At 49.2% G+C, this 115,343-nt stretch carries 99 protein-coding genes, 1 tRNA gene, 6 pseudogenes and 1 CRISPR repeat array (2 of these 107 running past the window's edge); of the genes and pseudogenes, 50 read left to right on the forward strand and 56 right to left on the reverse strand.

The genetic code is table 11. From position 1 onward, the window contains the following. The 7 genes and pseudogenes from FOC66_RS02135 to FOC66_RS02165 all read left to right on the forward strand — a co-directional run. On the forward strand, positions 1–175 hold the end of the coding sequence (locus FOC66_RS02135) for a single-stranded DNA-binding protein (RefSeq protein WP_003746178.1). Its footprint begins 353 nt before the window's first position; 175 of the gene's 528 nt are visible here — the last part of the coding sequence; its start codon lies off the left edge, out of view; the stop codon is at positions 173–175. A 110-nt stretch (positions 176–285) separates the two neighbouring features. Beyond that, positions 286–1,290 (forward strand): annotated as a pseudogene (locus FOC66_RS02140) (IS5 family transposase); the annotation flags it as partial. Positions 1,291–1,340: 50 nt separating this feature from the next. Further along, positions 1,341–2,324 carry a TolC family protein gene (locus tag FOC66_RS02145; RefSeq protein WP_254351939.1) on the forward strand — a complete coding sequence of 328 codons (984 nt, stop codon included), beginning with the start codon at positions 1,341–1,343 and terminating at the stop codon, positions 2,322–2,324. 49 nt (positions 2,325–2,373) lie between these two features. Then, positions 2,374–3,204, forward strand: a pseudogene (locus tag FOC66_RS02150) (integrase core domain-containing protein). 53 nt (positions 3,205–3,257) lie between these two features. Then, on the forward strand, positions 3,258–4,919 hold the full coding sequence (locus FOC66_RS02155; protein ID WP_070615135.1) for an MFS transporter: 1,662 nt from the start codon (positions 3,258–3,260) through the stop codon (positions 4,917–4,919). An 86-nt stretch (positions 4,920–5,005) separates the two neighbouring features. Next, positions 5,006–6,160 (forward strand): HlyD family secretion protein, encoded by a 1,155-nt coding sequence (locus tag FOC66_RS02160; protein WP_003746191.1) that lies wholly within the window; start codon positions 5,006–5,008, stop codon positions 6,158–6,160. A 192-nt stretch (positions 6,161–6,352) separates the two neighbouring features. Further along, positions 6,353–7,290 (forward strand): annotated as a pseudogene (locus tag FOC66_RS02165) (NAD(P)/FAD-dependent oxidoreductase). A gap of 706 nt (positions 7,291–7,996) precedes the next feature. Here FOC66_RS02165 and FOC66_RS02170 read toward each other — a convergent pair. From FOC66_RS02170 to argB, 5 genes are all read right to left on the reverse strand, one after another. Beyond that, positions 7,997–8,704 (reverse strand): SIMPL domain-containing protein, encoded by a 708-nt coding sequence (locus FOC66_RS02170; RefSeq protein WP_003746194.1) that lies wholly within the window; start codon positions 8,702–8,704, stop codon positions 7,997–7,999. 110 nt (positions 8,705–8,814) lie between these two features. Next, positions 8,815–9,306, reverse strand: a complete 492-nt coding sequence (locus FOC66_RS02175) for a DUF1841 family protein (protein ID WP_003746196.1) — start codon at positions 9,304–9,306, stop codon at positions 8,815–8,817. A 101-nt stretch (positions 9,307–9,407) separates the two neighbouring features. Continuing rightward, positions 9,408–9,683, reverse strand: a complete 276-nt coding sequence (ftsB, locus tag FOC66_RS02180) for a cell division protein FtsB (RefSeq protein WP_003679613.1) — start codon at positions 9,681–9,683, stop codon at positions 9,408–9,410. Between the two features lie 23 nt (positions 9,684–9,706). Then, entirely contained in the window at positions 9,707–10,993 is a 1,287-nt protein-coding gene (eno, locus tag FOC66_RS02185) for a phosphopyruvate hydratase (RefSeq protein ID WP_003746198.1), read from the reverse strand. A gap of 262 nt (positions 10,994–11,255) precedes the next feature. After that, on the reverse strand, positions 11,256–12,143 hold the full coding sequence (gene argB / locus FOC66_RS02190; RefSeq protein WP_003746203.1) for an acetylglutamate kinase: 888 nt from the start codon (positions 12,141–12,143) through the stop codon (positions 11,256–11,258). Between the two features lie 174 nt (positions 12,144–12,317). Here argB and FOC66_RS02195 point away from each other — a divergent pair, with 174 nt between their 5' ends. Together FOC66_RS02195 and lgt are read left to right on the forward strand one after the other, a co-directional pair. Next, positions 12,318–13,448 carry a M14 family metallopeptidase gene (locus FOC66_RS02195; RefSeq protein WP_003746205.1) on the forward strand — a complete coding sequence of 377 codons (1,131 nt, stop codon included), beginning with the start codon at positions 12,318–12,320 and terminating at the stop codon, positions 13,446–13,448. A 74-nt stretch (positions 13,449–13,522) separates the two neighbouring features. Next, complete coding sequence (gene lgt, locus FOC66_RS02200; RefSeq protein ID WP_003746206.1) at positions 13,523–14,383, forward strand: prolipoprotein diacylglyceryl transferase; 861 nt, start codon at positions 13,523–13,525, stop codon at positions 14,381–14,383. Between the two features lie 77 nt (positions 14,384–14,460). Here lgt and trkA read toward each other — a convergent pair whose 3' ends face one another. From trkA to FOC66_RS02225, 5 genes are all read right to left on the reverse strand, one after another. Further along, complete coding sequence (gene trkA / locus FOC66_RS02205; protein ID WP_003746208.1) at positions 14,461–15,873, reverse strand: Trk system potassium transporter TrkA; 1,413 nt, start codon at positions 15,871–15,873, stop codon at positions 14,461–14,463. 94 nt (positions 15,874–15,967) lie between these two features. Continuing rightward, positions 15,968–17,419, reverse strand: coding sequence for a DASS family sodium-coupled anion symporter (locus FOC66_RS02210; RefSeq protein WP_003746210.1), 1,452 nt, complete (start codon positions 17,417–17,419; stop codon positions 15,968–15,970). A gap of 212 nt (positions 17,420–17,631) precedes the next feature. After that, a complete protein-coding gene (locus FOC66_RS02215; RefSeq protein WP_003746212.1) occupies positions 17,632–18,885 on the reverse strand; it encodes a complex I 51 kDa subunit family protein in 1,254 nt (417 codons plus the stop codon). Further along, positions 18,882–20,510: an FAD-binding protein gene (locus FOC66_RS02220; RefSeq protein ID WP_003746214.1), complete on the reverse strand. Its 1,629-nt coding sequence runs from the start codon at positions 20,508–20,510 to the stop codon at positions 18,882–18,884. The genes FOC66_RS02215 and FOC66_RS02220 overlap by 4 nt, the downstream gene beginning before the upstream one ends. Then, on the reverse strand, positions 20,510–21,148 hold the full coding sequence (locus tag FOC66_RS02225; RefSeq protein ID WP_003746216.1) for a 2Fe-2S iron-sulfur cluster-binding protein: 639 nt from the start codon (positions 21,146–21,148) through the stop codon (positions 20,510–20,512). Before FOC66_RS02225 ends, FOC66_RS02220 begins: the two co-directional genes overlap by 1 nt. Positions 21,149–21,999: 851 nt before the next feature. Between FOC66_RS02225 and FOC66_RS02230 the strand changes: the two genes are divergently transcribed. Both FOC66_RS02230 and FOC66_RS02235 read left to right on the forward strand, forming a co-directional pair. Continuing rightward, a complete protein-coding gene (locus FOC66_RS02230; protein ID WP_003746217.1) occupies positions 22,000–23,523 on the forward strand; it encodes a fumarate hydratase in 1,524 nt (507 codons plus the stop codon). A gap of 153 nt (positions 23,524–23,676) precedes the next feature. After that, positions 23,677–23,753, forward strand: a tRNA-Pro gene (locus FOC66_RS02235). 222 nt (positions 23,754–23,975) lie between these two features. Here FOC66_RS02235 and FOC66_RS02240 read toward each other — a convergent pair. Together FOC66_RS02240 and yciA are read right to left on the reverse strand one after the other, a co-directional pair. Further along, a complete protein-coding gene (locus tag FOC66_RS02240) occupies positions 23,976–24,767 on the reverse strand; it encodes a formate/nitrite transporter family protein (RefSeq protein WP_003746219.1) in 792 nt (263 codons plus the stop codon). Positions 24,768–25,007: 240 nt separating this feature from the next. Then, positions 25,008–25,448, reverse strand: coding sequence for an acyl-CoA thioester hydrolase YciA (gene yciA, locus FOC66_RS02245; protein ID WP_003746221.1), 441 nt, complete (start codon positions 25,446–25,448; stop codon positions 25,008–25,010). 125 nt (positions 25,449–25,573) lie between these two features. Here yciA and pip point away from each other — a divergent pair, with 125 nt between their 5' ends. From pip to FOC66_RS02295, 10 genes are all read left to right on the forward strand, one after another. Beyond that, positions 25,574–26,503, forward strand: coding sequence for a prolyl aminopeptidase (pip, locus tag FOC66_RS02250; protein ID WP_003746223.1), 930 nt, complete (start codon positions 25,574–25,576; stop codon positions 26,501–26,503). 122 nt (positions 26,504–26,625) lie between these two features. Continuing rightward, a complete protein-coding gene (locus FOC66_RS02255; RefSeq protein WP_003746225.1) occupies positions 26,626–28,914 on the forward strand; it encodes a CRISPR-associated helicase/endonuclease Cas3 in 2,289 nt (762 codons plus the stop codon). Between the two features lie 96 nt (positions 28,915–29,010). Beyond that, positions 29,011–30,060, forward strand: a complete 1,050-nt coding sequence (locus FOC66_RS02260) for an SIR2 family protein (protein ID WP_003746227.1) — start codon at positions 29,011–29,013, stop codon at positions 30,058–30,060. Beyond that, entirely contained in the window at positions 30,050–31,798 is a 1,749-nt protein-coding gene (locus tag FOC66_RS02265; protein WP_003746229.1) for an ATP-binding protein, read from the forward strand. The genes FOC66_RS02260 and FOC66_RS02265 overlap by 11 nt, the downstream gene beginning before the upstream one ends. A 122-nt stretch (positions 31,799–31,920) precedes the next feature. Continuing rightward, the gene (gene cas5c, locus FOC66_RS02270; RefSeq protein ID WP_003746230.1) at positions 31,921–32,595 is read left to right on the forward strand and encodes a type I-C CRISPR-associated protein Cas5c; all 675 of its coding nucleotides are present in this window, start codon (positions 31,921–31,923) and stop codon (positions 32,593–32,595) included. Then, positions 32,592–34,370, forward strand: coding sequence for a type I-C CRISPR-associated protein Cas8c/Csd1 (gene cas8c / locus FOC66_RS02275; protein ID WP_003746232.1), 1,779 nt, complete (start codon positions 32,592–32,594; stop codon positions 34,368–34,370). The genes cas5c and cas8c overlap by 4 nt, the downstream gene beginning before the upstream one ends. 11 nt (positions 34,371–34,381) lie before the next feature. Next, positions 34,382–35,248 (forward strand): type I-C CRISPR-associated protein Cas7/Csd2, encoded by an 867-nt coding sequence (cas7c, locus tag FOC66_RS02280; RefSeq protein ID WP_003746233.1) that lies wholly within the window; start codon positions 34,382–34,384, stop codon positions 35,246–35,248. 26 nt (positions 35,249–35,274) lie between these two features. After that, positions 35,275–35,643: a hypothetical protein gene (locus FOC66_RS02285; RefSeq protein WP_036493577.1), complete on the forward strand. Its 369-nt coding sequence runs from the start codon at positions 35,275–35,277 to the stop codon at positions 35,641–35,643. 27 nt (positions 35,644–35,670) lie between these two features. Continuing rightward, on the forward strand, positions 35,671–36,321 hold the full coding sequence (cas4, locus tag FOC66_RS02290; RefSeq protein ID WP_003746234.1) for a CRISPR-associated protein Cas4: 651 nt from the start codon (positions 35,671–35,673) through the stop codon (positions 36,319–36,321). A gap of 36 nt (positions 36,322–36,357) precedes the next feature. Then, on the forward strand, positions 36,358–37,017 hold the full coding sequence (locus tag FOC66_RS02295; RefSeq protein ID WP_050787143.1) for a hypothetical protein: 660 nt from the start codon (positions 36,358–36,360) through the stop codon (positions 37,015–37,017). Between the two features lie 144 nt (positions 37,018–37,161). On the opposite strand, the gene FOC66_RS02300 is transcribed toward FOC66_RS02295, so the two are convergent. After that, positions 37,162–37,842 carry a hypothetical protein gene (locus FOC66_RS02300; RefSeq protein WP_036493579.1) on the reverse strand — a complete coding sequence of 227 codons (681 nt, stop codon included), beginning with the start codon at positions 37,840–37,842 and terminating at the stop codon, positions 37,162–37,164. Positions 37,843–37,944: 102 nt separating this feature from the next. On the opposite strand from FOC66_RS02300, the gene cas1c reads away from it, so the two are divergent. The 5 genes and pseudogenes from cas1c (at position 37,945) to fghA (ending at position 43,125) form a co-directional block, all read left to right on the forward strand. Further along, on the forward strand, positions 37,945–38,958 hold the full coding sequence (gene cas1c / locus FOC66_RS02305; RefSeq protein ID WP_003746237.1) for a type I-C CRISPR-associated endonuclease Cas1c: 1,014 nt from the start codon (positions 37,945–37,947) through the stop codon (positions 38,956–38,958). Positions 38,959–39,032: 74 nt separating this feature from the next. Then, positions 39,033–39,326 (forward strand): CRISPR-associated endonuclease Cas2, encoded by a 294-nt coding sequence (cas2, locus tag FOC66_RS02310; RefSeq protein WP_003746238.1) that lies wholly within the window; start codon positions 39,033–39,035, stop codon positions 39,324–39,326. 189 nt (positions 39,327–39,515) lie between these two features. Further along, positions 39,516–40,537: direct repeats of the CRISPR family, unit length 32 nt; unit sequence CCAGCCGCCTTCAGGCGGCTGTGTGTTGAAAC. Between the two features lie 261 nt (positions 40,538–40,798). After that, positions 40,799–41,058, forward strand: a pseudogene (locus FOC66_RS02315) (CRISPR-associated helicase/endonuclease Cas3); the annotation flags it as partial. A gap of 94 nt (positions 41,059–41,152) precedes the next feature. Next, positions 41,153–42,289 (forward strand): S-(hydroxymethyl)glutathione dehydrogenase/class III alcohol dehydrogenase, encoded by a 1,137-nt coding sequence (locus tag FOC66_RS02320; protein WP_003746247.1) that lies wholly within the window; start codon positions 41,153–41,155, stop codon positions 42,287–42,289. A gap of 8 nt (positions 42,290–42,297) precedes the next feature. Continuing rightward, the gene (gene fghA, locus FOC66_RS02325; protein ID WP_003746248.1) at positions 42,298–43,125 is read left to right on the forward strand and encodes an S-formylglutathione hydrolase; all 828 of its coding nucleotides are present in this window, start codon (positions 42,298–42,300) and stop codon (positions 43,123–43,125) included. Positions 43,126–43,240: 115 nt separating this feature from the next. Here the strand turns inward: fghA and rtcR are convergent, their stop codons facing one another. After that, on the reverse strand, positions 43,241–44,869 hold the full coding sequence (rtcR, locus tag FOC66_RS02330) for an RNA repair transcriptional activator RtcR (protein ID WP_003746251.1): 1,629 nt from the start codon (positions 44,867–44,869) through the stop codon (positions 43,241–43,243). 1,118 nt (positions 44,870–45,987) lie between these two features. On the opposite strand from rtcR, the gene FOC66_RS02335 reads away from it, so the two are divergent. From FOC66_RS02335 to FOC66_RS02345, 3 genes are all read left to right on the forward strand, one after another. Next, entirely contained in the window at positions 45,988–47,562 is a 1,575-nt protein-coding gene (locus FOC66_RS02335) for a vWA domain-containing protein (protein WP_003746252.1), read from the forward strand. Positions 47,563–47,650: 88 nt separating this feature from the next. Next, positions 47,651–49,129, forward strand: coding sequence for an RNA ligase (locus FOC66_RS02340; RefSeq protein WP_003746255.1), 1,479 nt, complete (start codon positions 47,651–47,653; stop codon positions 49,127–49,129). Positions 49,130–49,221: 92 nt separating this feature from the next. Beyond that, complete coding sequence (locus FOC66_RS02345) at positions 49,222–49,782, forward strand: hypothetical protein (protein ID WP_003746257.1); 561 nt, start codon at positions 49,222–49,224, stop codon at positions 49,780–49,782. An 87-nt stretch (positions 49,783–49,869) separates the two neighbouring features. On the opposite strand, the gene FOC66_RS02350 is transcribed toward FOC66_RS02345, so the two are convergent. Continuing rightward, positions 49,870–50,313 (reverse strand): RpiB/LacA/LacB family sugar-phosphate isomerase, encoded by a 444-nt coding sequence (locus FOC66_RS02350; protein WP_003746259.1) that lies wholly within the window; start codon positions 50,311–50,313, stop codon positions 49,870–49,872. A gap of 86 nt (positions 50,314–50,399) precedes the next feature. Between FOC66_RS02350 and FOC66_RS02355 the strand changes: the two genes are divergently transcribed. From FOC66_RS02355 to FOC66_RS02365, 3 genes are all read left to right on the forward strand, one after another. Beyond that, positions 50,400–51,053, forward strand: a complete 654-nt coding sequence (locus tag FOC66_RS02355) for a metallophosphoesterase (protein ID WP_003746261.1) — start codon at positions 50,400–50,402, stop codon at positions 51,051–51,053. A 137-nt stretch (positions 51,054–51,190) separates the two neighbouring features. Further along, a complete protein-coding gene (gene nudB / locus FOC66_RS02360) occupies positions 51,191–51,655 on the forward strand; it encodes a dihydroneopterin triphosphate diphosphatase (protein ID WP_003746264.1) in 465 nt (154 codons plus the stop codon). A gap of 84 nt (positions 51,656–51,739) precedes the next feature. Further along, positions 51,740–52,273 carry an inorganic diphosphatase gene (locus tag FOC66_RS02365; RefSeq protein WP_003678634.1) on the forward strand — a complete coding sequence of 178 codons (534 nt, stop codon included), beginning with the start codon at positions 51,740–51,742 and terminating at the stop codon, positions 52,271–52,273. 199 nt (positions 52,274–52,472) lie between these two features. Here the strand turns inward: FOC66_RS02365 and FOC66_RS02370 are convergent, their stop codons facing one another. Continuing rightward, positions 52,473–53,099: a hypothetical protein gene (locus FOC66_RS02370; RefSeq protein WP_003746266.1), complete on the reverse strand. Its 627-nt coding sequence runs from the start codon at positions 53,097–53,099 to the stop codon at positions 52,473–52,475. 296 nt (positions 53,100–53,395) lie between these two features. Between FOC66_RS02370 and cysI the strand changes: the two genes are divergently transcribed. Beyond that, positions 53,396–55,153, forward strand: coding sequence for an assimilatory sulfite reductase (NADPH) hemoprotein subunit (gene cysI, locus FOC66_RS02375; RefSeq protein ID WP_003746268.1), 1,758 nt, complete (start codon positions 53,396–53,398; stop codon positions 55,151–55,153). Between the two features lie 137 nt (positions 55,154–55,290). Here the strand turns inward: cysI and FOC66_RS02380 are convergent, their stop codons facing one another. The 6 genes from FOC66_RS02380 to FOC66_RS02405 form a co-directional block, all read right to left on the reverse strand. After that, the gene (locus FOC66_RS02380; RefSeq protein ID WP_003746269.1) at positions 55,291–55,863 is read right to left on the reverse strand and encodes a hypothetical protein; all 573 of its coding nucleotides are present in this window, start codon (positions 55,861–55,863) and stop codon (positions 55,291–55,293) included. 90 nt (positions 55,864–55,953) lie between these two features. Continuing rightward, the gene (locus tag FOC66_RS02385) at positions 55,954–56,460 is read right to left on the reverse strand and encodes a hypothetical protein (RefSeq protein ID WP_003746272.1); all 507 of its coding nucleotides are present in this window, start codon (positions 56,458–56,460) and stop codon (positions 55,954–55,956) included. Between the two features lie 449 nt (positions 56,461–56,909). After that, positions 56,910–58,700, reverse strand: a complete 1,791-nt coding sequence (locus FOC66_RS02390; protein ID WP_003746273.1) for an assimilatory sulfite reductase (NADPH) flavoprotein subunit — start codon at positions 58,698–58,700, stop codon at positions 56,910–56,912. 171 nt (positions 58,701–58,871) lie between these two features. After that, positions 58,872–59,192 carry a DMT family transporter gene (locus tag FOC66_RS02395; RefSeq protein WP_003746275.1) on the reverse strand — a complete coding sequence of 107 codons (321 nt, stop codon included), beginning with the start codon at positions 59,190–59,192 and terminating at the stop codon, positions 58,872–58,874. A gap of 27 nt (positions 59,193–59,219) precedes the next feature. After that, complete coding sequence (locus tag FOC66_RS02400; RefSeq protein ID WP_003746276.1) at positions 59,220–60,089, reverse strand: ABC transporter six-transmembrane domain-containing protein; 870 nt, start codon at positions 60,087–60,089, stop codon at positions 59,220–59,222. Between the two features lie 12 nt (positions 60,090–60,101). Further along, complete coding sequence (locus tag FOC66_RS02405; protein ID WP_003746278.1) at positions 60,102–60,527, reverse strand: MarR family winged helix-turn-helix transcriptional regulator; 426 nt, start codon at positions 60,525–60,527, stop codon at positions 60,102–60,104. Positions 60,528–60,706: 179 nt separating this feature from the next. Here FOC66_RS02405 and yddG point away from each other — a divergent pair, with 179 nt between their 5' ends. Together yddG and FOC66_RS02415 are read left to right on the forward strand one after the other, a co-directional pair. Next, complete coding sequence (yddG, locus tag FOC66_RS02410) at positions 60,707–61,621, forward strand: aromatic amino acid DMT transporter YddG (RefSeq protein WP_003746280.1); 915 nt, start codon at positions 60,707–60,709, stop codon at positions 61,619–61,621. A gap of 129 nt (positions 61,622–61,750) precedes the next feature. Further along, a complete protein-coding gene (locus FOC66_RS02415) occupies positions 61,751–63,061 on the forward strand; it encodes a sulfate adenylyltransferase subunit 1 (RefSeq protein ID WP_003746282.1) in 1,311 nt (436 codons plus the stop codon). Positions 63,062–63,133: 72 nt separating this feature from the next. On the opposite strand, the gene glyA is transcribed toward FOC66_RS02415, so the two are convergent. Further along, the gene (gene glyA / locus FOC66_RS02420; RefSeq protein ID WP_003746283.1) at positions 63,134–64,384 is read right to left on the reverse strand and encodes a serine hydroxymethyltransferase; all 1,251 of its coding nucleotides are present in this window, start codon (positions 64,382–64,384) and stop codon (positions 63,134–63,136) included. Positions 64,385–64,517: 133 nt separating this feature from the next. Beyond that, positions 64,518–64,892: a hypothetical protein gene (locus FOC66_RS02425; RefSeq protein WP_003746286.1), complete on the reverse strand. Its 375-nt coding sequence runs from the start codon at positions 64,890–64,892 to the stop codon at positions 64,518–64,520. A gap of 221 nt (positions 64,893–65,113) precedes the next feature. On the opposite strand from FOC66_RS02425, the gene FOC66_RS02430 reads away from it, so the two are divergent. Continuing rightward, the gene (locus FOC66_RS02430) at positions 65,114–65,332 is read left to right on the forward strand and encodes a YdcH family protein (RefSeq protein ID WP_003746288.1); all 219 of its coding nucleotides are present in this window, start codon (positions 65,114–65,116) and stop codon (positions 65,330–65,332) included. A 231-nt stretch (positions 65,333–65,563) separates the two neighbouring features. Next, a complete protein-coding gene (locus tag FOC66_RS02435) occupies positions 65,564–67,765 on the forward strand; it encodes a FepA family TonB-dependent siderophore receptor (RefSeq protein ID WP_003746289.1) in 2,202 nt (733 codons plus the stop codon). Between the two features lie 180 nt (positions 67,766–67,945). On the opposite strand, the gene FOC66_RS02440 is transcribed toward FOC66_RS02435, so the two are convergent. The 4 genes from FOC66_RS02440 to FOC66_RS02455 form a co-directional block, all read right to left on the reverse strand. Then, a complete protein-coding gene (locus FOC66_RS02440) occupies positions 67,946–68,608 on the reverse strand; it encodes an NAD(P)H-dependent oxidoreductase (RefSeq protein WP_003746292.1) in 663 nt (220 codons plus the stop codon). 236 nt (positions 68,609–68,844) lie between these two features. Continuing rightward, entirely contained in the window at positions 68,845–70,242 is a 1,398-nt protein-coding gene (gene aspA / locus FOC66_RS02445) for an aspartate ammonia-lyase (protein WP_003746294.1), read from the reverse strand. An 89-nt stretch (positions 70,243–70,331) separates the two neighbouring features. Continuing rightward, complete coding sequence (locus FOC66_RS02450) at positions 70,332–70,532, reverse strand: hypothetical protein (RefSeq protein ID WP_003746297.1); 201 nt, start codon at positions 70,530–70,532, stop codon at positions 70,332–70,334. 190 nt (positions 70,533–70,722) lie between these two features. Beyond that, positions 70,723–70,869, reverse strand: a complete 147-nt coding sequence (locus FOC66_RS02455; RefSeq protein WP_049322342.1) for a hypothetical protein — start codon at positions 70,867–70,869, stop codon at positions 70,723–70,725. A 298-nt stretch (positions 70,870–71,167) separates the two neighbouring features. On the opposite strand from FOC66_RS02455, the gene FOC66_RS02460 reads away from it, so the two are divergent. From FOC66_RS02460 to FOC66_RS02475, 4 genes are all read left to right on the forward strand, one after another. Beyond that, a complete protein-coding gene (locus tag FOC66_RS02460; protein ID WP_003746301.1) occupies positions 71,168–71,860 on the forward strand; it encodes a VIT1/CCC1 transporter family protein in 693 nt (230 codons plus the stop codon). 132 nt (positions 71,861–71,992) lie between these two features. Then, positions 71,993–75,397: a transcription-repair coupling factor gene (mfd, locus tag FOC66_RS02465; RefSeq protein WP_003746303.1), complete on the forward strand. Its 3,405-nt coding sequence runs from the start codon at positions 71,993–71,995 to the stop codon at positions 75,395–75,397. A gap of 466 nt (positions 75,398–75,863) precedes the next feature. Then, positions 75,864–76,787 carry a hypothetical protein gene (locus tag FOC66_RS02470; protein ID WP_003746305.1) on the forward strand — a complete coding sequence of 308 codons (924 nt, stop codon included), beginning with the start codon at positions 75,864–75,866 and terminating at the stop codon, positions 76,785–76,787. 139 nt (positions 76,788–76,926) lie between these two features. Beyond that, on the forward strand, positions 76,927–77,268 hold the full coding sequence (locus FOC66_RS02475) for a hypothetical protein (protein ID WP_036493809.1): 342 nt from the start codon (positions 76,927–76,929) through the stop codon (positions 77,266–77,268). Positions 77,269–77,358: 90 nt separating this feature from the next. On the opposite strand, the gene FOC66_RS02480 is transcribed toward FOC66_RS02475, so the two are convergent. The 14 genes and pseudogenes from FOC66_RS02480 to FOC66_RS02540 all read right to left on the reverse strand — a co-directional run bounded on the left by FOC66_RS02480 (position 77,359) and on the right by FOC66_RS02540 (position 93,344). After that, positions 77,359–77,661, reverse strand: a complete 303-nt coding sequence (locus FOC66_RS02480; RefSeq protein ID WP_003746310.1) for an ArsR/SmtB family transcription factor — start codon at positions 77,659–77,661, stop codon at positions 77,359–77,361. An 80-nt stretch (positions 77,662–77,741) separates the two neighbouring features. After that, a complete protein-coding gene (locus FOC66_RS02485) occupies positions 77,742–78,263 on the reverse strand; it encodes a rhodanese-like domain-containing protein (protein WP_003746312.1) in 522 nt (173 codons plus the stop codon). A gap of 12 nt (positions 78,264–78,275) precedes the next feature. After that, a complete protein-coding gene (locus FOC66_RS02490) occupies positions 78,276–78,470 on the reverse strand; it encodes a YgaP family membrane protein (protein ID WP_003746314.1) in 195 nt (64 codons plus the stop codon). Between the two features lie 463 nt (positions 78,471–78,933). After that, entirely contained in the window at positions 78,934–81,030 is a 2,097-nt protein-coding gene (locus FOC66_RS02495) for a TonB-dependent receptor plug domain-containing protein (RefSeq protein ID WP_003746316.1), read from the reverse strand. A 338-nt stretch (positions 81,031–81,368) separates the two neighbouring features. Then, positions 81,369–82,112 (reverse strand): hypothetical protein, encoded by a 744-nt coding sequence (locus FOC66_RS02500; RefSeq protein WP_003746318.1) that lies wholly within the window; start codon positions 82,110–82,112, stop codon positions 81,369–81,371. A gap of 253 nt (positions 82,113–82,365) precedes the next feature. Further along, positions 82,366–83,859 carry a cardiolipin synthase gene (cls, locus tag FOC66_RS02505; RefSeq protein WP_003746320.1) on the reverse strand — a complete coding sequence of 498 codons (1,494 nt, stop codon included), beginning with the start codon at positions 83,857–83,859 and terminating at the stop codon, positions 82,366–82,368. Between the two features lie 143 nt (positions 83,860–84,002). Then, positions 84,003–85,064: a uroporphyrinogen decarboxylase gene (hemE, locus tag FOC66_RS02510; RefSeq protein ID WP_003746322.1), complete on the reverse strand. Its 1,062-nt coding sequence runs from the start codon at positions 85,062–85,064 to the stop codon at positions 84,003–84,005. A 136-nt stretch (positions 85,065–85,200) separates the two neighbouring features. After that, a complete protein-coding gene (locus tag FOC66_RS02515; RefSeq protein ID WP_003746325.1) occupies positions 85,201–86,424 on the reverse strand; it encodes a heme biosynthesis protein HemY in 1,224 nt (407 codons plus the stop codon). Further along, entirely contained in the window at positions 86,421–87,692 is a 1,272-nt protein-coding gene (locus tag FOC66_RS10685) for a uroporphyrinogen-III C-methyltransferase (RefSeq protein WP_231288088.1), read from the reverse strand. Before FOC66_RS10685 ends, FOC66_RS02515 begins: the two co-directional genes overlap by 4 nt. Positions 87,693–87,905: 213 nt before the next feature. After that, positions 87,906–88,544, reverse strand: a pseudogene (locus FOC66_RS10690) (uroporphyrinogen-III synthase); the annotation flags it as partial. A gap of 73 nt (positions 88,545–88,617) precedes the next feature. Further along, complete coding sequence (locus tag FOC66_RS02525) at positions 88,618–89,394, reverse strand: ferredoxin--NADP reductase (RefSeq protein ID WP_003746329.1); 777 nt, start codon at positions 89,392–89,394, stop codon at positions 88,618–88,620. An 84-nt stretch (positions 89,395–89,478) separates the two neighbouring features. Next, the gene (gene msbA / locus FOC66_RS02530; protein ID WP_003746332.1) at positions 89,479–91,245 is read right to left on the reverse strand and encodes a lipid A export permease/ATP-binding protein MsbA; all 1,767 of its coding nucleotides are present in this window, start codon (positions 91,243–91,245) and stop codon (positions 89,479–89,481) included. 228 nt (positions 91,246–91,473) lie between these two features. Beyond that, entirely contained in the window at positions 91,474–92,883 is a 1,410-nt protein-coding gene (gene thrC, locus FOC66_RS02535; RefSeq protein ID WP_003746333.1) for a threonine synthase, read from the reverse strand. 86 nt (positions 92,884–92,969) lie between these two features. Next, positions 92,970–93,344 (reverse strand): hypothetical protein, encoded by a 375-nt coding sequence (locus FOC66_RS02540; RefSeq protein WP_003746335.1) that lies wholly within the window; start codon positions 93,342–93,344, stop codon positions 92,970–92,972. A gap of 151 nt (positions 93,345–93,495) precedes the next feature. On the opposite strand from FOC66_RS02540, the gene FOC66_RS02545 reads away from it, so the two are divergent. The 5 genes from FOC66_RS02545 (at position 93,496) to FOC66_RS02565 (ending at position 97,492) form a co-directional block, all read left to right on the forward strand. Then, positions 93,496–94,803, forward strand: a complete 1,308-nt coding sequence (locus FOC66_RS02545) for a replication-associated recombination protein A (protein WP_003746337.1) — start codon at positions 93,496–93,498, stop codon at positions 94,801–94,803. A gap of 187 nt (positions 94,804–94,990) precedes the next feature. Further along, complete coding sequence (locus FOC66_RS02550) at positions 94,991–95,206, forward strand: hypothetical protein (protein ID WP_003746339.1); 216 nt, start codon at positions 94,991–94,993, stop codon at positions 95,204–95,206. Continuing rightward, positions 95,178–95,603 carry a low molecular weight protein tyrosine phosphatase family protein gene (locus FOC66_RS02555; RefSeq protein WP_231288066.1) on the forward strand — a complete coding sequence of 142 codons (426 nt, stop codon included), beginning with the start codon at positions 95,178–95,180 and terminating at the stop codon, positions 95,601–95,603. Before FOC66_RS02550 ends, FOC66_RS02555 begins: the two co-directional genes overlap by 29 nt. Positions 95,604–95,783: 180 nt before the next feature. Further along, positions 95,784–97,085, forward strand: coding sequence for a hemolysin family protein (locus FOC66_RS02560; RefSeq protein WP_003746343.1), 1,302 nt, complete (start codon positions 95,784–95,786; stop codon positions 97,083–97,085). Positions 97,086–97,144: 59 nt separating this feature from the next. Further along, positions 97,145–97,492 (forward strand): RNA ligase family protein, encoded by a 348-nt coding sequence (locus FOC66_RS02565; RefSeq protein WP_003746345.1) that lies wholly within the window; start codon positions 97,145–97,147, stop codon positions 97,490–97,492. A 389-nt stretch (positions 97,493–97,881) separates the two neighbouring features. On the opposite strand, the gene FOC66_RS10860 is transcribed toward FOC66_RS02565, so the two are convergent. Beyond that, positions 97,882–99,021 (reverse strand): DUF6911 family protein, encoded by a 1,140-nt coding sequence (locus tag FOC66_RS10860; RefSeq protein WP_430224636.1) that lies wholly within the window; start codon positions 99,019–99,021, stop codon positions 97,882–97,884. On the opposite strand from FOC66_RS10860, the pseudogene FOC66_RS02575 reads away from it, so the two are divergent. Further along, positions 98,953–99,219, forward strand: a pseudogene (locus FOC66_RS02575) (IS30 family transposase); the annotation flags it as partial. The gene FOC66_RS10860 and the pseudogene FOC66_RS02575 overlap by 69 nt on opposite strands. Positions 99,220–99,320: 101 nt before the next feature. Here FOC66_RS02575 and FOC66_RS02580 read toward each other — a convergent pair. The 12 genes from FOC66_RS02580 to FOC66_RS02635 all read right to left on the reverse strand — a co-directional run bounded on the left by FOC66_RS02580 (position 99,321) and on the right by FOC66_RS02635 (position 110,158). Then, complete coding sequence (locus FOC66_RS02580; protein WP_003746349.1) at positions 99,321–99,626, reverse strand: hypothetical protein; 306 nt, start codon at positions 99,624–99,626, stop codon at positions 99,321–99,323. Positions 99,627–99,652: 26 nt separating this feature from the next. Then, positions 99,653–100,543 carry an NAD(+) kinase gene (locus tag FOC66_RS02585; RefSeq protein WP_003746351.1) on the reverse strand — a complete coding sequence of 297 codons (891 nt, stop codon included), beginning with the start codon at positions 100,541–100,543 and terminating at the stop codon, positions 99,653–99,655. A 26-nt stretch (positions 100,544–100,569) separates the two neighbouring features. Beyond that, positions 100,570–101,142 carry a ubiquinone biosynthesis accessory factor UbiJ gene (locus FOC66_RS02590; protein ID WP_003746353.1) on the reverse strand — a complete coding sequence of 191 codons (573 nt, stop codon included), beginning with the start codon at positions 101,140–101,142 and terminating at the stop codon, positions 100,570–100,572. A 50-nt stretch (positions 101,143–101,192) separates the two neighbouring features. Continuing rightward, positions 101,193–101,966, reverse strand: coding sequence for a hypothetical protein (locus FOC66_RS02595; protein ID WP_003746355.1), 774 nt, complete (start codon positions 101,964–101,966; stop codon positions 101,193–101,195). Positions 101,967–102,055: 89 nt separating this feature from the next. Beyond that, complete coding sequence (locus FOC66_RS02600; RefSeq protein WP_036491149.1) at positions 102,056–102,697, reverse strand: TetR/AcrR family transcriptional regulator; 642 nt, start codon at positions 102,695–102,697, stop codon at positions 102,056–102,058. An 18-nt stretch (positions 102,698–102,715) separates the two neighbouring features. Beyond that, on the reverse strand, positions 102,716–103,756 hold the full coding sequence (murB, locus tag FOC66_RS02605) for a UDP-N-acetylmuramate dehydrogenase (RefSeq protein ID WP_003746359.1): 1,041 nt from the start codon (positions 103,754–103,756) through the stop codon (positions 102,716–102,718). 46 nt (positions 103,757–103,802) lie between these two features. Continuing rightward, positions 103,803–104,576 carry an LEM-3-like GIY-YIG domain-containing protein gene (locus FOC66_RS02610; RefSeq protein ID WP_036493587.1) on the reverse strand — a complete coding sequence of 258 codons (774 nt, stop codon included), beginning with the start codon at positions 104,574–104,576 and terminating at the stop codon, positions 103,803–103,805. A gap of 63 nt (positions 104,577–104,639) precedes the next feature. Next, positions 104,640–106,019, reverse strand: a complete 1,380-nt coding sequence (locus FOC66_RS02615; protein ID WP_003746363.1) for an MATE family efflux transporter — start codon at positions 106,017–106,019, stop codon at positions 104,640–104,642. A 103-nt stretch (positions 106,020–106,122) separates the two neighbouring features. Continuing rightward, entirely contained in the window at positions 106,123–106,560 is a 438-nt protein-coding gene (locus FOC66_RS02620; protein ID WP_003746365.1) for an acyl-CoA thioesterase, read from the reverse strand. Between the two features lie 26 nt (positions 106,561–106,586). Then, on the reverse strand, positions 106,587–107,516 hold the full coding sequence (locus FOC66_RS02625; RefSeq protein WP_003746366.1) for a glycosyl transferase family 2: 930 nt from the start codon (positions 107,514–107,516) through the stop codon (positions 106,587–106,589). 4 nt (positions 107,517–107,520) lie between these two features. Beyond that, entirely contained in the window at positions 107,521–108,246 is a 726-nt protein-coding gene (locus FOC66_RS02630; RefSeq protein ID WP_003746368.1) for a glycosyltransferase family 2 protein, read from the reverse strand. Between the two features lie 145 nt (positions 108,247–108,391). Further along, positions 108,392–110,158 carry an ABC transporter ATP-binding protein/permease gene (locus tag FOC66_RS02635; RefSeq protein ID WP_003746370.1) on the reverse strand — a complete coding sequence of 589 codons (1,767 nt, stop codon included), beginning with the start codon at positions 110,156–110,158 and terminating at the stop codon, positions 108,392–108,394. 232 nt (positions 110,159–110,390) lie between these two features. On the opposite strand from FOC66_RS02635, the gene FOC66_RS02640 reads away from it, so the two are divergent. The 3 genes from FOC66_RS02640 to FOC66_RS02650 all read left to right on the forward strand — a co-directional run bounded on the left by FOC66_RS02640 (position 110,391) and on the right by FOC66_RS02650 (position 114,392). Next, a complete protein-coding gene (locus FOC66_RS02640) occupies positions 110,391–112,649 on the forward strand; it encodes a TonB-dependent siderophore receptor (protein ID WP_003746372.1) in 2,259 nt (752 codons plus the stop codon). Between the two features lie 199 nt (positions 112,650–112,848). After that, positions 112,849–113,412, forward strand: coding sequence for a peptidylprolyl isomerase (locus FOC66_RS02645; protein ID WP_003746374.1), 564 nt, complete (start codon positions 112,849–112,851; stop codon positions 113,410–113,412). 122 nt (positions 113,413–113,534) lie between these two features. Next, entirely contained in the window at positions 113,535–114,392 is an 858-nt protein-coding gene (locus FOC66_RS02650; RefSeq protein WP_003746376.1) for a YgfZ/GcvT domain-containing protein, read from the forward strand. Positions 114,393–114,706: 314 nt separating this feature from the next. Here FOC66_RS02650 and FOC66_RS02655 read toward each other — a convergent pair whose 3' ends face one another. Continuing rightward, positions 114,707–115,343, reverse strand: the 3' portion of a protein-coding gene (locus FOC66_RS02655; protein ID WP_172884818.1) for a hypothetical protein. The gene runs 95 nt beyond the window's last position; only the last 637 of its 732 coding nucleotides appear in the window; the start codon falls outside the window, past its right edge; its stop codon occupies positions 114,707–114,709.

Genomic DNA, 115,343 nt, shown 5'->3' on the forward strand with positions numbered 1-115,343 from the left:
CGATGACGGCTACAACCAAGGCAGTCATTCAAGCCAAAGCAGTTACCAACAAGCGCCTCAACAGCAATACCAATCTGCCCCGGCGCAAGAACCCCCGGCCGCCCCGGCCCGTCGTCCTGCTCCGGCACAACCGACCGCTCCGGTTGAGGATATCGACGACGATATTCCGTTCTAATGACTAAATAATAAAAGGCCGTCTGAAAAATAGACTTCAGACGGCCTGAGACCTTTGCAAAATTTCCCAAAATCCCCTAAATTCCCATCAAGACATTTAGGGGATTTTTCATGAGCACCTTCTTCCAACAAACAGCCCAAGCCATAATCTCCAAACACATCGACCGCTTCCCACTATTGAAGTTGGATCAGGTGATTGATTGGCAACCGATCGAACAATACCTGAACCGTCAAAGAACCCGTTACCTCCGAGACCACCGCGGCCGTCCCGCCTATCCCCTGTTGTCCATGTTCAAAGCCGTCCTGCTCGGACAATGGCACAGCCTTTCCGATCCCGAACTCGAACACAGCCTCATCACCCGCATCGATTTCAACCTGTTTTGCCGTTTTGACGAACTGAACATCTCCGATTACAGCACCTTATGCCGCTACCGCAACTGGCTGGCGCAAGACGACACCCTGTCCGAACTGCTGGAATTGATTAACCGACAACTGGCCGAAAAAAACCTAAAATTAGAGAAAGCATCCGCCGCCGTCATTGACGCCACCATTATTCAAACCGCCGGCAGCAAACAACGCCAGGCCATAGAAGTTGATGAGGAAGGACAAGTCAGCGGCCAAATCACACCGAGTAAAGACAGCAATGCCCGATGGATCAAGAAAAACGGCCTCTACAAACTCGGTTACAAACAACATACCCGTACCGATGCGGAAGGCTATATCGAGAAACTGCACATTACCCCCGCCAATGCCCATGAGTGCAAACACCTGTCGCCTTTGTTGGAAGGCATTACCGAAGGTACGACCGTCTATGCCGACAAAGGCTATAACAGTAAGGAAAACCGGCAACATCTGGAAGAGCATCGGATGAAGGACGGCATTATGCGCAAAGCCCACCGCAAACATCCGCTGTCGGAAGCGCAAACCAAACGCAACCGACATCTATCGAAAACACGTTATGTGGTCGAACAAAGCTTCGGTACGCTGCACCGTAAATTCCGCTACGCCCGGGCAGCCTATTTTGGTCTGTGTAAAGTGAGTGCGCAAAGCCATCTGAAGGCGATGTGTTTGAACCTTTTGAAAGCCGCCAACAGGCTAAGTGTGCCTGTTACGGCACCAATATCACTTATGAATCGCTGCAACTGCAAGGGCAATGGTCGCCCGATGTGTTCGGCAAATACAAGCACCAGCTGGAAGCTGCGCTGGGGCAGCAACGCGCCGTGGAATACGAAATCGCGCAGACGCGGCTACTGCTGGCGCAGGGCGTGGCGACGTATTACCGCCAATGGCAGTTGCTGCTGGAAACGCGGCAGCGCGTGGCGCAGCGGGCGCAGTTGAACCGCGAGCGCGAGCAGGTGGTGCGCGAACTCATCCGCGCCGGACAGGTCGCGCCGAGCAGGCTCTATGCGGTACAGCAAGGCAACAGCCGTTTTCAGGCTGCCTTGTCGGATTTGGACGGCAACATTGCGCAAATCCGCCACGCGCTTGCCGCCTTGACCGGGCAACCGGCGCAGGCGTTGGACAACTTCGCGCCCAACCCCGCCGCCAACACCCCCGCGCCGCCCGTGTCGCAGCTCACCGCCGACTTGCTCGGCAAACGCCCCGATTTGGCGGCGCAGCGCGAGGCACTGACCGCCCGCCGCCATTTAGTTGCCAGCGCGAAAACCGAGTTTTATCCGAACATTACGATTAAAGCGTTGGCAGGCTTGTCTAACGTGGAAATCGGCAACCTGCCGCATTCCTCGTCATGGATGGCGGGGCTGCTGCCCAGCGTGAGCCTGCCGATTTTCACCTCTGGCGCATTGCGGGCGAACCTGTCGCGCAAGGAAGCCGAGTTTGACGAGCAGGCGGCGCGTTACAACAAAAACGTTTACACCGCCCTGCGCGAGGCGGCAGATGCGCTGACGCAGTACGAAACCGCCCTGGCGGCGGTGCGCGACCAGACCGAGATGACCGCGCTCGCCCGCAAAAACGCCGCTGCCGCGCAAAGCCGCTTCCACGCGGGGCTGGACAACAAACTGGATTTTCTGGCGGCGCAAGACGAAACCCTGCAAAACGAAGCGCAACTGGCGCAGGCACAGGCGAAGCTGTTTACCGCGTGGCTGGCGTTAAATACCGCCTTTGGCGGAGGTTTTGCGGCGGACAAATAAGGTGTAGAAATCCCTAGCGTTGTTTACAGTATTTCAGGAGAATACTGACATGAACATGCACAAAAACACCCGACTCACCCCGCACCACCGCCAAGCCATTTGGACAGCATACACACAGGAGAAGGAGAGCGTCACCTCCCTGGCCCGTCGTTACCAAGTCAGCCGCGTCACCATCTACCGCGCACTTAAAGCCGCAAGGGGTAGGCTGCTCAAACCCCAAACCAGCACCAACAACCGTTTTAAACAGACAAAGTACGGAATGAAACGTCTGGCCAAGGTAGAACGCAGTATTCAGGAAAAACTCAAAAAGCAGGCCAAACGCTACAACAAGTCCTATCCCGGCGAAATGGTGCACGTCGATACCAAGCGACTGCCGCTGCCCAAAGGGCAGAAAGCCACCGACAAACGAGATTACCTGTTTGTCACCATTGATGATTTCTCAAGAGAACTGTACGCCGCCATCCTGCCGGACAAAACCGCAGACAGTGCGGCCAAGTTTCTAACGGAACAAGTCATCGAACCCTGCTCCTATTTGATCGAGTGCGTGTATTCGGACAATGGCAGCGAATATAAAGGCGAGGCAAGTCATGCTTTCGGCACTGCCTGTTATGAAAACGGCATCAATCAAAAGTTTACCCGTCCTGCCCGACCGCAGACCAACGGCAAAGCCGAGAGGGTTATTCGGACGATTATGGAAATGTGGCACGAAAAGCATAGTTTTGACAGTCCGGAACACCGGCAAAAGGAGCTGTGCCGATTTGTGAACTTTTATAACACTGTGAAGCCGCACGGGTCTGGGCGGCGATACGCCGTTTGAGGTTTTGCAGGCTTACTTTTCTCAACCTGTGGTGTAAACAATGCGGTTATTTTCTACAGCTGAGGTAGCCTAAAAATCTAAAACTTTGTCCCGTCCACCCCACCAAAGGAAACCCCATGCCCCTGCAATCCGGCGGCTACACCTTCAAGCCGCATGAAATGCCCTTTATGCCGGGTTCGCCCGCCTCGCCCGAGCATCCGAAAAAGCGGCGGCTCGCGTATCTTGCCATCGGTTTATTACTCGCGCTGTCGTCGGGCTTCCAAAACGGGCTGCTCACCGCCTCGCTGCCGCAGCTGCGCGGCGATTTGTCGCTCGATTTGCAGCAGGGCGGCTGGATTCAGGCGGTGTATTTCATGGCTTACGCCTGCATGAGCGTCCTCTTTTTCAAAGTCCGCAAGGCGTATGGCCTGCAACGCTTCGTCCGCATCACCCTGTTCGCCCAGCTTGCCGCCAGCCTACTGCAACTGGTTTATCACCATTACGAAGTGCAACTCATCGCGTGTGTTGCCGCCGCCATCGCCGCCAGCGGCCTGCTGGTGCTGTCGATTTACTACATGATGCAGGGCTTTACCGGCACGAAAAAGCTGGCCGGGCTGGTGTTCGGGCTGGGTCTGATGCAGGTCGGCACGCCGCTGGCGCAGAGCCTCGTGCCGCTGCTGTATGGCGACGGCGACCTCAACGGCGTGTTCGCCTTTCAGGCTACCCTCGCGCTCGCCTGCACCGCCTGCCTGTTCGCCCTGCCGCTGCCGCCCGGCATCACCGTGCGCAAATCGTTCACGCTGACCGACGCGCTCAGCTTTACCCTGTTCGCCTCCGGCATCGCGCTGTTGTGCGCCTTTCTCGTGCAGGGGCGCACGGTGTGGTGGACGACGCAGTGGCTCGGCTGGCTGCTCGCGGGCGGAGTGGGGCTGACGGGGCTGGCGTTGTACATCGAATCGACGCGGCACAAGCCGATGCTGGACTGGCACTGGATGACCGTGCCGCAAATCCTCATCTTCGCCGTGATGGGCGCGATGGCGCGGCTCTTGACCTCGCAGCAGACCGTCGGCGCGGCGGGGCTGATGGGCGCGGTGGGCGTGGGCAGCGCGCAGATGAGCACGTTTTACCTGATTGTTGCGGGCGGAATGCTGGCGGGTGTGGTCGGCAGCCTGATTTTGCTGGATATCAACGACATCCGCCGCCCCGTGATGGTTGCGCTCGCCTGTTTCGCCCTCGGTGCGTGGCTGGAAATCGGCGTGGGCATGCAGACCCGCCCCGCGCAACTTTATTTCAGCCAGTTTATCGTTGCCTTTGCCTCGCTGCTGTTTATGGGGCCGATGATGCTTGAAGGCGCACTGCGCGCGCTGGCGAAAAGCCCCGACCACATAATGAGCTTCTCCGCCGTGTTCGGCCTGTCGCAAACCCTCGGCGGGCTGGCGGGTGTGGCAGCATTCAGCGCGTTTTTAACTTACCGCACCCGCGACCACCTCGCCGCCATCGCGCAAAACCTGACCCTCTCCAACCCCGCGCTCGCCGCCGACATCCAGCGCAACGCCGCCGCCCTCTCTGCCACCCTCTCTGACCCGGTGCTGCTGCAAGGCCGCGCCGTCTCGCAAATCACCGCGCAGGCGGGCAAAGAAGCGTCGGTGGCGGCATACAGCGACCTGTTCGCGCTGCTGGCGGCGATGGCGGCGGTATCGACCCTCGTCGCCGTCGCCCTGTGGCTGTACCGCCGTTATTACAAGATTGATATTCTGGCGGCGGAGAAGGCGAAAGTGTTTGCGGCGTTGGGGAAATAGTGTTTCAGACGGCATTAAAGGCAGCCTGAAAACCACCGCACCAACCCATTAACCGAATCAACCCCCAAATCAACGGAAAGCAAAAAATGTCCCAACCCGACACCCCCGAACAACCCGACACCGAATCCCAAAAAACCGCCGTGCCGCCGCCCGAGATGCAGCCTGAAACGTCGTCTGAAACCCCGTCCGAGCCGCAAGAGCCCGCCCAATGGCAGCCTGAAAAACACCGTTTCGGCAGCATCGGCATACTCGCCGCCAGCGCAATCGGCGTGGTGCTTGCCCTGTATGCCTTCCGCCTGCCGCCCTTCGGCATGGGCGAGGTTTACACCAACAACGCCTATGTGCGCGGCAGTGTAACCGCCGTCAGCCCGCGCGTGGGCGGCTATGTGCAGAAAGTGCTGGTGCGCGATTTTGACAACGTAAAAGCAGGGCAGCCGCTGGTGGAAATCGACCCCGCGCCCTACCGCGCCAAAGTCGCCCAAGCCGAAGCTGGGCTGGCGGGGCAGCAGGCGGCGTTGAACAAAACCGCGCAGGACAAAGCCTCCGCCCTCGCCGTCTCCAAAGCCAACCAAGCCGCGATTGACAACGCCCGCGCCCAGCTTGACCGCGCCCGCCGCGAATGGCAGCGCATACAGGCGGTGAGTGCCGATGCCGTGTCGCAAAGCAGCCGCGATGCCGCGCAAACCGCCGTTAAACAAGCCGAAGCGGGCCTGAAACAGGCGCAGGAGCAATACGCCGTGGCGCAGCAGAACATCATCAACACGGGCGTAGGGCGCGAGGGCGCACAGGCGGGCATCGCCAACGCGCAAGCCCTGCTGGACTTGGCAAAACAGGATTTGGGGCATACTGTGATTTACGCGCCCGCCAGCGGCAAACTCGGCGAAGTCAGCGTAAAACAAGGGCAGCTTGTGAGCGCGGGCACGCAGCTGATGTCCGTCGTGCCGCCCGAACGCTGGATCATCGCCAACATCAAAGAAACCGATATGGCCAACGTGAAAATCGGGCAGAGTGCCAGCGTGAGTATCGACGCACTCGGCGGCAAGGCGTTCAGCGGCAAAGTCGCCGAAATCTCGCTCGCCACCGCTTCCGAATTCAGCCTGATTAAAGCCGACAGCGGCACGGGCAACTTCGTCAAAATCGCCCAACGCATCGCCGTAAAAATCGTATTTGACGCAGGGCAACAGGATTTGGAACGCCTCGCGCCGGGGATGTCGGCGGAAGTGAACATTGCTACGAAGTAAGGTAAAAGGCCGTCTGAAAAGTTTTCAGACGGCCTTTCAGACTGCTTTTTTTATTGAAGTAAAGCAAATCGGGCATTATCCGTGCATCAATTGCCCAACCCACTCAACAAAAAGCAGCCTCAAACTCCATTCCCCCATTTTCAGGCTGCCTTGTAAAATTCTATAATTACGCTTTTATGCCAAACCATTTATCTGCGAAAGTCCCACACCCAATTTGACGTTGCCGTCATCGGCGCAGGCCCGTCAGGCTCGGTTGCCTCCGCTCTGCTTAACAAACAGGGCTTCAAAGTATGCGCGCTGGAAAAACAGCATTTTCCGCGCTTTGTGATTGGCGAGAGCCTGCTGCCGCACTGCATGGAAATGCTGGAAGAAGCCGGTTTTGCCGATGCCGTGCGCGCCGAGAAAGGCTTTCAGTTTAAAAACGGCGCAGCGTTCGCATGGCGCATTTCACGCGCATCACCGACAACATCGCCGCCGAAGCCGATTTTGACCACAACAAAATCCTGATTACCACCCACCCGCAGCACCGCGACGTATGGTTTTGGACAATCCCTTTCGACGACAACACCTGCTCGCTCGGCGTGGTCGGCACACCCGACAAACTGGCGGGCGATTCCGAAGCCGTGTTGAAACAAATAGTGGCAGAATGCCCCAATCTGGTTGAATTTTTTAAACATTCCGAATGGGAAAACGGCTTCCCCTACCGCAGCATCCAAGGCTATTCCGCCAATGTTAAAACCCTGCACGGCAAACATTTCGCGCTGTTAGGCAACGCCGCCGAGTTTATTGACCCCGTGTTCTCATCGGGCGTAACCATCGCGCTGCATTCCGCCAAACTCGCCGCTGACCTGCTTGCCCGCCAGCTCAAAGGCGAAGCGGCAGACTGGCAGCGCGAGTTCGCCGAGCCGCTGATGGTGGGCGTAAACGCTTTTCGCACCTATGTGGACGGCTGGTACGACAACCGTTTCCAAAACGTGGTGTACGCACCCAACCGCGCGCCCGAAATCAGCCGCATGATTTCCGCCATTCTCGCGGGCTATGCGTGGGATACGGCAAACCCGTTTGTAGAAAAATCGGAACAGCGGCTGAACACGCTGGCGGAACTGGTGGGGGATTTGGCGTTTGAATAGGTGTTGATGTCGTCTGAAAACAGTTGCAGGTCGGGCATTGATGCCCGACAAACACCGACCTGTTTATCTTAAAATGAGACCTTTGCAAAATTCCCCAAAATCCCCTAAATTCCCACCAAGACATTTAGGGGATTTTGGGGAATTTTGCAAAGGTCTCAAAAGGAGAAGAAATATTACAAACAGCTGTTCCGTTAATTGAGCAAATTGATGAGTTATTTTTCGGAAAGTTGGATAACAACGAAGAACAATTTAAGCATTTTCTTGTTAGATTAAACAAAGAATAAGAATATTATTTATGGAGTTGTCAATTTTGATAGCTCCATACTACATTTGAAACTCAAAAATAGAGCATAGCTATAGAACAGAAATTTATTCAAGAGAATTATTTACACCAAAATATAGAAGTCCTCTGTTTTATTTTCAAAAAGTAAAACAGAGAACATAAATGGTTGGCTCTTGAAAGCAATGTGTAAAAATTTTACGTTAATATTGTAAAATATAATGATATAATTACTCTGTTATCGGGGTTATTTTTACGTATTTTTAAGAAAGTCATCAATATTTGATTGCAACAAGTTGAAATAATTAGAGTTTTATTTTTTCATTCTTTCCTTATATAGAAACAACCATTTTAATGACTAAATAATAAAAGGCCGTCTGAAAAATATACTTTCAGACGGCCTTTAAAATGATTTAAAAGAAAATCCTACATTTGCACCGAGCCGCTGACGGTCAGGCTGATTTCTTCCGAACCCGGAGAGGCTGGTACACCATCTTCTATTCCTGTCGCTACTTCTGCAGCAGGGATTGCACGCAGCATTTTGGCGTGTGCAAAGTCGCCGCCGACTTGGCGGTTGCCGATGTGGCCCAGGTTGAGTTTGACGATTTTGTAGCTGGAGAAGCCGAGTGTTTGGGCGAGGTTTTGGGCGCGGTCTTTGAAGCGCAGGATGACGGCTTTGCTCAATTGGTCGACGGTTTCTTCGCGTTTTTCTTTGGATACGGAAAATGAGGAGTTTTCCAAAACGGCGATATTGATGCTGTCGGCAATCAGGCGGTTGAGTGCTTCAAAATCTTTGCTTTCTACTTTGAAGTAGGCGTGTTCTTCCCAGCCGGTTTGGGTGCGTTTGCCGTTGGTGTATTGATAGCGCGGGGAGGCGTTGCGTTCCATCAGCTCGGCTTTAAATTTGCTGTTTTGGGAGATTTTGTTGAACTGGTTGAATTTCTTCATGAAAGCTTGGTTGACGGCTTGACGGTCTTTGCCTTCTGCATTGACGCTGAAATATGCGGTCATGGTGTCCCGCGGTACTTCCATGTTGGCGGATTCGGAAAATTCAACGATGTTGTAGTTGAGGCTTTCTGCTGCTACGGGCAGGGAAGCGGCTAGCAGTAGGGCAATAAGGGCTGGACGGAGCATTTTGGTTTCCTTATAAGGGGATTTCAAAAAAGTAATTTAGCATGAAAGATGGAAATGTTGGCTTTGGCAAGCGTAAGGATTTGTATGGACTGAGGCTGTCTGAAAAGAAGTTACTTTGTATCCATCAGGCCGACTTCATGGGGATTGAGGCGGGCGTTTTCTTCTTGGCCTAAGCCGATCAATTTCCTCAAGCGGGTCATGTAGGCGTTGACATCTAGGCCTCGTCCGTAGCGTTGCGCTTCCCAGATGGTTTCTGCCAAGGCTTCCATCATATCGTGTTCGGCTTTAACCCAGTCGCCGTTGTAACGGGCGCAAAGTTGTTGGTGGATGGCACGGATGCCCGGGGGCTGATCAATGGCGCTTTGCTCTTGCAGAGAAAGGTGTAGCGACATGTGCAGGAATGGGTTGCTTTCGCCGTCTTCGGGCAGCCATTCTTTATCTAAATATTGTTCGATGTCTTCGAGATAGTGTCCGTATTCGGGATGGGCTTCGATAATGCGTAAGGCTTTTTGCTGTAGGCCGTCCAATTGGAGCGGTGCGAGCCTGTGTTGCCAGACGTGGGCAAAAAATCGGCGGACATCGTGAGTGTTTACGTCATACATGATGGGTGTGATTTGATTTTGGGATATGTGATTATATAACGATTGCGATAAACAAAGGCCGTCTGAAAAATATGTTTTCAGACGGCCTTTGTTTGATAGGTTTAGCGGCGGTCGATGATTCGGTAATACACTTCGCCGTCTTGGACATAGCCCAATTCGACGCGGGCAATTTCGGCGATAGCCTCTTGTCCGTGTGCCAAGTCTTCAACTTCCGCATTGAGGAAATTGTTGCGTAAAGTGAGCGTTTGGTTTTTTTCCTCCTGACGGACGAGCTGCTCCTGCAATTCTTCCGTATGCCCGACGCTGCCTTTGCCAAACCAAAGGCTGTACTGACAGCACAAAAGTGCGAAGGTTAAAACAAAAGTCACCCACTTCATACAATCAATATCCTATATTTTGCTTATTTGCCCAGTTGGTAGAATGCGGCTTTACCGGGGTAGTAGGCGGCTTCGGCCAGTTCTTCTTCAATGCGCAGCAATTGGTTGTATTTCGCCATGCGGTCAGAACGGGACAGGGAGCCGGTTTTGATTTGCATACAGTTGGTGGCAACTGCTAAGTCGGCAATGGTGCTGTCTTCGGTTTCGCCGGAACGGTGGCTCATTACGCTGGCGTAGCGGTTGCGTTTGGCCAAGTCGACGGCTTGCAGGGTTTCGCTCAATGTACCGATTTGGTTGACTTTGACCAGCAATGCGTTTGCCACGCCTTTTTCGATGCCTTCGGCCAAGATTTTTGGATTGGTTACGAACAAGTCGTCGCCGACCAATTGAACTTTTTTGCCCAATTTTTCGGTCAGCAGTTTCCAGCCTTCCCAGTCGTTTTCGTCCATACCGTCTTCGATGGAAATGATTGGGAATTCGTTAACCAGACCTTCCAAGTATTCGGCAAATTCTGCGCTGGTGTAGGAGCGGCCTTCTGCTTCCAGGTGGTATTGGCCGTCTTTGTAGAACTCGCTGGATGCGCAGTCCAGGGCGAACAATACGTCCTCGCCTGCTTTGTAGCCGGCGGCTTCGGTGGCTTCCACCATCAATTGCAGGGCTTCTTTGTGGCTGTTCAGGTTGGGTGCAAAACCACCTTCGTCGCCGACGGTAGTTGGGAAGCCTTTGCTATCGCACAGTTTTTTCAGCGCGTGGAAAATTTCGGCACCGCAACGCAGGGCTTCGCGGAAAGATTTTGCGCCGACAGGCATGATCATGAATTCTTGGATGTTCAGGCTGTTGTTGGCGTGTTCGCCGCCGTTGATAACGTTCATCATTGGAACCGGCAGAGCCATTGGGCCTGCGCCGCCCAAGTAACGGTACAGCGGCAGGCCTGCATCTTCAGCGGCCGCGCGTGCTACGGCCATGGAAACGGCCAAAGTGGCGTTGGCGCCCAAGTTGCCTTTGTTTTCAGTACCGTCCAATTCGATCATGATTTGGTCGATATAAGATTGCTCGCTGGCATCGATGCCGATGAGGGCTTGCGCTATTTGGTTGTTAACGTGGTCAACGGCTTTCAATACGCCTTTGCCCAAGTAACGGGATTTGTCGCCGTCACGCAATTCCAAAGCTTCTTTTTGACCGGTTGATGCGCCGCTTGGTACGGCTGCACGGCCCATGACGCCGGATTCCAACAATACGTCACACTCTACAGTAGGGTTGCCGCGAGAGTCTAAGATTTCGCGTGCAAAAATATCAACGATTGCGCTCATGAATATCTCCAAAATAGGATGGTAAAAGAAAAGTAGCTTTGTTGCGCTTCAGACGGCCTTGAGGATGATTGCCAAAGTCTGATGAATGCAGACATTATACCGCCTTTGCCGGGCATGGCATCGGCGTCGGTATGAAACCGACTGTAAGTTTGTTTCACGTCAATATCGTTCAAACAAACATAGGCCGTATAGTGTAACATTTTTTACCCTTTTTAGGGTGAAAAGCTGATTAAATCAGGCATAAGGCCGTCTGAAAACCAGATTAGCCTTCGCCTAAAATCATCGAACCTACGCCGTCATCGGTCAGTACTTCCAAGAGCAGGGCGTTGGGAACGCGGCCATCTATAATGTGCGTGGCTTTAACGCCGCTTTTGGCGGCTTCGACGGCGGAGGCAATTTTAGGCAGCATGCCGCCGTACAGCGTGCCGTCTTCAATCAGTTCGTCAATGCGGCTTGGCGTCAGGGTGGTCAATAATTTGCCTTCTTTATCCAGTACGCCGGGGATATTGGTCATCATCAGCAGTTTTTCGGCTTGAAGTTTTTCCGCCAGTTTGCCGGCAACCAAGTCGGCATTGATGTTGAACGCTTCGCCGTTTTGCCCTACGCCGATGGGTGCGATGACCGGAATGCAGCCGCGTTCGACCAAGCCTTCTACCAACCGGGTATCGATGTCGGCCACTGTGCCGACTTGGCCGATGTCCACGCCTTTTTGTTCGGGCGTGTCGATTAGGAGTTTTTCCGCTTTGATGAAGTGGTTATCCCGGCCGGTAATGCCGACGGCGCGACCGCCGAAGGAGGTAATCATGGAAACGATTTCTTTATTGACGTGTCCGCCCAAAACCATTTCTACGATGTCCATGGTTTCGCTGTCGGTGACGCGCATGCCTTGAACAAATTCTCCTTTTTTGCCGACTTTTTCCAGCATTTCATTGATTTGCGGGCCGCCGCCGTGAACGATGACGAGATGCAGGCCGATCAGTTTGAGCAGGACGACATCGCGTGCGAAGCCCTCTTTTAAGGCCGACTCGGTCATGGCGTTGCCGCCGTATTTGATGACGATGATGGAGCCGGAAAAACGGCGGATATAAGGTAAAGATTCGGCAAGGACGCGCGCTTTGATCGCAGAGGAGACAGATTGTTGCTGAGTCATTGTTTCAACCTTGTTTCATGATTTCGGCCTTTATCTTAATCCCAAAGGCCGTCTGAAACAATATTTCCAAGCGCTTGAAATCCTGTTAAATCAGTTAAATGGTTGAAACCAGCCTCATGCAAACGGTAAAATGACGGTTTGCTTCGGCCTCTTTGCCGATTACTAAGGATACCCATGATGAAAATCAGCACCCAATTCGATGCCGGTTCGGTCGTTGTCAAAGACTTGAGCAACCCTGCCGATATCCGCCTCGCCCTGCGTCCCGACAATGCTTCGGAGTTTGCCCAATGGTTTTACTTCCGTTTGCAGGGTGCGGCCTATCAAAACTGCGTGATGCATTTTGAAAATGCGGCGGACGCTGCGTATCCTTTGGGCTGGGAGGACTATCAGGCTTGCGCTTCTTACGACCGCCAAAATTGGTTCCGCGTGCCGACCAGCTATGAAAACGGCGTGTTGACCATCAACCATACGCCTTTGTCCAACAGCGTTTACTACGCCTATTTCGAGCCTTATTCCAACGAGCAGCATTTGAACCTTTTGGGCGATGCGCAGGGCAGCGGTTTGTGCCGTATCGACGACTTGGGCAGTACCGTTCAAGGCCGCGATATTAATCTGTTGACCATCGGCAACCAAGTCGAAAGCGACATGAAAGTCTGGATTATCGCCCGTCAGCATCCGGGCGAAACCATGGCGGAATGGTTTGTCGAAGGTTTGTTGGGCCGCCTGCTTGATCCGCAAGATCCGACCGCGCGCATGCTGCTTGACCGTGCGACTTTCTACATCGTGCCAAACATGAATCCGGACGGTTCGGTTTTGGGCAACCTGCGCACCAATGCCGCCGGCGCCAACCTCAACCGCGAATGGGAAAACCCGACTTTGGAGCGAAGCCCCGAAGTCTTTACCGTCCGTGAAAAAATGATGGAAACCGGCGTGGATTTGTTCTTGGATATTCACGGCGATGAAGGCCTGCCGTTTGTCTTTGTGGCCGGCACCGAAGGCGTGCCGAACTACAACGAGCGCATCGAAGCCTTGGAAGACCAATTCAAACTTGCGCTGCTCAATGCCAGCCCCGATTTCCAAGACGATTACGGCTATGACAAAGATGCGCCGGGTCAGGCAAACATGACTTTGGCGACCAACTGGGTCGGCAATCATTTCAACTGCCTTGCCTATACTTTGGAAATGCCGTTTAAAGACAATGCCAACCTGCCGGACGACGATTTCGGTTGGAACGGCCAACGCTCGCTGCGCTTGGGCGAGGCCATGTTGTCTGCTATTTTGAATGTGGTTGGCGATTTGCGTTAAACCGTCCGACATTGCATACAGGCCGTCTGAAAGTTCAGGCTTTCAGACGGCCTTTGAGATAAGGAACACACATTATGATGATACATCCCCAGTTTGATCCGGTGCTGATCAGCATCGGCCCGCTTGCCATCCGCTGGTATGCCTTGAGCTATATTGTCGGCTTTATCCTGTTTACGATTTTGGGCCGCCGCCGTATCGCGCAGGGCAATTCTGTGTTTACCAAAGAAACACTCGACGATTTCCTGACTTGGGGTATCTTGGGCGTCATCTTGGGCGGCCGTATCGGCTACGTTTTGTTTTATAAATTTTCCGACTATCTGGCCAACCCGTTGGATATTTTCAAAGTGTGGGAAGGCGGCATGTCGTTTCACGGCGGATTCTTGGGCGTGGTCGTTGCCATGTGGCTGTTTGGCCGCAAGCACAACATCAGTATCTTGAAGCTGATGGATACCGTTGCGCCACTCGTACCGCTGGGCTTGGCTTCCGGCCGTATCGGCAACTTTATCAACGGCGAACTTTGGGGACGAGTTACCGAACTCAATGCTTTCTGGGCGATGGGTTTTCCCCAAGCGCGTTACGAAGATGCGGAAGCCGCGGCGCATAATCCTTTGTGGGCTGAATGGCTGCAACAATACGGCATGCTGCCGCGCCATCCGTCTCAGCTTTACCAGTTTGCCCTTGAAGGCATTTGCCTGTTTGTCATCGTTTGGATTTTCTCGAAAAAACCGCGTCCGGCCGGACAAACGGCAGCATTGTTCTTGGGCGGTTACGGATTGTTCCGCTTTATCGCCGAATTTGCCCGTCAGCCTGACGACTATCTCGGCCTATTGACTTTGGGCTTGTCCATGGGTCAATGGTTGAGCGTGCCGATGATTGTATTGGGCGTGATTGGTTTTGTTTGGTTTGGCCGTAAAAACAGTGTTGCTAAAGCGTAAATAAAACAAGAAATAAAGGCCGTCTGAAAAGGTTTTCAGACGGCCTTTTAATGTCTTCAAGAGGATGGATTTTAGGCTTAACCGAAAAAGCCCATTTTGACTTGAATGAGTTTTTCCAACTCCGGCAGGACGCGGCGGCGTGAGACGAAGAAGATAATGTGGTCGCCGTCTTGGAGGATGGTTTCGGTGTGGTGTCCCATGATGACCTCGCCGGTTGCGCCGCGGACGATGGCGGCGATGTAGCAGTCGCTCGGCCATTTGATGCCGCTGATGCGGCGGCCGACGATGGCGGAAGTGTTTTTATCGCCGTGTACCACCACTTCGATGGCTTCGGCCGTGCCGCGGCGCAGGGGGTGGACGGCAACGATGTCGCCGCGGCGGATGTGGGCGAGGATGGAGCCGATGGTAATCAGGTGGGGGGAAACGACGATATCGATTTTGTTGCCTTCGAGCAAATCGACGTAGCTTGAGCGGTTGACGATGGTGATTACGCGTTTGGCACCAAGGTTTTTCGCCAACAGGCTGGACATGATGTTGTTTTCGTCGTCGTTGGTCAGCGCGCAGAAGACGTCGATTTCGTCGATGTATTCTTCGTCTAGCAGGGTTTCGTCGGTGGCGGAACCTTGCAGGACGAGGGTGTTGTCCAGATTTTCGGCCAGCCATTCGGCGCGGTGGGGTTTATATTCGATGATTTTGATGTCGTATTTGGATTCGAGCTGTTTGGCGAGGCGGTAGCCGATGTTGCCGCCGCCGGCGATCATGATGCGGCGGGTACGCGCTTCTTTAGGACGCAATTCGCGCATGATGGCTTCCACGCTGTTGATGTCGGCGGCAAACAGGACTTCATCGCCTTCGATGATGACGGTTTGCGGGGTGGGGACGATCAGGCGGTTGTTGCGGTAGATGGCGCAGATTTGGCAGTCCACGCCTTCGAGCAGGTGTTGGTTGATGTCGGCAATTTCACGGCCGATCAGCAAACCGCCTTTGCGGGCTTGAACAATCACCATGCGCACTTTATCGTTGGCAAAACTGAGTACCTGCAATGAGCTGGTGTAGTTGAGCAGGCCGACGAGTTGTTCGGTAACCAGTTGTTCAGGGCTGATGGTTTCGGTAATGCCGAAGATGTTGAGGCTGCCTTCTTCGGGGTTGTCGCTGCCGTCAACCGGATATTCGAGGTATTCGCTTGAGCGCACGCGTGCGATGCGGCTGGGGATATTGAATAGGTCGGCGGCGATTTTGGAGGCGACAATGTTGGTTTCGTCGCTGCGGGTCAGGGCAAGCAGGAGGTCGGAATCTGCCGCGCCTGCCTGTTCGAGGGTAAAGGGCGATGCGCCGTTGCCGACGATGGTTTGGACATCGAGGCGGCTGCTGATGCGGTTGAGCGCTTTTTCGTCGATGTCGATGATGGTAACGTCGTTGCTGGGAACGGAGGCAAGGTTTTGGGCGACGGTCGAGCCGACTTGGCCGCTGCCGAGAATGAGTATTTTCACGGTAATCGAGTGTGTTCGGTAAAAATGAAATTGTAACAAAAGGCCGTCTGAAATTGGAGTTTCAGACGGCCTGATTTTTCAATCGACTAAAGGATTACCAATAGCCCAAGGCTTTCCACCACAAGATGCCGACAGTGCTGAAAATCAGGATTTCGACCACGCTCATGATGAAGCCGGCTTTCCACCATTCGGTCATGTTGACGTAGTTTGAGCCGTAAATGACAGGTGCGGAACCGGTGGCGTAGTGGGTCAGCGACATCATGATGCCGGTAGCGGCTGCCATAATCAGGGCAAACAGCATCGGTGGTGCGCCCAAGGCCAAGCCTGCGCCGTAGAATGCGCCGAACATGGCGGTAACGTGTGCCGTACCGCTGGCGAAAACGTAGTGGGCGTAGAGGTAGGCCAGCATCAACAAGGCACAACCGGCTTCCCAACCCAAACCCATGTGGGCGATACCGCTTTGCATGGAGTCGGACAACCAGCTGATGAGGCCCAGTTTGTTGAGGAAGTTTGCCATCATCACCAAGGCCGCGAACCAGACGATGGTATCCCACGCGCTTTTTTCTTTCAGCGCGTCGTCCCAAGTCAGTACGCCGGTCAACAGGCACAGGCTCAAGCCGAGGAAAGTAGTGGCGGTAGCGTCCACTTTCACGCCGAACAGCATTTCAGGAATACCCGCCCACAACAGCAGCAGAACTAAGAAAATACCCAGCATGATTTTTTCTTCACGCTTCATCGGTCCCATGGCAGCCAAATGCTCTTTTGCCAATGCAGTGGCGTTGGGGGTTTGTTTGATTTCAGGCGGATACAGGAAATACAGCACCAACGGCATCAGCAGCATAGCAATCAGGCCGGGTACGACCATTGCCAAGAACCAAGTACCCCAAGAGAGTTGGATTTGCGCATTGGTGGCTTTGGCAACCAATTCGACCACCAGCGGATTAGGTGCGGTGGCGGTGATAAAAATCAGACAGGTAATTACATTGGAGTGGAAATTGACCAGTGAAAGGTATTTACCGATTTTGCCTTCCGTCCCTTTTTCTGGGTCGGAGTCGAAGCTTAAGGCAATAGATTTCATAATCGGATGCACGATGGCACCGCCGCGCGCAGTATTACTCGGCGTTACCGGACCGATGACCAAGTCGGCCAGTGCCAAGCTGTAACCAACGCCCAGCGTGCGTTTGCCGAAGAGGGAAATCAAGAGGTAGCCGATACGCATACCCAAGCCAGTTTTCAACAGGCCGCGCGAGATGATGATGGCGATACCGATCATCCAGATGAGCGAGTTGTTGAGGCTGCTCAAAGCGTCTTTGGTTGCATCGGCGGCTTTTTCGTTGGTCACGCCGGTCAGTGCAACCAAGGTAATGCCCAAAATCGCCATTGCGCCGATAGGCATGGCTTTGCCGATGATGCCGGCGATGATGCCGACGAACAATGCCAAAAGATGCCATGCGTCAGGCGATACGCCTTGGGGAACGGGGATAACGAACCAGATAAGCAGCGTCAGCACAAGTGCGACCGCAGCAGGAATTGGCTTGAAGCCCATGTTGAATCTCCTAATTTGAGGATTAAAGAATTGGGAAATCGGTTTTCAGACGGCCTGAGTATTGCTTAAGGTCGTCTGAACGTATTTTGGTAGGTTCGGAAGGTATTTTTCTTAATGGGTTTCTTTTCTATCTTAGAAAGAAGAGAAAGGGGGGCGGGTATCGTTTTTCAGACGGTCTTTACAGTAACAGGCCGTCTGAAAACAATACCGATTTACTCCTGCTCCGCCGGCAGGCCGTACTCTTCGGGGAAGGTACGCAGCGAACTTTGCAGAACCGTTACCGCGCCGTCAATCAAACCGCAACGGCCGCTTCGTGGCAACAGTTGGCACAGGCTTTGCAAGGCGCGCAGGTCGTCGGGGGTGCCGATGCCGGTGTCCACGCGGTTGAGCAGGCGGGAAAGTTGGAACGTGCCGCCTTTGCACGGTGGGCATTGTCCGCATGAGTTGGCAGCAAAAAACTCCACATATTCAGATACTTTACGCACTACACTCGTGCCTTCGGAAATCACAATCATCGCACCCGTACCGAGGCTGGATTTGCGTTCGCGCACGGAAACGAAGTCCAATGGCACATCCAAATCTTTGGCAGTCAGAAGCGTGTTTGACGGGCCGCCGGTAAAGACGGCTTTAAACGTGCGGCCTTCAAGCATACCGCCGCCGTGATCGAAAATCAGTGATTTCAGCGTTGTACCCATCGGCAGCTCGTACAGGCCCGGATTCAATACGTCGCCAGAGAGCGAGTAGAGTTTCGTACCTGCGGCATCGCCCAAACCCAGCGATTTGTACCATTCCGCACCTTTGGCAAGGATTTGCGGAATATTGGCGAAGGTTTCGGTGTTGTTGATTAGGGTCGGTTCACCGTTGACACCGCTTTCGGCAGGGAAAGGCGGTTTGCGGCGAGGGAAGGGGAAACCGCCTTCCAACCATGAAATGACAGCGGTTTCTTCGCCGCCGATATAACGGCCCGAAGTTTCAACCAGCTGCAAATCCAAAGGTTTGCCCAAGTAGTTTTCAATGCGGATAAACAAATCGCTGTTTTTCCATTGCTCGATGGCCGGTGTGATGGAGGCGATGGATTCGGTTTGATGCGGGTTGATGTACAAAATCGCTTTGTTGGCGCGGCAGGCAACGGCGGCAATCAGGACGCCTTCGATAACTTGGTGCGGCGTTTTTGCCAGCAAAACGCGGTCTTTGAATGTACCCGGTTCGTCTTCGTTGGCATTGCAGACGACGTATTTGTCGCCATTTTTGCTTTGGGCGGCAACGGCAGCCTCCCATTTGCGCCAGGTCGGGAAACCTGCGCCGCCCATACCGCAAAGATTGGCTTCTTGCAGTTTGGAAACAATGCTTTGAGGATCAGCAAGCGCCGCCAACAGGCCTTCGCCGCCGCCAACTTTACGCCATGCGGCTAAATCTGCGCCGACTTGGCGGGAAGGGTGCAGTAAGTTTTGATTGGCTTGATTCATGATTGTTGCTCCTGCAAACCGGCGTGTTCGCGCAAATCGAATTTGCCGTAGTCGGGATATAAAACGGGGGCTTTGATGTCGCTGGTCAGGCCTGCACGGGTCATTTCGCGTTGCAGGTCGTGGACGTGTCCGACACCGCCGCGCACTTTTTTCAGTGGCAGGCCGCAATTTGCCGCGGCTTTACCGGCACGGCGGCCGAAGCTGATGATGTCCAGAAGTGCATTGCCCATCAGGCGGTTGCGGCCGTGGATGCCGCCGGTTACTTCGCCGGCGCAATAGAGGCCTTCCACGCAAGTCGCGCCGTCGCCGTTGATTTCGACGCCGCCGTTTTGATAGTGCAGGGTTGGATGAATCATCATCGGCTCAACAGCAGGGTCGATACCGCATTTGTGGGCGACGTGGCCGAGTGTTACCAAACGGTTCAATACATCGGGGTCGTTGGCAATCAGGCGCGGCGTATCGAGGAATACACCGACTTGACCGTCGCGCACCACGCCGCGGCCTTCGCGACATTCGCGCAGAATCGCGGCGGCAACAACGTCGCGCGGCTGCAATTCGTCAACGAAACGCTCGCCCAAACCGTTGACCAGTTTGGTGCCTGCAGAGCGGACGGCTTCAGAAATCAGCGCGCCTGCCAAGTGTGGCGGATGGGCGACGCCGGTCGGGTGGTATTGGAAAGAGTCGACATCGCGCAGTTTCGCGCCGATGCGGTAAGCCATCACCAGGCCGTCTGCAGTCGCGCCATAGTGGTTGGATGTGGCGAAACCTTGCAGGTGCAGACGTCCGCTGCCGCCGGTTGCCAAGACCACGGCTTTGGCGTGAACCAATACCAAGGAGCGTTTTTCCAAATCGTACAAAATCGCGCCGACGCAGCGGCCGTGTTCGTCCGATAATAATTCGATGGCGGGGTGGCGGTTGAGCTGAGTGATGTTTTCGTCGAGTTCGACCGCCTCGCGTAGTACGCGCATCATTTCGAGGCCGGTAAAGTCGCGGTAGCTCAAAATACGCGGCACGGTTGTACCGCCTGCACGTTTGCGACTCAGCATGCCGTTGCTGTCCGCGCCTTTGGCAAGGTCGAAAGTCATGCCCAAGCCGATCAGCCAACGGATGGCGGCCGGCGCGTCGGTAACCATTTGCGCCACCAATTCTTTTTTGCCTGCGTTGTGGCCGCCTTTGATGGTGTCGTCAAAGTGTTGCTGCAGGCTGTCTTCCGCGCCGACTGCCGCTTGAATGCCGCCTTCGGCCATCACGGTATTGCTGTCGCCGATACGCAGCTTGTTCGCCATAATCACGCGCGCGCCTGCTTCGGTCGCGGATAACGCCGCCGCCGCACCCGCACCGCCGCCGCCGATTACCAAGACGTCGGTGTTCAGGTGTTCCGCACCCGACAAATCGTAGTCGTCAATCAGAGGCTGACTGATTAAGAGTTTAGCCAGGTCAGGGTGGCAGTAATCGCCTTGGTTCGGGCCGATAGGCAGTTTCACACGCGCATCGGCCTGATAGTCAGGGTGAAATTGGCTCAGCAATTCGTTTTTTTCAGGTAAATCGCCACGCAGTTCCAATGAGGATGCACGCAGATTGGCAAGGGCGGTTTCGTAGTCTATGCCTTGAATTTTGTTAGCCATCACAGTGCCTCCTCTTCAAATTCGACTTTCATTTTGCCGCTGTCGATTTCGCGCAGGCGGCGCATCAAATCCACCGGACGCAATGTACGCGCCGCTTTCATGCGGCGGGCGAACAGGCCCAAGTGGTTTGGACGGATGTGTTCTGGGCAGGAGAGGGTGCAGAGGTTGCACATTACGCATTGGTCGAAGGTCAGCGCAGCCGCGCCGAAATCACCGGAAACTACCTGCGCTACGCCGTTTTCCACTTGCAAACCTTTAGGGCAGGCGCGGTTGCAGCCGCCACAATGACGACAGTTTTGCGCTTCGGGGAAGGCTTTGGCGGTATCGTCCAACCAGTTCCAGCCGTCGCCAATCTCACTCACGTCGTAATATTGGATATGCTCCGGAATAAAGTAGTCCAAGAAGCTGACCTGCATGCCTTCCTCTACTTTGGTCTCGCATGCCAGTGCAGTGGTTACTTCGCGCTCGCCTTCTTTACGAATCATGCAGCGGCAGGAACCGCATACGCCTTGACCCATGCAGCCGACGTTGGCAGTAATCGCATTGCCCGAACGTGCATAGGCTTGGATGATTGACGAATCGGCGGAAGCTTTGACTTCGTGGCCGTCTATGGTCAGGGTTAACAAATTTTCACTCATGATTTGTTCCTGTGAAATTGGAAGTTGGAATAGTGGATAATTTGGTTAATTGTATTTTTATTACATTTATTGCGTATGAGGAAAATATCCAAGTGATTTACTCGGAAATTCTTTTAAAATCAATGTTTATCTATATAAGGCGAAGTGTATCAGAATTTGTTGGATTTGATGATAGAGAGGGATTAGCCTTGCTTAAGGAAGAAATTGCAAACAAAATATGCCTATTATTTAGACAAATTAATTATTTATATTTGATTTTAAAGGTAAAAGAAAATTACCTTTTCAGTATATTTGCAAAAATAATCTAATATTTGCTAGTAGAAATCATTATTATATCTTAGGGTTTATATATAACTTATTGTATATATTGAATAATATCTAATTTTGTAAACAAACGAAAAGGCTGTTATAAAATTTCAGAAAATTAAATAAGTTTGACATCCGTCAAGAAGGTTGAGGGAGAGAATGACATAAATTTTACAATTGTGTATCGTATTAAAAAATAAAATGGCCGTCTGAAATGGGGATGGTTCTCTTTTAAATACAGGCTACTAAATTTTTTACTCAGATGTGTAGGGCAAATATTTCAGACGGCCTAGCAATAAGGTTATCGTTTAAAAATAATGTAGTTTTATTTCTATGTGAGCGAATGGCCAGTAGATATAGGTTATCAATAACCAAGTGATTTAATATGTTATTAAATTCTATTTAAATCAATAAGGTATGAAAATGATATTGTCTGGATTATTCATTTGAAAGCACTATTACACTATTGAAGGCCGTCTGAAAAATCGGTCTCTTAAAAAATAAACAAACCCTTCCTACCATGACTCCCGAAAAGGAACACAATCATGACCGTCATCAAGCAAGAAGACTTTATCCAAAGTATTTTCGACGCTTTCCAATTTATCAGCTACTACCATCCTAAAGACTACATTCAGGCTTTATACAAGGCTTACCAAAAAGAAGAGAACCCTGCCGCCAAAGATGCGATGGCACAGATTTTGGTCAATAGCCGTATGTGTGCCGAAGGCCATCGTCCGATTTGTCAGGATACCGGTATTGCGACCGTATTCTTGAAAGTGGGCATGGATGTACAGTGGGATGCCGAGATGAGCGTACAGGAAATGGTTAACGAAGGCGTACGCCGCGCATATACCTATCCTGACAACAAACTGCGCGCCTCCGTATTGGCCGACCCGGCTGGCAAACGTCAAAATACCAAAGACAACACGCCTGCCGTTGTACATATGGAAATCGTAAAAGGCGACAAAGTCGAAGTCACTTGCGCAGCCAAAGGCGGTGGTTCTGAAAACAAAACTAAAGTTGCCATGCTCAACCCTTCAGACAATATCGTTGATTGGGTCTTGAAAACCGTTCCTCAAATGGGTGCGGGCTGGTGTCCTCCGGGCATTTTGGGTATCGGCATCGGCGGTACGCCTGAAAAAGCAGTGTTAATGGCTAAAGAGAGTCTGATGAGCCACATCGATATTCAGGAGCTCAAAGAAAAAGCCGATTCCGGTGCAGAATTGTCTACCACCGAAGCCCTGCGCTTGGAACTCTACAAAAAAGTAAATGCCTTGGGCATCGGCGCACAAGGTTTGGGCGGCTTGAGCACCGTGCTGGATGTCAAAATCCTTGACTACCCAACCCACGCGGCTTCCAAACCGATTGCCATGATTCCAAACTGCGCGGCAACCCGCCACATCGAATTTGAATTGGACGGCTCAGGCCCGGCCAAACTGGAAGCCCCATCCTTGGAAGACTGGCCGGATCTGACTTACAGCCCGGACAACGGCAAACGTGTCGATGTCAACAATCTGACCAAAGAAGAAGTGGCTACATGGAAAACCGGCGACGTGTTGTTGTTGAACGGTAAAATCCTGACCGGCCGCGATGCCGCGCACAAACGTTTGGTTGATATGCTCAACAAAGGCGAAGAATTGCCGGTAGATTTCACCAACAAACTGATTTACTACGTCGGCCCGGTTGATCCAGTCCGTGACGAAGTTGTTGGCCCGGCCGGTCCGACCACCTCCACCCGTATGGATAAGTTTACCCGCCAAATGCTGGAACAAACCGGCCTCTTGGGTATGATCGGTAAATCCGAACGCGGCGCAGCAACTTGCCAAGCCATTGCCGATAATAAAGCCGTTTACCTGATGGCTGTCGGAGGCGCGGCATATTTGGTTGCCAAAGCCATTAAAGCATCTAAAGTCTTGGCGTTCCCAGAATTGGGTATGGAAGCGATTTACGAATTTGAAGTCAAAGACATGCCTGTTACCGTTGCGGTAGATAGCAACGGCGAATCGGTTCACGCTATTGCTCCAAAACAATGGCAGGCCAAAATCGGTATTATCCCGGTTGAAGCTTGATATTTGACTGAATAATCAAAGGCCGTCTGAACGATTTCAGACGGCCTTTTTTGTGTACAAATAATTTAAATATTTTCAAACGAGTAAATTTCCCTTCCTAAAAAACACTTGTCAAAATCAGTATTTGAAACTAGAATTCACAGCTTATCGAGTCGGAGTGTGGCGCAGTCTGGTAGCGCACTTGCATGGGGTGCAAGGGGTCGAAGGTTCGAATCCTTTCACTCCGACCAAAAGATTTAAGGACTTAACCTGTTTTTCCGGTTAAGTCCTTTTTGTTTTTACTCTTCAAGTTTCAATATAGATTGCTCACTTCGGTATAGGCTATTAGGCTAAAAACAATCTTGCAATCTTGTGGAGCAGTATAATGATTTTGTGTAGCAAAGGCCGTCTGAAAAATAACGGTAAAACAAAACCTGCTTAAAAAAGCAGGTTTTGTTGTTTATAAAGCAGGTCTATTCGGCACTATCTTTCAGCGTGTCTTTATAAGTATAAAGATACGATGCGCCGACAAAGGATGCGCCACCGACGACATTACCCAGGAATACGGGAATCGTGTTGAAGAAAAACTGCCCCCATGTGATGTTTGCGCCTGCCAAAATGCCGGCTGGGATAACGAACATATTGGCGACAAGGTGTTGGAAGCCGTTTAATACGAAAATCATGACGGGGAACCAAATGGCCAGCATTCGTCCGGTTGTGTTTTTAGCGGCAAAGTGCAACCACGCGCCCATGCAGACCATCCAGTTACATGCGACTGCCGATACGAAAGCACGGCCGAAATCCATATGGACTTTTGCTTCTGCCACAGCAATGGTTTTTTCTGCCACGCTGCCTTCGGTCATGCCGACATAGTGTCCGAGAAAAAACGCCATCGCCAGCGTGCCTACCAAATTGCCCATGCAAACGATAACCCAGTTTCGCAGCAGCATTTTAGAGGAAATCCGTCCGGCCAATCTGCCTAAAGACATAATCATCATATTGCTGGTTACCAGCTCGCCGCCGCCAAGCAGGATACAAATCAAGGCGATGGGGAATACGGCGGCACCGAGTAAAGTCGCGACACCGCCCCATTCGTGCGGAATGCCGCTGACTACTTTTAAATAGGCAAGATAACCGAAGCCGATGTATCCGCCGGCCAAAATGCTCAAAATTGCCAGTGTGGGGATGCTGGATTGTGCTTTGGCGCAGCTTTTGTCGAGAACAACCTGTAAAATTTCCTGTGGGTATAAATCGCGCGAAGCCATGATGTTCCTTAAAGTGGGTTGAGGAGGAAACGTTGTTTTAAAGGTGGTACAAACTGTCGCGGTAGAGTAGTGTTATAGGGAGCCGGTGTACGGTCTTTGTCTTATCAATAAGCTTGAATTAAACCTAAAAAACAGATACTTCGCCTTGCTTTAGCTCAAAAGAAATATTATTACATTTTGTCTCCATATTCAAAAAGGCCGTCTGAACATTGAAATTTCAGACGGCCTGGTTTTGATTTCTTAAACTGACAAATGAGCCAGCTTTGCATTGCCTTCTCGTGGAATAGGGCGCGGATTGCCTTGTGCATCGATAGCGACGTAAGTGAATACGGCTTCGGTAACCAGTTGGCGGTCTTCCGTTACCATATCGTTCATCAAAGTCTTTACCCACACTTCGATTTTCAGTTGCAAAGAAGTATTGCCTACTCGGACGCAATGACCATAGCAGCATACAACGTTGCCGACCTTTACCGGTCTGATGAAATTCATTTCTTGAACGGCCACGGTGACAATTCGTCCCTGTGCGATTTCTGCCGCCAAAATACCGCCGCCCAGATCCATTTGCGACATAATCCAGCCGCCGAAGATGTCCTGATTAGGGTTGGTATCGCGCGGCATGGCTACTGTACGCAATAAAAGTTGTCCTTCGGGAGCGGCATGGGTTTGTTTGTTGTCAATCATAAAAAAATCCTGTCAAAAAGTGGTATTTTACGCCATTTGTGGCGCTAAACCTATGTAGGCCGTCTGAAAAATCAGCAGGTAAAGTGTTACAATTAAATATATTCATCAGACAAAGGAGAAAGCTCATGCATCCGATTCAAGAACCACGAAATAGCGGCCTTTTACGCGTATCCGACATTCACGAAATCTATTGGGAAGAGTCAGGCAATCCTGATGGACACCCCGTGATTTTCCTGCATGGCGGCCCCGGAGCAGGCGCATCACCGGCCTGTCGCGGCTTTTTCAATCCAGAACATTTCCGCATCGTCATCATCGACCAACGCGGCTGCGGACGTTCCAAACCGTATGCGTGTATCGAAGACAATACTACATGGGATTTGGTTGCCGATATCGAAAAAGTACGCGAAATGCTCGGCATTCAAAAATGGCTGGTTTTCGGCGGCTCATGGGGCAGCACCTTGTCGCTGACTTATGCCGAAACCCATCCCGATCGCGTCAGCGGCTTAGTTTTGCGCGGTATTTTCCTATGCAGGCCGTCTGAAATGGCATGGCTGAACGAAGCAGGCGGCGTCAGCCAAATTTATCCGGCTCAATGGCAAAAATTCATTGCTCCCGTAGCCGAAAACAAACGCAAAACCCTAATCAAAGCCTACCATGAAATGCTGTTCAGCGAAGATGAAGCCACGCGCCTCAAAGCAGCCAAATCATGGGCAGACTGGGAAAGCTACCTTATTCAGTTTGAACCCAAAGACGTGGATGAAGACCCGCAAGCCTCCCTTGCCATCGCAAGAATGGAAAACCATTATTTCGTGAACGAAGGCTGGCTGCAGGGCGATAAAGCCATCTTGGAAAACATCGAAAAAATCCGCCATATTCCAACCATCATCGTCCAAGGCCGCTACGACCTATGCACTCCAATGCAAAGCGCATGGGAACTCTCGCAAGCCTTCCCTGAAGCAGAATTGAGAATTGTTCAAGCAGGCCACTCTTCTTTTGACCCTTCGCTTTCTGAGGCTTTAGTGGAAGCAGTGGAGGATATTAGAAGCAAGTTATAAAGGTTAATAAATGACAATGCCGTCTGAAAAAGTTTCAGACGGCATTTTTTATATTTACATATTAAATTTAATATCATATTATCATTGCATTTGTATCAATTTGAATTTTTTAGAATTTCAATATGAGCCCCCTAATTTACTACGCCCATTCCGCCCAAGACAAACTCGGCAATCTCTTGCCTTACAAACATTGGCAAACCTTGCAAAGCCATTTGGTCAATGTTGGGGAAATAGCGGCGGAGTTTGCTCGGGTATTCGGGGCGCAGGAAATTGCCTACCAAACGGGACAACTTCATGACTTAGGGAAATATTCGGAAGCATTTGACCGCCGATTGCATGGTGGCTCTTCAGTTGATCATGCTACTGCCGGAGCCAAGATTGCTGTCGAGCGTTGGGGAAATGTTATCGGTAAGTTAATGGCGTTTTGCATTGCGGGGCATCATGCGGGGTTAGCTAATGGATGTGGTGAGGGCGATAACCGCAGTACTTTGAAACAGCGTCTAGCTTTACAATTTGACGAAGATATTCCCGCTCTCGATAACTTGTGGCAACAAGAAATCAAGCTTCCTCAAAACCTGTCCGCACCGCCACTCAAAGCCGACGCGCATCATCCTTTTTTCTCCTACGCCTTTTTCACCCGAATGCTCTATTCCTGCTTGGTGGATGCCGATTATCTTGACACCGAAGCCTTTTATTCAAACCTAGAAAACAAAATTGCCGAACGCGGCGGTTCCCCCGATTTAAACGCCTTACAACGCAATTTCAATCAATTTATCAACGATTTCAGACGACGTATCGCCCAAGCTTCAGAGCAAACCGAAGCCGAAAAACGTAATGCCGCTTTAAACCGCCTGCGCAGCGAAATCCTCGATCATGCCGTAGAACAAGCGGCACAACCGCAAGGGCTGTTCACTCTCACGGTGCCGACCGGCGGCGGTAAAACTTTCACCTCCATGGCATTTGCGCTGGAACACGCCAAACGGCACGGCATGCGGCGCGTGATTTACGTCATCCCATTCACCAGCATCATCGAACAAAATGCCGCCGAATTCCGCAAAGCCTTTGGTGAATTGGGCGAACAAGCCGTGTTGGAACACCACAGCACCTTCGACGACGGCAAACTGCAAAATGAAGCCACCAAAGACAAATTGCGCCTCGCCTCGGAAAACTGGGATGCGCCGATTGTCGTGACCACCGCCGTGCAATTCTTCGAATCCCTCTTTGCCGACCGCTCCTCGCGCTGTCGCAAGCTGCACAACATTGCAGGCTCCGTCATCATCCTCGACGAAGCGCAAATGCTACCGCTCAATCTTTTGCTGCCCATCATGCAAGCCATCAAAGAATTGGCGCAAAACTATCATTGCTCTGTCGTTATGTGCACCGCCACCCAGCCAGCAGTGCAAGCCGAAAACGGCTTCTATCGCGGCTTTGAAAACGTGCGCGAAATCGCTCCAAAACCGACCGCACTTTTCGAAAAACTGCGCCGCACTACCGTGCAACACATTGGCACACAAACCGATGCCGACCTGCTCGCCAAACTCGCCGAACACCCGCAAATGCTCGTCATCGTCAATAACCGTCGCCACGCCCGCAGCCTGTACGACCAAGCCAAACACCTTGACGGCACGTTCCACCTGACTACCTTAATGTGTGCCAAACACCGCAGCCAAAAACTCGATGAAATCCGAGGCCGTCTGAAAAACGGCGAACCCTGCCGCGTTATCGCTACCTCCTTAATCGAAGCCGGCGTTGATGTCGATTTTCCGCTGGTGATGCGCGCCGAAGCAGGTTTAGACAGCGTTGCCCAAGCCGCAGGGCGATGCAACCGCGAAGGCAAAAGGCCGTCTGAAAGCAGCTTTGTCTGGATATTCGCGCCCGAAGAACAATGGAAAGCTCCGCCCGAACTTGCCACCCAAGCCGCCGTTATGCGACTGACTGCCGACAGCTTTTCAGACGACCTCTTATCCACCCAAGCCGTCGCCGCCTATTTTGCCGAGCTTTATCAATTAAAAGGCAGTGAACTGGACAATAAAAAAATTCTGAAAATGCACAACGATACAGGGCAAAGCCTTGATTTTCCATTCCAAACCGTCGCCGACAAGTTCCGCATGATTGAAAGCCATATGCAGCCGCTGATTATTCCGTTTGATGGTGAGGCCGAAAACCTCATTAGCAGCCTGCACCACGCCGACCACATCGGCGGACTGCTACGCAAACTGCAACCCTATACCGTCCAAATCCCCGAAAAAGCCCTCGCCGCTTTATATAAAGCAGGACGTATCGAACCGATTAACGAGAAAAACTTCGGCAAACAGTTTTATAAGCTGATTGGGCTGGATTTATATGATGAGGTGGCGGGGCTTTCTTGGGAGGATACGGAGTTTTTGAAGGGCGAGAGTTTGGTTTTTTGATTTTAATAATTTAAATTCCTTAGAAGTTAATTTTTTAAATATACAAGAGTAATATGCTATCAACACAAAAAATGGATGCAGGAGAAAGCGTAAAAAATGAATAACACAGAACTTGATGATTTAAAAAGATGGCTGCAAACGATCTTTACAGATAAGTTAGTAATTATTGTTGGTTCAGGTCTATCTTGTGCGGAAGGCTTGCCTAGCATGTGGCATCTAGGTAAGAGATTGAAACAGGAGATACCTAGCAAAATCTCCGATGAAAATTTGAAAACTTGGAATGAGATCGAAGCCTGCCTTGAATCAGACGGATTAGAAGGTGCTTTATTAAAGCATCCAGCTAATGATGAAATCGAATCAGCAATAATCAAAATAACAGCTGAATATGTTTTAAATGAAGAACAAAAAGCGATGAATAGATGTATTTCTGAAAATAAAAAGCTCAAATTCTCCTATTTATTGCCTCATATTTCAGCATGCACCCCTAAGACAGCTCGTGTGATTACAACAAATTACGATAGATTGATTGAATTTGCCGCTGAGTATGAGGATTGGGGTGTTGATTCGATGATGGTCGGACGATACTGGGGAAAGCATAATCCTGATTTAAGTGCAAAATTATTAGTTGAAGATATTGTTGCAAAAGGAAAAACGCTAAAGCTTGTTTATCGCAACCATATTAAAATTTATAAACCACATGGCAGTTTAGATTGGTTTATGGCTGGAGATACTCCAATGACTAGTTGCATAGGCACAATGGAAGAACCGTTAATTATTACGCCTGGTGTTGGTAAGTATAAAAAGGGATATGAGCAACCATTTGATGCTCATCGAGAACAAGGGAATAGAGCAATTGATGACGCTTCTGCAATTTTATGTATTGGCTATGGTTTCAATGATGATCATCTTCAAACGCATCTGACCACTCGGATTAAAAGCGGTATTAAAACATTAATATTAACGAAGACCTTATCAGATAATGCACGAGAAGTGGTTAAAGCATCATCAAATTGTAAGGCTCTTATTCTTAATGAAAATCCACGAGGTACTATTGTTGTCAGTAACTCAGAATATGCGTTTATTCCTGATGTGAACTGGTGGGATATTGAATATTTTGTGAAAGAGGTTTTAGAAAATGGAAATTAAAAAATTAAATTTTGAAGACAAAGACCAACTTGGAAGAGTCGTAACGGTAGATACAAGTCGGGTTTTGATTTCTGTCGAAGAGCATGAACAAATGACCAGCATTGCTGTTGGTAATTTGATTGCAATCAATGGTAGGACAGCTAATGAGTTCCTCATCGGAATCATTGAACGGGTAACGCGATCAATTAGTGAAAAATTACTTTTGGATGAAACATCTGATGATGGTTCAATTCCGTTAGGAGAAAGTCAAGATGATTTTATTAGGGCTGTTCTGATTGGAACTTACAGGAAAGTTGATGGGAGTTTAAGTAATACATTTAAACGTGGTGCGGATTGCTTTCCTCAAATTGATAAAACTTGCTTTCATCTTAGTGGCAGCAATTTGCAATTATTTATGAACCTGTTATCAGTCAATGTAGCAGAAAACGAACGATTGGCATTAGGTCATTTTATGGCTGATGAAACAGCGGTAGCGGTAGCGAATGGCGATAAGTTCTTTCAACGGCACGCTGCTATTTTAGGTAGTACTGGTTCTGGTAAAAGTTGGTCTGTTGCTTTGATTTTAGAAAGAGCAGCCGCATTAAAATCGGCTAATCTTATCGTTTTCGATATGCATGGAGAATACTCGACTTTGTGTGACGGAGAAAATCCAATTGCGCAGCAATATCATATTGCAGGACCAGGAGATTTAGACGGTTCAAATCCGAATAGTCTGTTTATACCTTACTGGTTGTTAAACAGAGAAGAAATGCTGGCTTTGATTCTTGACCGAAGTGATGATAATGCACCAAATCAGGCAGCAAGGTTTACCGAACATGTCCGTACTTTAAAAGAGCAGACCTTACAAAGTGAAGGAAAAATGGAGATGCTTGAGACATTTACAGTGGATTCACCCATTCCTTATGATATTAACTCTTTATTGGATGAATTGAATAAAGATGATACAGGTACAAAAACTGGCGCAAGTGGAAAAGAAGTAAAAGGAGATTGGAATGGTAGATTGACGAGATTCATAGGTCGTCTGAAAGCCAAAATTGATGATAGACGTTGCGGATTTATGTTTCAGCCTCCTAAAAAATGTAATGCTTACGACTGGTTAGAAGAGATGCTGATGAAGTTGTTTTCTGTTTCAGAGAGTCAAAGAGGGATTAAAATCATTGATTTCTCTGAAGTTCCGTCAGATGTATTGCCAATTATTACAGGTGTTCTCGCTCGCTTGTTATATAACATTCAATTCTGGATGGATAAAGATGCACGACACCCATTAACTATTGTTTGTGATGAAGCGCATTTATATCTTCCGGTTCGTGATGCAGCAGAGGCAGCAGAAAAACGTGCATTAGAAGCCTTTGAACGTATTGCAAAAGAAGGCAGAAAATACGGTGTATCTTTATTAGTTGTTAGCCAGCGTCCTTCGGATGTTAGTCGGACAATTCTCAGTCAATGCAATAATTTCTTGGTTCTTCGCTTAACAAATGATCAAGATCAAAGTGTTGTGAAACGGTTGTTACCTGAATCAATGGTAGGAATTACAGATATTTTGCCATTGCTTGATTTAGGTGAAGCATTGTTATTAGGAGATTCAATTTTACTTCCTACAAGAATTAAACTTGATAAACCTACAATAGCTCCTGAAAGCGCAACGCGACAATTTTGGAGTGATTGGGCAAACCAAGAACCAAAACCGGATGCCGTATCAAAAGCTGTTGAAGCACTACGCCGACAAGTTCGAGCATAACACGTGGTCTGAAACCTTTTCGCACTTAACCGTGCGTGGATTGAAACTAAAGTAGTTAGATTAGTCAGCTAATCCGCCCCTTCTTTATGAAGGGGCGTGTGTACAACAAAAAGGAGAACCAAATGAACCAAATCCGCCTACACGTTTGGGGCGATTATGCCTGCTTTACCCGTCCGGAGATGAAGGTGGAGCGGGTGTCTTATGATGTCATCACGCCGTCGGCGGCGCGCGGGATTTTGGCGGCGGTGCATTGGAAGCCGGCGATTCGGTGGGTGATAGACCGCATTTATGTGTTGAAACCGATTCGGTTTGAGTCGGTGCGGCGCAATGAGTTGGGTGGCAAGATTTCAGTGGGTAAGGTCAGCGGTGCGATGAAGCGCAAGAGCGTTGCCGATTTATATACGCTGATTGAAGATGACCGCCAGCAGCGCGCGGCGACGGTGCTTAAAGACGTGGCTTATGTGATTGAAGCCCATGCGGTGCTGACGGCAAAAGCGGGGGCGGATGAGACCGTTACCAAGCATATCGAGATGTTCAAACGCCGTGCGAAAAAGGGGCAATGCTTTCAGCAGCCTTGTTTGGGCGTACGTGAATTTCCTGCCGATTTTGCGTTGATTGACGAGGGCGAGCCGTTGCCGCCGTCAGCGTTATTGGAAAACGAGGCAAACCGCAATTTAGGCTGGATGCTGCACGATATTGATTTTGACCACGGCAACACGCCGCATTTTTTCCGCGCGGAAATGAAAGACGGCGTGATTGATGTGCCGTCGTTTTACGCCGAGGAGGTAAAAGCATGATTCTTGCGTCCCTTGCCCGCTATTACCGCCGTTTGGCAGCAGAAACCGATGACATGGGCAACCCGAAAGTGCCGCCTTATGGTTTTAGCGAGGAGAAAATCGGCTGGATTTTGGTATTGGATAAAGAAGGTCGTCTGAAAACCGTGGTGCCGAATCTAACTGCCGATAAAAAACCGCAGCCGAAGTTGATGAGCGTGCCTCGCCCCGAAAAACGCACGTCGGGCATCAAGCCGAATTTTTTGTGGGATAAAACCGCCTACGCGCTTGGCGTAGAAGCCAATAAAAACAAAGCTGAAGCCAAAGAAAAACCGTTTACGTCGTCTGAAAAAACTTTTGATGCCTTCACGCAATACCATCTCGATTTACTGCAAAACAGCGACGATGAAGGCTTACAAGCCTTGTGCCGTTTTCTGCAAAACTGGCAGCCTGATAATTTCGCTACCGAAAATCTGCCTGCCGAAATGCTTGATGCCAATATTGCATTTTCTTTTGAAAAAACGACCGCTTGTATTCATAAACGAGAAGCAGCACAGACCATATGGGCTAACTGTCTGAAAAGTGATGAGGCTGAAGAAGGCTTGTGCCTGATTAGCGGCGACACCGCCCCGATTGCACGGCTGCATCCGGCGATTAAAGGCGTATTTGGCGGGCAAAGTTCCGGCGGTTCGATTATTTCGTTTAACAAAGAAGCCTTTGCCTCTTTTGGCAAGGAGCAAGGCGCAAATGCGCCTGTTTCCGAACAATCCGCCTTTGCCTACACCACCGCGCTGAACTATCTGTTGCGTCGCGAAAATAATCACTGTCTGACCATCGGTGATGCCAGCACGGTCTTTTGGGCGGAAGCAGACGATAGCTCAACTGCGCAGGCTGCCGAGGGCTTCTTTGCGCAAGTATTCACGCCACCGGATGACGAACAAGAAAGTGCCAAAGTTTTCAACGTATTGGAACAAATCGGCAAAGGTCGCCCGCTACAAGAAATTGCGCCCGAACTCTCTCCCAATACCCGTTTTTATATCTTAGGGCTTGCCCCCAATGCCGCGCGGATTTCTGTTCGGTTCTGGCTGGACACCACGTTTGGACAGTTGGCGGAAAATTTGGCGCAGCATTGGCAAGATTTAGCCCTTGAGCCTTGCGCGTGGAAAACGCCGCCGTCTATTTGGCGGCTCTTGTTGCAAACTGCCGTGCTGGGCAAAAGCGAAAATATCTCGCCCGTATTGGCAGGCGAAATGACCCGCGCCGTGATTTGCGGCACGCCGTACCCATTAAGTTTGCTGTCGCAACTGATTACCCGAATCCGCGCCGACGGCGATGTAAACGGCCTGCGCGTGGCAATGATGAAAGCCGTATTACAGCGGCGTTTTAGAAAAGGTTTTATTGAAGAAGGAGTTCCTATGAGTTTGAACAATGAAAGCCCGAATCGCGCCTATCTTTTAGGGCGGCTGTTTGCCGTGTTGGAGCGCATTCAATATCAGGCGTTGGGCGAGTTAAACGCAGGTATTGCCGACCGCTATTACGGCTCTGCCTCCGCCGTGCCGTTTTCTGTTTTTCCGCGCCTTTTGTCGGGCGCAAAACACCATTTATCGCGCTTGCGTAAAGACAAAGCCGGTATGGCAGTGAATTTGGATAAAGATTTGGGCGAAATCATTGCCAAACTGCCCGAAACCTTTCCACGCCATTTGAGCATTGACGAGCAAGGCCGCTTCGCCATCGGCTATTACCATCAAAAACAAAGCTATTTTGCTAAAAAAGAAACCGCTGAAACCATTGAAAACTAAGGAGCCAGAAAATGTCTGCCATTCAAAACCGCTATGAATTTGTTTACTTTTTTGATGTCACTAACGGCAACCCCAACGGCGATCCCGATGCGGGCAATATGCCGCGCCTTGATCCCGAATCCAGTAAAGGCTTGGTAACCGATGTCTGCCTGAAACGAAAAATCCGTAATTTTGTGGAAATCAGCAGCGAAAACGAAGCCGGTTACGAAATCTACGTGAAAGAAAAAAGCGTGTTAAACCTGCAAAACAAACGCGCTTATGAAGCACTCGGCATTGAATCTGAAGCCAAAAAACTGCCCAAAGACGAAGCCAAAGCCCGCGACATTACCGCGTGGATGTGTAAAAACTTCTTCGATATCCGCACCTTCGGCGCCGTGATGACCACCGAAGTCAACAGCGGGCAAGTGCGCGGCCCGGTGCAACTGGCGTTTGCACAATCCATCGACCCGATTGTGCCGTTGGAAGTTTCCATCACCCGCATGGCGGTAACCAATGAAAAAGACTTGGAAAAAGAACGCACCATGGGGCGCAAATACATCGTCCCTTACGCGCTCTACCGCGTGCACGGCTTTATCTCCGCCAACCTTGCCGCCAAAACCGGTTTTTCAGACGACGACTTAGTCAAACTCTGGCAAGCCCTGACGTTGATGTTTGAACACGACCGCTCCGCCGCCCGTGGCGAAATGGCGGCACGCAAACTGATCGTTTTCAAACACGACAGCGCACTCGGCAGCCAGCCTGCACATAAACTGTTTGACGCCGTGAAAGTCGAACGCGTAAACGGCGAATCAGGTACGCCTGCAAGTGGTTTTGGCGATTATAAAATCAGCGTGGTTTCAGACGGCCTAAATGGCGTGAGTGTGGAAGAGTATTTGTAAGTTTTTAATAAATCAGGAGTAACGATATGAAATATTGGTTAGTTGGAGCCTCTTGGGGTGGACAGGATCATCAAGATCAGTTTTTTGTTAAAAATGGTTATTGGATGCTGGGATGGGGAGCGGAAGATCAACCTGAACAATTTAAAAGAGGAGAACAAATACAAGTAGGCGATCGAATTGCAATCAAGCGAATGAAGGGGCAAGGATCATCTGAAATCAGAATCTTACATATAGGTATTGTTAAAGGCGTTATTGCCGAAACAAACAAAGTCATTTGTGTTATTGACTGGATAGTTACAGATTTGGATAGAAGTGTTGAAAGTAGAGGATGCTTTAAGAGTGTCCATGGTCCATACGATAAAGATGAATGGATAGAGAGAATTTTTTGCCTATAACAAAAATTTATTGAAAATATTGAAAAAATGACCGCACTTTTAACCAAAACCCAAGGGGAAAATCAGGATATGCGCCTGATTCCCCTTTCCGCCCTGCAACACTACGCCTTCTGCTCGCGTCAATGCGCGTTGATTCATAATGAGCAGGCGTGGGCGGAGAATTATTTGACCGCGCAGGGCAAGGCGCTGCATGAGCGGGTGGATTCGGGCGAGCCGGAAACGCGCAAGGGCGTGCGCTTTGAGCGGACGGTGCATGTATCGGCGGAGAAACTGGGTATCAGCGGCATGTTGGATTTGGTAGAAGTGGAAACAAAAACAGGTCGTCTGAAACCCGTGGAATACAAACGCGGCAAGCCCAAACCCGACCCGATGGACGAAATCCAGCTTTGTGCCCAAGGTTTGTGTTTGGAAGAAATGACGGGGCAAACCGTCAGCGAGGGCGCGCTGTGGTATATGCAAACCCGCCACCGCGTTCCCATCACGTTTTCAGACGACCTGCGCACCCAAACGCTCGCAACCATCGCCGCCGTCCGCAATCTTTTGGAAAGCGGACAAACCCCACCTCCCGACTACGGTAAACGCTGCAAAGCCTGCTCACTGGTGGAGATTTGCCAGCCGGAGTTGTTGGGGAAACGGGATAGGAGCGAGGGATATGTGGAGGGGTTGTTTGGGGAATAACAAATTGTATTTTATATTTTTATTGGATAAGAAAACATGTCGAGAAAATCACACACTATAAAAGAATTGAAAGCTCTTAAATTTTTATTAGATGGACAACTTCGTCGAGCAAAAAAAGTAGATAAAAATGTTTGTATGATTCCAGATCAAGTAGATAAACCAGATTTTGGTTTTGTAATGAAGGGGGTAAGAATTGGAATTGAGGTGTGTTCAATTGATAACAGTAAATTACTTGAAAGTAGAAATGTACATAATTCATCTAAACCAAATAATGCCAAAAGAAAAAAAATTAACGCTATTCTAAATGGTAAGCCATATACAAGCGTGAATCAAACAACAAGTATCAAGAGGGATGCTTGGGAAGGAATTTTATTGAAAAAATTTAATTTGCATGCAGGGTATGAAAATTTTAAAGAGGTATTTCTATTGCTACATACAGAAAGTTATTCAGATGTTTCTTTGTCCGAAGCGACTAGATTTCATCTAAATCATTTTTGTATTGATAAAGAATGTCCATTTGATAAAGTATATTTAGTTGATTTAAAGAATAAAAAATATATTGGGAAAGTTTTTGATAAGAAATCAAATAAGCGACTAACTATTCCTAAAAAATTAGAAAATTTAGAAAGTGAAACTGAGGTAAGTCAATTTTTCCCGGTTGGACAACCTTTTAATATTTGGAATACATATAAATAGAAATACCAAGCCGTAGCCTGTATCTCCACCAACCGAGTGCGGTATGCATACACTAGCGAGCTGTAGCCTGCATCTCAACTAACCGCGTGCGTGGCTGCGCCACACACCCTACTGTGAACTAATATTTAGTTATATAAATCAAAATTATGAAAGGTATCTTTTGGTTAGTTTTTTGAGATCGCCTAAATGGCGAGCATTCCAGCCGTTAGCTATAGCCCAATTTGCTACTGCTTGTTCATCAGCTTTGCATCCTTTTTCTTGCAACTCTTTGAAAATACGTTGAGCATGCTGTTGATCTGAAGGATGAGCTAAGCCAGTAGATAGATTTACGGTAGAGGTTAACCGTTTTAATGCAGATGTGATTTCTTCTGGTAAAATTTCAATTTGCTGAGAGGGTTCCCCATGAACAATATTAAGCCCGTTATTATACCAAGTGCTCTCCCAAATATCGGCTTCCTCTAATAACCATGATACATATATGATTGAATTTGCATAGGAATTTGAGTCAATTTTATTCATATCAGTAGGTGTGCAATAAATTGCTAAAATCGTTCCAGAAGAATTATTAGAGCTAATTTTTGATGGTAATATAAAATCTAAATTTCTTATACTTTCGCCTTTACACAATTTCTTGGCTGAGCCGACGCCAAATATTTGGTCAATTATTTTACCAAGATTAGTTGATTCAAAATTAGATTTTTGAGGGAATACGAGATGAATATTTTTATCGTTACTTTGAGAAGAAACCTCAACAGCATAACAAAGAGCCTTAACTAGCACTTCATCATTTGGACCTTGGTTTTTAAATAAAAATCTTTTTTTCATACAATTTCCTTGGATTAAGGTTGTTAATTTAAATTAAAAACAATAATATTTTAACATACAGATGGCAAATTTATATACAAATAATGTCTGAAGGAGTTTTCCATGCGCAAACTGCAAAACACCCTCTACATCACCACCCAAGGCAGCTATCTGCATAAGGAGCGGGAGACGCTGGTGGTGGAGCAGGAGCGTAAGAAGGTCGCGCAGTTGCCGGTGCATTCCATCGGGCATATTTTCTGCTTTGGCAATGTGCTGGTGTCGCCGTTTTTACTGGGGTTTTGCGGTGAAAATAATGTGAATTTGGCGTTTTTTACCGAAAACGGACGTTTCTTGGGACGGCTTCAGGGACGGCAGAGTGGCAATGTGCTGCTGCGTCGGGCGCAGTATCGGGTGTCGGAGCAAAATCCCGTGCCGATTGCGCGCAATATCATTGCGGCGAAGATTCAGGCGAGTAAACGGGTGCTTCAGCGGCAGATTCGCAATTACGGCGAGAATGCGGCGATTCAAAGTGCGGTTGATGCTTTGAATATTTCGCTGCGGCAGTTGAAGGGCGCGGCGGAGCTGGACGTAGTGCGTGGTATTGAGGGCGATGCGGCGGCGCGTTATTTCGGCGTGTTCGGGCAGCTTTTGAGCGAAAAAAGCGGCTTTACTTTTGACGGACGCAACCGCCGTCCGCCCAGAGATGGGGTGAATGCGCTGTTGTCGTTTGTGTACAGTATTTTGGGCAAGGACATCAGCGGTGCACTGCAAGGCGTGGGGCTGGATCCGCAGGTGGGCTTTCTGCACGCCGACCGCCCGGGGCGCGACAGTTTGGCGCAGGATATTTTGGAAGAATTTCGCGCATGGTGGGCAGACAGGTTGGTGTTGTCGCTGATTAACCGCGGGCAAATCAAACCGCAGGATTTTGTTACCGAGGCAAGCGGCGCGGTGAGCTTAAAAGCCGATGCGCGTAAGCTGTTGTTTCAAGCCTTGCAGGCGAAAAAGCAGGAGAAAATCGTGCATCCGTTTTTGGGCGAGGAAGTGGAAATCGGGCTGCTGCCATATATTCAGGCCATGCTGTTGGCACGGCACTTGCGCGGAGATTTGGCGGAATATCCGCCGTTTTTGATGAGATAGGCTTGCAGGCTACCTGAAAGCGGGCTAGATGTTTTCAGACGGCCTCTAAAGCAGCCTGCACATGGGAATACAAAATGCTGATGCTGATTACTTACGATATTTCGCTGGAAGACGCGGAAGGACAGGCAAGGTTGCGGCGCGTGGCGAAATTGTGTTTGGATTATGGTGTGCGTGTGCAGTATTCAGTATTCGAATGCGACATCGCGCCCGACCAGTGGGTTGTTTTAAAAGACAAACTTTTGAAAACCTACAACCCCGAAACCGACAGCCTGCGCTTTTACCATCTAGGCAGCAAATGGCGACGTAAAGTAGAACACCACGGCGCGAAGCCGACGGTAGATGTGTTTAAGGATACGTTGATTGTGTGAATCGCCAACCTGCGGTTCTCATGAAAATGCGGCAGGGTTGGCGAATGGGGATTGTTCTTTAACAATCAGGATATTGTGAATGCGGGTGTAACGGAAAAGGCTGTGTTATACTCGCGTTCGCGCTTTTCTTGAGTGCTTAGCGAGATTAGGTTTGCGAAACTTGATGTAGCAAGGCTTTTAAGAGAGGCGCCAGCCGCCTTCAGGCGGCTGTGTGTTGAAACCACCTTGACCGACTGAACCACTCGTTCCACCTTGCCAGCCGCCTTCAGGCGGCTGTGTGTTGAAACAAACGTCATCGTCATGTTGTTACGGTCGATGCCCCAGCCGCCTTCAGGCGGCTGTGTGTTGAAACAACTTGAGATGTAGAAATATTTTGACTATTCGACCAGCCGCCTTCAGGCGGCTGTGTGTTGAAACCTTTCCCGCAATCTTTATTATCGTGTTTTATAGCCAGCCGCCTTCAGGCGGCTGTGTGTTGAAACTGCTGAGAATTTTCTTTTTTGAAATTCACAGGCCCAGCCGCCTTCAGGCGGCTGTGTGTTGAAACGTATCGTTTAGCCAATCAGAACCAATTTGCGAAACCAGCCGCCTTCAGGCGGCTGTGTGTTGAAACTTTGCCAAATCTGAGACGGCCATTAGTGTCTTGCCCAGCCGCCTTCAGGCGGCTGTGTGTTGAAACATAGAATTAACGGTTCGGAAAACCATCATTGCAGCCAGCCGCCTTCAGGCGGCTGTGTGTTGAAACATGAAGCACAAATTGAAAGATTTTGAGTCATATCCAGCCGCCTTCAGGCGGCTGTGTGTTGAAACATCAGTATTAATGAAGTATTTGATTGAAAAGCAGAACCAGCCGCCTTCAGGCGGCTGTGTGTTGAAACAGTCTATCGACAATCGCCTTACCGTTTACCACCCCAGCCGCCTTCAGGCGGCTGTGTGTTGAAACGCTTATAATGTTGCGTAATGAGGCGGAGTTAATACGCCCAGCCGCCTTCAGGCGGCTGTGTGTTGAAACGCAGTAATAGTAGTTGTAGCATCTGAAATGCCATCCCAGCCGCCTTCAGGCGGCTGTGTGTTGAAACATGCGGTAGGCAACAAGGGCTGGCATAAACAAGGCCCAGCCGCCTTCAGGCGGCTGTGTGTTGAAACTATGAAATTCATCACGAGAAATCATCAAATCAACCAGCCGCCTTCGGGCGGCTGTGTGTTGAAACTCTGCCACCGTATCTTATGTCTGAGTAGGGAAGAGGGGCTGTATGTTCAAATATCGTCCAAGCAGGCCACTTTTCTTTTGATCCTTCGCTTTCTGAAGCTTTAGTGAAAGCAGTAGAGGATATTAGAAGTAAGTTATAAAGATTAATCAATAACAATGCCGTTTGAAAAAGTTTCAGACGGCATTTTTTCTATTTACATATTAAATTTAATATCATATTATCATTGAATCTGTATCAATTTGAATTTTTTAGAATTCCAATATGAGCCCCCTCATTTACTACGCCCATTCCGCCCAAGACAAACTCGGCAATCTCTTACATTACAAACATTGGCAAACCTTGCAAAGCCATTTGGTCAATGTTGGGGAAATAGCGGCGGAGTTTGCCCGGGTATTTGATGCACAGGAAATTGCTTGTCAGACGGGAAAGCTTCATGACTTAGGGAAATATCCAGTAGCCTTTAATCGCCGATTGCATGGTGGCCCTCAGTCAATCATGCTACTGTTGTAGTCAAAATTGCAAAAACGCTTGCTTCAGGGTGGGTTCCAAAGTATAAACTGTGGTTATCTTACTTAGGCTAGATAACTTTAATTAATGAATTAAAAGGCAAAAATAATGGAAATTAAACAAACCAATTCAACTATCAAATCTCGTGCGGCGGTGGCATTCGCCCCAAATCAACCCTTACAAATTGTGGAAATCGATGTAGAAATGCCGCGTAAAGGCGAGGTGTTAATTCGTAACACTCATACTGGCGTGTGCCATACTGATGCGTTTACGTTATCAGGAAGCGATCCTGAAGGCGTATTCCCTGTGGTACTTGGGCATGAAGGTGCGGGTGTGGTTGTTGCTGTGGGCGAAGGTGTGTCAAGCGTAAAACCGGGTGATCACGTTATTCCGCTTTACACCGCTGAATGTGGAGAATGTGAGTTTTGTCGTTCAGGTAAAACCAACTTGTGCGTCTCAGTGCGTGATACGCAAGGTAAAGGCTTAATGCCGGACGGCACGACGCGTTTTTCTTATCAAGGTCAGCCGATCTATCACTATATGGGCTGTTCGACTTTCAGCGAATATTCTGTTGTTGCCGAAGTTTCACTGGCGAAAATCAACCCGGAAGCCAACCACGAACATGTATGTTTGCTCGGCTGCGGCGTTACTACGGGTATTGGTGCGGTACATAACACGGCAAAAGTGCAAGAAGGCGACTCTGTGGCCGTGTTTGGCTTGGGGGCGATTGGTTTGGCGGTGGTGCAAGGTGCGCGTCAAGCGAAAGCCGGCCGCATTATCGCCATTGATACCAATCCTGCAAAATTCGAGTTGGCAAAACAGTTCGGTGCAACGGATTGTTTGAACCCGAACGATTACGATAAACCGATCAAAGATGTGTTGTTAGACATCAATAAATGGGGCATTGACCATACCTTTGAATGTATCGGCAACGTAAATGTAATGCGTCAAGCATTAGAAAGTGCACATCGAGGTTGGGGACAATCCATTATCATCGGCGTAGCAGGTGCAGGACAAGAAATTTCAACTCGTCCGTTCCAGTTGGTAACAGGTCGTGTTTGGAAAGGCACGGCGTTTGGTGGCGTGAAAGGCCGTTCTGAACTGCCGAAAATGGTCGAAGATTCAATGAAAGGCGACATCGAGTTAGAACCGTTTGTGACCCATACAATGACACTTGATCAAATCAATGAAGCCTTTGAGTTAATGCACGAAGGTAAATCGATCCGCGCTGTTATTCATTACTAAGGTACGCGATGAAACTGATTGAACAACATCAAATTTTTGGCGGTTCGCAACAAGTTTGGGCACACCATGCCCAAACGTTGCAATGCGAAATGAAATTTGCCGTCTATTTGCCGGATAATCCAGAGAATCGACCACTTGGTGTGATTTATTGGCTTTCCGGCTTGACGTGCACTGAACAAAATTTCATTACCAAATCAGGCTTTCAGCGTTACGCGGCAGAACATCAAGTGATTGTGGTTGCGCCCGATACCAGCCCTCGCGGAGAGCAAGTGCCGAACGATGCGGCTTACGATTTAGGGCAAGGTGCAGGCTTTTATTTGAATGCGACCGAGCAACCTTGGACGACGAATTATCAGATGTATGATTATGTCTTGAACGAATTGCCTGATCTGATTGAAGCAAATTTCCCTACTAACGGCAAACGTTCCATTATGGGACATTCAATGGGCGGACACGGCGCATTGGTATTGGCATTGCGAAATTGGGAACGTTATCAAAGTGTCTCTGCCTTTTCGCCCATTTTGTCGCCAAGCATCGTGCCTTGGGGAGAAAAAGCCTTTTCTGCCTATTTAGGGAAAGATCGCGAAAAATGGCAGCAATATGATGCCAGCTCGCTCATTCAACAAGGCTATAAAGTGCAAGGTATGCGCATTGATCAGGGCTTGGAAGATGAGTTTTTGCCAACACAATTGCGTACCGAAGATTTTATCGAAACCTGCCGTGCGGCAAACCAACCGGTCGATGTGCGCTTCCATAAAGGCTACGATCATAGCTATTACTTCATCGCCAGTTTTATTGGTGAGCATATTGCTTATCATGCGGCATTTTTGAAGTAAACCAAAGAAGTAATTTGTGTTAATAAATTAAAAAGGCATCGGGATTGATGCCTTTTATTTTTTATAAATTATGAAAAATAATGCGATTAAAATGAGCTAGCTTGCCCACTCTCATTTAAATATCTCCCCATTCCAATCCAAATCGCTGTAAATATTTCCTCAATCGGTCGCTGTCATTGACTTTTGCTCTTTCTGTTCGAGAAATATTGAATAAAGCGCGACCGGCGGCGGCCATATTGGGGTGTTTGCGGCATTCGTCGATAACGTGTTGCAGTTGCAGTTTGTCGAACAAATCCAATGTGTCCCAATCGACTTTATCGGGGTAGCCTTGTGCTTTTTCAGACGACCTGTTATGTAGGAGGCCGTCTGAAAAGGGTTCTTCCGACCATAACCATTTGAGGCGTTCGATTTCGGCTTGGACTTGTTCTACCTGTATCCTGCCTTGAGGTGCGAGTGTTGCCAGGCGCATGATGCTGGCGGCTAGGTCGCGGAAGTTGCCGCGCCATGGGGCTTGGTTGGAGTGGGCGAAGGCAAGGTGGGCGGCCAGGGCTTCTTTGTTGAAGCGGGTGGTTCGGCCGAGTTCCTGTGAAGCTAGGGCGAGCTGATGTTCGACGTTGGGCTCGATGTCTTCGCGGCGGTCGGAGAGTGCGGGCAGTGGGTAGTTCCAAATGTTGATACGGGCGAACAGGTCTTCGCGGAAGCGTCCGGCGCGGATTTCGTGGCGTAGGTCGCGGTTGGTGCCGGCGATGAGCTGGAAGTCGCTTTTGACTTCGCTGTCGCTACCGACGGGATAAAAGTGTTTTTCTTCAATGGCTTTGAGCAACATGGCTTGTTCGTCCAAGCCTAATTCGCCGATTTCATCTAAAAACAATACGCCGCCGTCGGCAGTTTTTAGGTAGCCTTCACGCTTTTCCGCCGCGCCGGTAAAGGCGCCTTTTTTGTGGCCGAACAAGGCAGATGCTGCGCCGTCGCCGCGAAGGGTGGCGCAGTTTACATCGACAAATGTGCCTTTAATCAGATGGCGCGCTTTTTTCAATTCAAAAATCCTGCGTGCCAGCATAGATTTGCCCGCGCCTGTCGGGCCGGAGAGCAGAATGGGGGAAGGAGAGTTGAGCGCGACTTGTTCAATTTCGGCAATCATGCGGTTGAAGGCGGCGTTTTGGGTAGAAATGCCGCTTTTCAGGTAGCGCACTGCATCGTCGCGTACAGCGGCAAGGCGTTCGGCCAGTACGTCGTAACGGGCTAAGTCTAAATCGATGATTTCATAACTACCGACATTGCCGTCCTCCATACTGCGTCTTTGATTTTTGGGTGGAGCGGTTTGTAACAATACGCCGGGGATTTGACGAGATTCCACCAATAAAAACAGGCAGATTTGGGCAACGTGTGTACCTGTGGTGATGTGGGTGAGATAGGTTTCTTCTTCTGTATCAAATGGATAACCCGCCGCCCAATCGTGCAGTTTGGTATAAACCTCGGAGAAATCCCACGGATTTGTCAGCTCCATAGGCACAAGATTGACGGCTGTGTGCGGCGACACCTGTTGAATATCGGCTTTTACATGATCTGCCAGCTCGCGGTATTTCTCCGCATAAAACAGCTCCATGCGGTCAAGATGAAAATCCTGACGCTGATTCATGGCGACATTCGGCCGCCATTTCTGCCAACGCCCTTGACCGAAACCACTGTCCAATACCGTACCGAGAAAGCTGACAGCGACTTGTTTTTTAGGATGGGTATTCATGTTTCAGACGGCCTTTAAATTATTTTTTCCAAGACAAATTTGCCGTTTACTTAGCCGCAAGCGTTTGTCCAAATCATCGAATCGCATCATATATCCTTTTATATTTTATTTTCTATATAGCTATCTATAAATATATTTTTTACTATTCTACGCTTCTTGCCGATAAAAGCTACTTTAAAATATATTTTCTTTATATTCAATCAATTAAAAATTATTTTTATAAAAATTTTATTCTTGGCACGCTGTTGGCTATGTTGTGAATGTAACGATACAGCAGATGCTTCGGGAAATACAGTTACCGGAGAAAAATTTTCCGTAAATTTAGTTGCTGTGTGGTTACAGGGCGAATGCCGACAAGACTACATTTGGATTAACAGGTTCGAATCCTGTCTCGTCTGATAGACGTTGAACGTCTTGTTTATTTAGTCGCCCACCCTTTTTCAATATGGCAGGCAAATGCCTAGGGAAACTACAACATGGATATCCTTATGTCGCAGGTTCGAGTCCTGTCTCTGTTGTTTCAAATAGCAGAGTAGCTCAGTTGGTAGAGCCAAGGCATGTTTCCCTTAAAAACTTGTTGCGTGCCATATTATTTTTACGGCAGCAGGCGGATGCCCGGAGAGAGTACATTAACCTTTCACGTTAAAACCGTTTCTCTTCATGTTTATCTGCTACGCTGCCACTCATTCAAGGCCGTCTGAAATATTCAGGCGGATCGATATAAAAACCGTTTTCGGTGCATTCGGCAAATGCCGGAGGAATTACAGCCTGCTAAGCGCGAGGTCGCGGGTTCGAATCCCGTCTCTGCCGCCAACTATGGCAGAGTAGCTCAGTGGATAGAGCGCGTAAAAATTTCTCCACTCTTTGTTGCCTAATGTACCACCCCTTATGGGTGAATGCCATTAGGATTACATTCCTTCCTTGCTACAAACCTGAATGATCCTAATTAAACTAGTCGCCCTACGGCAGTAGGCGGATGCCCGGAAGAGAATACATTAGCTTTCAGTTAAAAACGCTTCTCTTCATTTTTAGCCGCCACACTGCCACCCATTCAAGGCCGTCTGAAAAACAAAGCTAAAACAAGTTCAGACGGCCTCAAACCAACAATATGAAAGAAAATGAAAATGGCTAATACTACCTTGTTTCAATCTATTAAAAACCGTTTAACTAAAACCGACACTTATAACGAAGCCGGCGGCATCGCCTACACACTGACACACAAACAACAGCTGGCCCAGCTTGCCGCTACCGGATGTCTGAACAATACCTACTATGCGGATGCCCAAAGTCAGCTTGACCAAGTGTTGAAATTGGCAGAAAACCTGGATGCCGAGTTTGTCGCCAAAACCGCCGTGTATGCCCGTCAAAAAGGTTTTATGAAAGATATGCCTGCGCTGTTGCTTGCCGTGTTGGCACAAAAAGACGTGAATATGCTCGCCCGCGTATTCGACCAAGTGGTGGACAACGGTAAAATGTTGCGCAACTTCGCACAAATTATCCGCAGCGGCTCAGTCGGCAGAAAATCCTTCGGCAACCGTCCGAAAAAACTGATGCAGACCTGGCTTTTGACCGCCACTGAAAAACAACTGCTTAACGCCGCCGTCGGCAATGCCCCGTCGCTGGCAGACGTGGTCAAAATGGTGCACCCAAAACCGCGTGAAGTATGGCGTGCCGCATGGTTTGCATGGTTGATCGGCAAACCGTACGACCGCGAAGCATTGCCGCCCATTACCCGCGCTTTTGAAGACTACAAACAAAGCCGAGAAGGCACATTGCCCAATGTTCCCTTCCAAATGCTCACCGCTTTAGACTTGAACAGCGGCGACTGGGCAGAGATTGCCCGCAACGGCTCATGGCAGCAGGTTCGTCAAAACCTGAACACTTTCCTGCGCCACGAAGTGTTTGCCAAAAGTAAAAACATCAAAATGGTGGCAGAAAAACTGCGTGACGAAACCGCCATTGCCCGCGCCCGCGTCCTGCCTTACCAATTGCTGACCGCGTATCAGGCAACATCTAATCAAATGCCGTTTGAAATCCGCGAAGCGCTGCAAGACGCGATGGAAGCCGCCGTACAAAACGTACCGGCCATCCGAGGCAAAGTCGTGGTTTGTCCGGACGTCTCCGGTTCTATGCACAGCTCGGTTACCGGCCATCGCGGCAGCGCAACCAGCAAAACCCGCTGCATCGACATTGCAGCACTCGTATCCGCCGCCATGTTGCGTACCAACCCGCAAGCCCACGTGATTCCGTTTGAACAAATCACGGTAAACGTGAAGCTCAATCCGCGCGACAGTATCATGACCAACGCCGAAAAACTCGCCAATATCGGTGGCGGCGGAACGGCATGCAGCGCACCGCTCGCCATGCTGAACCGCGAAAAAGCCGACGTGGATTTGGTCGTCATCGTATCAGACAACGAAAGTTGGGCGGATGACAACCAAGGATGGGGCGCAACAACCAGCCTGATGAAAGAGTGGGATATTTTGAAAAGACGTTGTCCAGAAGCCAAACTCGTTTGTCTGGATATCCAGCCCTACACCAAGGCTCAAGCACGAAACCGTCAGGATATTTTGAACATCGGCGGCTTCTCCGACCAAGTATTCTCCCTGATTGGTTCCTTTTCCGAACGAGGTATGGGTACAGATTTCTGGGTAGAAGAGATTGAGAAAACGCCGTTGGCAGCTGTGAACTGAAGCTAAGGCCGTCTGAAAAAAGGGTAGAAATATTTTTCAGACGGCCTATTTATTCAGGGTAAGCTGAGAAAAAGAATAAGGAAACAAAATGCAAAAATTTATCTTAATCCGCGGTCATCAAGGTTCGGGAAAATCGACGTTTGCCGAACAAAAAGCCGCTGAATTTAAAGCGCAGTATCCAGATGCGGAAGTGGTCCGTATTGAAAACGATTTGTTCATTACCGATGAATACGGTGAGTATCATTGGTCGGGTGAAGCAGTGGATAAGGCGCAGAAACGCGGTAATGCCTTGATGACTGAAACTTTGAGACTTGGACGCCAAAATCCGAATCGAAATATTCTGATCATTAATTCCAATACCAACCAAAAAGCTTCGCGTTGCCGTCATTTATTGGATCAGGCGGAGAAAAGCGGTTTTGAAACAGAGGTCTATCGACTGCACAATTTCTATCCCAACCTGCATGGCGTGAAAGAGCATGACGTATTGGCGGCGTATATCAAGCTGAACCAAAACCGAGTGGCAAACGAAATCCATATCGAGGCCGTGCAACCGGCAAATGCGGAGCAGTTAGAAAAAATCGAACAGATGCAGGCTGTCGAGCATAAGCCGCTGGTGTTTGATGAAGCGCAGCAAACCTTTGTGACCGATCACTATCTGCAACACGGCAGCCGCAACTTTACCGCCAAAGCATCCAAGCACTATCCTGAATTGCGCGTGTTGAAATACGCCCGCAGCGTGTTCTATAACAACCGCTTTGATGATGCTTTGCTGGAAATGCGCGGTTTGATTATCGACGCGCACAACCGCATCATCGTGCGTCCGTTTAAAAAAGTGTTCAATTATTCGGAACGTATCGCCAAAGGCAGCCGTTATCCGATCCGAATCAGCGACGAGAGATTGGTGGATGCGGTCGTAAAAGTAAACGGCTTCCTCGGCTGCTGCACTTTCGTCTCGCTTTCAGACGACCATCCGTCTAAAGGCGCTTCGTTTGACGGCAAAGTGCTGTATTCGACTACCGGTTCGCTTGATAGCGCGTTTGCAGACATGACCGCCGCACACTGCGCGCAATACGAAACCTTGTTCCGCGCTTATCCGAACCACACTTTTTTGTTTGAAATCACAGACGCGAAAGACGTTCACATCATCCGTGAAGAATTGGGCGAAACCTTAATCGGCTGCATTGACGTGGCGACCGGCCGTCAGTTTAGCGAAGCGGAATTGGACAAAATCGGCAAACAATACGGCGTTCGCCGTCCTGAAACGCTGAAAAACATCACGTTTGGCGAGCTGAAAGGCCGTCTGAAAAATGTGGAACACGAAGGCTTTATGGTATTTGATGCCCAAAACGGCGAAATGCTGTTCAAACTCAAATCACCGTATTACCTGATTTCCAAGTTTTTAGGACGAAGCAACGAGGGCAATATCAGCCGCAAACTGGATAAACGCCATGTTGATGAAGAATTTTACCCTTTGATTGACTATATCCACGAGCATCAGGAAACATTCAATGCCATGTCGGAATTGGATAAAATCGCGTTTATTCAGGCGTTTTTGAAGCAGTTGTAAGGCCGTCTGAAAAATGCTATATGCTTGTGTTAGTATAGCGCTGGCGGATGGAGTGTTTCATCTGCCATACTTTTAGTGAATAAGGAAAAACAATGAAAAAAACAAGTATCGTTAGGAAACTGATGCTCGCCATCGCTATGCTTCCGTTAGCTGTTCAAACTGCGCAGGCTGAGGAATTTGGGTCTTTCGGCGCTCCGCCTAAAGGCTTCAAAGTCGGCTATCAAACCGCGCAAAATGGTGTGACATTGATAGAACTTGTGCCGCAGAAACAGACTGTGGAAGACTGGACGCAAATGGTCACGCTGCAATCCATGGCAGGTATGAAACCGGGTGTTGAGCAGTTTTTCGGCAATCTTTCAGCCTCATGGCAGAATGCCTGTCCGCAAAGTAGTGTCAACCCAATAACGGCAGGTGAAGAAAACGGCTATCCATTCGCTTTGGTGATGTTGTTTTGCGCCAACAATCCGCAAACCAGCAAACCTGAATTTACTTGGATAAAAGCCGTACAGGGTAACGAAGCTTTGTACGTGAAGCAATATGCTTTCCGTTACGAGCCGACGAAGGCCGAGTTGACCAATGCCGTCATGCATTTGCGCAATTTACGCGTCTGCGACAACAGCGCAGGACATCCTTGCAATAAAAAAGGAAAATAAGCATTTAAATATTTTCAGACGGCCTTACCGGTTTTGCTAAAGCGAAACGTAACAAGGCCGTCTGAAAATATATGGAGCAACACGTATTTATTTTCCGCGCTCGTATGCTTCGATTTCTCCGACTTTATGCGCATAGCTGCTGCTTGTGTCGTGGCGCAAATCCAACCAAATATCGACCAATGCCCAAGCGGCCGGCGCGGCAATCACGTTTTGCCCCATACATAAAACCTGCGCGTTATAGTTTTCCACCGAGCCGCGGACGGTGAGCAAATCATGTGCTGTCGCCGCCCGAATGCCGCGCACTTTATTGGCGGCGATTGCCGTGCCCACGCCGGTGCCGCAAATCAACAGCGCACGGTCGGCGCGTCCTGCCGCGACTTCTTCGGCTGCGGCAAACGAGAGTTGCGGATAGCTTCCTTCTGGCGAGGATAAATCGACCAAGCTGCTGACGCGCGTGTCGTTTTGCAGATGCGCTTTGAGCGCGTCTTTCAATATTGCGCCGTTGGCCGGCGCGGCAATAACCAAACGCATAAAAACTCCTTGAAGCATATAATAAACATTATTCAGCATACGCCCGCGCGTGATACGATTCAAGCCTGCAACGCAGAGAGCATGGCATGAGCAAAACCTACTTCACATCAGATTTACATTTCTCACATAAAAACATCGCCAAATTCTGCCCGCAATTTCGACCGTTTGACAATGTGGAAGAAATGGATGAATTTTTAATCCGGACATGGAATGAAACCGTTACGCCTGAAGATACGGTGTACAACCTGGGCGATTTTTCCTTTGCCCAAGACTACAAGCAGATAGAGCGCGTTTTGTCGCGTTTGAACGGGCAACATCACTTGATTTACGGTAATCATGATCATGTGATTCGGCAGCATGCCGATTTTTTCCGCAGCCAAACCAAGCATGACGGCCATCCGCTGCTGTCGTCCATACGGCCGTATTTGAAACTCAAATTGCCGGAAATTAAGAATACGCTGGTTCTCTTTCACTATCCGATTCAGGAGTGGGACGGCTGCTATCAGGGTTGGTATCACTTGTACGGCCATTTGCATGACAGGATGGCGGAAATCAAAGGACGTGCTTTAAACGTCGGATTCGATTTGCACGGCCGTTTTTTGACGGCAGAAGACGTCGATAAGTTTTTGTGTGATTTGCCTAAAATTTCTTATTTTGGCGAAGCAGGCTTGAAGGCCAACTCGCCGGAAGAAGCGGCAGAGCTGGTGTCTTGGAAACTGGCGCAGTTAAATCAGGTATAATTTCAGACGGCCTTTGCGGATTTCCAGCAAAGGCCGTCTGAATATCAATTTCCCATTTTTGAGTGAGATATGGACAACCTTTCGGCTTACTTACTACAAAAAATCAGCCTCCCCAATCAATCCGGCAAGGATAAGTCATGAGCGGCAAGCCTTTGAAGTATCCCGTTTCCGCTTTGGTCGTCTTGCATGATGGAGACGGCAATATCCTGCTGATTGAACGTACGGCGCCGCAAGGTTTTTGGCAGTCGGTCACCGGCAGCATGGAAGAGGGCGAGCGTATTGAAGAAACCGCATGGCGCGAAGTGTGGGAAGAAACCGGTATCCGCCTTGCAGACGAACAGCTGGAAAACTGGCACGACAGCACCGTTTATGAAATCTATCATCACTGGCGCCATCGCTATCCTAAAGGCGTTTTTGAAAACCGCGAACACACCTTCTCCGCCCAAATTCCTCGCGATACGCCCATTGTTCTGCAACCGGACGAACACGTTGCCTACGGTTGGTTTGGTGCAGAAGAAGCGGCGGAAAAAGTGTTTTCCCCTTCCAATAAACGCGCAATTTTAGAATTGGTCAAAAGGCTGAATGCCAAAAAGGCCGTCTGAATACGACAGTTTCACATTTTCAGACGGCCGTGGGTTTGCTATACTTTCGCCGTTTGACTCTCTTTAAAATCAAAGGAAACCATCATGGCAGACTTCAACAAAATCCTGACCCCGGGCGACGTGGACGGCGGCATCATCAACGTTGTCAACGAGATCCCGGCAGGCAGCAACCACAAAATCGAATGGAACCGCAAACTGGCCGCTTTCCAACTCGACCGCGTTGAACCAGCAATTTTCGCCAAACCGACCAACTACGGCTTCATTCCGCAAACTTTGGACGAAGACGGCGACGAATTGGACGTATTGTTGGTTACCGAGCAGCCTTTAGCAACCGGTATTTTCCTGGAAGCACGCGTTATCGGCGTGATGAAATTCGTTGACGACGGCGAAGTGGACGACAAAATCGTCTGCGTTCCGGCCGACGACCGCAACAACGGCAATGCCTACAAAACTTTGGCCGATTTGCCGCAACAACTGATCAAACAAATCGAGTTCCACTTCAACCACTACAAAGACCTGAAAAAAGCAGGTACCACTAAAGTTGAATCTTGGGGCGATGTGGAAGAAGCGAAACAAGTCATCAAAGAATCTATCGAACGTTGGAACAAACAAGCCTAATCGGTTTGCTCCACTCAATATCAAGGCCGTCTGAAAGCAAAGTTCAGACGGCCTTTTTATGTCTCAGCAGCCTATTAATTCTTCAAGAATTTTCAAACTGATATTTCAAATGAATCAATTATATTATTTTAAATAATTGTTTCTTAAAGTCAAAATTTCAGACGGCAGAGAATAGGTTTTTTAGATTGCAATTACAGCATCAGCCCCAAAACGCTTTTTCAAATCCTGCTGCGCATTCCGGTGGCAGTTCCCGTTGTAGTAAATCATGCAGAGCAGAATATAATGCTGAAGGTATGTCACAGCTTTCTTCATCGTAAAACTCTCCGCCTGTTTTTCGCCATTCGCACTCAAAATCATAAATTGCCAATAAGGTTTGCATTAGTATTGCTATGGAAGGTGCGACAAGGCGGCGGTTTTCTATCGTACCGTAACCTGTTATCAGCCAATAAACAGGACTGTCGGGGGCGGCAGTATCGGCAAAAAGAATTGAATCGTCGAACATTATGCCAAATATCGCCCATTCTTCACGCCAGCCTTGTGTGGGCAGATATTGCTTGGTCTTCCTATCCCAACTGAAGGCCCAATCGTGCCAACTGTTGGGCAACTTGGGATAAGTTACCCAATGTAAAAACAGAGTTTCCATCTCCAGCCAATAATCGGCAAGCGGATTGTCGGAATGCCATGTACCGTCCATATGGCGGTAGAAATCTGCTAATGCACCCAAATGCAGATGACGGTTGTCTTCCAGAGGGGGCAGTTCTTGCAACGTTTCTGTATAGGGAAAACCAAAAGTTTGAGCGAAAGTGTGTATAAGGGAGTGAGACATAAAGTTTGCTTGCTGTATTTTTACGGTTTAAGCCCGTGGAAAATAATGGATTATAGTGGATTTAATTAGAATCGGGCTTGATGCAGGCTAATGATGTAAGCCATTTGTTTAATTTATTTCTAATCTGCCAACGTTCATCAGTCAGAACATAAATATAGTAAATTCAAATTAGCTATAGGTAAGTGCGGCATTTTACCAATATAACAAAATCGTCTTTAAAACAAACAAACCATTCTTTCCCATTTTCAGACGGCCTCATTAAAGTAACGCCTATACCAAAAATAAGGAGTACTTCAATGACTGCTACCACGACCGACCCGCGCGCTAAGCTGCCTGATACACCGCTTTCCGGCAACGAAGCCTTGAAAGAACGCAGCGATTATCTGCACGGCACCATTAAAGAAGAGTTGAAAGACGACTTTACCGGCGGCTTTACCGCCGACAACTTTCAACTTATCCGCTTCCACGGCATGTACGAACAGGACAACCGCGATATCCGTGCCGAGCGTACCGAACAAAAGCTTGAGCCTTTAAAAAACATGATGTTGCGTTGCCGTTTGCCCGGCGGCATCATTACGCCGAAACAGTGGCTGGGTATCGATAAATTTGCCGGTGAAAATACGATTTACGGCTCCATCCGCCTGACCAACCGCCAAACCTTCCAATACCACGGCATTCTGAAAACCGATTTAAAACAGGCACATCAGGCATTGCACAAACTGGGTCTGGATTCCATTGCCACAGCCAGCGATGTCAACCGTAATGTGTTGTGCACCAGTAATCCTGTACAAAGCACTTTGCACCAAGAAGCCTATGAATGGGCGGCGCGCATCAGTATGCACCTCCTGCCGCGCACCATGGCATATGCCGATGTATGGCTGGACGGTGAAAAAGTGTTCACGACCGAGCCGACCGAGCCGCGCAATAAAGAAATTGCCGACGACGTAGAGCCGATTTTGGGTAAAACCTATCTACCGCGCAAATTCAAAACTGCCGTTGTGATTCCGCCTGATAACGATGTGGACATTCATTCCAACGACTTAGGTTTTGTGGCGATTGCAGAAAACGGCAAGTTGGTGGGTTTCAATGTATTGGTCGGCGGCGGTTTATCCAGCGAACACGGCAATACCAAAACTTATCCCAATATTTCCTATGAATTCGGTTTCGTTCCGCTGGAATACACCCTCAACGCCGCAGAAGCCGTCGTCAGCACTCAGCGCGACTGGGGCAACCGCAGCGACCGCAAAGCAGCGCGTACACGCTATACGCTGCAACGCGTCGGCGTAGATGTGTTCAAAGAAGAAGTCGAAAGGCGCATGGGCATTAAATTTGACCCCATCCGCCCTTACGAATTCACCCACCGCGGCGACCATATCGGCTGGGTACAAGGACATGAAGGCAACTGGCATTTGACTTTGTTTATTGAAAACGGCCGCCTGCTTGATTATCCCGGCAGACCTTTGAAAACCGGCGTACGTGAAATTGCCAAAATCCATCCCGGCGACTTCCGTCTGACGGCCAACCAAAATCTGGTGGTTGCCAATGTACCGCCGGAATTAAAAGATACGATTGATAAAATCGCCAAAGATCATGGCCTTATCAGTAAATCGATTACCATCCAGCGTGAAAACTCCATGGCTTGCGTTGCCTTGCCGACTTGCCCGCTGGCGATGGCGGAGGCCGAACGCTTCCTGCCGACATTCTCCGATAAAATCGACGAAATGTTCGCCAAATACGGCTTGGAAGACGAATACATCGTTTTGCGCGTAACCGGTTGCCCGAATGGTTGCGGTCGCGCCATGCTGGCGGAAATCGGTTTGGTCGGCAAAGCCGTCGGCCGCTACAACCTTTACGCAGGCGGCAACCGAGAAGGCACACGCATCCCGCGCCTGTTTAAAGAAAATATTACCGAACCTGAAATCCTTGAAATTGTCGAAGGCTGGGTGGCCGATTGGGCGCAAAACCGACTCGATGATGAAGGCTTCGGCGATTTTGCCGTCCGCACCGGTATCGTCAAACCCGTATTGGACGCACCTCGCGATTTCTGGGCATAACGCATACAGACAGACCCACAAATCTGCAATAAGAAAATAGAGAAGGACTAAAGGCCGTCTGAAAACCAGTTATCCTGATTTTTCAGACGGCCTTTAATATTGCGCGTATTTATATCAAAGATGGAATATAAACCGAATCAGCGGCGGCGGCCAAAGCCTCGGCCCATGCTGGGGCGGCGATAGTTGGAAGGCTGACGCGTAGTTTCACGGTATCGTTGTTGCTGCTGGGCATTTTGTTGCTGGGCACGCAGGGTGCGTGTATTCAGCTGTTGGCTGGTGCGTCCGTTTGGACGTGCGCTTTGATAATAGTTGGCACGGGCTTGACGGGCAATCGGACTGTTTTGATTGCGTGCCTGTGTGAATTTATTGGCCAATGCGTTGCCGATAAATGCACCGGCTGCAGTACCTATCAAGCTTTGCAGCAGCCAGCTTCCGGTGGATTGGTCGTAGATGTATTGTTGGCCGTCTGTACCGGTTACCGGTTGGCCGTTGTTGCCGTTGGCTTGTGCCTCGGCAGGAATGGTGTCTTTCACGGCTTCAGGCATGAGCTGGTAAACCGTATTGTCTTCTTGTTGGCCTGCTTGTTGTGCCAACTGTTGTTGCAATGCTTCGATTTGTTTTTGTTGCTGCTCAAGCTGTGCCTGGGTATTGTCTTTGCAGGCAGCAAGGGCGAAAGTGGAAAGGGCGGCTAAGGCAATCAGTTTTTTCATTGTTTTTCCTGAGAGAAGTTTGTCTTTGCCGAGATTTCGGCGGAGTGTGTTTGCCTAATATTAAATCATTTCCCTGTTTTTCAAGTGGTTTTACAAAATAATATTGGAAAGTTGCGCGGCAAATGCACGGCTGTTGGCGGCCAGATTGCCCAGGGTAGGCATTTCGTGTTCGGTTTCGATAATCAGCAGGTTGGCAGGGCGGCGGGTGTGCAGGGACATTTGCATTTCAGCGGGAGAGAAGGGCATGTGATGGCGTTTGGCGAAGGCTTCGGCGCGTTTGTTGGCGGTTTTGAGCATGGGCAGCAGGGTAATGTCCAAATGGAAACGGCGTACGCCCAAAACCAAAATACGCGCCGCGAAGAAATCCGCTTCATCAGTAAAAACGCTGGGGCTGCTTTGATTGAAATCGTGACGTTCTGCGGCAATCAAAGTCGCGATGGTGCGTACTTGCGGAATTAAGGCTTCGCTGATGAGGCTGTCGGGCGTATCAGGCAAAGTGAGCGTGTTGGGCATGCTGTGGTGGCTGTTGCTGTCAACGACCATGCGGCAGGTGTGTAACATTTGAGTTTGGCTGTGGATTTTGGTTGAAGCGGTCATGGCTGTATTCCTTATTTCTTAAAAATGGGTGGATTTAAGCGGCCATGGTGGGTATAAAAAAAGCCGCTCAAATGAGGCGGCTCTGATTTGCGTATTTTCAATTTGGTCTGTTTCAGACAAGCGCAAAAAAGTACCGCACGTTTGTGTGGTACCAATAGAAGAAAGTAGCGGAGCATTGCGCGGTTTGCATGATGAAAATACGTCTTTAATGTATAAAAGTATGGAACGTAGTTTAAAACAAGAAGGCCAGTAATTTCAATATCCAATCGACAAAGCCCACCAATAAATCTACAAGTTGTTGTAATCCTTCCAATTTATTTTCTTTCGAGTGAGTCAAATTTGCACAATTATAATGCAAGACAAGATAAATTGATAACAATCCGAGCAAGTTCCTTAAAAAGGCCGTCTGAAATCCAGCTTTCAGACGGCCTTTATTTTTGTTTATTCAATCAATAAACGTCGCGTTGGTAGCGTTTGTCTTCGCGCAGGTCGTTGAGGTAGTCTTCGGCTTCGTCGCGGCTGAGTTTGCCTTGGGTTTCGATGACTTCGATCAGGGCGTTTTCGACATCGCGCGCCATGCGTGCGGCGTCGCCGCAGACGTAGATGTGTGCGCCTTGTTGCAGCCAGTTCCAAACTTCGGCGGCGCGTTCGGCGATTTTGTGTTGGACATAGACTTTGTGTTCGCCTTGGCGGCTCCATGCGAGGTCGGCGCGGGTGAGGAGGCCGTCTTTGCGCCAATCGCTCCATTCGAGTTGGTAGAGGAAGTCGTCAGCCAGGCGTTGGTTGCCGAAGAAGAGCCAGTTTTTGCCGCTGTCGCCATTGGCGGCGCGTTGTTGCATGAAGGAGCGGAAGGGGGCGACGCCTGTGCCTGCGCCGATCATGATGATGGGGGTGTCGCCGTTTTGTGGTAGGCGGAAGTTGGGGTTGGGTTCGACAAAGACGCGGACTTCGCTGCCTTCTTCGAGGCGTTCGCCCAAGTAGCCGGATGCTGCGCCGGTGTAGGTGTGGTCGTGGTGGTCGAAACGGACGATGCCGATGGTGAGGTGGACTTCTTCGCCGACTTCGTCTTGTGCGGAGGCGATGGAGTAAAGGCGCGGGGTTTGTGGGCGGAAGAGGCTGTATAGGGTTTGTGCGTCCAGTGGGTGCGGATAGGCTGCGAATACGCCGACGGGCGGTGTGGCGGCGAGGTAGGCGTCCAGTTGGGCTTTATCTGCGGCTATGGTTTTGAGTGCTTCGTTGTTTGTTAATTCGGCGTATTGTTGGACGAATGCCGGTGTGTTTTGGGTGATGTCTGCGGATTCGGTCAGGGCGGTGCGGATGTCGGTTTCGCGGCCGTCTGAAAGTTGGACGGTTTCATTGCCGTTCAGTTGGTTGAGGTCGAGGATTTCTTGAACGAGATCGCCGGCATTTAGTGGCCATACGCCGAGTGCGTCCCCCGCCTGATAATGCAAACCTGAGCCGCTGAGGTCGATTTCGATGTGTTCGACGTCTTTTTCTGCGGTGCGTGAGGTGATTTTTTGGCGCACGGAGAGGGTGGCTGTGTAGGGGTTTTCTTTGGTGTATGCGGTGCCGCTGCTTGGGGTGGCCGGGCTGTGTGCTGCGGTGTTTGCACTAGGGCTTGCTGCTTGGGCGGTCAATTCGGCTACTTTGGGTACGACGGCGGCTACCCATGCGTCGGCATTTGCTTGGAACTCTAAGTCGCAAATGCCCAAGTCGTTCAGACGGCCTGCGCCCAGTTCGGCAAATTTGGCATCAAAGTCTTTGCCTGCTTGGCAGAAGTTTGGATAGGAGGAGTCGCCAAGTCCTAAGACGGCAAAGGTGAGTTTGCTGAGGTCGGGTTTCTTTTTGCCGTAGATGAATTTGTATAGGGGTAGGGCTTCTTCGGGCGGTTCGCCTTCGCCTTGGGTGGAGGTAACCAAAAGGACGATGTCTTCGTCGGGCAGGGTTTTGCTTTTGAAATCGCCTGCGCTGCTGAGGCGGGCTTCTACGCCGGCGGCTTGAAGTTTGGCGTGTAAGGATTCGGCAACGCTGCGTGCGTTGCCGGTTTGGGAGGCGGAAAGGACTAATACGCGGCGGCTGACTGCCGAGACGGCTGCTTGCAGGATAGTCGGTTCGGCTGCTGCGCCGGATACGCCTTGGCTTTGTGCCCAGCAATAGCCGGAGAGCCAGGCAAGTTGGGTGGGGGATAGGGCGGAGAGTTGGGCGGAGAGTTCGGCAGGCAGTGGATTGGCTTGGCTCATTTTGTTTCCTTTGTTGGGACGGCTATAGCCGATTGTTTGAATAATGAACAGTCGCTACTTTAAACAGGCCGTCTGAAAAAAGGAAAGAATGCTTGGTTTTAATTTAAGATGATTTCGTTATATTCGGAATATAAGAAGGCCGTCTTGGTTTCAGACGGCCTTTGCGGTTTTTTAATGACTGGAAAGTTTCATGACGATTACGCCTGAAATAATTAAGAATGCGCCGAGCCAGCGGCCGAAGTTGGCGGCATCGTTGAAAAAGGCTACGCCTACTAAAAATGCGCCTGCCGCGCCTATGCCTGTCCAAACGGCATAGGCCGTCCCCATCGGTATGTTTTTTTGGGCGAGGAATAGAAAAAATCCGCTGCCGACAATGCAGGCCAAGGCGGCAGCAATACCCTGCCAACGGTAGCCTTCTTGTTGTGCCAATTTCAGCCCCAAGGGCCAGCCGATTTCCAGTATTCCGGCTAAGATTAAATAAAACCAACTCATAATATGTCCTGATGGTGTGTTAAGGTTTCAGACGGCCTTGGAAAGATTGTTTTCTTCCGAGAGTTCAACGCGTTGTCCGATATCTTTTAGATTGGAGTATTGTTCGACCAAGCGCGGTACATCGTCCAAGCTCATTGCAAACATCCATAAATAAGTGCTGACGGAATAGATATGGCCGGCACTGCCATAGCCTTTAAGCGTCATGTGTATAAAGGCAAAGCCGAACAATACGCTCATCGCCATACCGATACTGAGATAGCCTAAGGCTTCGCGGTTGGAAATCAGCACGCGTAGTTTGGCAACCCAGCCGTAGTGGCGGTAGAGCTGATGCTCGTTGCCGTCGCGGATAAGGTGGTTGTCGCGTTCAAGCCGGTTGTTTAAACGGAAATATAGGTTTTCGCTGATGGCGGCAAAACGCGGCAGCAACCATAAAAACAGGGCAAGTATCGCAACAGCCAATACGCCCACCCAAAATTCCAATATCAGCAACATCATACATGCACCGAAGATGGAGACCAGCGAAGTAGCAGCGATGGGCAGGTGTTCTTCAAAGAAACTGACAAACTCACGCGATAGGGCGACGCGTGCAGTAATGGCGGAATGCGGTACTTCTCGTTTGCGCTGTTCCAAGACAACCGGGACGGCTATTTCAGTATAGATCTGGGTAAATGTGCGCGTATCGGCTATCCTGCGGGCGGCACCGATTATCCACATCAATAAAACCACCACACCATACAACATTGCCTGCCAGACGTTGCCTTCCATAACGGCATTAATCGCCCAGCCGCCAAACACGGGATATACCAGCAAGAGCAGATTATCCAAGCCGACGAGAGAGAAGGTTGTGATGAGTTTGCGGCGGTGTGTTTGACCGATGTGTTTCAACATTTTCCACATGGTTGCCCTCCTTTATTTAGTATTGAGGGTTTGCGCCATTAATTCGGTCAACGCGTCCAAATCGGCAAACAGTCGGGCTGCACGTTTTTCACCGAAGGCGGTAAAAATTCGTTTGCTGAATTCCTGCATGTTTTGCACCAATGGTGCGGCGGATTCTTTGCCTTGCTCGGTCAGCGACAATAAGCGTTCGCGTTTGTCTTGTTCGCTTTCGTGAAATGTCAGCAAGCCTTGTTCCGCCAGCGTTTTGCATGTGCCGGAAACGGTTTGCTTGGGCAGGCTCCATTCTTCGCCTATGTATTTTTGAGTGCGGCTGCCTTCGGTGGCTAAGGTATAGAGAACGGCGAAGGTATTGTAGTTGGTGTTTTGCTGTTTAATCCATTGGTCAAATGCGCTGTCTATATGGCTGATGCGCATACCGAGTTGGTCGAGCTGATTCATAAATTGGTCTCTATATTGACTAATCGGATGAGGATTATAGTCATGTTTAGGACTAATTGCAAATAGAGGGCCATCTGAAACAATCATTTTCAGACGGCCTTGAAACCGTTAAAATAATTAATGTAGAAACGATATATTCAAACTACGATAAACCTAATAACATCTTCGACACATACGCCATGATTCATTTCTTATCTCAAAACATCTCCCCTAAACAAGCCACTGCCATCGGGCTGCTTGCCGTTGCTTTGTGGAGCTTTGTCATTTCTCTGATACGCTCTTTGAGCCTGCATATGGGGGCAGTGGGCGGCGCGGCAATGATGTACACCCTGTCCACCGTATTGATTTGGCTGATTTTCGGCCGGCCGCATTTGCGCAATTACAACCGCAGCTATCTGTTTTGGGCGAGTGTGTTTTTTGTCGGCTGCGAACTGTGTTTGTCGCTCTCGGTCGGTTTTGCGCAAAACGCGAGACAGGCGGTGGAAATCGGCATGGTCAATTATTTGTGGCCGACGTTTACCATCGTCGGAGCGGTATATTTCAACAAACAGCCGTCAAAATGGTGGATAGTCATCGGCTTTGTGCTGTCGTTTTTAGGGATTGCCACTGTATTGGGCGGCGATGTCGGCTTGTCGGTTTCTGGTATTTACCACAATGTCCGCACCAATCCCGGCGGCTATATCATGGCATTTACGGACGCGGTGTTTTGGGCAGCATATTGTACGCTGACGGCGCGCGTGAAAGCAGAGGGTAGCAGCGTCGGCTTCTTCTTTGCGCTGGTGTCGATACTGTTGTGGATCGAATACTTTCTCAGCGGCGCGAATACGTTGAATTTTGATGCCGTATCGCTCGGCTATGCCGTTGCCGCCGCAGCTTGCATGGGTTTGGGCTATGCAGTATGGAATATCGGTATTTCACGTGGCAACCTGACCGTATTGGCAGGCGCATCTTATTTCATTCCAGTGTTGTCTGCGGTGGTGTCATCGTTTGTGATTCGCGCACCGTTGTCCATGACGTTTTGGCAGGGAGCGGGAATGGTATGCTTAGGGTCGATTGTGTGTTGGTTAGCGACCCGGGGAAAACAGATGGCGTGAGGCAATATCCCATAGCTTTGCGATATAACGAAAACAGCTTTTTTAACAACCAAACATTCTTTCCCATTTTCAGACGGCCTGTTTAAAGTAGCAGTCAGTTTGAGAAATCACGAGAAATGGGAAAGAATCATGACCGCAGCTTCCGCTCCGCTTTTGCGCTTCATTACCGCCGGCAGTGTCGATGACGGCAAATCCACCCTCATCGGCCGCCTGCTCTACGACAGCAAAACCTTACTGACCGACCAGCTTGACAAGCTCAACCGCGCTGCTGAAAACGGCGAAACGCCCGACTTCGCCAGCCTGACAGACGGCCTTGCCGCCGAGCGCGAACAAGGCATTACCATTGACGTGGCCTACCGTTATTTCGCCACGCCCAAACGCAAATTCATCATTGCCGATACGCCGGGACATGAGCAATACACGCGCAATATGGTTACCGGCGCATCGACTGCCGATGCCGCCATTATTTTGGTTGATGCCACACGCGTTGATTTTTCAGGCAGCGAGCCAGTCCTACTGCCCCAAACCAAACGCCACAGCGCGATTCTGAAACTTTTGGGCTGCCCCAACATCATTGTCGCCGTCAACAAACTCGACCTGCTCGACTTTGACGAAGCCAAATATCAAGCCATTATCGAGGCCTACCGCAAACTGGCGGAACAAATCGGCCTCAAAGCACACATCCACTTCCTGCCCATCAGCGCATTAAAAGGCGACAATATCGTCAATGCCAGCAGCCAAACCCCGTGGTATCAAGGTTTACCGCTTTTGCCTTTGCTTGAAAGCCTGCCTGTCAACCGTCAAAATGCCGCTGACCAAGCCGTGCACTTTCCCGTACAACGCGTGGCGCGCCAAGACGGCAGCAGCAGCGACGACTTCCGCGGTTATCAAGGCAGATTGGAAGCAGGCCGTCTGAAAGTGGGCGATGAAGTCAAAGTTTTGCCCAGCGGCCATGTTGCCAAAGTTGCCGAAATCTATAATGCCAACGGTAAAACCGAATCTGCCGAGGCAGGGGAAGTGTTGACTGTCGTTTTGGATACCGATATCGATATTTCACGCGGCAACAGCATTGTTTCAGCCGACAGCGCCATTGTTCCCGAACAACAATTTCAAGCCGCGCTTTGCTGGTTTGACGATATTCCGCTCAATCTGCGCCGCAAATATTTGCTGAAGCACACTACCCAAACTACGCCCGTAAAAATCAGCGAAATTGCCTACGTTTGGGACGTCAATACCCTCAGCCGGGTCGAATCTGCCGAAACGCTCAAGCTCAACGACATCGGCAGCGTCAGCCTCAAAACCCAGCAACCGCTCGCTGCTGCCGCATACGAAGACAATCATGCCCAAGGCGCGTTTATTTTGATTGACGAAGCCACCAATCATACTGTCGCGGCAGGCATGATACGCAAAGTCAGCGAAACAAACAGTTTTGAAATTTAAAAGAAAAGTTGAAATAAAAGAAGGCCGTCTGAAGTTTCAGACGGCCTGTTATTTTATCCAAGTCGGAAATGCTTATGCGCCGTAAACCGGATATTTATTGCACAAAGCAGTCACTTGTTCGCGGACTTTGGCGAGGTTGGCTTCGTCTTCAGGATTGGCCAATACGTCGGCAACCAAGTTTGCCAATACGCGCGCGTCGGCTTCGTTAAAGCCGCGTGTGGTCATGGCGGCGGAGCCGATGCGGATGCCAGAGGTAACGAATGGTTTTTCCGGATCATTCGGGATGGCGTTTTTGTTGACGGTAATGTGAGCCTTGCCCAAAGCGGCTTCGGCGGCTTTGCCGGTGATTTTCATCGGTTGCAGGTCAACGAGGAAAACGTGGCTTTCTGTACGGCCGGATACGATGCGCAAACCGCGTTTAACCAACTCTTCCGCCATGGCGACAGCATTGATTTTCACTTGTTTTGCGTATTCTTTGAACTCAGGTTGCAACGCTTCTTTAAACGCTACGGCTTTGGCGGCGATAACGTGCATCAACGGACCGCCTTGCAGGCTTGGGAAGATGGCAGAGTTCAGCGCTTTTTCGTGGGTATTGTCACGGCACAAAATCACACCGCCGCGAGGGCCGCGCAGGGTTTTGTGGGTGGTGGTGGTGACGAAGTCGCAGAATGGCACGGGGTTAGGATATTCGCCGCCGGCAATCAGGCCGGCATAGTGCGCCATGTCGACAAAGAGGTACGCGCCGACTTTATCGGCGATTTCACGGAATTTTGCCCAGTCTATTTGCAACGCGTAGGCAGATGCACCAGCCACAATCATTTTAGGTTTGTGTTCAAGAGCCAAACGTTCTACTTCGGCATAATCGAGAACTTCGTTTTCATCCAAACCATAAGTAATGGCGTTGTAGAGTTTGCCGGAGATGTTAACGCTTGCGCCGTGGGTCAAGTGGCCGCCGTGTGCCAGAGACATGCCCAAAATGGTGTCGCCCGGTTTCAAAACTGAAGCATATACGGCTTGGTTGGCTTGGGAGCCGGAGTGCGGTTGAACGTTGGCATAGGCGGCGTCAAACAGTTCTTTTACGCGGTCAATCGCTAATTGTTCAACAATATCAACGTGTTCACAGCCACCATAGTAGCGTTTGCCAGGATAGCCTTCAGCGTATTTGTTGGTCAATTGCGAACCTTGGGCTTCCATAACGGCACAGCTGACGTAGTTTTCAGAGGCGATCAGCTCGACGTGGTCTTGCTGGCGCTTGTCTTCTTGGGCGATGGCTGCTGCCAAATCGGGGTCATATTGTGCGAGGGTAACGCTTTTTGAAAACATGTTCTCGATTCCTTTGTGATGGGCTGAAAATATAGGATGGAGTGCTGCGGATTGGTTCAAGATGAACTATTTTTCTTGCATTGTCAACAATTGTGTCGGGTGTTTGGTTTCAGACGGCCTGAGATTGAAGGGTTTATTTGAAAATATCATCTTGTTTTAAATGAAAATCCATTTTTTCCAGAAGCGCGGCTAAATCGGCTTCGGCTTGGGCGGCTTTGAGATTTTTTGCCAGTTCTACCAAGGCTACCGCATTTAATCGTTCTTTCTCCAGCCGTAGGGCTTCTTCGCTGAAGATTTTGATATTGTCTGCCGATTCGGCGGCATTTATTTTTTCAAATGGATAAAACGATTCTTCGTGTACGGCCAAACCGTCGGGCAGGGGCGCGGCATGGTTGAAATCGGCATCATTGACCGGCATCCATGAAGGATGGTTTTCAAGCAGGATAAATTGTCCGTCCATGCCGTTGATATGACGGAATAGGGTGGTTCGGCCATTGTGTAAACGCATAAGCCCGATTGTATGCCCAAGTCGGCAAACCGTCTAGAAACCTGTTTCTTTCCATTGGGACGATGGCTAATGGTGATATTATTAATTTTGACATAAAACAGTTTCGGCTTAAAAAAGACTGGATAAAACGCCCGTGTTTGTTATAATGAAGCTAAAGATTAATTCGTCCTAGTTTTTGACAGCAGTACTTTTTTATTTAATTAACAAGAGAGGAAAACAAAATGTTTCCAGAATATCGCGATCTGATTTCTAAACTGAAACAAGAGGATGCACACTTTGCCCGTTTGTTTGAGGAGCACAACGAGCTGGACGATAAAATTACCGGTTTGGTGAATAACGTGGTAACCAGCGGCGCCGAAGAAATCGAGGAGCTGAAAAAAGCCAAACTCAAACTCAAAGACGAATTGTATGCCCTTTTGCAAAAAGCAGCAGGCAAATAATTAAAATTTGAATAAGGCCGTCTGAACGGTATGATGGAAATCTCAGATTCCCTTTCATGCCGTTTCAGACGGCCTTTTTAATTATTAGGCATTTGGTTATTTTTATTGGCTTAATTTAACGAATAATTGTAAATCACTCTTAATTGCATTGAAAACTCTGTTAAGTTTATTTAGAATCCTGAATAATTTTTATTTTGATTTTAACAAACAAAGTTAAAGAGAAACGATGCAATGAAAACATTCACACTCGCCATTTTGCCTTTGGCATTAATCAGCGCATTCTCTCACGCTGCTGAAGAGAAAGCTGCCGAACAGGCTGAAGTCGATACCGTTTACGTTACTGCCGAGAAGCAACTGCAACAGTCGCTGGGCGTATCGCGTATTTCAAAAGACGACATCGACAAGCGTCCGGCCGTCAACGATATTTCCGAATTTGTCCGCACCATGCCGGGCGTCAACCTGACCGGCAATACAGCGACGGGTCAGCGCGGCAACAAACGCCAAATCGACTTGCGCGGTATGGGCCCTGAAAACACATTGATTCTGATTGACGGCAAGCCTGTAAATTCGCGCCAGTCCGAGCGTATCAGTATGCGCGGTGAACGCAATACGCGCGGCGACAGCAACTGGGTACCGGTTGAAGAAATTGAATCCATCACCGTTTTGCGCGGTCCGGCGGCAACACGTTACGGCTCCGGCGCGATGGGTGGCGTGGTCAATATCGTTACCAAAAAAGTGTCTAAGGAATTTAAAGGCCAGGTCAATCTTTACGCCAATCAACCGCAAGACAGCAAAGAAGGCGCAACCCGCCGTATCGGCTTCAATTTGAGCGGTCCGATTATTCAAGATACTTTGGGCTTCCGCATTTACGGCAACCTGAATAAAACAGATGCAGATGCGGCCGATATTAATGAAGGACACGGCAACGACAGCGCGGCCGGTGTCGAAGGCATACGCAATAAAGACATTGCAGGCCGTCTGCAATGGAAAATCAGCCCTGCGCAAACATTGATTTTAGACAGCAGCTACAGCCGTCAGGGCAATATCTACAACGGCGATACGCAAAACAGCAATCCGCGTTCTGCTTTAGTTAATTCTCTGGCTGACAGTAAAGCCGAAACTGCTCGTTTATATCGTTCCGCTTATTCTTTAACGCATGATGGCGCATGGGAATGGGGCGATACCAAAAACGTGATCAGTTATGAGCGCACAGTCAACAGCCACTTACCTGAAGGTTTGGCCGGTGGTCCGGAAGGCAGCTATACAGGCTTGGATTTTGTACAAAGCCGTCTGAAAAACCTGCGCTTCAGTAGCGAAGCAAATATTCCGTTCAAACTTGGAGTCGATAATGTATTGACGGTCGGTGCGGAATTTACTGACAGTAAATTGGACGATCCTGCTTCCAATACTCAGGGATTTAAAGACCAAGGTAAAACCGATGCGTTTATCGGTATCTCCGCAACGCGCGGTGGCAAGGCTTCGCAACGAAACTGGGCAGCTTACGTTGAAGACAATATTTCATTGACCGATAAAACCCACCTGATTCCGGCCATCCGTTTCGACCACAATAGCGACAGCGGCAGCAACTGGAGTCCGGCTTTGAACTTCTCGCATCAAATCGGCGAAAACTGGTTGGTCAAAGGCGGTATTGCCCGTGCGTACAAAGCGCCAAACCTGTATCAAACCAATCCTGACTTTATCCTGTACACACGCGGTCAAGGCTGTCCGCTCAATGCGCCGAACAGTGTGCGTTGCTACTATATGGGCAATGGCAATTTGAAACCTGAAAGCAGCATCAATAAAGAGATTGGTCTTGAGTTCAACAAAAACGGCTGGCAGGCTTCGGCGACTTATTTCCACAACGCGTACCGCAATAAAATCGTGATCGGCGACCAGCGTATTGCCACCAGCAATATCGGCAACTGGCTCCTGCAATGGGAAAATACGCCGAAAGCGACTATTTCGGGTATCGAAGGCAACTTGGTGATTCCGTTGCATGACACACTCAAGTGGAGCAACAATTTCACTTACATGCACAAATCCGAAGATTATCAAGGCAATCCATTGTCTTTGGTGCCGAAGCACACCATCAACAGCACATTGTCTTGGATGCCGAACGAACGCTTCGATGCCAATCTGACCTTTACCCACTACGGCCGCACTAAACCGCGTGGCGTGGCGATTAATAGACTGGAACGAGATGGTAATCCTCGTGCAGGCGTGGCAGCGTTGTCTTCCGAACACAGCCAAACCCAAGTCGGCTCTTACGGCATTTGGGGCATCAACGCAGGCTATAACTGGAACAAACGCGTGGCCGTTCGTGGCGGTATCAGCAATCTGTTTGACAAAAAACTGTACCGCACGACTGCCGGCGCACAAACTTACAACGAGCATGGCCGTGCCTTCTACGGCAGTTTGAAAGTATCGTTTTAAGTAGAAGCGTATTAAATCAGGCCGTCTGAAACGGTGTGAAATGAAATCTAAGATTTCTGACACATGGTTTCAGACGGCCTTTTTGATTTTAAATTTAGAAGTATTTGTTGTTACGGAATTTGCTTTACTTTTTTAGAAAAGTAAAAGGGCGGCATTCGCCGCCCTATGAATCTAAAAGATTCATTCGACCCAAGTCACCATTTCTTCAATCGGTTTGCGTGATTTTTTGGTGATTTCTTTGGCTCGATAGCCGAATGTTGCTGCTACGGATACGCCCCATTCATTGGCATCAAACAGGCCTTCTGCCGCCAATACTTCGTTCATTTTGTCGTAGTTGAAGCCTTCGATTGGGCAGGAATCGATGCCGATGGCGGCTGCACCTGTGAGCATATTGGCTAAAGCAATATAGGTCTGCTTGCCGCTCCAGTCAAAGAGTGCGCGTTGGTCGTCGGCAATTTTAATATCGGTTTCTTGGAAGCTTTTGTATCTTGCCAACGCTTTTTCCAGCTGCTCGCCTTGCAGGCCCCTGCGTTCGGCAACGCTGCGGAAGAACGGGGTATCGTAACGGGCATTTTTCTTGGCAAGGATAATCACCAGATGGCTGCAGTCGTCCAGTTGCGATTGCATACCCCAGCTGAAAGGTTTGAGCTTTTCTCTCAATGCTTTGTTTTGGATAACCAAAAATTTCCATGGCTCGGATCCGACAGAGCTGGGTGAGAGGCGGGCAAATTCTAAAATCGCTGCAAAATCTTCTTGGCTGATTTTTTTGTCGGGATCGTAATAACGGGTGGAGCAGCGATTTTCGAATACTTGCAGCATTTGTTCGCGTGTAATTTTACTCATTGGTTTTTCCTAATAAATGAAGATGTTATTTTGACCGTTTTGCCAATATCCGGTTTGCGTGAATTGGAGAAGGAAACAGGATAGGGCAGCACCATGTTAAATCAAACCCTGCGGCTAGGCTATCTTTTAATTTTGAATTTCGCAGAAAAAATCGATTAAGTATCAATATGAATATGAAAAGGCCGTCTGAAATTTTAAAAGTAAAGTTTCAGACGGCCTTTGATTTTAAACCCTGGTTACAGGTGCGGATTCATCAGGTTTTCTGGGGAGAGGATGCGGTTGAGCTCTTCTTCGCTCAACAGGCCGCGCTCCAGTACGACTTCGCGCACGCCTTTGCCGGTTTGGGCGCAGATTTTGCCGACCAAATCGCCGTTGTGGTGGCCGATGTATGGGTTCAGGTAAGTAACCAAACCGATGGAGTTAAAAACATAGCGTTCGCAGATTTCGCGGTTGACCGTAATGCCTTTGACGCATTTTTCGGACAGGTTGACCGCGGCATTGCCCAAGAGGGAAATGGTTTCAAACATACATTGGGCGATGACCGGCTCCATAACGTTCAGCTGTAACTGACCTGCTTCGGCTGCGAAAGTGATGGTGGTGTCGTTGCCGATGACTTTGAAGCACACTTGGTTGACGACTTCAGGAATCACGGGATTAACTTTGGCCGGCATGATGGACGAACCGGCCTGCAATTCAGGCAGGTTGATTTCTTTCAAACCGGCGCGTGGACCAGAAGAGAGCAGGCGCAAGTCGTTACAGATTTTGGATAGTTTGACAGCTGTGCGTTTCAATGCGCCGTGTACCATTACATATGCGCCGCAGTCGGAGGTCGCTTCGATCAGGTTTTCAGTCAGTTTGCAAGGCAGGCCGCTGACTTCGGAGAGTTTCTCAACGACCAAAGCCGCATAGCCTTTGGGTGTATTCACGCCCGTACCGATGGCGGTGGCGCCGAGGTTGACTTCAAGCAGCAGGGAGCGGGTGCGGTCGAGATTGAGGATTTCTTCTTCCAACAACACTTGGAAAGATTGGAATTCTTGGCCTGCAGTCATCGGCACGGCATCTTGAAGCTGGGTGCGGCCCATTTTCAAAACGTCTTTAAACTCTTCGGCTTTGGCGGCAAAGGCGTTTTTCAGGATAGCCAGTTTTTCGAGCAATTCGCCGATGCTGTAATACACGGCAAGGCGGAAGCCGGTAGGATAGGCGTCGTTGGTGGATTGGCTGGCATTGACATGGTCCATCGGATTGACGATGTCGTAGCGGCCTTTTTCGTATCCCAACACTTCCAGCGCAAGGTTGGCAATGACTTCGTTGGTGTTCATGTTGACCGAAGTACCGGCGCCGCCTTGATAAACGTCGGACGGGAATTGGTCGAGGCAGCGGCCTTTGACCAATACTTCGTCGCAGGCTTTTTCAATGGCGGCCGCGATTTCCGGCTTGATGGCACCCAATGCGCCGTTGGCTTGCGCGGTGGCTTTTTTAACCATCACCATGCTGCGGACAAATTGCGGTACGTCGGAAATTTTTTGCGTGGAAATTTTAAAGTTTTCAATGGCGCGCAAAGTATGGATGCCCCAATATACTTCAGCAGGGATCTCACGGTCGCCCAATAAATCGTGTTCGATTCGTACAGTCATTTCTCTTACCTTCTCGTATAGTTGTGTTGGTGTGCGTTATGCGTTTGGAACATTAGCCCAGTTCGGCAAGATTGTCCAGTCGGTAAGGCTTAATCGTCAGGGTGAAAACGTGCCGCTTCGCGCTCTTTCGCGGCTGTCTCTTTATCTTTCAATTTCGCACCCAAGCCCAACATTTTTTCATATTCGGATTGCGGCGTGCCATCCTCTTCCATGCCGAATGCGCTGGCATTGACCCAAAGGGAAAGCAGGGAAACGATGAAGGCGAAAAAACCAACGATATACCAAAACATTTTTTTCTTCCTTGTGTGTCTGCGTGTGCAGATTGTTGTGGTTTGTAAAGATATGAATGTAGCACAAACACGGCAAGGTTTAAATTCCCTTACTTCGTCCTTTCATTCATTTACCTGTTATTGTTTAGAAAAGAAAAGGCCGTCTGAAAAGTAAGACTTTTCAGACGGCCTTGGGACTATATCGGGAAGATTAGCCGCCGCATGCGCCGCAGCAACCGCCTTCGCCATGACCGCCGCGTTTTTCTTCGTTGTTGACAACGGGCAGCTCGGTTTCTTCGGTTTGCTCTTTTTTATCTTCAGGCAAATCGTTTACTTTGATTTTGTTTTCTTCAGCCATGATATATCCTTTCAATGGATTAGGGAGTGGAAAGATTCATAAAGATAGCATCTTTAGAGCGATAAACCAAGTAGTGCAAAACGGTCTTGTGATAATGCCATGACTTGGAACAATAAATTTGATTGCAAAAGCGTAAAGGCCGTCTGAAGGAATCTTTAGATGCGTGTCAGTTTCTATGGTTTGAAATGGTAGCAGAAAGATTTAAGAATGCTTGATTTGAAGGGATAAACTGACATGGATTTCAAAAAACAATACAATGTTATCATCATCTGGACACCGCCAATTGATTGGAGCATATATGTATTCACACCACAGCGAACGCCATTTCAGCAACCGCAACAATTGGCTTCGGGCAAGCGTATTGGGGGCCAATGACGGGCTGATTTCCACTGCCTCGCTATTGACAGGCGTAGCCGCAGCCACGCCTGATTTCCAAACCCTGCTGTTGACCGGTGTTTCGGCACTGATTGGGGGCGCGGTGTCGATGGCGGCGGGGGAGTACGTTTCCGTATCCAGCCAGTCGGACACGGAAAAAGCCGATTTGCACAAAGAACGCCACGAATTGGCAAACAATCCTGACGCAGAGTTGGAAGAACTGACTGAAATTTACCGCCGCCGCGGTTTGTCCGGCGCGCTTGCCGCCGAAGTCGCGCAAGCCTTGATGGAACACGATGCACTTGCCGCCCACGCGCGCGACGAAATCGGCATCACCGAAACCTCGGCCGCCCGTCCCATGCAGGCCGCGCTGGCTTCTGCCGCTTCATTTTGTGCCGGCGCGATTTTGCCTTTACTGGTCGCGTTGACAGCTTCTAGTGCTATTGTCCCTGCATTGGCCGTCTCCACTTTGTGTGGACTGGCATTACTGGGTTATGTATCCGCCAAATTGGGCGGCGCGCCTGTCGTTCCTGCGGTTATACGCGTGTGCCTTTGGGGCGTGGCGGCATTGGCGATAACCGGATTTATTGGAAAATTGGCCGGTGTGGCGGTTTGAATGTAAGGCCTTGTATTCTTTTAAACCTGTATCCAGTAAAATTGAAAATTAATTTGCTCACTAAAGGCCGTCTGAAAAATTTTCAGACGGCCTGCGGTGCTTGTATTGACTTATTGCACACTGTTTTTTGTCATGACCTATCCGATTCCCAAACCCCGTGAAAAATCCCGTTGGCTCAATCTGTCTCAAGGCTCGCTGCCCTTGGCTTTGGCGCGTTATCTGCCGCATAAGCAGCTCAAGGTTGTCTTGACCCAAGATGCGGAACAGGCGCTACGCCTTCAGACGGCCTGGCTGTTTTTCCGTCCGCACGATACGGCGGTGTTCCTGCCGGACTGGGAAACGCTGCCTTACGAGCGTTTTTCGCCGCATCAGGATTTGGTGTCGGAACGGCTCTCGGCGTTGTGGCAGATTAAGAGTGGCGCGGCGGACGTGTTGTTCGTACCGGTTGCCACGGCGATGCAGAAGCTGCCACCCGTACCGTTTTTGGCGGGGCGCACGTTTTGGCTGAAAACTGGGCAGACTTTGGATATAGGCCGTCTGAAAACCGATTTGGTGGATGCGGGCTACAACCATGTTTCCCATGTTGTCGCGGCGGGCGAGTTTGCCGTGCGCGGCGGGATTGTCGATTTGTTCCCGATGGGCAGCGAGATGCCGTACCGCATCGATTTGTTCGACGATGAAATCGACAGCATCAAAACCTTTGATACCGAAACGCAGCGCACCATTTCCCCCGTTTCCGAAATCCGCCTGCTGCCGGCGCACGAATTCCCCACAGACAGCGAGGCGCAAAAGATTTTCCGCAGCCGCTTCCGCGAAGAAGTCGATGGCAATCCGAATGATGCCGCCGTGTACAAAGCCGTCAGCAACGGCCACTTCGGCGCGGGCGTGGAATACTACCTGCCGCTGTTTTTTGAAAACGAGCTGGAAACGTTGTTTGACTATATCGGCGAAGATGCGCTGTTTGTCTCTTTGGGCGACGTTCACGCCGAGGCCAACCGCTTTTGGAGCGACGTCAAATCGCGTTACGCCATGGCGCAGGGCGACGAAACCTATCCGCCTTTGCTTCCACAGTATTTGTATCTCTCTGCCGATGTATTCGTAGGCCGTCTGAAAAACTACGGACAAGTGCTGCCCGATGTTTCCGGCAAAGAACACACCTTGCCCGACCTTGCCGTCAACCGCCAATCCGACGAGCCTTTGCAGGCATTGAAGGATTTTCAGACGGCCTTTGACGGACGGATTTTGCTGTGTGCTGAAAGTTTGGGACGGCGCGAAACCATGCTCGGTTTCTTACAGCAAAACGGTTTGAAAGCCAAAAGCGTGTCTGACTGGCAGGGCTTTTTGTCGGCGCACGAGCCGCTGATGATTACAGTGGCGCCGTTAGCATACGGGTTTAAATTAGAAGATCAAAACATCGCGGTTATTACCGAATCCGATCTTTATCAATACGTCGCCCGCTCGCGCAAACATCATCGCAAGAAACACGCAGCCGTTTCAGACGGCATGTTGCGCGACCTTGCCGAAATCAATATCGGTGATCCTGTTGTACACGAAGAACACGGCATCGGGCGCTATATGGGCTTGGTAACGATGGATTTGGGCGGCGAAACCAACGAAATGATGTTGCTCGAATACGCGGGCGAAGCGCAGCTTTATGTGCCTGTTTCTCAACTGCATTTAATCAGCCGCTACTCCGGCCAAGCGCATGAAAACGTCGCCCTGCACAAACTCGGCAGCGGCGCGTGGAACAAGTCGAAGCGCAAAGCCGCCGAAAAAGCGCGCGACACCGCCGCCGAGTTGCTCAACCTCTACGCCCAACGCGCCGCCCAATCGGGACACAAGTTCGAAATCAACGAGTTGGACTATCAGGCGTTTGCCGACGGCTTCGGCTACGAAGAAACCGAAGACCAGGCCGCCGCCATCGCCGCGGTGATTAAAGACCTGACGCAGGCGAAACCGATGGACCGCCTCGTGTGCGGCGATGTCGGTTTCGGCAAAACAGAAGTCGCCCTGCGCGCCGCGTTTGTGGCGGTAATGGGCGGCAAACAAGTCGCCGTACTCGCCCCGACCACGCTTCTGGTCGAGCAGCACGCACAAAATTTCGCCGACCGCTTCGCCGATTTCCCTGTGAAAGTCGCCAGCCTTTCGCGTTTCAACAACAGCAAAGCCACCAAAGCCGCACTGGAAGGTATGGCGGACGGCACGGTCGATATTGTTATCGGCACGCACAAATTGGTGCAGGACGACGTCAAATTCAAAAACTTAGGTTTAGTGATTATTGATGAAGAACACCGTTTCGGCGTGCGCCAGAAAGAGCAGCTCAAACGCCTGCGCGCCAATGTTGACATCCTTACCATGACTGCCACGCCGATTCCGCGCACCCTCAGCATGGCGCTCGAAGGCCTGCGCGACTTCTCGCTGATTACCACCGCGCCCAGCCGCCGCCTTGCCGTCAAAACCTTTGTCAAACCCTTCAGCGAAGGCAGCGTGCGCGAAGCCGTACTGCGCGAACTCAAACGCGGCGGGCAGGTATTTTTCCTGCACAATGAAGTGGATACCATCGAAAATATGCGCGAGCGGCTGGAAGCCCTATTGCCCGAAGCCCGCATCGGTGTGGCGCACGGACAACTGCGCGAGCGCGAGCTGGAGCAAGTCATGCGCGACTTTTTGCAACAAAGATTCAACGTATTGCTCTGTTCCACCATCATCGAAACCGGCATCGACATCCCCAACGCCAACACTATCATCATCAACCGCGCCGACAAATTCGGGCTGGCGCAACTGCACCAGCTTCGCGGACGCGTCGGCCGCAGCCACCACCAAGCCTACGCCTACCTGCTCACGCCCGAATACATCACCAAAGACGCAGAAAAACGCCTCGACGCCATTGCGGCGGCAGACGAACTCGGCGCAGGCTTCACCCTCGCCATGCAGGATTTGGAAATCCGCGGCGCAGGCGAAATCCTCGGCGAAGGACAGTCCGGCGAAATGATGCAGGTCGGCTTCACGCTCTACACCGAAATGCTCAAACAAGCCGTGCGCGACCTCAAAAAAGGCCGCCAGCCCGACCTCGACGCACCGCTGGGCATCACCACCGAAATCAAACTGCACAGCCCCGCCCTGCTGCCTGAAAGCTACTGCCCCGACATCCACGAACGGCTCGTCCTCTACAAACGCCTCGCCGTCTGCGAAACCGTACAGCAAATCAACGCCATACACGAAGAACTCGTCGACCGCTTCGGCCTGCCCGAACAACCCGTCAAAACCCTCATCGAAAGCCACCACCTGCGGCTCGCCGCAAAAGAATTGGGCATAGACGCCATTGATGCGACCAGCGAAGCGGTAACGATAATCTTTGGTAAAAACAACAATGTCGATCCAACCGAAATCATCCTGCTGATTCAGAACGACAAAAAATACCGCCTTGCCGGAGCCGATAAGCTGCGATTTACCGCAGAGATGGAAAATATCGAAGTGCGGATTAATACGGTGAAGAACGTATTGAAGACTTTGAAAGAAAGGGTGATGGTGAAGTAGAAAGGTTAAGAAAAGGCCGTCTGAAACGATTTTCAGACGACCTTTTATTATCCAAAATTTGTAGGTCGGATACTGGTATTCGACAAAATCTCCCGTATGAAGCTGTCGGATTCTAGAATCCGACCTACATCTGCTTTTCTCATTGGAGCCTTGTCAATAAACAGGATAAATAGGGGTAAAACCGTCGTTCAGGTCGTCTGAAAATTCTCTTCAAGCCTTTATTTATGATTCTAAAGAATTTTAAATTGCGTATTGTCGACTTCAATGATGGAGATTTGTTGAGAGATACTGTATTGTTATGGATGGCAATTTTGACGGCACATTAGAAGATGCTTCTGAAGCTAAATCTCTTCGCCGTAAGCTTGATTTGATTCGGATGGTTCTTGACTTTAAAGACCAATCTGAAGAATAACTAACACTCAACCTTTTAATCTTAAAATAACTTTTGTATAAAGGGAATCTTATCATGAAAAAATTATTAATCGCTTTATTGGTAATCGCTGCCATTACTGGCTGTGAAAGCAAAGAAGTTAAAGAAGCTGCAAAAGCGGCTTCTGCTGCTGGGTCTACTGCTACTGTTAAGGAAGCCGCAGCTTCTGAAACACCAGAAATGTCTGAAGAAGATTTGGGTTATGGTGATCCAGTTCCAGCAAATCTCCAACCAGATGAAGAGTTCAATAATGGTTGGGAGTTCCATGGGGCTGACACTCGGGATCCGAACTTCTACGATGCAGTACAGAAATTCGGACCTACCTGGAGGTATGTTGGTAAGAATGACGACGGAAGTGAGTTCATGGTCATTTACTCTTGCGGTAATGGTTCTATTGGTAGCGGTTTTGCTATTGCTGGTCCTGCTATTTCTGGACACTACTCTAAGGAGCATCCTTACGAGTTTGTTATTACCAATCAGGGCCAAAACATACGTCGTGACTTTGTAGAACGTCCTGAGAAGTACCCTACTTTTGATAAAGTAGGTAACCGCCTAGCAAGCATGACCACAGCGGGCTTTAAACGCTATCAGGACTTGAATTACAATGTCTTGGCAGAGGTTAACGTAGGTGGTATCGTCGATGATAATACTGGTCACTCGATCGTTTACACAGACCCACGTCGTTTAGTAAACGGTGAGTTAGGTAATCGCTTAGCAGTGCAAGGCTTAGCCTTTACTGAAACGGTTACCGATTGGTCGCACCATGACTCTGTATATAAATCCTACATCCAAGACCCACAAACCTACCAAGGTAAGTTAATGGGTCTATTCGAACCAAGTGCTATTCAAGAGCATATAAAGAGCAATACTTTCAGTTACAAGTACAATATCCCTGCAGTGATCTCTGATCCAGCAGCAGAGAAGTACTTTAAGAACGGAAACATTTGCGATTTGAATTAATAATAAGTGTTTCTAGAAAGACTATTCCCTAAACCGGAGTAGTCTTTCTTTTTTAATCTAAATCAGTAAAGGAATAGAAAATGTTAAAACAAATCGTTATTGTAGAAGGTTTATCTCATTATCGAAGGATAAAATGACGATGAAAATTAAGGTAGCTATGCTGGGTATTACCGGCTTGATATTGTCCGGCTGCTTTTTTGCCAATGACGAAATCAAGTTGGATGATATTGGGAATTTCAAAATTACTGTCAATGATGCTAAGGATTATAGGCAGGTTCATTTGACAGGCTTATTAGGCAATAGTGCAATGGGCATTTCAGATATCAAAACAACTAGCCGCAACGATGAGCTGAATATTACTTTATTTCAAAAATTAGCAGGTTCGGAATACTCAGGAACATTAGATAAAGAAATTGCTCTTGAAAACAATATCAAGAAGATTACTTATGGTTCTAAACGCGAGATTATATGGCAAGACTAAAAATACAATAAAGGTCGTCTGAAAAAGGTTCAGACGGCCTTTAAAATTATAAATGGATAGACTTTTTGACTATCCTATTTCGATAACATTTCAAGATTTTTTTGCGCAGAAAAAGGAATACAGCAACTGTATCATCTCGGTTACCCTCGGGTCGGCAATGTAATACTGCCGTTCCCGATGGTTCACTTCAAACGATACCAAACCGGCTTCACGTAATAGGGCTAATTGGCTGGACATTGCCGCTTGCGGCAGTCCGGATGATTCAGCCAACTCGGTTACATTGTGCGGCCTTTCATGTAGTTTGCACAATACCGCGAGACGGTTGGGATTGGCCAGAAGTTTAAGAAAAGCGGAGGCTTCTTCGTAGGGTGGTTGATTGTCGGCAATGGTCATTTTTCACGCTTTTCGGCAAATGAGGAGGTTGAATTATCAGTCATAATGGCCTCCAGCAGCAACTTTCAGACGGCCTTTGTTTAATGATTCCATGGCATTTTGGCCAGCAGGCGTGCCATACCGCAGAATCCGGTTAGTCCGGCCGTTAACAGACCTGCGCCGACCATCACGTCTATCAGATAAAACCAAGGCGATACCAGCCAACCTGCCAGCACGCCCAACAGAATCAAACTGCCCGCTATGGTTTGCACCTGCCGCATGATGTCCGGTGCGGCACGGTCAGCAACAATAGGAAGCCCTGCAGCCTTCCATGCCTGTAAGCCGCCTTCTAGAATATAGCATTCTCGACCTTGGCCAAGCGCTGACAATATTGTTTCTGCCTGTGTTGTACGTTTACCGCTCAGGCAATAAAAAATCAGGCATAGGGCTGTATCATCGGGCAGTTTGTCTCGCTGCCGTTCAGGCGGAAGGGATAATGCACCGCCAATATGCCCGCCCCGATATTCGGCTTGGCTTCGGATATCGACTGCCAACGCGTCCTCACGGATTTTTGCCGTGGCTTCGGAAGGCGTAATTCGCGGGAGTTGTCCGACCGTACTCATGTTTTGTCTTCGTTATTTTTTGTTGATGCGACAGGTGTTGATGCCCAATAAGCTGTACAGTGCGCAGTTGCCAATCAGTGCTGTGCCCAGAGGGACGATGCCCAGCCAACCCCACCAGCCAATTTGTCCGGTAGCGGCTGCAGCAATCAGCGCTACGCCGATAACAATACGGATTACGCGATCCAAAGTACCCAAGTTTCGTTTCATTTTATTGCTCCTTGTTTAAGAATGGATTGTCTATAAATAAACATATATAACAAAAATCATATATGAGAAATATTATAGCTTTAAAGATGACTTTGTCAAATGGTTTACAGTAAAAGTGTAATGAATATTTGCATTGTATTTTTAAACGCACAAATAGAATCAATCTCCAACGGCATGGTTAAATGTAAAAATACAGCCTGATATTTTCAGACGGCACTGAAGATGATCTATATAATATTTTATTTATATTGGAAGAATGAGTAGTCAGTTTTCAGAAGGAATCAAATCATGACCGATTCGGAAAAGAAGTTCAATGGAGACGATTTGAAGACTGGATAATCCGTTGTGTAACTAGCAAGGGAGAGAAAACACTTTAAAATCAAATTGTCTACGAATTATAAAAGGCCGTCTGAAAATTGAATTTCAGACGGCCTTTGGTTTCTTTATAACGTCGTTCGTATCATCAGAAACGATAGTTCACGCCCAAGGCAAATTCGCGGCCGCGTTCGTAGAAGGGCACGCGTCCGTTGCCGTCAGGGAAGCGTTGGCTATGCGAACGGTATTGCTTATTGCCGATGTTGTTGACGGCGAAGTTGACGTTCAGGTTGTCTTTTTTCAGCGGCTGCCAGTTGGCGTAGATGTCGTGTACGCCGTAGCCGGCTTTCTTGCTGTGTATCGTGCCTTGTCCGCGGGCGACGTCGGTGTATTTCACGCTTTGGGCGTAGCGGCCGCGCCAGCCGATTTCGAGTTTGGGGTTTTCAAACTGATAAGACAGGCCGGTCAGCCATTGGCGGCCGGTGTTCCAGAAGGTGAACGAGCTTTCGTGGTCTTCTGCTTGAATCGGGCTTTCGCCGTAGTACATTTCGCCGTTCAGGCGGGGTTTGACGTAGGATACGCCGGCGCGTGCGGTCAGGCCGCCCCAGCGGTAGGACGCGTCAAGTTCGTAGCCGTAGGTTTTGAGCGTGCCGCCGTTGTAAATCTTGCCGCGTTCGGTGATGGAGGCGGTGTTGTTGTTGATTTTTGCCCAACGATAGACGATGAGGTCTTTGATGCGTTGGTGGAACACGCTGCCGCTGACGTTGAAGTTGTCGTTGCGCCATTTGAAGCCCAATTCGGCACGGCGGGCGGTTTCGGCTTTGAGGTTGCTGTCCAAATCGGCGGCAGCGCCTGCGCGTTCGTTAGCCAACAGGGCTTCGTTCAGGCGGGGCGCACGGCTTGCCTGATTGAGGTTTGCCAAGAGGGAGAAGTTGTCGTTGATGTCCCAAATCGCGCTGATGCTGGGGTTCAGCTGTCCGTGCGACGCGCTTTGTTTGCTGGCGGCGTTGTATTTGAAATGGTCGTAACGCAGGCCGGTGGTCAGGGTAACGGGGTTCAGGTTCCAGATGCCTTCCGCGTACACGCCGTATTCGGCTTTCTTCTCTTTGTCGCGTTCATACAAACCGAGAATCTTCAGCCATGCGCCTTTGTCGGACGGCTCGGAGGTTTCGTGGCGGTAGTTGACGCCGTATTTCACCATGTGTCCGTCGCCGAAGGAGCTGGCGAGGTTCAGGTTGGCGCCGGTTGCTTTGATTTTGCTCAACTCAAGCTGACCGATGGGAACGCCGCCTTGAGCCGTGCCGGAGGCATGTGCTTTCGGGGAAGGCGCGCCTTTAGGCGGCTTGGTGTCGTCGGTGTTGATTTGGAAGACGTTGGCGTCAATTTTGTCGAGGAAGCCGACGTTGCGGCCACGGTATTCCAGATTGTAGGTCTGCTCTTTTTGATAAGTGCCGTCCACGCCGACATAGCTGTCAACGTTTTGGAACTCGGCTTTGTCGGTGCGGTTGCCTTTTTGGTATTCCTGACGGTAGGTCAGGCGGATGCCGTGGTCGTCGTTGAAGTCGTAGCCGAGTTTGGCGAGGTAGCTGTGCTGTTTCAGATGACTGCCGCGGTTGACATCGCCGTTGCCGTCTTTGTAGTCGCGGTTGTTGAGGAAGTTGCCTGCAAACAAGGCATCGAAGCCGTTTTGATAGCCGTAAACCGCCGCGTTGCCGGTTGAGCCTTTATTGCTGCTCAAGCCCGCGCCGAGTTTGAAACCGAAAGGTTTGCCGTCGGTCAGTAGGTCTTTCGCGTCAACCGTCGTTACGCGGATGGTACCGCCGACCGCGCCCAAGCCCGCGCTCGCCGCGCCCGTGCCTTTTTCGACGTTGATGCTTTTCACCAAAGCGGGGTCAAGCTGGAAGCGGCTTTGGTGGTGGAAAATTTTGGTGGATTGGCTGGTGCCGTCCACTTCCAAATTAATCTTGTCTTCGCCGACGCCGCGGATGCTGTAAAACTGCGCCACGCCGTTGCCGCCGCCGACATCCATACCGATTTGGTCTTTCATGACTTGTTTCAAATCGGTCGAAGTTTCGCGGTCAAGCTGATTGCGGGTAACGCGGGTCGGTACGGCAGTACCGGTAACCTTAATTTCATTCAGCTCGGCAGTTTCTGCTGGTTGCAAATTTTCGGCATGAGCGAAGCCTGTTGATAGTGCGAGTGTAATGAGACTAAGGCGGAATACAGGAAAAGAGGTTTTATTCATGATTTTTCCCAAGGAATAAAAAATTGACCGTTTATTCTAATTATTTTAATAATGATTATCAAACTACAAATAAATGTAAAAGAACATATTGGTCTCATTTTGATTTGTAGTTTGGATATTTTTATAAATATCAATTGGTTTGTTTATGGTTAAATTTTGTAAAACTATTTTGAGAGAAAATATGTTGAGGCTTACTGTTTTGCAACTGGAGAAAAGGGATGAGTTGAATATTTATCGATGATCAATATTGTGTATAGGTGTTTTAAAAGGCCGTCTGAAAATTATTTCAGACGGCCTTTAAGTTTAACAAGCTTAACTATGCAGTTTGTGAGGCTTGTTTATTTGGAAGGTGGTTGGGCATATCCGTTATCGGCTGGGAATGCGTCAGGTTCGCTATTTTTTTGCGTTGGGTCGTATAGTTCAAAAATAGCCGTACCAATTACACCTGTATTTTTGATGGAGCCTTTATCCGAGTTTGCAGCGTAAGAGTCTTCTGGGTTGCTGAATACAAAAGATGCTACAGCATCATCACTTTTACGGAAACCTTCGATTACCAGTGAATCATGTGGGTACAGAACATAGCCATCTGAGTATCTGCTGGCAGCCTGGCCTGAGATGACATCCAAACCATCTACGCTGGCTATAATTTCCAAAGTTTTATTGCTATTGTTCTTATAAACCAAACGGTATGACTGACCGTCTTTACCTTGCAAAAAGTAGTTGCTACCGTCGCGGAAGATTGGAAACAGGTCGCCATTGTCAGATTGCACGGATAATTCCACTTTGCCTGCTGCTAAAGAAATCGAGTTGATTTTTTTACCCTGATAATCTTTAGCTGAGTAGTTCAATACGCCTTCTGCCAAAGGGTTTTTCGTGACACGGCGCAAATCTACGGAATGAACGGAAGACTGTACTTCATCTCCCCAGCTGGTTCCTAGTTTTTCTGCTGTTTCTACGCTTTGATTGGCTATTTCTGAATCTGCTGGTGCAGGAGCTTCAGATGAAGGAGATTGCTGGGAACAAGCAGCTAAAATTGCAGCCAACAGCATTGTCAGCCACAATTTGAATTTTATTTTGAACATAATTGCTCCTGAGATAATTTAATAGGTTAACAATCTGAATATATTAAATAATATGAAAAATTATCCGTATTCTATACTATTAATCTAATTGGGTAGAAAGCAGAGCTGTAAAAACAAGATAAATTATTTATAGTAATTAAAATAGATTTGAAAACAAACCGGACTTTGATTTTGTGAGTTGGTATCGCTGGTTAATCTGTTTCTGTATAAAAAGGCCGTCTGAAAAGTGTTTTTCAGACGGCCTCACTACTTTTTACAGCAAAGGACTCATCAGGCGGACGGCATTTTCTACGAGGCCGCGGAGTTTGGAGCGTTGTTGCCATGATTTGATGGCAATGTAGCTGCTGTTTTTGAGGTAGTCACGTTGGAGGTTGCAGATTTGTTTGGTGGTGTCGCGATCGTAGATGGCGAGGCTGATTTCGAGGTTGAGGAAGAAGCTGCGCATGTCCATATTAACCGTACCGAAGAGGGAGTAGTCTTCGTCTATGGTCATGGTTTTGGCATGTAGAAGACCGCCTTCAAACATGGCGATTTTGACGCCGGCTTCCAGCAGCATAGGGTAGTAGGCGCGTGAGGCGTAGCGTACCATCAGTGAGTCGACTTTGGCAGGCAGTATCAGGGTTACTTTGACGCCGCGTTTGGCGGCGACGGTTAATGCCATGAGAAGCGGCTCGTCGGGGACGAAGTAGGGGGTGGTAATCGTGATTTGTTTGGTAGCGGCATAGATGGCGCTGATGATGGTTTCGTAAATGACGAAGCTGCTTTGCTCGGGAGCGGAGGGAATGATTTGGGCAACAATATTGCCTTGCTGCATTTTTTCGGGAAGGATTTTGGGCAGCAGGTTTTTTGCTTGGTTGAGGTATGTTTGTACGTTTTGGAGGTTTTTATCGGTTTCGACGGCAAGGTCGGCGAAGAAGACGGCTGACAGCTCCAGTACCATAGGCCCTGTGCAACGCATCATGGCATCTATCCATTCGCCGACGCCTGAGTTTTGTTTGAAGTAGCGCGGATCAACGAGGTTGAAGCTGCCGGTGTAACCGATTTTGCTGTCGATAACGAGGAGTTTACGGTGGTTGCGCAGATCGGTGCGTGTGAATAATGTACGCCAGATGCCGACAGGTAAGGAGGTATGTACTTCAACGCCGGCTTGGCGCAGTTTCTCTACCCAATCGCTTTCAAGAAAGCTCCTGCTGCCGACAGCATCGGCCAGTATCGCGCAGTCTACGCCTCTGGCTTTGGCGGCAAGGATTTCATTTAGAATTTCTTCGATGCGGCCTTTGGGTTCGATAATGTAAAAGGCCAACAGGCAGGAATGGGCTGCGGCGCGTATGTCGGCAAGCATGCTGTCGATGATGGTGTCGGTGGTTGAGAGCAGGCTCATGGCGTTGCCTCGGGTTGCACCCAGCCCCGTTCCTTTTTCGGCAACTTTACTGATGCCGTGGTAACGCGATTTCACTTGGTCGGCAATATCGAGATACATATCGGTAAGGTGGGCGGCGGCAAAGTTGCGGTAGAAACGGTTCATTTCGCCGGTACGTTTGGCGCGGGCCGTACCGAGACGCGGCTCGCCGATGAGGATGTAGGCGATGGTTCCGAATACGGGGAAAAGGAAGAGGATAATCAGCCATGCAAAGGTTGAGCCGATATTTTTTTGTTTGTACAACACGCGCAGCATGCAGGCGAGTGCGGCGCAGGTGTGGGCGAAGATAAAAATCTCGGTCCAGGTAATGTCTTTTAAGAAATTCATATTCGGTGGGGAGTGGTTGGGTTTTTCAATTTGAAGGTTGAGGCCGACAAGCTTCAAATATTAAGTATATAGAAAAACCGTCTGAAAACAAATTTACACGATAATTGTGTTTTTGTTTTCAGACGGCCTTTGCGTTGCTTTCATTAACTGTGATACTGACGGGACAATTCGTGTACGGTATCGACCAGAATTTTGGCGTGTTCGGGGTCGGCGTGTTGGTTGATGCCGTGGCCGAGGTTGAATACATGGCCGCTGCCGTTGCCGTAGTCGGCAAGAATGCGTGCGACTTCGGTGCGGATAGATTCGGGCGTGCCGAAGAGGGCAAACGGGTCGAAGTTGCCTTGCAGGGCGACTTGTTCGCCGACGCGACGGCGGGCTTCGCCGATGTTGCAGGTCCAGTCCAAGCCTAATGCGTCTGCGCCGATTTCTGCCATGCTTTCCAGCCATAAGCCGCCGCCTTTGGCAAATACGATAACAGGCACGCGGCGGCCTTCGCTTTCGCGTTTGAGTCCGGCTACGATTTGACGGATATATTTCAGGCTGAATTCTTTAAATGCGGCATCGCTCAACACGCCGCCCCAAGTGTCGAAAATTTGTACGGCTTGTGCGCCGGCATCGATTTGGGCATTGAGATAAGCGGTAACGGCTTGGGCATTGGTGTCGAGGATTTTATGCAGCAAATCAGGGCGCGAATACATCATGGTTTTGATGGTGCGGAATTCTTTGCTGCTGCCGCCTTCGACCATGTAGCAGGCGAGTGTGAACGGGCTGCCGGAGAAGCCGATGAGTGGAACGCGGCCGTCCAGTGCTTTGCGGATGGAAGTTACCGCGTCAAAGACGTATTGCAGTTTTTCCATATCGGGAACTTGCAGTTTGGCGATGTCGGCTTCGTGTTGCAAAGCGCGTTCAAATTTCGGGCCTTCGCCTTCGGCAAAATACAGGCCCAAACCCATGGCGTCGGGTACGGTCAGAATGTCGGAAAACAGAATTGCCGCGTCCAGATCGAAGCGGTCTAAAGGCTGGATGGTGACTTCGGTCGCCAGCTCGGTGTTTTTGCACAAATCGAGAAAGCTGCCTGCGCGTGCGCGCGTGGCTTTATATTCAGGTAGATAGCGTCCGGCTTGGCGCATCATCCAGATGGGTGTGTATTTGACAGGCTGTTTGAGCAGGGCGCGGAGGAAAGTATCGTTTTTCAGAGCAGTCATGATAAATAGGCTTTCTGATTTGGTGTGTTGGAACAAAGTTCAGACGGCCTTAGTTGTTTATTCAGGCCGTCTGAAATGATTAAATGGTTGGTTTAGTTGTAGATTTCATGTTGTCGCTTAATGCGAAATCAGCACATCAATTGGGTTGAGGAAGGGCTGCCGGATGTTCTTCTTCGGCCACGCTTTCCAAAACCAGATTGCGTTGTTCTTGCGCTTTTTGCGGCTGATCGGTTTCATCAAACACACGGGCCAAAACCAAATGCGCAGATACGCTGGGTTGCAGGGCGATGCTGGCTTCGAGGTAGCCTTGGGCTTTGCCCCAAAGTTTGCGGCCGTAAGCCAGTTGGCCAAGATACATCAACAGTAGCGCATTGTTCGGTTGTTCCTGCAACCAAGAATCTGCCAAATCGATGGCTTTTTGCTGGTCGCGCTCGCTTAGGAAACGAACGGATTCGACAAATGCTTCCAAAAGCTCGGGCTGGCGGTTTTGCGGATAATGGGTTTTTACCCATTTGACCGCTTCGGTATACAAGCCCAAACGCTCGTATTTTTCGGCAATCGCGACGCACAATTCGCCAGATTTCACACTTTCGGGAATCTGTTTCAAACAGGCTTTCAGACGGCCTGCATCGGTTACTTCGCTCAAGAGGCGGCGATATGCCCAGTTTTGATACTGTTCTGCTTCGTAATCGTTGATGGCGCCGGCTTTGACCAGTTTTTCCGCTTTTGCTAGGACATCTGAGGCATCGCCGTGATCAAAGGCATAACGCAATTGCAGGCGCACCAGGCGGCTTAAGTTGCCGTTGATTTTGGCTGCAGCTTCAAGATTTTGTGCGGCAGTCGGATAATCGCGGCGGCCCAGTGCGGATTCGGCCAGCAAAAGATGACGGGAAAGCTGTTGTTTTTGCGGAAGGTGTTCGATTTCGTGCAGGTAGCGGTCGCGCAGTTCGAAGTTTTCCATTTGGTCGGCCGCGTGCGCGCCCAACATCAAAGCCAGGGTGCGGTTGTCGCCGGCTTCTTTGTTTTGCAAGACTTTGGCGGCTTCTTGTTCGGCTTTTTCAAAACGGCCTTCAAAATATGCCAAACCTGCGCTGTTCAAAGAGGCAGAAGCCTGACGGCCTTTGCGGGCAATGCCGAATCGTTGCATACGCGCCGGAAGGTTCAAAAGGCCGAACACGAATTTAATCAGGAAATACAAGACGAATACGCTCAACAGCAGGCCTAAAACAAAGGCATGCAGATTGATGCGCAGCATGGTTTGCTCAACCACGACGTACACGTTGCCTGTATAAATGCCGGAAGCCAACGCTAAACCGACGGCGGCGGCAAACAGAATGACAATCCAAACGACGGTTTTCATGCTTGCTCTCCTTTAATTTTGGCAGCAGGCTTGGTTTGGTTTTGTGGTTTGGTAGCTTCGGCAGCCGGTTCTTTTTTGTTTTCAGACGGCAATGCAGGCGCTTCCAGAGATTGAGGGGCGGAAGCGGCGGCCGGTGCGGCAGTCGTAGCTTGATCGGCAGCTGCCGCCGGAGCGGAAGCGGTTTTCTCGGCAGCTTGGGTTTGGGCAGCCTCTTCGTTCGTCATTTGTGTACGCGAACCTTCTTGATAAGCGCGAACGGCACTCAAGCTGGCTTTCAGGCTGTCGTCTGAAATCATGCGGACATCAAGGGCTTTGAGTTCGGCCAACTCTTTCAGCCATGACTGGGTAGCAGGGGATTTGCTGTCGAAGTATTGCTTCACGGTTGCTTCAACATTGTTCAAATCGCTTTGATACACTTCGCTGTTGTGTTGCAACAGGGCAATGCGCGCATCCAAAAGGCGCAGGCGCAGGTTTTCACGGATGAAGTAGGTTTGTTCGGGCGAAATCAACATGGCGTCGTTGCTGTCCAGATGACGGACTTCAACCAAGCCTTTGAGGGCATTGAGGGATTTTTCCCATGTATTTTTCCACCAAGTTCCTGAATGGGCGGTTTCGACAGGCGCGGCACCCGGTTTCAATACGCCGTCCAAGACCAAAGGCAGGCCGGAAATGGCGGTTTCCAAACGGTCGATACGCAGGGCGGTAGCGGAAATATCGACATAAGGACGGTTTTTCAGTGCGGCCAAATCATTGCTGATGGCTTGTTTGACGGGGATAAGCTCGGGCTGGTCAAAACGGCTCAGGCGGCTGTCGATGTGTTCCAATACGCTGACCGCGCCTTGAAGGTTGCCTGACAGCATCAATTGTTGCGAAGCAGTGTTCAGCATGGATTCGGCTTCGTCAACCAGCCAGTTGATACGGCCTTTAAGCAGCTCTTGATAAGCTTTTTGCGTTTGCAGAATTTGATCGCTATTGCTTTTTTGACCGTTGTTCAAGCGGTCTAACTCGGCCTGAATAGCGGTTTGGCGGTTGAGGTTGTCTTTTAAAAGGCTGGCGTTTTCAGACTCGCCCAACGCAGCTTTGTCGATTTTTTGATTGAATTCGAGCTCTTGGTTTTTTAAAACATTTTGACCCTGTACAAACAGGAATCCGCTCGCGCCCAAGCCAAGCAGTGCCAAGACGGTTGCACCTGCGGCCAAGGCTTTGCCGCCGGATTGTTTGATGATGACAGGGGCGTTGTTTTGTGGGAGATTGTTGGACTCGGGCATGCTCGCCTCCACTCGCTGAGGTTGGGTAGGTTTGATTGGTTCAGACGGCCTGGTGTTTTCAGAACGTTCAGGCGCCGAAGCTGCCGTATTGGCAACTTGTCGGGTATCTTTATTGTCTTCGACTTGGGTCACTGCTTGACTCCTTTGTGGCATGGATGAAAGTGCAGCGGATAAAGAAGTGACGGTTTCTACATGTTTGGCGCCGACGATGCGAAGTGCATCGGCAATGCGCGGATGGTGGGTAAAGTATAGCAAGGATTCGAAGAATCGGGAAAATTGCGGCGGAATCTGATGGAAAAATTCGCGTGCAAGTTCGCCGGATGTAACGTAGGCGGCGGCGATGTCTTCGGTTTTAAAGTGCTGCCAATCGATGGCGTGTGGCCGTCTGAAATAGATTTCGGCGAAGTCGATTTGGAAACCCAGTGCGCTTAATTTGTCTGCCAAATAATCGCGGCCGCCATGACCTCGAATAATGAGAACTCGGGCGTTGGGCGGTAGGTTTTTCCAAATAGGCATTCTCAAGACGGCTTCGCTGTCGTTGCCGTCTTCGGGAGAGAATACGGGATAAGGGGAGAATTGTGCCAAAGTATGTTGGCTGGTTTGGCCGACGGTAATGTGTGCTTTGGGGCCGTCTGAAAAGTTCAGGTGCGGCGCTGCGGTTTCAATAGCGGTCGGGCTGACCCAAAACACGACATCGGCTTGCTTGAATTGTTCGGGAAGTTTGTTTAGTCCCGAACGGTCTGCCTCTATTTCGATCGGACTCAATACTTGAGCCTGCCAACCGGCTGCATGGCAGGTTTGGATATCTTGTTGCGGACGGTTGGACGGACGGATAATGAGTAGAGTAGGCATAATGTGGGATAAATTATTAAGGTTTTAGGCCGTCTGAAAGAAGGGTTTCAGACGGCCTGTTGCCGGAGATACGTTATTGATCGACGAATGCGCGCTCAATCAGGTAGTCGCCGCGGACACCGGTTTTCGGAGAAACGGTCAGGCCGAATTCGTCCAAGACGTTGCAGGTGTCTTTCAACATAGCAGGGCTGCCGCACAACATGGCGCGGTCGTCTTGCGGATTGATTTTAGGCAGGCCGATGTCTTCGAAGAGTTTGCCGCTGCGCATTAAATCGGTCAGACGGCCGTGGTGTACATAGTCTTCGCGTGAAACGATTGGATAGTAAATCAGTTTTTCTTTAACCAAGTCGCCCAAGTATTCGTGTTCGGGCAATTCTTTGGTGAAGCGGTCGTAGTATGCCAAGTCTTTTTTGTAGCGTACGCCGTGAACCAAGATGATTTTTTCGAATTGCTCGTAAATTTCAGGGTCTTTGGTAATGCTCAAGAAAGGGGCGATGCCGGTACCGGTGCTCAAGAGGTAGAGGTGTTTGCCCGGATTCAGGTCGCCGGCAACCAGTGTACCGGTCGGTTTTTTACTGATGAGGACATCATCACCGACTTTAAGGTGTTGTAGGCGGCTGGTCAATGGGCCGTCTTGTACTTTAATGCTGAAAAATTCCAGATGCTCTTCCCAGTTGGCCGAAGCCACGCTGTATGCGCGCATCAGCGGTTTGCCGTCAACCATCAGGCCGACCATGACGAATTGGCCGTTTTCAAAGCGCAAAGATTCGTCACGGGTGCAGGTGAAAGTGAAGTAAGCGTCGGTCCAGTGGTGTACGGACAAGACTTTCTGGGTGTTGAATGCTGCCATTGATATTTCCTGTCGGATAAGGCCGTCTGAATAGGATAAGTCGGGGCGGCCGAGGTTAATAAAAAGAGTGGAATACGGCTTCAGCTACTTGCTCGCCGGTACGGCTGATTTTTCGCTGAGGCTGTGCAGGTCGGCATAGCGTCCGCCTGCGCTGATTAATTCTTGGTGTGTGCCTTGTTCGACGACATTGCCTTCATGCATGACAACGATGTTGTCTGCTTTTTCGATGGTAGAAAGTCGGTGGGCAATCACCAAAGTGGTACGGTTTTGCATCAGGTTTTCCAATGCGGTTTGCACCAAACGTTCGGATTCATTATCCAATGCACTGGTGGCTTCGTCCAAAATTAAAATCGGCGCGTTTTTCAAAAGCGCACGCGCAATAGCGAGACGTTGACGTTGGCCGCCGGACAGTTTTAAACCGTTTTCGCCGACTTCAGTGTGCAGGCCTTGCGGCATTTTTTGGATAAATTCCCAGGCATTGGCTGCTTTTGCGGCATTGATAATTTCTTCTTCGCTGAATTTGTCAGCTTGTGCATAGGCAATGTTTTCAGCAATCGTACCATTAAACAGGACAACGTTTTGGCTGACGAATGCCATGCGGCTGCGCAAGCTTTCGAGCGTATATTCATTGATGTTGATGCCGCCGATCAAAACTTCGCCTTCATTGGGATTAAGGAAGCGCGGCAACATATTGGCCAAGGTGGTTTTGCCGCAACCCGATGCGCCGACCAATGCAGTCACTTTGCCTTGCGGGACAAGCAGGTTGATGTGGTTCAAACTGTTGCGTTCGGCTTCAGGATAACGGTGTACAACATCGCAAAATTCGATATTGCCAGGGTTTGGGCTGAGGGTTTGTTTGCCTTCGTTGTTTTCTTCGGGTTGGTCCAAAAAGGTGAAGACGCTTTCTGCCGCCGCCAAACCGCGCTGCAGGGATTGCATCACACCGGTCATGCGTTTGATGGGGTCAAACATCATGATCATGCTGGACAAAAACGACATGAAATCGCCTGCACTAAAGCCGGAAAGCCCTGCTTGGCGGGCTGCTGCGTAAATAATTGCGGCCAGAGCGACCGAAGCCATCAATTGCGTAATACCGGTACCGGCAGAGCTGGCGGAAACCTGTTTGAGCAGGTTGCGGCGAACATCATTGGCAATACGGTCGAAGCGGCGGTTTTCATAATCTTGACCACCGTAGATTTTTACAACGCGTTCGCCATTAATACTTTCGCCCAAGACCTGCATCAGCTGGCCAAGATAAATTTGATTGTTGGCAGACAGTTTGCGCAGGCGTTTACTGACTGTTTGGATACATACGGCGACGACCGGTAAGATGATAAAAGTAATCAGGGTCAAACGCCAGTTCAGATAAGTCAGCAAGCCCAACAGGCCGACTACGCTCACGCCGTCTTTGGCAATCACGGTAATGACGTTAAACCCTGCATCGGTAATTTGATTGACGTCGTTCAAGATGCGAGACATCAAACGGCCGCCGGTATTGCTGCTGAAATACGAAGTCGGCAGGTGCATCATTTTGTTGAACATTTCACCGCGCAAGCGCTGCACCAAGTGGCTGGACAGATACGTCGTGCAATATTCGTTGATGAAGTTAAACAGGCCGCGAACGAAAAACAGCGCCACAATTGCCAGCGGCAACCATGACATGCTTTTCATGTTTTTATCGACAAAACCTTCATTGATCAAAGGTTTGAGCAAGTAACCGAAAGCCGGCATCGTACCGGCGACAATCAGCATGGCCACTACGGAGACGATAAACATCTTCCAATAGCTTTTCAAATATCCAAGCAAGCGCTTGTATAACTCCCAGTTGGATGTGGCTTGTGTTGTCTGCATATCAATCCAAATTTAGAGCAAACATGCAATTCTAAACGAAAATATCTGTCATTACAATGTTTGCAATTGAAAGTCAAAAGGAGTCGGTATTGTTTTAACGCCTTGATTTTATATTGGGAACGACTGTGGTTTGGTGGGTTTGGCAATAATGTTGCCCACTTCTTAAATATCGGTTGCGGCCGTCTGAAAAAGTTTCAGACGGCCTCATCAGTCGTCAAGGACGGCCGGTTAAGCCAGAGCTTCCTTAATGATGTCTTTTACTGCCGTCGCATTATTAGGGACAACACGGACCCGTTGCGGCAGATTTTCCAAGCCTTCCAATGCGGCAGGGCGGGGGATGGAAACTTCTCCGACCGCTTCATGGATGGTGGCTTCAAATTTGGCGGCCAGTGCGGTTTCGAGGCAGACGATAGTTTCGCCGGCCTCGCGGACTTCACGGGCAACTTTGACGCCATCGGCTGTATGCGGATCAATCAATTCATGATCTTGCTCGTAAACCTGTTTGATGGTGGCAAGGCGGTTGGCATGGGTCGATTTACCGGAAACAAAGCCATATTGTTGATGTACTTTGTTTAAGGCAAATTCCAAATTGAAGCCTTTGCCGGAGGCTACTTCCGCCCATAAGGTTTGGATTTCGTCCGCATCGCGGTCCATCAGGTCAAACACAAAACGCTCGAAGTTGGAGGCTTTGGAAATATCCATAGACGGGCTGGAAGTGACGTGGGTGTGTTCGCTGTTGCGTGGGCGGTATGCGCCGGTTTTGAAAAATTCGTCCAATACGTCGTTTTCGTTGGTGGCGACAATCAAGCGGTGGATAGGCAGACCCATTTGACGGGCGATATGGCCGGCGCAGACATTGCCGAAGTTGCCGCTTGGTACGCAGAAGCTGACTTTTTCGTCATTGCTTGATGTGGCGTTGAAATAACCGGCGAAGTAGTACACGACTTGGGCGACGATGCGGCCCCAGTTGATGGAGTTGACTGTGCCGATGTGGTATTTGGCTTTGAATTCGGCATCGTTTTGTACGGCTTTGACGATGTCTTGGCAGTCGTCAAACATGCCTTCAACGGCGATGTTGTGGATGTTGGCATCTTGTAGGCTGAACATTTGCGCGCGTTGGAATGCGCTCATTTTGCCTTCCGGAGACAGCATGAAGACGTTGACGCCTTTTTTACCGCGCAGGGCATATTCGGCGGCAGAGCCGGTATCGCCGCTGGTGGCGCCTAAGATATTGAGTTCTTTGCCTTCTTTATTCAATACATATTCAAACGCATTGCCCAAGAATTGCATGGCCATGTCTTTGAATGCCAAAGTCGGGCCGTTGGACAGGGCTTGGATTTTGATGCCGTCTGAAAGTGTACGCACCGGCGTGATGGCTTTGGTACCGAATACTTCTTCGGTGTAGGTGCGGTTGATGATGTCGCGTAAATCATCAGCAGGGATGTCGGTGGCAAACAGGCTCATGACTTCAAACGCCAGCTCGGGGTAACTGAGTGTGCGCCATTGGTCTAAAGTAGCACGGTCGATTTGAGGGTATTGCTCAGGCAGCATCAAACCGCCGTCAGGAGCTAAACCCATCAATAAAACTTCGCTAAATTGCTTGCGTGCGGTCGCACCGCGGGTGCTGATGTATTTCATGGTTTCTTCTCTATGTATTTAAAATTCAAATAGAAAGTCAAAACGAATTCAGACGGCCTTGATGTGAAAAAAGGCCGTCTGAACGATTATTTGTAGAGTCGTTTGAAGCAGGCGGTAACCGTTTTTGCAGTAACGGAAGCAATGGCCTGTTCGCGGGTTGCCGGACTCAATACCTGCATCATTTCGGTTGCAGTCAATTGGTTTGGCGCTTCTTCGCTGGCGCAGCCGCAGATTTTATTTTCCCATTCGGCTTGTTTTTCCGCGCTCATGGCCAAAGCGATGACGCGCCATTCGTTACGTTTGTTTAATTCGGTACGGCATTGGCTGTCTACCGCCATTTTTACTACGCTGCTGCCGATACCCGTACCGCTGCCCAAACCGCCGAAAGAGTCGCCGCCGGTAGCGCATGCACCCAATAAGAAAGCTGATGTAACAGCTGCCAAAAGAGCTTTTGAAGTCATGATGTTTCCTGTAAACAAGGCCGTCTGAAACGTCCGAAGAATTCTCAAAATAGCATGTATTATACCGTAATGCGGCCCGATATGTGTGTTTGCGAAACTACCGTATAATGCTAGCGAGTTTTCTTTTCAATCAATCAGCACGAAAGCCTCTATGTCTGACCTTTTCGCCCGCCAACCCGAAGCCCCTTTAGCCGAACGCCTGCGCCCGCATTCTTTAGATGATGTCATCGGGCAGCAGCACTTAATCGGTGAGGGCAAACCTTTGCGCGTGGCGGTGGAAGGAGGAAAGCCACATTCTATGTTGCTGTGGGGGCCGCCGGGCGTAGGCAAAACCACGCTGGCACGGATTTTGGCGCAGAGTTTCAATGCGCAGTTTCTGCCTGTTTCCGCCGTATTTTCCGGCGTGAAAGACATACGCGAGGCCATTGAAAAAGCTGAAATTGCCTTGCAACAAGGGCAAGCGACGATTTTGTTTGTTGACGAGGTACACCGCTTCAACAAAGCGCAACAGGACGCATTTTTGCCTTATGTCGAAAGCGGCTTATTAACCTTTATTGGCGCGACCACGGAAAACCCGTCATTTGAAGTCAATCCGGCATTGCTCAGCAGGGCGCAGGTTTATGTCTTGCAATCCTTGTCTTCAGACGACCTAAAAAAACTGATTGCCAAAGTATTGGCTTTGCCCGAATACCAAGACTTTACGATTGAAGCGGATGCGCAAGAATTGCTTGTGAATACCGCCGACGGCGATGCGCGCAGATTGTTGAATTTATTGGAACAACTTTTACGTGCTGCCGATACACGCCGTCTGAAAACCTTAACCGCCGAATTTCTCGCCGACAGTCTCGGGGCGCAAATCCGCCGTTTTGATAAGGGTGGCGAGAGTTTCTACAACCAAATCTCCGCCCTGCACAAATCCGTACGCGGTTCGCATCCTAACGCGGCATTGTATTGGTTCTGCCGTATGCTCGACGGTGGCACCGACCCGCGCTATCTCGCCCGCCGCATTGTCCGCATGGCATGGGAAGACATCGGCTTGGCTGATCCGCGTGCCTTAACGATTGCTAATGATGCCGCCGCGACTTATGAGCGCTTAGGCTCGCCGGAAGGGGAGCTTGCTTTGGCGCAAGCCGTGTTGTACCTTGCCGCCGCTGCCAAATCCAATGCAGGCTATAAGGCATACAACCAAATGCGCCGTTTCGTCAAAGAAAATGCCAGCGACGAAGTGCCTGTCCACCTGCGCAATGCGCCGACCAAGTTGATGAAAGAATTGGGTTACGGACGCGAATATCGCTACGCCCATGATGAACCAAATGCCTACGCCGCCGGCGAAAGCTATATGCCCGACGGCTTGGACGAACCCGACTTCTACCAACCCGTCCCTCGCGGATTGGAAATCAAAATTGGTGAAAAGCTGAAATGGCTGAAATCCTTGGATGAAGATGCGCTGGATGATTAAAACAATAAATGTGTCTCAAGTTTCAGACGGCATTTGGCTATTTTGAGCGTAATAAATTGTTTAATATTGGCATTAGATCTTTAATTTCGCTATAATTTTGTCATCCTATTTTCTTGCCGAATAATCGAATACATAAAAAATCGCGGCTGCTGAACCCGATTTCCGAAACAAAATTAGAAAGCAGATAATGGATAATTTAGATCAAAGTCGTAGCCGTGCATGGCGACGACATCAAGAGCAACGCCCCAGTCATCGTGTACGTGGCAAAAATCCTTTGAAATATAAACCCGAAAAAAAGTGGGATTTGATGTATCTCCGCAGCAATAAAATCAAACGTGCACAAAAACTGGGTTTTATTTATCCGTTCAGACAGCATGAATTTGATGCTGAATGGTTTGACTAACTCAAAAGATACATTTTCGATTCAATCGAGATGGTTTTCACAAGGCGGATATTTTCCGCCTTTTTTAATTTTTATGAATGCACTTTTTATTTGTAGTCGTAACCAATGGCGCAGTCCTACCGCTGAAACCGTATTTCGACGTTATCCAAATGTACAGGCACGTTCTGCAGGAACCAGCCCCAATGCGCGGCATACTGTTTCCATAGATGACATTGCATGGGCGGATAAGATTTTCGTAATGGAACAAAAACATAAGAGCCGTCTGCTGGCACAGTTTCCCCGTACTTTGCAATATAAGGAAATGATTGTTTTAGATATTCCTGATGATTATCGATACATGGATGAAGAATTGATAGAAATATTGAAGGAAAGTGTCGTGCCTTATCTGTCTAGATAATGAGGTTTTCCTCAAGATTATCTGAAAAAAATATGACTTACTTCTAGGTAAAATTTATTCCAAAACATCATTTACTTCACGCATCACTGACAAATAAAACGCAAATCTAAGATCAAATTGAATTTTTCAGACGGCATTTGATGTATGAATGTTTTTAACCTATACCACACATAATTTTTTATGAATATTCTCGAAGCCTTACTATTATTGTGCCTACTGATCGTCATTAGCGCGTTTGTGTCCTGTTCAGAACTTGCGCTTGCTTCGGCGCGCAAAATCAAATTGCAGGTCATGGCGAAAGACGGCGGCGATACACGCGCGCTGGATGTGCTCAATATGCAGCAGCAGCCGGGTAGTTTTATTACCGTCGTCCAAATCGGTTTGAACGCCGTCGCCATTCTTGCCGGTATCGTCGGAGAGGCGGCGGTGCGCCCCTATTTTGACGGCTTGTTGGCAAACGCTGGCAGTTGGGGCAGTACGGCTGCGTCGCTGCTGACATTTACGTTGGTAACAGGCAGCTTTATCCTGATTGCCGACCTGATGCCCAAGCGCGTGGCGATGACCCACCCTGAAGCGGTGGCGGTACGCATTGTGCGGCCGATGATGTTTTTAATTTTTATCTTAAAGCCGTTTATTTTGATTTTTGACGGATTGGCAAACGCAATATTCAAGCTCTTCAAAATTTCTACCGTCCGTCAGGAGCAACTGACTTCGGAAGATATTTACGCCGTCGTCGATGCCGGTGCGCAGGCTGGTGTGTTGAAAGAACAAGAACACTATCTGATTGAAAACATTTTCGATATGCAAGAGCGCAAGGTAACTTCCACCATGAGCACGCGCGAATACATTGTCTATTTCGATAAACACGATGACAGCGATACCGTGTTGGAAATGATGTCGGACAAACCGCACAACAAATTCCTTGTATGCGACGGCGATTTGGAACGCGTCATCGGCTATATCGAATCGCACACGCTATTGACCCTGTTTTTAAAAGGAAAAGACGTCCGCCTGACCGACAAGCGTGTATTGCGCAAAGTCTTGTTCATCCCTGACACGCTGTCGCTTTACGATGTATTGGAAACCTTCAAAACTTCCGGCGAAGACTTTGCCGTCGTAGTGAACGAATACGCGCTCGTGGTCGGTGTGGTAACGCTGAAAGACGTGATGAGCATTGTCATGGGCGAGCTGGTCAATACCGAAGAAGAGCCGCAAATCATCCGCCGCACCGAAGACACCTGGCTGGTGGATGGCGCGACCCCGCTCGCCGATGTCATGCGTGCGTTGGATATCGAAGAGTTTCCCGGTTCGGAAAACTACGAAACCATCGCCGGCTTTATGATGTATTCCCTGCGCAAAATCCCGAAGCGCACGGATTTTCTGGTTTATGCCGGTTATAAGTTTGAAATCATCGATACTGAAAATTTGAAAATCGACCAGCTTTTGGTTTCAAAACAAGGAAATATGGTGGGGAAAATGTAACGGGTTGCTGGGAACACATGACAAGAAAATTAAAAAATAAATAAAAAGGAAAAAATATTATGACGACTAACGAACCTCAAAAATACGCCCGCAGCCTGCATGCGCCCATCAGCCTCGGCACAACCTCTGACGACCGCTTTATGCCGCGTGGCTTTCTTTCATATTTTGCCGAGCTGCCGAAGTTGGTTTTAACCGAAAAATTAGATGGACAAAACAACTGCTTTGCTGCACACGGCCTCTATGCCCGTAGTCATACTGCACCTACCCAGCATCCGTGGGATAAACCTTTGCTGCAACGATGGCAGCAAATCAAAGATGATTTGGGCGATCTCGAACTTTTTGGCGAGAAGACGAAGTCATCCACCGCGACAATATGGCGTCGCATGGGTAGGGAAGGGGAAAAGTAAATATATAAGGTCATCTGAAACTCAAAAATGCGGTTTCAGACGACCTTTGATTTAGGCCTATGCAGGCTGTAGCGTGGGCAACGGCAGTTTGGGCAAGCCCGCTTTCCATAGGCAAATTATGAACCAATATCCGAACATTGCCTCATGAGGGACACGATATTCAACGGGCAGTAAAATAATCTACGCCGACGACTGAGGAGAGTTCGAGCCGCCAAAATACTGCCTGTACTTCATAGACAGAAGGGTCGGGCAGAAGGGATAAATCGAAAATCCTCAACCAGCTTTTGAAAGCCAATGTCCGCTACGGCGGACTGCAAGCAGGTAAAAATAGCTTTCCAGTTGCGAATAGGCAATCGAATGAATGCCATACATAATGTAGATGTTTTAAATTATATATCCATTAACTCATAAGAAACATTTCCGGTTTCTAGTAACTCAATAAATACTCTTTTAATAAAATCAAAGTCTTCTATCACCGAACAAGCTGGATAGGGTTCTCCCTCAAAGTAAACCAATCCAGGAGTACCATTAAAGTCAGATTTTGTTCTAATTAGGAACTCCCCATCTTTTCCATACTCAATTAAAGTAAATAAATATCTTTCACCGTCACATTGAACTGATAATCCTGAGATTCCAACTTCTGGCTCTGGGATAAACTCTAACCCCGCAGCCCCCTCATTTAGTTCAATATTATTAAGTATAGATATCATTTTATCTTTATCAATAGAAGATACTCTCTCCCTATTAGATGCTATAATCCAGTCCTTTCCTCTTTGAAATCCACAGGTAAAAAATAAATTATTTGTCATTTTTTTTGGTTCCTTTATTGATCGTTGACCTTTAGACCAAACGTACACTTTGGGTAACTTAGTTCTATTATCTATTACATGAACAGTAACAGATTTTAACCCAGCTTTTTCAGCAGCTGTAGCTATATCATTTTTACAATAATCACAAACATCCTTACCTTGAACATTAATGACCATACTTTTACCTTTAGTTACACCTCGGTCATAAGCCTGTTGAATAGCTCCTATTTCTGCATGAGCATTTTCCATATTACTATTTGGATAAGGCGAGCCGTTTTTTAAAGGCGGTTTCGCTGCCACATTTTCTGCAATTAGTGTCAGTTTATTTGGATCTGAAAATTTATCCGCCCTAGCCATCTGATTGGTATCAACATAAACCCTGCCATTAACATCCACTCTCGCAATGACATCAATCTTCTCAAGTTTTGTGCCTTGTGCTTTAAGCATTTCGTTTGATAGCTGCTCTTTTAATGGGATAGATTTAGCATTATTCTCCGCACCAGAAGAAATTTTAATCTTATGGTTTTCATATCCTTTTGTTTTCCCAATAATCGGCAATTTTTCGTTTGCATTGGCTCCTTTTGGCAACTTAGTTAAGGCTAGTGCCCCTAACCCCGCAGCTTCAGCAGCACCTTTTCCTACATTAGCTGCGATTTCTACCAACACACCAAAATAACCAAAGCATTGAAAGCGGAGACTTATTTTTGCCGCCCTTACCATTCTTGGGAGAAAGGGCTGAATGAGAACACCAACGGACTCATCCGGCAATACTTCCCCAAACAAACCGATTTCCGCAACATCAGTAATCGGGAGATACGCAGGGTTCAAGATGAGTTGAACCACCGACCAAGAAAAACACTTGGCTACGAAACGCCAAGTGTTTTATTCTTGAATCTATTCCAACCACTGATACACTAGTGTTGCACTTGAAATCCGAATCCAAGGCCGTCTGAAACAATCCAATGTTTCAGACGGCCTTTTTATGAAATCAAAAATTGTTAGAGCTAAGACAGAGGTCTTTATTCGCAATTTAAGCCTTTTGTTTTTTCAGCGAATGTATCCATGGCAATTTGGCACATGCGTTCACGTTGGCCTACGTCGGCGGCAGGCAGGATTTGGCGCAGGTATTTTGTGTTGTCGCGTTGGAACGATGCTTTATCGCCTGCTTTTTGGTAACACGCATCCGCACGGGTAAAGTATTGCTGGCAGATTTTCGGCAACTCTTCAAAGGACAAGGGTTTGCTTTTGTGCATGCCGTGTGCGGAGACGGAGAGGGAGGAAAGGGCGCACAGCGCGATGATTAAGGTTTGGGAAATGGTTTTCATGGTCAGCCTATTTATTGAAGTGGTGTTTAAATTAATTGTTCGCCCCAATGCAGCTTTTGGCGCAGGGTTTTGAAGTATTGGTAATCGGTGGGATGGAGGACGCGCAAGGGGTTGTGATAGCGGCGGATGATGATGCGGTCGAAGTTTTGCACGTCGATATGGGATTGTCCGTCAAAATGTGCGCGTGCGTCGCCGCTTTTGGTAATGAGGATTTCGATTACGCTGGTGTCGGGGATGGCAATCGGGCGGTTGGTCATGGATTGCGGGCAGATGGGCACGAGCGTGAAGGCGTGCAAACCGGCCTGCATGATGGGGCCGCCGGCGGCAAGCGCGTAAGCGGTCGAACCTGTCGGTGTGGAAATAATCAGGCCGTCCGAGCGTTGGGTATAGACAAATTCTTGATTGATAAATACTTCAAATTCAATCATTTGGCCTGCGCCGCCACGAGACAGTACGGTATCGTTGAGGGCGAGGGCGCGTTCGATGGTTTCGCCGTCACGAATGATGCTGGCTTCGATGAGGATGCGCTCTTCGGGCAGATATTTGCCTTCCAGTACGGGGCGGATGCCCTCAACCATGGTGTCGCGTGAGATTTGGGTGAGGAAGCCCAAGTGGCCTTGATTGATGCCGATGATGGGGACGGCGCGCGGGGCGACTTCACGGGCGGCGGAGAGGAAGGTGCCGTCGCCGCCGAGTACAACGACAAGGTCGCAGTATTTGCCCAGCTGGGCTTTGTTTACGGTTTCGCAGTAGGCGGAATCTTGGATATAGACGCAGTGTTCTTCTACGCTCAATTCATCCAGATAGATGGTGAAGCCGTTTTCGCGCAGAAAAGAAACCAATGTGTGGACGGTATCTTGAATCTCGGGCGTATTGGGACGCGTAACGATACCGATGTTTTTAAATGGGCTTTTCATGTAATAGGCCGTCTGAAATTAAGTATTTAATCTATCCAGATATCGCGCTCGAGGCGGTCGAGGCGTTCGTTTAAGCGGGCAACGTCGTCGCGCAGTTTGTCCACTTCTTCCAACCATGCGGCAAGCGTGGCTTGGTCGATAACAGGGGATTCGGGTTCGCGTGAAAAGTCGCTGATTTGCTCGGCAATGCTTTTGCCGATTTTTTTCATGGTGCGGCCGATGTCGCCGGCGCGCGAGCTGATGCTTTCTGCGGCCACATGACCGAATACGCGCGCCAAATCTTCGCTCGGATAATAGCGCAATCCACCCAAAATAGGAAGGACGGACATGCCCAATACCAAGTCGCCTTCAAGGCTGATATCGCCCACGCCGGGCTGGCCGCCTTGGAGGATTTTTTGGATGGCGCTGTTGTGGAATGTGATGTTGGTGTCGGCGGTGTCGTTTGCGGTTTCAAGAAAACCTTGTTCGCTGATGCGTCCGGTCAGTCTGAAACCGGTCAGGCTGATGCAGATGATGCTGCCTGCAAATTCAGACAGCTCGCGCTGTTGCTCCGGATTTTGCTGTATCAGGTGGTTGATAATGGGAAATAGGGCGGACATGGTTTACTCTAAATGCCGTCTGAAACGGATGAATGGGTTGAGTCGCAATTTTACAGGCTTAGCCCGTCTGCGCAAACGGTATTTACAATTTTGCCGTTGCTTTCATCATCAACGATGAAATCAGGAGCCGGCAGGCCGAGTTTGGCCGCTTCGGCAGTATAAAATTCGGCACGGCTTGGGTGGCGGGGTTCGACAATATTGCGGATACGCTTGCCGTCGGCTTGGCAGGCCGTCTGAAAAAGGATTTGGACGGCCAAGTCTTTATGAAGGATATTGACGGGTTGATTGCCACCTTGAATGTGTGTTTTTTGAACCAGCTTGGTAACGGGGTGACGGTCGGTAGAGTAAAGTCCGCCCAGTCGCAATATGTCGATATGGGGGACGGCGCTTTCCAGCAGGGCTTGCTCAACCGCGAGGATTTGACGGGCGGATTCGGTTTGCGGATCGGGCGGCGTGGTTTCATCGCATACGCGTGCTTGGTCGCCATACACGCTGGTGCTGCCGGTAAAGATGATGTGTTGTACCTTGCATCGCTCGGCAAGCTGAATCCATTTTTTCAGGGTATCGGCGTAATGGTTCAATGACGAAGGCGGAAGCAGGCAAAACCATGTCGACTTGTTGATATGGTTTTGCCATAATGCCGAATTTTGAAAAACATCGTCTTGATTCAAATCGATAATGTCGAGTTCAATCGGCAGATTGATGTCGTCGGAGGTCAGGTTGCGTTTGACGGCGGCTACCTGACTGCCTTGCTCGTAACATTTTTGTGCCAGCGGCAGGCCGAGATAGCCTAAGCCGAGAATGGAAATATCGGGAAGGTGCATAAAGAAAGCATCCGAAAATTAACAGGCCGTCTGAAAATAGCTTTAACTTGGTTAAAACCACGTTTTCAGACGGCCTTTGTATGGAAAAATTAATGGTTGCTGCCGATTTTTTGGTCAAATTCGGCACGGTGTTCCGGAAGGAGGTAAGGGCGTAACAGGCTGAGTGTGCGGCTGATGCCCCGTACTTTGGAATCTTCGGTCAACTTGGCGCGGCCGCGCAGGGAGCTGTCGAAGTCGAACCAGTATTTCGTTACCATCCACATATTGACGGCAAGGTCGTTCATGGCGGTTTGGTCTGCGCTAATAATGTTCAAGCCGTTGAGCTGGGTCAGCAGGTTGACCAACAGGGGGGACACTTTGGCTTGGGTAAAGGTATTGTGTTCGCCCAATAATTCGGCACTGCGGGCAAGCAGGGTGTTCACATCGCTGAAAAGGAAACGGTATTCCCACATCACATCATAAATACCGGCCATGTAGTTAATGGAGTCTTCGACATTAGACGGCAACACGGCTTCGTTAAGATAGGCAAGCAGGGCCTCACTGTAACGTTTGAACAATTGGACGATGATTTCGTCTTTGTTGCGGAAATGGTAGTAGAGGTTGCCCGGGCTGATGCCCAAATGGGCGGCAATGTGGTTGGTGCTGATATTGCGCTCGCCTTCTTCGTTGAACAAGGCGAGGCTGGCATTGATGATTCGTGTGTAAGTGTTGACTTTAGCAATGCGCGGCATGGGATACACTCCTTTGTTTTATAGGCTGTATGAAGTCGGCAGCCAGTTGGGTTCTGCGTGTAATTCTACCTGAAATTGAGTAAATACTGTATTACAAACATATTGTGCCAGCTGGTGGACATCTTGCGCGGACGCGTTGTTTTTATTCACTAAAACCAAAGCCTGTCTGTCATGCACGGCCGCACCGCCGATCTGATGGCCTTTCAGACGGCATTGGTCAATCAGCCAGCCGGCCGCGAGTTTGACCGAACCGTCAGGCTGCGGATAGCGTGGCATATCGGGGTATTGCTGCAACAAATCGGCCGCTTTTTCAGCACTGACAACTGGATTTTTAAAGAAACTACCGACATTACCAAGTACGTTAGGATTAGGCAGTTTACTGTTGCGGATTGCACACACTGCATCGGAAACATCTTTGGCCGTCGCCTCGCGGCCTTGGCTCAGTTTGGCAACCGCTGCCGCCAAATCGCCATAGCCCAAGTTCGGCACAAAATGCTCTTTTAACGCAAATACAACCGAAACAATCACATAACGGCCTTTGCCTTCCTGTTTGAATAGGCTTTCACGATAGGCAAAGTCACAGTCGGCATTGGAAAGCTCGACAAAGGTTTCCGTATCCAAATCAAAGCAGCGTACGCTATGGATAACATCTTTCGCTTCAACGCCGTATGCACCGATGTTTTGTACCGGAGACGCACCGACCGTGCCCGGAATCAGACTGAGGTTTTCCAGCCCGCTTAAACCCAGTCCAACCGTATGCAAAACAAAATCATGCCAAATTTCCCCGGCCTGAGCTTCGATATAAACCAGGCCGTCTGAACGCTCAATTTCGCGTATTCCCTTGTTTTCCATATGCACAACCAGACCAGCATAGTCCTCCATTAAAAGGATATTGCTGCCGCCGCCGAGCCATAAAACGGTATCGCGGTCGAACTCGGGCAGTCGGACGATGTCGCGCAACTCGTCGGCGTGTTTAAGTGCAACAAATGCTTGGGCTTGGGCTTTGAGGCCGAAAGTGTTGTAAGGGGTAAGGTCGGTTTGGTATTGGATGGGTTGCATGATGATTTGTGATTTTGTGGATTCAGGTCGTCTGAAAACTTACTATTTAACAATTACGATAGGTAATGGGGTTTTGGGGGGCTTTATAGTTTTCTTGGGAAGAATAGGTCAGCTTGTCTACGATTTCTTGATAAACGTCGGACTCTTTTGGCAACGGCTTGCCTTCAAACATCCAACGGCCTTGAATAATATCGTCGGCAGAAATCCATCTTTCGATTTCATACACTGCCAATGTCCAGCCGCGATAGACTGCAACTGCATATTTTGCTTTTTCACGCCTACTTCCGATTTTCCAATATTTCCGTGTGCGCTCATAAATTTCCTTATGCCTATCGGCTTCAGGAATATTCCCTGATCTGATGTCTTTTTTCAGTTTCTCGTATTCGTTATTAATCGTAATTAAAACAATAGGTTTATCAGTTTTCAATTCTTGCGCATCATATTTTCGTTTTAATTCGGACAAGCTCATCAATCCTACTTCAGAAGAATGCGTGCCGCCTTGAATATTAGTCAGCGGCTGCTGGCTCGGCTTGACTAAGGAGAGTAGGTCTATTGCCATCGCTTCATATTCAAAAGCCTGTTTGTCTGTTTGGATGTTGTGCCGCAGAATGTAATACACGGGTTGGTTTCCACTTTGATGTATTTCCCTAATCAAGGCAATTTTATCACTTGGCGTTTCTGTTTCTTGTAATGAACCTAGGGCATGATGGAAAACGCGATTGCCCACGCCTTTACCTACATAGAAAATATTGCCGTCTCTAGGGTCAATCAAGCAATAAATATAGTAAGCAAGTTTTTCTATAATGGAGGTTGAAAACATTTTTTTCCTTAAAAGTGAATAAGCCGTAAATGAAATATCAATGGAGGTTGTCTGAAAGAAATTTCAGACGGCCTTATGCGATTTGACCCTCTCTTTACTGCAAAGCTCCAGGCACCATACCAATGCAATGGCGGCAATCGTCAGTGAAACGGTCAGCGCAGTCCAGAAGCCGTAAATGCCCATATCGGCATGATAGGCAAGCAGGTAGCCGGGCAACAGGCCGCACCCCCAGAAAGCCACGGCATGGATGAACATCGGCATTTTGGTCACTTTATAGCCGCGCAGCGCATATGAAGCGATACATTGGGTGGCATCTGCCAATTGGAATAGGGAGGCGAAAAATAAAACAGTCGCAGCAATGCCTAATACGGCCGCATCGTTGGTGTACATACCGGCTAATTGAAAGCGAAAGATGACCAAGAGCAGCGCGGTGCAGGTGGCAAGCATCCAGCCCAACACCAATGAAACGCCTGAAATATAACGCGCCCGCAAAAAATCGCGCCGCCCGAGCGAAAAGCCAACGCGTACCGTGCTTGCCGAGCCGACGCTTTGCGGAACCATATACAAAATCCCTGACAGGCTGATGACGACTTGTTGCGCGGCGACATAATCCTCGCCGAATGGCGCCACCAAAAAGACGATAAACGAAAACGCGCTGGCTTCTAAAAAATAAGACAAGCCGATGGGTGCACCGATTTTCCAAATCTGTTTGAAGGCCGTCAAATCGGGTTTACCGATTTTTGCCGTCAAACCAAACGGACGGAAGAATTTTTCTTTGGCGATATAAAGCCACAAGGCCAATGCGCTGAACCAAAATACCGCCGCCGTTGCCACGCCGCAACCTGCGCCGCCCAAAGCAGGCATACCGAATTTGCCGTAAACAAACACATAGTTCAGCGGCACATTCAACACAAATGCCGCGAAACTGACCAACATAATCACACGCGGACGGTTCAAGCTGGAGGCATAAGCGTGCAGGGCGCGGTGTATCATGGCGGCCGGCATTGCCAAGCTGGTGAAGAACATATATTGCGCCATCGTGTCTTCGACATAATCGTTCAATGTCAGCCAATGACGGAACGGCGTAATCATCGCCCACATCAACAGCATGCCGAATACGCCCAAACACAAGCCAAACCAAATGCCCTGCATTCCTGTTTTGCCGACTTCTTCGGTTTTACCCGCGCCGTACAACTGGGCAATCATCGGGTTCAACGCCGCCATCACGCCCATAAAGGTAATGTAAATCGTAGAAAACGCGCTACTGCCCAGCGCCACCGCGGCCAAATCTTCCTTGCCTGCGCCACCGGCCATCACCGTATCGACAAAACCAATGCCCACTTGCGCCACTTGCGCCAACAGCATGGGCAGTGCGAGGGCGGTAAGCAGGTGGGTTTCTTTTAAGAAAACAGGAAAGGCAAAGCGGTTGAGGTTCAGTAGCATAATGTGTGCGGTTTGAGGACAAAGGCCGTCTGAAAACGGAAATTTAAAATTATAAAGGGTAATGTTTGTACACAGACAAAGATTGGTTTAATCGTTAAATTTTTCAGACGGCCTTAAATGTCGGATGTCTTTTGACAGCTTCCAACCAGCTGTCCGGCGTTTGAAACTGCATCAGGCCGTCTGAAAGCGAAACCGCAGCTTGGGTAGTCGAAGCGCGGGTCAGTTTTTCATTGGTTTCGGCATCGTAAATGGTGTAATCGATACGCAGGCAGCTTTCGATCTCGACGATGTCCATATCAACGCGGATTTTTTGGCCGAAACTGGCAGGGCGGATGTATTTGAGGTTCATCTGCACAATCGGCCAGCTGTACCCTTGCCGCCCCATTTCGTTGTAGTCATAACCGATGGAAGACAGAAAAGCGCAACGTGCGGTTTCAAGGTATTTGACATAGTTTCCGTGCCACACGATGTGCATGGCATCTACGTCAAAAAAAGGAACTTCAGTTTCAAAGCTGTGTTGGCAATAGATGTGTTTTTTCATGGCTTAAAAAAGTGAGTGTGTTGGTTTCAGACGGCGTCTTCGCCCCAAAAATCATAAAAATTGAACCATTGTAGCGGATTTTGCGCACATTCTTGCGCCAAAATGTCGGCAAAACCCTGCATCGCGTCTTTGACGGCGGCTTCGCGGTTGCCGCGTTTCCAGCTGGAAGTATCGGTAAAGCGGCGCAGTTTCAAATGATGGCGGCCGTTTTGTTTGACGCAAAACAGCGTGTTTACTTGCGTTTTTAAAAGCGAAGCCAATAGCCATGCGCCTTGCGGCATAGGGGCGGTGTGGCCTAAGAAATTAATGTCGGCGGTTTTCTCGCCGCGGACAGGTACTCGGTCGGCCGCGATGGCAATCCATTCGCCGTCTTCGATACGGCGGTTCAATTCCATCATCAGGGTGGTGTCCAAATCGGTTACCTGAATCAGGCGGATATGTTCTGCGCCGGCTTTTTGCAATGCCTCGTTAAATGCCTGCGCGTGTTTGCTGTGTACTAATACATTGAGTCTGAAATCTTTATGGTGCGACACCAGCGCACGGCAAACTTCGGTATTGCCCAAGTGCGAACAGGCAAAAATCTGGCCGCGTTCGTTGCGTTTGATTTGCGAATAGATATCGTCCGGATCTTCAATCACCAAATCTTCATAACGGATTTTGCGTTGCCACACGGCAAAACGGTCGCAAACCGCTTCGCCAAATGCAACGAATTGTTTGAATACGCTGTGTTTCGGCAGGACGGTATGGGGAAAGGCCGTCTGAAGACGGGTTTGATAGCGTAAGACATGACGGCGCGGTTTGGGCGCGGTTGCATAAAAATACAGTACCACAAACCAAATGCACGGCCTCATTAAAAAGGCCGGCAGATGGCGCACCATCAATGTAGTCAGGGCGAGAAACAGGCGGCTGCCGCGTTCGGGTTGTGCCGCCCAATGGGTTTGTTTATGGTTGATCATGGTTTCAGACGGCCTTTCCGAAAACTTTGCCCAATCGGTGTTTCAACATACCGAAAAACAGCCGTGTATGCATTTTGCTGATGCGGACATTGTCGGCAAAGGCATCGAAGTGGGACACGCCGTCGGCGGCGTATTGGACGGGTGTTTTAATCCAAACCGGTTTGATGTCGCGCCAGTAGAGGCGGATAAGGATTTCCGTATCGAAGTCCATGCGGTCGCCTACGGTTTCTTCGCGGACGACGGACAGCGCGGGTGTAAGGGGATAGAGGCGGAAGCCGCACATGCCGTCTTTGATGTCGCATGACCAAGTGTGCAGCATATTCCAGAAGTCGGTAATTTTTCGTCCGTAAAGTCGTGCTTTGGGCGCGTCATCGCCGTATTGCGGCCAGCCGCAAACAACAGCTTCGGGATTTTGTTCTGCTGCGGCGAGGAGTTTGGGAGTGTCGCTCAAGCAATGCTGGCCGTCTGCATCAACCTGCAAGACGTGGGTATAGCCATGTTCTTGAGCGTATTCCAAGCCGGTTTTGACCGCTGCGCCTTTACCGCCGTTGATGGGACGGTAAAGGACATCAATGCCGTCTGAAACCAAAGCCTGCAATACAGGTTTGCATTCTTCGCGTGAACCGTCGTCCACAATTAAAACGTTTAAACCGAAGCCGCGCATGGTTTGGGCAACGTGGCTGATGGTGGTCGGATGGTTGTAATGTGGAATAAGGGCCAGGGTTTTCATAAATATTTTTAGACGACGTTAACACAATGCAGAGTATAGCAAATAAACATGCCATGGCGTTTGAAAAGGCCGTCTGAAACGGCGATGACAAAATCGTTTGATTTTGTTTCTCACTGTTTCAGACGGCCTTTGGTATGCCATTAATTCAGCATTGTACATGACCGACATCGAGACATAAATCATGGAATTCGTTGAGCGTGCTGCGGTGTCCGATGCTGATGATGATGCTGTCGGGCAGTTTTTGCTTTAAGGCGCGGTAGAGCAGGGCTTCGGTCGGTTCGTCCAAAGCGGCGGTGGCTTCGTCGAGCAGGATGATTTTGGGCTGCGAGAGCAGGGCGCGGACGAAGGCGACGCGTTGCAGTTCGCCGGGGGAGAGTTTGTGTTGCCAGTCGTCGGTTTTGTCCAATTTATCAATGAGATAACCTAGGCGGCAGGTATTCATGGCTTCGGCTAACTCGGGGTGATGATGGTCAATGTCGGGGTAACAAATCGCATCGCGCAGGCTGCCTTGTGCTGTGTAGGGGCGTTGCGGCAGGAATAGGATGTTTTGATGCGGCGGATGGCTGACTTTACCGCTGCTGCCGAAAGGCCAAAGTCCAGCCAGTGCACGCAGCAACGAAGTTTTGCCGCAACCGCTCGGGCCGCGTATCAGTAGGGAATTGCCGCTTTTGAGGTTGATATTGATGCCGTCTAATAAAACTTCGCCGTTGTGGCGGTATAGGGCAACGTTTTCTAAGATCAGGCCGTCTGAAACTTCGGTAAGCTCAGGTTGTCGTGCGGCGTGTTTTTCTTCCGTACTCAGCAAGAATCCGTACAGACGCTCCAATCGGGCGCGGTAGGCAGTGAATTTGTTGTAGAACATCCGGAAGAAAGACAGCGCGTTTTGCAGTCGTGCGAAGGCTTGGACGGTCTGCTGGATGTCGCCGATTTTGATTTGTCCGGCAAACAGGCGCGGAGCTTGCAAAATAATGGGAAAGAGCTTGATGCCGTTGGTAAACATATCGTTAAAGCCGCTCAGGCAGACACTTTGCCGCGCGATACGCCAACGGTTGCGGATGATGGCCTTGAAGCGGTCGGCAAGCTGGTCGTGTTCGTGTTTTTCGCCGTTGTAAAACGCGACGCTTTCGGCATGGTCGCGCACGCGGACAAGGGAATAACGGTAGTCGCCGTTGAGTTTTTCGTTTTCATAATTAAAACGAATCAAAGGGTTGCCTATCCACATGGCGATAAAGGTCGCCAAAATCACAAACATATAGACAAACCAAACGATACCGTGCGGAATATCGAAGCCGAACACGGTCAGGATGCCCGCCAAGCCCCACAAAACAACGGCAAATTCCAGCGAGGTAACGACCGAATTGACCATGCCGCGCACAAATTCGATGGTCGAAGCGATGAATTCCTGCGCGTCCTGTTGGATACGCTGGTCGATATTGTCCGGCGCATGGCGGCGCATTTGCAGGCGGTAGTAGTTTTTGTCGGCAAGCCAGCGCGAAGTCAAAACTTCATTGAGCCGCTCCGACCATTTAATCGCCAAGCCTTGATCGAGAAAGTCGTTGACGACGTTGTTAAACGCCCGTATCAACACCACGCCTGCATTCATCGCCGCAAACATCCAAAACGCGGAGGCATTCAAATCCTGCATCGAGTCGTAAAGCCCTTTGGACATAAAGGTACTCAACACATTCAACCGCACTTCGGTCAGCAGCAGCGTAATCATCGCCGTAATCAGCAGCAATACTTTAACTGCACTTTTCGGCGTCAGACATAGCCGCAGGATATAGCTGAACTCGCGCCCGAAGCGCGTGTTGCGTGCAAAAAACAGAATCACCGCCGAGGCGGCGGCGACCATCAACAAGGTCTGCACCAGCCAAGACGGTGAGGAATAAAGCTCGGTTTGCCATTTTTGCATGGGTGTATTCTCTGAAAGGGTCGTAAAGGCCGTCTGAAAGGACGGCAAATTTATTGAATTATGATCACTATGAAAATAGTTTTTCAAACTGTTGTATTTTTGTATTTACAAACAGTTCTTATTTGTTTTTGTGGAAAGCAGGAATCTTATCAAATATAATCGCAAAGCTAAATTACTTTGTAATTTTTTACCCGATATAAGAATTATTAATATTTCAATTCAGAAGGAATTTATGAACAGCAAATTAGCCCTGATGCCGCTTGTGGTTGCAAGCGCATTCGCCTACGCCGCCGATGAAGCCACCCCTGCTCCCGAAGCCCATGCAGAAGTGCAGGAAGTCAAAGTCCACGCCGACGCCAAACGCGTGAAGGCCGCACGCTCTTATTCTATTGCCAGTGACGGCGATATGCGCGACCGCGTGAATTTGGGCGTGTTGGGTAAAGCCAATGCCTTTACCGCGCCGATTACCGTGGTCAATTACGACGAAAAAGCCCTCAACAACACCGAAGCGCGTACTTTGGTGGATGCTGTAGCGAAAAAAGACGCTTCGACTTGGCAGTTTGGCGGCGAAAGCAATACTTTGACCGGTCTTTACTTCCGCGGTTACCAACTTGATGCGCGCCAATTCAGCGTCAACGGTTTGGCCGGTATGTACGGCACACAAGGTACGGCCAGCGTGCAAGTCGGCTCTGCACAACTGATTAAAGGCGCGTCCACCGCCGTGAACGGTATGGACCCTGAAGGCGCGGTATCTGGTTCCGTCAATATCGAAACCAAAAAAGCCGCCGATGAAGGCAACCGCAAAATCGGTTTGGGCTGGTTCAGCAACAATCGCGCCCAAGGTACGTTCGACTTGGGTCAACGCTTCGGCGAAAACAAAGAATTCGGCGTACGTGCCAACGGCAAACTGCGCCACGGCTACACCCCGCGCCACGGCTACAGCGAAGACAACAAAGAATTTGCCTTAAATGCCGACTATCGCGGCGAAAAACTGCGCGTGGCGTTCGATTCCATCTACGCGAAACGCAAAACCAACGGCGGCCGTGCACGTATGCAGGACATCCAAAACGCTGATGGTCGTTTGTTCGATGCCCCGGATGGCAAAACAAATCTGTTGCCAAGCTGGAACTGGCAAAATACCGTCGGTCAAACCAATATGCTGACTTTTGAATGGGATGCGTTTGAAAATGCGCAAATTACCGGCGGTATCGGTTACAACAAGGCGCGTTATTACGGCACGCTGATTTCTCCGACCATCTGCGGTAAAAAAGGCGCAAGCAGCCAAACCGCAACCTGCTCAAGTGCCAACCAATACCACACAGGTACGGCACGCCTGACCGACCAATATTTCCGTACTTTGAGTATAAATTTATCCGCGCGCGGCGAATTTGAAACCGGCCCGGTAACGCATAACTGGAGTACTGCTTTTGACCGTATCATTCGTCAGCGTGCGACTGTCCGTGGTTCGGCTGCGGGCAAAAGCCGCGTTGAGGTTGATGCAAACGGCAATATTGACAATCAACTGGCTTCTTTTGTCCCTAATTACGCGACAGACTGGGAAAGCTCAGCAAACCTGGATGCCAATATCAAAGTTAACAGCCTAGCTTTGTCCGACACCTTGGGCTTTGCCGACAACAAATACCGTCTGACTTTGGGAGGTCGTTTCCAAGCGGTTGAATATACCGATAAAAAAGCAGGTCAAAGTGGCGATGCCAAACGTTTTAGCCCTATGTTTATGGCCGCGTGGGTGCCGCAACCTGATTTAGTCGTCTACGGCAACTACATGGAAGACTTAGAGCCAGCCGACATTAAAACCGACGATGATGGCAATACCACCATGTCTAAACCGCGTGTCAGTCGTCAGTTTGAAGTGGGCGTGCGTAAAAACTGGGGCAATTTCGTGACCACGTTAAACGCGTTCCAAATCAAACGTCCGGGCTACTGGCGCGGTTCTACCACCGGCAAAACAGACTTTGCCGCGTATAAAGCTTTGGGCGGCGCGGCAGGCGACAAACAAGGCATGGAACGCAGCCGTGGTATTGAGTTCAATACCTATGCCAACTTGTTGGACAAAACCCTGCGTCCAAGCTTTGGTTTGATGTATCTGCAATCAACCGTAAAAGATTATCCGAATTTCGCCGACAATTTGGTTAACGGCGTACAAGTCGCCAACCCGCGCGTGATTGCCAAAGCAGGCGTGGAATGGGATACACCGTTTGCCAAGGGCTTGACCTTGAACGGCAATGTTTCGTATTTTGGTAAGTCTTACCAAGACACGCAAAAACAATACGCCTTCCCGTCCTATACCTTGGTTGACGTAGGCGCGCGCTACAAAACCAAGCTCGGCAAAAATACTTTAACCGTCAGCAGCTCGGTAGAAAACCTGTTCAACAAAAACTACTGGCAGGTGCAACGCGGCCAATATGACCGCAGCTTCGCCGTCGTCGGTATGCCGCGTATTTACTGGCTGAAAGCGGAATTGGATTTCTAATCTGATTTCGGTTTGACCGTAATAGTAGGCCGTCTGAAAGGGAATGATAAAAAGCAAAAATTTGTTTTTTATCCTTTTTCAGACGGCCTGATTTGATTGCCTTATGTTTTTTGCTTGAAAAATCTTACATGTTTTTTATGGATTTCACGCGAAACAAGGTTAATATTCCATTTTCACAATACATCATTCGAGAAGACATATGAAAAAATCCATCAAACTGACCCTGTGCGCCCTCGCACTCTTACTTTCCGTGCAAGCGCAAGCGGTTACCCATGCCGTGATTGAAACCAATATGGGCAACATCCAACTGGAGTTGGATGAAGTCAAAGCGCCGAAAACCGTGGCAAACTTTGTCAATTACGCCAAAAAAGGTTTTTACGACAACACGATTTTCCACCGCGTTATCGACAATTTTATGATTCAAGGCGGCGGATTTACCGAGAAAATGGTTCAAAAATCCACCGATAAAGCCATCAACAACGAAGCAGACAACGGCTTGAAAAATAACGTCGGCACCATCGCCATGGCGCGCACCGGCGATCCGAATTCCGCAACCAGCCAGTTCTTTATCAATACGGCCGACAACGACTTTTTGAATTTCAAAAGCAAAACCCCTCAAGGCTACGGCTATGCCGTTTTCGGTAAAGTTACTTCCGGCATGGACGTTGTCCGTAAAATCAGCAAAGTGAAAACAGCGACACGCGGTTTCCATCAAGATGTACCGACCGAAGCTGTGATTATCCGTAAAGTCAGCATCAAATAATTTTGATTGCTTGAATCCAAACAACAGGCCGTCTGAAACATTCAGACGGCCTGAATTTATTTATTTGATAATAAGCGGCAATTTGGGCGATAATTCAGCATCTACAATTTAAGGAGTCGATTATGCAAACCCGCCTGCCTTTTTTCGGCGTTGTCCGCGTCAGCGGTGAAGACAGAGCTTCATTTCTTCATGGCCAATTATCCAACGATATTAATAATTTAGCTTCAGGTCAGGCATGTTACGCCACATACAATACGCCTAAAGGCCGTGTGTTGGCGAATATGTTGGTCGTCAATCGCGGAGAAGATTTACTGTTGGTCATGGCGCAAGATTTGACCGAAGCCATCGTCAAACGTTTGAGAATGTTTGTCTTGCGTGCAAAAGTCGTCTTCGAGCTGATGCCTGATTTGGCTGTCAGCGGCGAATTGGCAGACAATGCAGCACCACATCCTGCTGTTGAACCGCAACTGTCTTTCCTGGCCCAAATTCAAGAAAACACCGTAGAAATCGCCTTGCCGCACACAGGCCGTCTGAAAATTTCAGCAGCAGAAAACGCATCCGAATATCAAGCAGAAGCCGAAAACGCATGGAACCTGCACGAAATCCGCAGCGGCTATCCGTGGATTTGCGCCGCAACCAAAGAAGCGGCCGTTGCCCAAATGCTCAACCAACACATCATCGGCGCCGTCCATTTCCGTAAAGGTTGCTACCCCGGCCAAGAAATCATCGCCCGCGCCCAATACCGAGGCCAAGTCAAACGCGGTCTGGCCGTATTAAGCGGCGATTCTTTAGAAGCCGCCGGTATTGCCGTCAAAGTCGGCGAGGAAGAAGCAGGCGTTATTCTTAATACTGCACTCACAGAGCAAGGCAGCCTCAGCCTCGCCGTTATCAAGTTTTCCGCAGCAGAAGCAGCATTGACCGATGCAGACGGTAATGCTTTGAAACAGGAAGCACTGTTTTTTACGGTTGAGAAAGATTGATGTTAGATGATTGAACAAAAAGCTTAAATTTAAGCATTAATCAGCTTTAAATGAAAACAGAAAGGCCGTCTGAAAATTATTTTTCAGACGGCCTTTGATATTGTGTTTTTTTGGTACATGACCCAAGCTGCGTTTGCTGCCGACTGGATTACGTCATAGTTTGGAATCATTCGGTAACAACGAAAACCGCGTGCGTACCGCACACACCCTACATCTCAATCTTAAGTTTGCGTCGCCCACAGGTAGGGTGTGTGGCGTAGCCACGCACGCGGTTGGCAGGGGTGCGGGCTACGGCTTGCTATACTTGTTTTTAATTATTCTATGAGAGAGCCATAATCTAATTCATTTTTATTTTTACTATTTTCATTGGGTTCATTTTGCAATACACTGTTGTCAATGTCGCTACTTATATTATCTGCATCTCTAGTGACAAGTTGCTGAGGAAGTTTTTCGTTTTTTTCTTTAGTTTTATCAAAATATTGTTTAAACTCATTAGAATCATCTTTAACTTTAACAATATCTTTTTGTAATTCTATAAGTTTATTTTTTAATTCTTCATTAAATTGATTAGTTAATTTTTCCTTAAGTTCATTAACTTCATCCAATGCCTTATCAATTCTTTGTGACTCTCGCAATGAGAAAAATATAGAAATTACAGTTATTAATACGGCGTATAAAGAAACTGAAAATGTTAGAGAGTTAATTATTTTATCTTGGTTATCTATTTTTAGTTGTATCTTTTCTATATCTCCCCTATAAATATCATCCTTAATTTGCTGAAATTTTCGTTCTATAGCCTGGCATTCTTTTCTGTTTTTGCAAGAAATTGTTGTATTTTCGAGTAAGTTTTTATCTAAATAGTTTTTACTACTGCTTTTTATATTACTTGATTGATCAGATGATTTGGGGATTATAAACATGGTAATAGATATGGTAACAAATAAACCAAAT

Origin of the sequence: Neisseria mucosa (genome assembly GCF_013267835.1) — a bacterium.
GTDB lineage: Bacteria > Pseudomonadota > Gammaproteobacteria > Burkholderiales > Neisseriaceae > Neisseria.

Excerpts from the sequence above, each read along its gene's own strand:
- FOC66_RS02155 (WP_070615135.1), top strand. The coding sequence starts at position 3,258 with ATGCCCCTGCAATCCGGCGGCTACACCTTCAAGCCGCATGAAATGCCC.
- FOC66_RS02160 (WP_003746191.1), top strand. The coding sequence starts at position 5,006 with ATGTCCCAACCCGACACCCCCGAACAACCCGACACCGAATCCCAAAAA.
- FOC66_RS02170 (WP_003746194.1), bottom strand. The coding sequence starts at position 8,704 with ATGCTCCGTCCAGCCCTTATTGCCCTACTGCTAGCCGCTTCCCTGCCC.
- FOC66_RS02175 (WP_003746196.1), bottom strand. The coding sequence starts at position 9,306 with ATGTATGACGTAAACACTCACGATGTCCGCCGATTTTTTGCCCACGTC.
- ftsB (WP_003679613.1), bottom strand. The coding sequence starts at position 9,683 with ATGAAGTGGGTGACTTTTGTTTTAACCTTCGCACTTTTGTGCTGTCAG.
- eno (WP_003746198.1), bottom strand. The coding sequence starts at position 10,993 with ATGAGCGCAATCGTTGATATTTTTGCACGCGAAATCTTAGACTCTCGC.
- argB (WP_003746203.1), bottom strand. The coding sequence starts at position 12,143 with ATGACTCAGCAACAATCTGTCTCCTCTGCGATCAAAGCGCGCGTCCTT.
- FOC66_RS02195 (WP_003746205.1), top strand. The coding sequence starts at position 12,318 with ATGATGAAAATCAGCACCCAATTCGATGCCGGTTCGGTCGTTGTCAAA.
- lgt (WP_003746206.1), top strand. The coding sequence starts at position 13,523 with ATGATGATACATCCCCAGTTTGATCCGGTGCTGATCAGCATCGGCCCG.
- FOC66_RS02210 (WP_003746210.1), bottom strand. The coding sequence starts at position 17,419 with ATGGGCTTCAAGCCAATTCCTGCTGCGGTCGCACTTGTGCTGACGCTG.
- FOC66_RS02215 (WP_003746212.1), bottom strand. The coding sequence starts at position 18,885 with ATGAATCAAGCCAATCAAAACTTACTGCACCCTTCCCGCCAAGTCGGC.
- FOC66_RS02220 (WP_003746214.1), bottom strand. The coding sequence starts at position 20,510 with ATGGCTAACAAAATTCAAGGCATAGACTACGAAACCGCCCTTGCCAAT.
- FOC66_RS02225 (WP_003746216.1), bottom strand. The coding sequence starts at position 21,148 with ATGAGTGAAAATTTGTTAACCCTGACCATAGACGGCCACGAAGTCAAA.
- FOC66_RS02230 (WP_003746217.1), top strand. The coding sequence starts at position 22,000 with ATGACCGTCATCAAGCAAGAAGACTTTATCCAAAGTATTTTCGACGCT.
- FOC66_RS02240 (WP_003746219.1), bottom strand. The coding sequence starts at position 24,767 with ATGGCTTCGCGCGATTTATACCCACAGGAAATTTTACAGGTTGTTCTC.
- yciA (WP_003746221.1), bottom strand. The coding sequence starts at position 25,448 with ATGATTGACAACAAACAAACCCATGCCGCTCCCGAAGGACAACTTTTA.
- pip (WP_003746223.1), top strand. The coding sequence starts at position 25,574 with ATGCATCCGATTCAAGAACCACGAAATAGCGGCCTTTTACGCGTATCC.
- FOC66_RS02255 (WP_003746225.1), top strand. The coding sequence starts at position 26,626 with ATGAGCCCCCTAATTTACTACGCCCATTCCGCCCAAGACAAACTCGGC.
- FOC66_RS02260 (WP_003746227.1), top strand. The coding sequence starts at position 29,011 with ATGAATAACACAGAACTTGATGATTTAAAAAGATGGCTGCAAACGATC.
- FOC66_RS02265 (WP_003746229.1), top strand. The coding sequence starts at position 30,050 with ATGGAAATTAAAAAATTAAATTTTGAAGACAAAGACCAACTTGGAAGA.
- cas5c (WP_003746230.1), top strand. The coding sequence starts at position 31,921 with ATGAACCAAATCCGCCTACACGTTTGGGGCGATTATGCCTGCTTTACC.
- cas8c (WP_003746232.1), top strand. The coding sequence starts at position 32,592 with ATGATTCTTGCGTCCCTTGCCCGCTATTACCGCCGTTTGGCAGCAGAA.
- cas7c (WP_003746233.1), top strand. The coding sequence starts at position 34,382 with ATGTCTGCCATTCAAAACCGCTATGAATTTGTTTACTTTTTTGATGTC.
- FOC66_RS02285 (WP_036493577.1), top strand. The coding sequence starts at position 35,275 with ATGAAATATTGGTTAGTTGGAGCCTCTTGGGGTGGACAGGATCATCAA.
- cas4 (WP_003746234.1), top strand. The coding sequence starts at position 35,671 with ATGACCGCACTTTTAACCAAAACCCAAGGGGAAAATCAGGATATGCGC.
- FOC66_RS02295 (WP_050787143.1), top strand. The coding sequence starts at position 36,358 with ATGTCGAGAAAATCACACACTATAAAAGAATTGAAAGCTCTTAAATTT.
- FOC66_RS02300 (WP_036493579.1), bottom strand. The coding sequence starts at position 37,842 with ATGAAAAAAAGATTTTTATTTAAAAACCAAGGTCCAAATGATGAAGTG.
- cas1c (WP_003746237.1), top strand. The coding sequence starts at position 37,945 with ATGCGCAAACTGCAAAACACCCTCTACATCACCACCCAAGGCAGCTAT.
- cas2 (WP_003746238.1), top strand. The coding sequence starts at position 39,033 with ATGCTGATGCTGATTACTTACGATATTTCGCTGGAAGACGCGGAAGGA.
- FOC66_RS02320 (WP_003746247.1), top strand. The coding sequence starts at position 41,153 with ATGGAAATTAAACAAACCAATTCAACTATCAAATCTCGTGCGGCGGTG.
- fghA (WP_003746248.1), top strand. The coding sequence starts at position 42,298 with ATGAAACTGATTGAACAACATCAAATTTTTGGCGGTTCGCAACAAGTT.
- rtcR (WP_003746251.1), bottom strand. The coding sequence starts at position 44,869 with ATGAATACCCATCCTAAAAAACAAGTCGCTGTCAGCTTTCTCGGTACG.
- FOC66_RS02335 (WP_003746252.1), top strand. The coding sequence starts at position 45,988 with ATGAAAATGGCTAATACTACCTTGTTTCAATCTATTAAAAACCGTTTA.
- FOC66_RS02340 (WP_003746255.1), top strand. The coding sequence starts at position 47,651 with ATGCAAAAATTTATCTTAATCCGCGGTCATCAAGGTTCGGGAAAATCG.
- FOC66_RS02345 (WP_003746257.1), top strand. The coding sequence starts at position 49,222 with ATGAAAAAAACAAGTATCGTTAGGAAACTGATGCTCGCCATCGCTATG.
- FOC66_RS02350 (WP_003746259.1), bottom strand. The coding sequence starts at position 50,313 with ATGCGTTTGGTTATTGCCGCGCCGGCCAACGGCGCAATATTGAAAGAC.
- FOC66_RS02355 (WP_003746261.1), top strand. The coding sequence starts at position 50,400 with ATGAGCAAAACCTACTTCACATCAGATTTACATTTCTCACATAAAAAC.
- nudB (WP_003746264.1), top strand. The coding sequence starts at position 51,191 with ATGAGCGGCAAGCCTTTGAAGTATCCCGTTTCCGCTTTGGTCGTCTTG.
- FOC66_RS02365 (WP_003678634.1), top strand. The coding sequence starts at position 51,740 with ATGGCAGACTTCAACAAAATCCTGACCCCGGGCGACGTGGACGGCGGC.
- FOC66_RS02370 (WP_003746266.1), bottom strand. The coding sequence starts at position 53,099 with ATGTCTCACTCCCTTATACACACTTTCGCTCAAACTTTTGGTTTTCCC.
- cysI (WP_003746268.1), top strand. The coding sequence starts at position 53,396 with ATGACTGCTACCACGACCGACCCGCGCGCTAAGCTGCCTGATACACCG.
- FOC66_RS02380 (WP_003746269.1), bottom strand. The coding sequence starts at position 55,863 with ATGAAAAAACTGATTGCCTTAGCCGCCCTTTCCACTTTCGCCCTTGCT.
- FOC66_RS02385 (WP_003746272.1), bottom strand. The coding sequence starts at position 56,460 with ATGACCGCTTCAACCAAAATCCACAGCCAAACTCAAATGTTACACACC.
- FOC66_RS02390 (WP_003746273.1), bottom strand. The coding sequence starts at position 58,700 with ATGAGCCAAGCCAATCCACTGCCTGCCGAACTCTCCGCCCAACTCTCC.
- FOC66_RS02395 (WP_003746275.1), bottom strand. The coding sequence starts at position 59,192 with ATGAGTTGGTTTTATTTAATCTTAGCCGGAATACTGGAAATCGGCTGG.
- FOC66_RS02400 (WP_003746276.1), bottom strand. The coding sequence starts at position 60,089 with ATGTGGAAAATGTTGAAACACATCGGTCAAACACACCGCCGCAAACTC.
- FOC66_RS02405 (WP_003746278.1), bottom strand. The coding sequence starts at position 60,527 with ATGAATCAGCTCGACCAACTCGGTATGCGCATCAGCCATATAGACAGC.
- yddG (WP_003746280.1), top strand. The coding sequence starts at position 60,707 with ATGATTCATTTCTTATCTCAAAACATCTCCCCTAAACAAGCCACTGCC.
- FOC66_RS02415 (WP_003746282.1), top strand. The coding sequence starts at position 61,751 with ATGACCGCAGCTTCCGCTCCGCTTTTGCGCTTCATTACCGCCGGCAGT.
- glyA (WP_003746283.1), bottom strand. The coding sequence starts at position 64,384 with ATGTTTTCAAAAAGCGTTACCCTCGCACAATATGACCCCGATTTGGCA.
- FOC66_RS02425 (WP_003746286.1), bottom strand. The coding sequence starts at position 64,892 with ATGCGTTTACACAATGGCCGAACCACCCTATTCCGTCATATCAACGGC.
- FOC66_RS02430 (WP_003746288.1), top strand. The coding sequence starts at position 65,114 with ATGTTTCCAGAATATCGCGATCTGATTTCTAAACTGAAACAAGAGGAT.
- FOC66_RS02435 (WP_003746289.1), top strand. The coding sequence starts at position 65,564 with ATGAAAACATTCACACTCGCCATTTTGCCTTTGGCATTAATCAGCGCA.
- FOC66_RS02440 (WP_003746292.1), bottom strand. The coding sequence starts at position 68,608 with ATGAGTAAAATTACACGCGAACAAATGCTGCAAGTATTCGAAAATCGC.
- aspA (WP_003746294.1), bottom strand. The coding sequence starts at position 70,242 with ATGACTGTACGAATCGAACACGATTTATTGGGCGACCGTGAGATCCCT.
- FOC66_RS02450 (WP_003746297.1), bottom strand. The coding sequence starts at position 70,532 with ATGTTTTGGTATATCGTTGGTTTTTTCGCCTTCATCGTTTCCCTGCTT.
- FOC66_RS02455 (WP_049322342.1), bottom strand. The coding sequence starts at position 70,869 with ATGGCTGAAGAAAACAAAATCAAAGTAAACGATTTGCCTGAAGATAAA.
- FOC66_RS02460 (WP_003746301.1), top strand. The coding sequence starts at position 71,168 with ATGTATTCACACCACAGCGAACGCCATTTCAGCAACCGCAACAATTGG.
- mfd (WP_003746303.1), top strand. The coding sequence starts at position 71,993 with ATGACCTATCCGATTCCCAAACCCCGTGAAAAATCCCGTTGGCTCAAT.
- FOC66_RS02470 (WP_003746305.1), top strand. The coding sequence starts at position 75,864 with ATGAAAAAATTATTAATCGCTTTATTGGTAATCGCTGCCATTACTGGC.
- FOC66_RS02475 (WP_036493809.1), top strand. The coding sequence starts at position 76,927 with ATGAAAATTAAGGTAGCTATGCTGGGTATTACCGGCTTGATATTGTCC.
- FOC66_RS02480 (WP_003746310.1), bottom strand. The coding sequence starts at position 77,661 with ATGACCATTGCCGACAATCAACCACCCTACGAAGAAGCCTCCGCTTTT.
- FOC66_RS02485 (WP_003746312.1), bottom strand. The coding sequence starts at position 78,263 with ATGAGTACGGTCGGACAACTCCCGCGAATTACGCCTTCCGAAGCCACG.
- FOC66_RS02490 (WP_003746314.1), bottom strand. The coding sequence starts at position 78,470 with ATGAAACGAAACTTGGGTACTTTGGATCGCGTAATCCGTATTGTTATC.
- FOC66_RS02495 (WP_003746316.1), bottom strand. The coding sequence starts at position 81,030 with ATGAATAAAACCTCTTTTCCTGTATTCCGCCTTAGTCTCATTACACTC.
- FOC66_RS02500 (WP_003746318.1), bottom strand. The coding sequence starts at position 82,112 with ATGTTCAAAATAAAATTCAAATTGTGGCTGACAATGCTGTTGGCTGCA.
- cls (WP_003746320.1), bottom strand. The coding sequence starts at position 83,859 with ATGAATTTCTTAAAAGACATTACCTGGACCGAGATTTTTATCTTCGCC.
- hemE (WP_003746322.1), bottom strand. The coding sequence starts at position 85,064 with ATGACTGCTCTGAAAAACGATACTTTCCTCCGCGCCCTGCTCAAACAG.
- FOC66_RS02515 (WP_003746325.1), bottom strand. The coding sequence starts at position 86,424 with ATGAAAACCGTCGTTTGGATTGTCATTCTGTTTGCCGCCGCCGTCGGT.
- FOC66_RS10685 (WP_231288088.1), bottom strand. The coding sequence starts at position 87,692 with ATGCCCGAGTCCAACAATCTCCCACAAAACAACGCCCCTGTCATCATC.
- FOC66_RS02525 (WP_003746329.1), bottom strand. The coding sequence starts at position 89,394 with ATGGCAGCATTCAACACCCAGAAAGTCTTGTCCGTACACCACTGGACC.
- msbA (WP_003746332.1), bottom strand. The coding sequence starts at position 91,245 with ATGCAGACAACACAAGCCACATCCAACTGGGAGTTATACAAGCGCTTG.
- thrC (WP_003746333.1), bottom strand. The coding sequence starts at position 92,883 with ATGAAATACATCAGCACCCGCGGTGCGACCGCACGCAAGCAATTTAGC.
- FOC66_RS02540 (WP_003746335.1), bottom strand. The coding sequence starts at position 93,344 with ATGACTTCAAAAGCTCTTTTGGCAGCTGTTACATCAGCTTTCTTATTG.
- FOC66_RS02545 (WP_003746337.1), top strand. The coding sequence starts at position 93,496 with ATGTCTGACCTTTTCGCCCGCCAACCCGAAGCCCCTTTAGCCGAACGC.
- FOC66_RS02550 (WP_003746339.1), top strand. The coding sequence starts at position 94,991 with ATGGATAATTTAGATCAAAGTCGTAGCCGTGCATGGCGACGACATCAA.
- FOC66_RS02555 (WP_231288066.1), top strand. The coding sequence starts at position 95,178 with ATGAATTTGATGCTGAATGGTTTGACTAACTCAAAAGATACATTTTCG.
- FOC66_RS02560 (WP_003746343.1), top strand. The coding sequence starts at position 95,784 with ATGAATATTCTCGAAGCCTTACTATTATTGTGCCTACTGATCGTCATT.
- FOC66_RS02565 (WP_003746345.1), top strand. The coding sequence starts at position 97,145 with ATGACGACTAACGAACCTCAAAAATACGCCCGCAGCCTGCATGCGCCC.
- FOC66_RS10860 (WP_430224636.1), bottom strand. The coding sequence starts at position 99,021 with ATGGTAAGGGCGGCAAAAATAAGTCTCCGCTTTCAATGCTTTGGTTAT.
- FOC66_RS02580 (WP_003746349.1), bottom strand. The coding sequence starts at position 99,626 with ATGAAAACCATTTCCCAAACCTTAATCATCGCGCTGTGCGCCCTTTCC.
- FOC66_RS02585 (WP_003746351.1), bottom strand. The coding sequence starts at position 100,543 with ATGAAAAGCCCATTTAAAAACATCGGTATCGTTACGCGTCCCAATACG.
- FOC66_RS02590 (WP_003746353.1), bottom strand. The coding sequence starts at position 101,142 with ATGTCCGCCCTATTTCCCATTATCAACCACCTGATACAGCAAAATCCG.
- FOC66_RS02595 (WP_003746355.1), bottom strand. The coding sequence starts at position 101,966 with ATGCACCTTCCCGATATTTCCATTCTCGGCTTAGGCTATCTCGGCCTG.
- FOC66_RS02600 (WP_036491149.1), bottom strand. The coding sequence starts at position 102,697 with ATGCCGCGCATTGCTAAAGTCAACACTTACACACGAATCATCAATGCC.
- murB (WP_003746359.1), bottom strand. The coding sequence starts at position 103,756 with ATGCAACCCATCCAATACCAAACCGACCTTACCCCTTACAACACTTTC.
- FOC66_RS02610 (WP_036493587.1), bottom strand. The coding sequence starts at position 104,576 with ATGTTTTCAACCTCCATTATAGAAAAACTTGCTTACTATATTTATTGC.
- FOC66_RS02615 (WP_003746363.1), bottom strand. The coding sequence starts at position 106,019 with ATGCTACTGAACCTCAACCGCTTTGCCTTTCCTGTTTTCTTAAAAGAA.
- FOC66_RS02620 (WP_003746365.1), bottom strand. The coding sequence starts at position 106,560 with ATGAAAAAACACATCTATTGCCAACACAGCTTTGAAACTGAAGTTCCT.
- FOC66_RS02625 (WP_003746366.1), bottom strand. The coding sequence starts at position 107,516 with ATGATCAACCATAAACAAACCCATTGGGCGGCACAACCCGAACGCGGC.
- FOC66_RS02630 (WP_003746368.1), bottom strand. The coding sequence starts at position 108,246 with ATGAAAACCCTGGCCCTTATTCCACATTACAACCATCCGACCACCATC.
- FOC66_RS02635 (WP_003746370.1), bottom strand. The coding sequence starts at position 110,158 with ATGCAAAAATGGCAAACCGAGCTTTATTCCTCACCGTCTTGGCTGGTG.
- FOC66_RS02640 (WP_003746372.1), top strand. The coding sequence starts at position 110,391 with ATGAACAGCAAATTAGCCCTGATGCCGCTTGTGGTTGCAAGCGCATTC.
- FOC66_RS02645 (WP_003746374.1), top strand. The coding sequence starts at position 112,849 with ATGAAAAAATCCATCAAACTGACCCTGTGCGCCCTCGCACTCTTACTT.
- FOC66_RS02650 (WP_003746376.1), top strand. The coding sequence starts at position 113,535 with ATGCAAACCCGCCTGCCTTTTTTCGGCGTTGTCCGCGTCAGCGGTGAA.